This is a genomic window from Streptomyces sp. NPDC052040 (assembly GCF_044548405.1).
GTDB lineage: Bacteria > Actinomycetota > Actinomycetes > Streptomycetales > Streptomycetaceae > Streptomyces.
In genome coordinates, this window is record NZ_JBIUBV010000014.1 from 43917 (window position 1) to 157220 (window position 113304).

The 113304-nt window shown below is 71.9% G+C and carries 98 protein-coding genes, 1 tRNA gene and 4 pseudogenes (1 of these 103 cut by a window edge); 49 read left to right on the top strand and 54 right to left on the bottom strand.

Features of this window, described 5'->3' with window-relative positions; all coding sequences use genetic code 11:
- Positions 1–296 precede the first annotated feature (296 nt).
- The 3 genes from ACIHAA_RS24450 to ACIHAA_RS24460 form a co-directional block, all read right to left on the bottom strand.
- The gene (locus ACIHAA_RS24450; RefSeq protein WP_399820619.1) at positions 297–776 is read right to left on the bottom strand and encodes a hypothetical protein; all 480 of its coding nucleotides are present in this window, start codon (positions 774–776) and stop codon (positions 297–299) included.
- A gap of 8 nt (positions 777–784) precedes the next feature.
- On the bottom strand, positions 785–7510 hold the full coding sequence (locus ACIHAA_RS24455; RefSeq protein WP_399820621.1) for an RHS repeat domain-containing protein: 6726 nt from the start codon (positions 7508–7510) through the stop codon (positions 785–787).
- A 282-nt stretch (positions 7511–7792) separates the two neighbouring features.
- On the bottom strand, positions 7793–8017 hold the full coding sequence (locus tag ACIHAA_RS24460; RefSeq protein WP_399820622.1) for a hypothetical protein: 225 nt from the start codon (positions 8015–8017) through the stop codon (positions 7793–7795).
- Positions 8018–8124: 107 nt separating this feature from the next.
- On the opposite strand from ACIHAA_RS24460, the gene tsaD reads away from it, so the two are divergent.
- Together tsaD and alaS are read left to right on the top strand one after the other, a co-directional pair.
- Positions 8125–9174: a tRNA (adenosine(37)-N6)-threonylcarbamoyltransferase complex transferase subunit TsaD gene (gene tsaD, locus ACIHAA_RS24465; RefSeq protein ID WP_399820624.1), complete on the top strand. Its 1050-nt coding sequence runs from the start codon at positions 8125–8127 to the stop codon at positions 9172–9174.
- Positions 9175–9273: 99 nt separating this feature from the next.
- A complete protein-coding gene (gene alaS / locus ACIHAA_RS24470) occupies positions 9274–11937 on the top strand; it encodes an alanine--tRNA ligase (protein ID WP_399820626.1) in 2664 nt (887 codons plus the stop codon).
- A gap of 477 nt (positions 11938–12414) precedes the next feature.
- Here the strand turns inward: alaS and ACIHAA_RS24475 are convergent, their stop codons facing one another.
- Genes ACIHAA_RS24475 through ACIHAA_RS24485 form a run of 3 tightly spaced genes read right to left on the bottom strand, consistent with a single transcriptional unit; the run spans position 12415 to position 15481 of the window.
- Positions 12415–12933 carry a copper chaperone PCu(A)C gene (locus tag ACIHAA_RS24475; protein WP_399820628.1) on the bottom strand — a complete coding sequence of 173 codons (519 nt, stop codon included), beginning with the start codon at positions 12931–12933 and terminating at the stop codon, positions 12415–12417.
- Complete coding sequence (locus ACIHAA_RS24480; RefSeq protein ID WP_399820630.1) at positions 12930–15227, bottom strand: heavy metal translocating P-type ATPase; 2298 nt, start codon at positions 15225–15227, stop codon at positions 12930–12932. The genes ACIHAA_RS24475 and ACIHAA_RS24480 overlap by 4 nt, the downstream gene beginning before the upstream one ends.
- Positions 15227–15481: a hypothetical protein gene (locus tag ACIHAA_RS24485; protein ID WP_399820632.1), complete on the bottom strand. Its 255-nt coding sequence runs from the start codon at positions 15479–15481 to the stop codon at positions 15227–15229. Before ACIHAA_RS24485 ends, ACIHAA_RS24480 begins: the two co-directional genes overlap by 1 nt.
- Positions 15482–15870: 389 nt before the next feature.
- Between ACIHAA_RS24485 and ACIHAA_RS24490 the strand changes: the two genes are divergently transcribed.
- Positions 15871–16086, top strand: a complete 216-nt coding sequence (locus ACIHAA_RS24490; protein ID WP_399820634.1) for a hypothetical protein — start codon at positions 15871–15873, stop codon at positions 16084–16086.
- 101 nt (positions 16087–16187) lie between these two features.
- Here ACIHAA_RS24490 and ACIHAA_RS24495 read toward each other — a convergent pair whose 3' ends face one another.
- From ACIHAA_RS24495 to ACIHAA_RS24560, 14 genes are all read right to left on the bottom strand, one after another.
- Positions 16188–16778, bottom strand: a complete 591-nt coding sequence (locus ACIHAA_RS24495; protein WP_399820636.1) for a sigma-70 family RNA polymerase sigma factor — start codon at positions 16776–16778, stop codon at positions 16188–16190.
- A gap of 149 nt (positions 16779–16927) precedes the next feature.
- Positions 16928–17767, bottom strand: a complete 840-nt coding sequence (locus ACIHAA_RS24500; RefSeq protein WP_399820638.1) for a hypothetical protein — start codon at positions 17765–17767, stop codon at positions 16928–16930.
- A gap of 72 nt (positions 17768–17839) precedes the next feature.
- Positions 17840–18709, bottom strand: a complete 870-nt coding sequence (locus ACIHAA_RS24505; RefSeq protein ID WP_399820640.1) for an ABC transporter ATP-binding protein — start codon at positions 18707–18709, stop codon at positions 17840–17842.
- A 30-nt stretch (positions 18710–18739) separates the two neighbouring features.
- Positions 18740–19705, bottom strand: coding sequence for a FecCD family ABC transporter permease (locus ACIHAA_RS24510; protein WP_399820839.1), 966 nt, complete (start codon positions 19703–19705; stop codon positions 18740–18742).
- Between the two features lie 56 nt (positions 19706–19761).
- The gene (locus tag ACIHAA_RS24515; RefSeq protein ID WP_399820642.1) at positions 19762–20805 is read right to left on the bottom strand and encodes an ABC transporter substrate-binding protein; all 1044 of its coding nucleotides are present in this window, start codon (positions 20803–20805) and stop codon (positions 19762–19764) included.
- Between the two features lie 104 nt (positions 20806–20909).
- Positions 20910–25262 carry an amino acid adenylation domain-containing protein gene (locus ACIHAA_RS24520; protein ID WP_399820643.1) on the bottom strand — a complete coding sequence of 1451 codons (4353 nt, stop codon included), beginning with the start codon at positions 25260–25262 and terminating at the stop codon, positions 20910–20912.
- Positions 25249–25503, bottom strand: coding sequence for a phosphopantetheine-binding protein (locus ACIHAA_RS24525; protein ID WP_399820645.1), 255 nt, complete (start codon positions 25501–25503; stop codon positions 25249–25251). The genes ACIHAA_RS24520 and ACIHAA_RS24525 overlap by 14 nt, the downstream gene beginning before the upstream one ends.
- A 36-nt stretch (positions 25504–25539) precedes the next feature.
- Positions 25540–27135 carry a long-chain-fatty-acid--CoA ligase gene (locus ACIHAA_RS24530; RefSeq protein ID WP_399820647.1) on the bottom strand — a complete coding sequence of 532 codons (1596 nt, stop codon included), beginning with the start codon at positions 27133–27135 and terminating at the stop codon, positions 25540–25542.
- A 49-nt stretch (positions 27136–27184) separates the two neighbouring features.
- Entirely contained in the window at positions 27185–27733 is a 549-nt protein-coding gene (locus ACIHAA_RS24535) for an FcoT family thioesterase (protein WP_399820649.1), read from the bottom strand.
- On the bottom strand, positions 27730–28620 hold the full coding sequence (locus tag ACIHAA_RS24540) for a TauD/TfdA dioxygenase family protein (protein ID WP_399820650.1): 891 nt from the start codon (positions 28618–28620) through the stop codon (positions 27730–27732). The genes ACIHAA_RS24535 and ACIHAA_RS24540 overlap by 4 nt, the downstream gene beginning before the upstream one ends.
- A gap of 90 nt (positions 28621–28710) precedes the next feature.
- On the bottom strand, positions 28711–28962 hold the full coding sequence (locus ACIHAA_RS24545; RefSeq protein ID WP_399820652.1) for an acyl carrier protein: 252 nt from the start codon (positions 28960–28962) through the stop codon (positions 28711–28713).
- Complete coding sequence (locus ACIHAA_RS24550) at positions 28959–30035, bottom strand: beta-ketoacyl-ACP synthase III (protein ID WP_399820654.1); 1077 nt, start codon at positions 30033–30035, stop codon at positions 28959–28961. The genes ACIHAA_RS24545 and ACIHAA_RS24550 overlap by 4 nt, the downstream gene beginning before the upstream one ends.
- Positions 30036–30103: 68 nt before the next feature.
- The gene (locus ACIHAA_RS24555; protein WP_399820842.1) at positions 30104–31507 is read right to left on the bottom strand and encodes an MFS transporter; all 1404 of its coding nucleotides are present in this window, start codon (positions 31505–31507) and stop codon (positions 30104–30106) included.
- A gap of 324 nt (positions 31508–31831) precedes the next feature.
- Positions 31832–32587, bottom strand: a complete 756-nt coding sequence (locus ACIHAA_RS24560) for an aspartyl/asparaginyl beta-hydroxylase domain-containing protein (protein ID WP_399820656.1) — start codon at positions 32585–32587, stop codon at positions 31832–31834.
- Between the two features lie 510 nt (positions 32588–33097).
- Here ACIHAA_RS24560 and ACIHAA_RS24565 point away from each other — a divergent pair.
- Positions 33098–34588, top strand: a complete 1491-nt coding sequence (locus ACIHAA_RS24565; protein ID WP_399820658.1) for an FAD-dependent oxidoreductase — start codon at positions 33098–33100, stop codon at positions 34586–34588.
- Between the two features lie 7 nt (positions 34589–34595).
- Here the strand turns inward: ACIHAA_RS24565 and ACIHAA_RS24570 are convergent, their stop codons facing one another.
- Positions 34596–35288, bottom strand: coding sequence for a TetR/AcrR family transcriptional regulator (locus ACIHAA_RS24570; protein WP_399820660.1), 693 nt, complete (start codon positions 35286–35288; stop codon positions 34596–34598).
- A 154-nt stretch (positions 35289–35442) separates the two neighbouring features.
- Positions 35443–36687, bottom strand: coding sequence for a PP2C family protein-serine/threonine phosphatase (locus ACIHAA_RS24575; RefSeq protein ID WP_399820662.1), 1245 nt, complete (start codon positions 36685–36687; stop codon positions 35443–35445).
- A gap of 329 nt (positions 36688–37016) precedes the next feature.
- Between ACIHAA_RS24575 and ACIHAA_RS24580 the strand changes: the two genes are divergently transcribed.
- The 6 genes from ACIHAA_RS24580 to ACIHAA_RS24605 all read left to right on the top strand — a co-directional run bounded on the left by ACIHAA_RS24580 (position 37017) and on the right by ACIHAA_RS24605 (position 43944).
- The gene (locus ACIHAA_RS24580; protein WP_399820664.1) at positions 37017–37979 is read left to right on the top strand and encodes a YbhN family protein; all 963 of its coding nucleotides are present in this window, start codon (positions 37017–37019) and stop codon (positions 37977–37979) included.
- Between the two features lie 203 nt (positions 37980–38182).
- On the top strand, positions 38183–38947 hold the full coding sequence (locus ACIHAA_RS24585; protein ID WP_399820666.1) for a crotonase/enoyl-CoA hydratase family protein: 765 nt from the start codon (positions 38183–38185) through the stop codon (positions 38945–38947).
- Positions 38948–39167: 220 nt separating this feature from the next.
- Positions 39168–40265, top strand: coding sequence for a mechanosensitive ion channel family protein (locus ACIHAA_RS24590; RefSeq protein WP_399820668.1), 1098 nt, complete (start codon positions 39168–39170; stop codon positions 40263–40265).
- Positions 40266–40402: 137 nt separating this feature from the next.
- Complete coding sequence (locus ACIHAA_RS24595; RefSeq protein ID WP_399820669.1) at positions 40403–40831, top strand: DUF4186 domain-containing protein; 429 nt, start codon at positions 40403–40405, stop codon at positions 40829–40831.
- Positions 40832–40984: 153 nt separating this feature from the next.
- On the top strand, positions 40985–43204 hold the full coding sequence (locus ACIHAA_RS24600; protein WP_399820671.1) for an NADP-dependent isocitrate dehydrogenase: 2220 nt from the start codon (positions 40985–40987) through the stop codon (positions 43202–43204).
- Positions 43205–43380: 176 nt separating this feature from the next.
- A complete protein-coding gene (locus ACIHAA_RS24605) occupies positions 43381–43944 on the top strand; it encodes a TetR/AcrR family transcriptional regulator (RefSeq protein WP_399820673.1) in 564 nt (187 codons plus the stop codon).
- Between the two features lie 120 nt (positions 43945–44064).
- Here ACIHAA_RS24605 and ACIHAA_RS24610 read toward each other — a convergent pair whose 3' ends face one another.
- Complete coding sequence (locus ACIHAA_RS24610; protein ID WP_399820675.1) at positions 44065–45045, bottom strand: alpha/beta hydrolase; 981 nt, start codon at positions 45043–45045, stop codon at positions 44065–44067.
- Between the two features lie 283 nt (positions 45046–45328).
- Between ACIHAA_RS24610 and ACIHAA_RS24615 the strand changes: the two genes are divergently transcribed.
- The 5 genes from ACIHAA_RS24615 to ACIHAA_RS24635 all read left to right on the top strand — a co-directional run bounded on the left by ACIHAA_RS24615 (position 45329) and on the right by ACIHAA_RS24635 (position 51158).
- Positions 45329–47209 carry an amidohydrolase gene (locus ACIHAA_RS24615; RefSeq protein WP_399820676.1) on the top strand — a complete coding sequence of 627 codons (1881 nt, stop codon included), beginning with the start codon at positions 45329–45331 and terminating at the stop codon, positions 47207–47209.
- A gap of 174 nt (positions 47210–47383) precedes the next feature.
- Entirely contained in the window at positions 47384–48046 is a 663-nt protein-coding gene (locus ACIHAA_RS24620; RefSeq protein ID WP_399820678.1) for a hydrolase, read from the top strand.
- Between the two features lie 49 nt (positions 48047–48095).
- Positions 48096–48620, top strand: a complete 525-nt coding sequence (locus ACIHAA_RS24625; RefSeq protein ID WP_399820680.1) for a DoxX family protein — start codon at positions 48096–48098, stop codon at positions 48618–48620.
- On the top strand, positions 48601–49338 hold the full coding sequence (locus ACIHAA_RS24630; RefSeq protein WP_399820682.1) for a YoaK family protein: 738 nt from the start codon (positions 48601–48603) through the stop codon (positions 49336–49338). Before ACIHAA_RS24625 ends, ACIHAA_RS24630 begins: the two co-directional genes overlap by 20 nt.
- Positions 49339–49535: 197 nt before the next feature.
- A complete protein-coding gene (locus ACIHAA_RS24635) occupies positions 49536–51158 on the top strand; it encodes an MFS transporter (RefSeq protein ID WP_399820684.1) in 1623 nt (540 codons plus the stop codon).
- 33 nt (positions 51159–51191) lie between these two features.
- Here the strand turns inward: ACIHAA_RS24635 and ACIHAA_RS24640 are convergent, their stop codons facing one another.
- Positions 51192–51530 carry a GNAT family N-acetyltransferase gene (locus ACIHAA_RS24640; RefSeq protein ID WP_399820686.1) on the bottom strand — a complete coding sequence of 113 codons (339 nt, stop codon included), beginning with the start codon at positions 51528–51530 and terminating at the stop codon, positions 51192–51194.
- 332 nt (positions 51531–51862) lie between these two features.
- Here ACIHAA_RS24640 and ACIHAA_RS24645 point away from each other — a divergent pair, with 332 nt between their 5' ends.
- Positions 51863–52324, top strand: coding sequence for a hypothetical protein (locus tag ACIHAA_RS24645; RefSeq protein ID WP_399820688.1), 462 nt, complete (start codon positions 51863–51865; stop codon positions 52322–52324).
- Between the two features lie 182 nt (positions 52325–52506).
- Here the strand turns inward: ACIHAA_RS24645 and ACIHAA_RS24650 are convergent, their stop codons facing one another.
- From ACIHAA_RS24650 to ACIHAA_RS24660, 3 genes are all read right to left on the bottom strand, one after another.
- Positions 52507–53037, bottom strand: a complete 531-nt coding sequence (locus tag ACIHAA_RS24650; RefSeq protein WP_399820689.1) for a hypothetical protein — start codon at positions 53035–53037, stop codon at positions 52507–52509.
- 219 nt (positions 53038–53256) lie between these two features.
- Positions 53257–53535 carry a hypothetical protein gene (locus tag ACIHAA_RS24655; protein ID WP_399820691.1) on the bottom strand — a complete coding sequence of 93 codons (279 nt, stop codon included), beginning with the start codon at positions 53533–53535 and terminating at the stop codon, positions 53257–53259.
- A gap of 43 nt (positions 53536–53578) precedes the next feature.
- Entirely contained in the window at positions 53579–54562 is a 984-nt protein-coding gene (locus ACIHAA_RS24660) for a pirin family protein (RefSeq protein ID WP_399820844.1), read from the bottom strand.
- Between the two features lie 128 nt (positions 54563–54690).
- Between ACIHAA_RS24660 and ACIHAA_RS24665 the strand changes: the two genes are divergently transcribed.
- The 12 genes from ACIHAA_RS24665 to ACIHAA_RS24720 all read left to right on the top strand — a co-directional run bounded on the left by ACIHAA_RS24665 (position 54691) and on the right by ACIHAA_RS24720 (position 65925).
- Positions 54691–55206, top strand: a complete 516-nt coding sequence (locus ACIHAA_RS24665; RefSeq protein ID WP_399820693.1) for a carboxymuconolactone decarboxylase family protein — start codon at positions 54691–54693, stop codon at positions 55204–55206.
- A 267-nt stretch (positions 55207–55473) separates the two neighbouring features.
- A complete protein-coding gene (locus ACIHAA_RS24670; RefSeq protein WP_399820846.1) occupies positions 55474–56679 on the top strand; it encodes an MFS transporter in 1206 nt (401 codons plus the stop codon).
- A 96-nt stretch (positions 56680–56775) separates the two neighbouring features.
- Positions 56776–57351, top strand: coding sequence for a Dps family protein (locus ACIHAA_RS24675; protein WP_399820695.1), 576 nt, complete (start codon positions 56776–56778; stop codon positions 57349–57351).
- 197 nt (positions 57352–57548) lie between these two features.
- Positions 57549–58418 carry a LysR family transcriptional regulator gene (locus tag ACIHAA_RS24680; RefSeq protein ID WP_399820697.1) on the top strand — a complete coding sequence of 290 codons (870 nt, stop codon included), beginning with the start codon at positions 57549–57551 and terminating at the stop codon, positions 58416–58418.
- 267 nt (positions 58419–58685) lie between these two features.
- Positions 58686–59222, top strand: a complete 537-nt coding sequence (locus ACIHAA_RS24685) for an NUDIX hydrolase family protein (RefSeq protein WP_399820699.1) — start codon at positions 58686–58688, stop codon at positions 59220–59222.
- A 277-nt stretch (positions 59223–59499) separates the two neighbouring features.
- Positions 59500–60657, top strand: coding sequence for an NAD(P)/FAD-dependent oxidoreductase (locus tag ACIHAA_RS24690; protein WP_399820701.1), 1158 nt, complete (start codon positions 59500–59502; stop codon positions 60655–60657).
- Entirely contained in the window at positions 60654–60953 is a 300-nt protein-coding gene (locus ACIHAA_RS24695) for a (2Fe-2S)-binding protein (protein ID WP_399820702.1), read from the top strand. The genes ACIHAA_RS24690 and ACIHAA_RS24695 overlap by 4 nt, the downstream gene beginning before the upstream one ends.
- Positions 60943–62352: an FAD-dependent oxidoreductase gene (locus ACIHAA_RS24700; RefSeq protein ID WP_399820704.1), complete on the top strand. Its 1410-nt coding sequence runs from the start codon at positions 60943–60945 to the stop codon at positions 62350–62352. The genes ACIHAA_RS24695 and ACIHAA_RS24700 overlap by 11 nt, the downstream gene beginning before the upstream one ends.
- 82 nt (positions 62353–62434) lie before the next feature.
- Positions 62435–63331, top strand: coding sequence for a dihydrodipicolinate synthase family protein (locus ACIHAA_RS24705; RefSeq protein WP_399820706.1), 897 nt, complete (start codon positions 62435–62437; stop codon positions 63329–63331).
- A gap of 31 nt (positions 63332–63362) precedes the next feature.
- Positions 63363–64364 (top strand): proline racemase family protein, encoded by a 1002-nt coding sequence (locus ACIHAA_RS24710; RefSeq protein WP_399820708.1) that lies wholly within the window; start codon positions 63363–63365, stop codon positions 64362–64364.
- Between the two features lie 196 nt (positions 64365–64560).
- Positions 64561–65280: a GntR family transcriptional regulator gene (locus ACIHAA_RS24715; protein ID WP_399820710.1), complete on the top strand. Its 720-nt coding sequence runs from the start codon at positions 64561–64563 to the stop codon at positions 65278–65280.
- Between the two features lie 138 nt (positions 65281–65418).
- Complete coding sequence (locus ACIHAA_RS24720) at positions 65419–65925, top strand: universal stress protein (protein WP_399820712.1); 507 nt, start codon at positions 65419–65421, stop codon at positions 65923–65925.
- A 19-nt stretch (positions 65926–65944) separates the two neighbouring features.
- On the opposite strand, the gene ACIHAA_RS24725 is transcribed toward ACIHAA_RS24720, so the two are convergent.
- From ACIHAA_RS24725 to ACIHAA_RS24735, 3 genes are all read right to left on the bottom strand, one after another.
- Positions 65945–66475: a hypothetical protein gene (locus ACIHAA_RS24725; RefSeq protein ID WP_399820714.1), complete on the bottom strand. Its 531-nt coding sequence runs from the start codon at positions 66473–66475 to the stop codon at positions 65945–65947.
- 227 nt (positions 66476–66702) lie between these two features.
- Positions 66703–67752, bottom strand: a complete 1050-nt coding sequence (locus tag ACIHAA_RS24730; protein WP_399820716.1) for a M48 family metalloprotease — start codon at positions 67750–67752, stop codon at positions 66703–66705.
- Positions 67753–67756: 4 nt separating this feature from the next.
- Positions 67757–68182, bottom strand: a complete 426-nt coding sequence (locus ACIHAA_RS24735; RefSeq protein ID WP_399820718.1) for a BlaI/MecI/CopY family transcriptional regulator — start codon at positions 68180–68182, stop codon at positions 67757–67759.
- A 141-nt stretch (positions 68183–68323) separates the two neighbouring features.
- On the opposite strand from ACIHAA_RS24735, the gene ACIHAA_RS24740 reads away from it, so the two are divergent.
- Together ACIHAA_RS24740 and ACIHAA_RS24745 are read left to right on the top strand one after the other, a co-directional pair.
- A complete protein-coding gene (locus ACIHAA_RS24740) occupies positions 68324–69715 on the top strand; it encodes a glycosyltransferase (protein WP_399820720.1) in 1392 nt (463 codons plus the stop codon).
- Positions 69712–70491 carry a polysaccharide deacetylase family protein gene (locus ACIHAA_RS24745; protein WP_399820723.1) on the top strand — a complete coding sequence of 260 codons (780 nt, stop codon included), beginning with the start codon at positions 69712–69714 and terminating at the stop codon, positions 70489–70491. The genes ACIHAA_RS24740 and ACIHAA_RS24745 overlap by 4 nt, the downstream gene beginning before the upstream one ends.
- A gap of 25 nt (positions 70492–70516) precedes the next feature.
- On the opposite strand, the gene ACIHAA_RS24750 is transcribed toward ACIHAA_RS24745, so the two are convergent.
- From ACIHAA_RS24750 to ACIHAA_RS24760, 3 genes are all read right to left on the bottom strand, one after another.
- Entirely contained in the window at positions 70517–71407 is an 891-nt protein-coding gene (locus tag ACIHAA_RS24750) for a hypothetical protein (protein WP_399820725.1), read from the bottom strand.
- A 267-nt stretch (positions 71408–71674) separates the two neighbouring features.
- Positions 71675–72301: a phosphatase PAP2 family protein gene (locus ACIHAA_RS24755; RefSeq protein WP_399820727.1), complete on the bottom strand. Its 627-nt coding sequence runs from the start codon at positions 72299–72301 to the stop codon at positions 71675–71677.
- Entirely contained in the window at positions 72301–72978 is a 678-nt protein-coding gene (locus ACIHAA_RS24760; protein WP_399820728.1) for a DedA family protein, read from the bottom strand. The genes ACIHAA_RS24755 and ACIHAA_RS24760 overlap by 1 nt, the downstream gene beginning before the upstream one ends.
- Before the next feature lie 140 nt (positions 72979–73118).
- Here ACIHAA_RS24760 and ACIHAA_RS24765 point away from each other — a divergent pair.
- Together ACIHAA_RS24765 and efeU are read left to right on the top strand one after the other, a co-directional pair.
- Positions 73119–73661 (top strand): annotated as a pseudogene (locus ACIHAA_RS24765) (imelysin family protein); the annotation flags it as partial.
- A gap of 103 nt (positions 73662–73764) precedes the next feature.
- Positions 73765–74612 (top strand): annotated as a pseudogene (efeU, locus tag ACIHAA_RS24770) (iron uptake transporter permease EfeU).
- 105 nt (positions 74613–74717) lie between these two features.
- Here efeU and ACIHAA_RS24775 read toward each other — a convergent pair.
- The 3 genes and pseudogenes from ACIHAA_RS24775 to ACIHAA_RS24785 form a co-directional block, all read right to left on the bottom strand.
- Complete coding sequence (locus ACIHAA_RS24775; protein ID WP_399820730.1) at positions 74718–75503, bottom strand: M48 family metalloprotease; 786 nt, start codon at positions 75501–75503, stop codon at positions 74718–74720.
- Between the two features lie 4 nt (positions 75504–75507).
- Positions 75508–75873, bottom strand: a pseudogene (locus tag ACIHAA_RS24780) (NAD(P)H-dependent oxidoreductase); the annotation flags it as partial.
- Positions 75870–76973 carry an LLM class flavin-dependent oxidoreductase gene (locus ACIHAA_RS24785; protein ID WP_399820731.1) on the bottom strand — a complete coding sequence of 368 codons (1104 nt, stop codon included), beginning with the start codon at positions 76971–76973 and terminating at the stop codon, positions 75870–75872. The pseudogene ACIHAA_RS24780 and the gene ACIHAA_RS24785, both read right to left, overlap by 4 nt.
- Positions 76974–77236: 263 nt before the next feature.
- Between ACIHAA_RS24785 and ACIHAA_RS24790 the strand changes: the two genes are divergently transcribed.
- Both ACIHAA_RS24790 and ACIHAA_RS24795 read left to right on the top strand, forming a co-directional pair.
- Positions 77237–78604 (top strand): dihydrolipoyl dehydrogenase family protein, encoded by a 1368-nt coding sequence (locus ACIHAA_RS24790; RefSeq protein ID WP_399820734.1) that lies wholly within the window; start codon positions 77237–77239, stop codon positions 78602–78604.
- Positions 78605–78654: 50 nt separating this feature from the next.
- Positions 78655–79782 (top strand): low temperature requirement protein A, encoded by a 1128-nt coding sequence (locus ACIHAA_RS24795; RefSeq protein WP_399820736.1) that lies wholly within the window; start codon positions 78655–78657, stop codon positions 79780–79782.
- Here the strand turns inward: ACIHAA_RS24795 and ACIHAA_RS24800 are convergent.
- From ACIHAA_RS24800 to ACIHAA_RS24830, 7 genes are all read right to left on the bottom strand, one after another.
- Positions 79708–80817, bottom strand: coding sequence for a cytochrome ubiquinol oxidase subunit I (locus tag ACIHAA_RS24800; protein WP_399820738.1), 1110 nt, complete (start codon positions 80815–80817; stop codon positions 79708–79710). The genes ACIHAA_RS24795 and ACIHAA_RS24800 overlap by 75 nt on opposite strands.
- 128 nt (positions 80818–80945) lie before the next feature.
- Positions 80946–81920, bottom strand: a complete 975-nt coding sequence (locus ACIHAA_RS24805; protein ID WP_399820740.1) for a helix-turn-helix domain-containing protein — start codon at positions 81918–81920, stop codon at positions 80946–80948.
- 160 nt (positions 81921–82080) lie between these two features.
- A complete protein-coding gene (locus ACIHAA_RS24810) occupies positions 82081–82899 on the bottom strand; it encodes a carbohydrate ABC transporter permease (RefSeq protein WP_399820742.1) in 819 nt (272 codons plus the stop codon).
- A 4-nt stretch (positions 82900–82903) separates the two neighbouring features.
- Positions 82904–83830 (bottom strand): carbohydrate ABC transporter permease, encoded by a 927-nt coding sequence (locus ACIHAA_RS24815; protein WP_399820744.1) that lies wholly within the window; start codon positions 83828–83830, stop codon positions 82904–82906.
- Positions 83802–85010 carry an extracellular solute-binding protein gene (locus ACIHAA_RS24820; protein WP_399820746.1) on the bottom strand — a complete coding sequence of 403 codons (1209 nt, stop codon included), beginning with the start codon at positions 85008–85010 and terminating at the stop codon, positions 83802–83804. The genes ACIHAA_RS24815 and ACIHAA_RS24820 overlap by 29 nt, the downstream gene beginning before the upstream one ends.
- Before the next feature lie 206 nt (positions 85011–85216).
- Positions 85217–85981: an alpha/beta hydrolase gene (locus tag ACIHAA_RS24825; RefSeq protein WP_399820748.1), complete on the bottom strand. Its 765-nt coding sequence runs from the start codon at positions 85979–85981 to the stop codon at positions 85217–85219.
- Between the two features lie 83 nt (positions 85982–86064).
- A complete protein-coding gene (locus ACIHAA_RS24830; RefSeq protein ID WP_399820750.1) occupies positions 86065–88818 on the bottom strand; it encodes an ATP-binding protein in 2754 nt (917 codons plus the stop codon).
- Positions 88819–89180: 362 nt separating this feature from the next.
- Between ACIHAA_RS24830 and ACIHAA_RS24835 the strand changes: the two genes are divergently transcribed.
- Entirely contained in the window at positions 89181–90017 is an 837-nt protein-coding gene (locus ACIHAA_RS24835) for an alpha/beta fold hydrolase (protein WP_399820751.1), read from the top strand.
- A 127-nt stretch (positions 90018–90144) separates the two neighbouring features.
- Here the strand turns inward: ACIHAA_RS24835 and ACIHAA_RS24840 are convergent.
- Both ACIHAA_RS24840 and ACIHAA_RS24845 read right to left on the bottom strand, forming a co-directional pair.
- Positions 90145–90218, bottom strand: a tRNA-Pro gene (locus ACIHAA_RS24840).
- A 130-nt stretch (positions 90219–90348) separates the two neighbouring features.
- The gene (locus ACIHAA_RS24845) at positions 90349–90495 is read right to left on the bottom strand and encodes a hypothetical protein (protein WP_399820852.1); all 147 of its coding nucleotides are present in this window, start codon (positions 90493–90495) and stop codon (positions 90349–90351) included.
- Between the two features lie 236 nt (positions 90496–90731).
- On the opposite strand from ACIHAA_RS24845, the gene ACIHAA_RS24850 reads away from it, so the two are divergent.
- Together ACIHAA_RS24850 and ACIHAA_RS24855 are read left to right on the top strand one after the other, a co-directional pair.
- Positions 90732–91175: a hypothetical protein gene (locus ACIHAA_RS24850; RefSeq protein WP_399820753.1), complete on the top strand. Its 444-nt coding sequence runs from the start codon at positions 90732–90734 to the stop codon at positions 91173–91175.
- Positions 91176–91295: 120 nt separating this feature from the next.
- The gene (locus tag ACIHAA_RS24855; protein ID WP_399820755.1) at positions 91296–91511 is read left to right on the top strand and encodes a hypothetical protein; all 216 of its coding nucleotides are present in this window, start codon (positions 91296–91298) and stop codon (positions 91509–91511) included.
- Between the two features lie 106 nt (positions 91512–91617).
- Here the strand turns inward: ACIHAA_RS24855 and ACIHAA_RS24860 are convergent, their stop codons facing one another.
- Positions 91618–94302 carry a LuxR C-terminal-related transcriptional regulator gene (locus ACIHAA_RS24860; RefSeq protein WP_399820756.1) on the bottom strand — a complete coding sequence of 895 codons (2685 nt, stop codon included), beginning with the start codon at positions 94300–94302 and terminating at the stop codon, positions 91618–91620.
- 325 nt (positions 94303–94627) lie between these two features.
- Between ACIHAA_RS24860 and ACIHAA_RS24865 the strand changes: the two genes are divergently transcribed.
- The gene (locus ACIHAA_RS24865; RefSeq protein ID WP_399820849.1) at positions 94628–94984 is read left to right on the top strand and encodes a DUF779 domain-containing protein; all 357 of its coding nucleotides are present in this window, start codon (positions 94628–94630) and stop codon (positions 94982–94984) included.
- Between the two features lie 75 nt (positions 94985–95059).
- Positions 95060–96289, top strand: a complete 1230-nt coding sequence (locus ACIHAA_RS24870; protein ID WP_399820758.1) for a phosphodiester glycosidase family protein — start codon at positions 95060–95062, stop codon at positions 96287–96289.
- A 4-nt stretch (positions 96290–96293) separates the two neighbouring features.
- Here the strand turns inward: ACIHAA_RS24870 and ACIHAA_RS24875 are convergent, their stop codons facing one another.
- The 5 genes from ACIHAA_RS24875 to ACIHAA_RS24895 form a co-directional block, all read right to left on the bottom strand.
- Complete coding sequence (locus tag ACIHAA_RS24875) at positions 96294–96488, bottom strand: hypothetical protein (protein ID WP_399820760.1); 195 nt, start codon at positions 96486–96488, stop codon at positions 96294–96296.
- 228 nt (positions 96489–96716) lie between these two features.
- On the bottom strand, positions 96717–97826 hold the full coding sequence (locus ACIHAA_RS24880) for an acyl-CoA dehydrogenase family protein (protein WP_399820762.1): 1110 nt from the start codon (positions 97824–97826) through the stop codon (positions 96717–96719).
- Positions 97823–99007, bottom strand: coding sequence for an acyl-CoA dehydrogenase family protein (locus tag ACIHAA_RS24885; RefSeq protein WP_399820764.1), 1185 nt, complete (start codon positions 99005–99007; stop codon positions 97823–97825). The genes ACIHAA_RS24880 and ACIHAA_RS24885 overlap by 4 nt, the downstream gene beginning before the upstream one ends.
- A complete protein-coding gene (locus ACIHAA_RS24890; protein WP_399820765.1) occupies positions 99004–99975 on the bottom strand; it encodes an NADPH:quinone oxidoreductase family protein in 972 nt (323 codons plus the stop codon). The genes ACIHAA_RS24885 and ACIHAA_RS24890 overlap by 4 nt, the downstream gene beginning before the upstream one ends.
- 93 nt (positions 99976–100068) lie before the next feature.
- Positions 100069–100641 carry a helix-turn-helix domain-containing protein gene (locus ACIHAA_RS24895; protein ID WP_399820850.1) on the bottom strand — a complete coding sequence of 191 codons (573 nt, stop codon included), beginning with the start codon at positions 100639–100641 and terminating at the stop codon, positions 100069–100071.
- A 122-nt stretch (positions 100642–100763) separates the two neighbouring features.
- Here ACIHAA_RS24895 and ACIHAA_RS24900 point away from each other — a divergent pair, with 122 nt between their 5' ends.
- The 4 genes from ACIHAA_RS24900 (at position 100764) to ACIHAA_RS24915 (ending at position 104488) form a co-directional block, all read left to right on the top strand.
- Complete coding sequence (locus ACIHAA_RS24900; protein WP_399820767.1) at positions 100764–102302, top strand: ATP-dependent DNA ligase; 1539 nt, start codon at positions 100764–100766, stop codon at positions 102300–102302.
- Positions 102299–102769 (top strand): NUDIX domain-containing protein, encoded by a 471-nt coding sequence (locus ACIHAA_RS24905; RefSeq protein WP_399820768.1) that lies wholly within the window; start codon positions 102299–102301, stop codon positions 102767–102769. Before ACIHAA_RS24900 ends, ACIHAA_RS24905 begins: the two co-directional genes overlap by 4 nt.
- Positions 102770–102840: 71 nt before the next feature.
- Complete coding sequence (locus ACIHAA_RS24910; RefSeq protein ID WP_399820770.1) at positions 102841–104226, top strand: NADP-dependent succinic semialdehyde dehydrogenase; 1386 nt, start codon at positions 102841–102843, stop codon at positions 104224–104226.
- Positions 104227–104251: 25 nt separating this feature from the next.
- Positions 104252–104488 (top strand): DUF6213 family protein, encoded by a 237-nt coding sequence (locus ACIHAA_RS24915; protein WP_399820772.1) that lies wholly within the window; start codon positions 104252–104254, stop codon positions 104486–104488.
- Positions 104489–104543: 55 nt separating this feature from the next.
- Here the strand turns inward: ACIHAA_RS24915 and ACIHAA_RS24920 are convergent, their stop codons facing one another.
- On the bottom strand, positions 104544–105212 hold the full coding sequence (locus ACIHAA_RS24920) for a transcriptional regulator (protein WP_399820774.1): 669 nt from the start codon (positions 105210–105212) through the stop codon (positions 104544–104546).
- Positions 105213–105395: 183 nt separating this feature from the next.
- On the opposite strand from ACIHAA_RS24920, the pseudogene ACIHAA_RS24925 reads away from it, so the two are divergent.
- Positions 105396–106478 (top strand): annotated as a pseudogene (locus ACIHAA_RS24925) (type III polyketide synthase); the annotation flags it as partial.
- 197 nt (positions 106479–106675) lie between these two features.
- Here ACIHAA_RS24925 and ACIHAA_RS24930 read toward each other — a convergent pair.
- Positions 106676–107905 carry an acyl-CoA dehydrogenase family protein gene (locus tag ACIHAA_RS24930; protein WP_399820776.1) on the bottom strand — a complete coding sequence of 410 codons (1230 nt, stop codon included), beginning with the start codon at positions 107903–107905 and terminating at the stop codon, positions 106676–106678.
- A gap of 189 nt (positions 107906–108094) precedes the next feature.
- Here ACIHAA_RS24930 and ACIHAA_RS24935 point away from each other — a divergent pair, with 189 nt between their 5' ends.
- Positions 108095–108739: a TetR family transcriptional regulator gene (locus ACIHAA_RS24935; RefSeq protein WP_399820778.1), complete on the top strand. Its 645-nt coding sequence runs from the start codon at positions 108095–108097 to the stop codon at positions 108737–108739.
- 77 nt (positions 108740–108816) lie between these two features.
- Here the strand turns inward: ACIHAA_RS24935 and def are convergent, their stop codons facing one another.
- Positions 108817–109353, bottom strand: coding sequence for a peptide deformylase (gene def, locus ACIHAA_RS24940; RefSeq protein ID WP_399820780.1), 537 nt, complete (start codon positions 109351–109353; stop codon positions 108817–108819).
- A 142-nt stretch (positions 109354–109495) separates the two neighbouring features.
- Between def and ACIHAA_RS24945 the strand changes: the two genes are divergently transcribed.
- The 4 genes from ACIHAA_RS24945 to ACIHAA_RS24960 form a co-directional block, all read left to right on the top strand.
- Complete coding sequence (locus ACIHAA_RS24945) at positions 109496–110734, top strand: MurT ligase domain-containing protein (RefSeq protein WP_399820782.1); 1239 nt, start codon at positions 109496–109498, stop codon at positions 110732–110734.
- 19 nt (positions 110735–110753) lie between these two features.
- Complete coding sequence (locus ACIHAA_RS24950) at positions 110754–111482, top strand: type 1 glutamine amidotransferase (protein ID WP_399820785.1); 729 nt, start codon at positions 110754–110756, stop codon at positions 111480–111482.
- Positions 111483–111717: 235 nt separating this feature from the next.
- The gene (locus tag ACIHAA_RS24955; protein WP_399820787.1) at positions 111718–112743 is read left to right on the top strand and encodes a 6-phosphofructokinase; all 1026 of its coding nucleotides are present in this window, start codon (positions 111718–111720) and stop codon (positions 112741–112743) included.
- A gap of 141 nt (positions 112744–112884) precedes the next feature.
- Positions 112885–113304, top strand: the start of a protein-coding gene (locus ACIHAA_RS24960) for a cytochrome c oxidase assembly protein (protein WP_399820789.1). The gene runs 534 nt beyond the window's last position; only the first 420 of its 954 coding nucleotides appear in the window; it begins with the start codon at positions 112885–112887; its stop codon lies off the right edge, out of view.

A 113304-nucleotide genomic window follows, 5' to 3' on the forward strand; every position in this document is an offset into this window, starting at 1 on the left:
CGGGGGATTTGTGCCGCCCCGGGGGCCCGGGCGGGGGGGGGGGGGGGGCCGGGGGGCGCGGGGGGGGGGCCGCCCCCCCCCCCCCCCCGGGGGCCCCCCCCGCCCCCCCCCCCCCCCGGACTCCGCAAACTCCGCGTCGGGATGGTGCAGACCCGCGCCATGTGGTGCCATTGCAGCCCGACCCGGCCCCAGGCCCCCGCCGCGGCGGCCGGAGCAACTCTCGAATGCAGGCTCTCAGCCTGCATTTGTGCAGGTCAAGGGGTTGCTTCGACACCTTGCAGCCAATCGCGCATCTGTCAGCCCGAGAATACCGGCCTGAGCCAGAGCGAGACGAGAGCACCGTCGTCGAGGCCCACGACCGTGCCGTCGGCGATCTGGACGAGCGTCGCGGGTGCGTCGCTCAGGCGCAGGGCGACCCAGCCCGACGACGGATCGTAGGTGACGCGCCAGGGTTTGCCCGGGACGTCGAAGGAGACTCCCGCCTCGAGGAAGTCGTCCGACGAGAGGAACACACGTCCGGGGGAGGCAACGGGCACCTCCAGGTCACCCACATCCCCGCGAACGTTCGGGAAGTAGCCCCACACGTAGACGATTTCGCGCGACTCGACGTCGATCTCGAGTTGCAGCGTGCCGATGAGGGCGCTGGTGACGCCCTTCGTACCGAGCCTCTCGCCCAGTGCCTTTGGGCTCCGCGCGTCGAACGAGAAGCCGTACTCGGAGTCGTCATAGGTGAGCACTCCGTCAAGGGGCGCTCCCCCGCGAATGGAGAATTTCATTGTCATGACTAACCCTTGGCACGTTTGAAGAGGAAATGGACGATCGTATTGGAGTTCGCGTTGATGTTGAGTTCCCATACTCCCTGGGACCCGTTCATGGTCCCAGGAGTCCTCCACTCGACGACCCCTGCGGCCTCACGGGAGTCCAGCGTGGGCTCGGACCCCGCCATGATCTCCCGAATGAGCTGCCCGTTGTTGGCGGTCATGTAGGGACGCGCCGCCTTGCCGAAGTTCGGAGCCATGGGGTCCCGGGTGCCCGCGATGTCCCAGGTGTGATTCTCCACCGTCTTGGTCATCGAGAGGTTCCCGGCATCGACCTTCGCCGCCAGGTCCGCCGCGCCGCAGCCGCTGCTGCACGGCTTCGCGAGGGGAACCTCGTCGCCGCCCTCCTCAGCACCGAACTCGCCGCCGAGGGCGAGGAACACCGACGTCCCGCCGGTTTCCTCCGCCATCCTGTAGGCATTGGAGTTGGTGTCCGCTCCCGAACTCCTGGCCCATTTGTCGTACGTGGCCCTGGTGTCGTCGGAGCTGCTGCAAGAACCGGAGTCGAACCAGCAGAACGGGTTCGCAATGTCACTCACCTTGTCGAGCCCGTTGGCTATGCCCGCGAGTTCACCCGCGATGATCGTCGTCGTGCCGACGTTCTTGTGCGTCTGCATGGCGACCGTCACGACAGGCAGAGCACCACCGCACGGGTCGACCAGGACGAAGTAGCACCCCCCGGAGTGGCCGACCTGCGACAGGTTCATACCGCCGTGGCGCGGGCTGCCGTCCTCGTTGACCATGTTGCCGTGGTCGTCGAAGCCGCCCTGGTACACCCAGTTGTTGTCGGCCGTGAGCCAGGTACTCCCGTCGTCGCCCTCAAGTCCCATGGGATCGCTGTTGGTGACGGGGTTGTCGGCGGCGTAGGTGTAACCGCCCAGCTGCTGGGGGCTGGTGGTCTCCAGAACGGGATCGGCACTGATGAACCGCCCCAGCACGGGGTCGTACTTGCGGGCCCCGACGTCGGTGTAGCCCGTGCTCATGTCCTGGGGCTTGCCGAGGTAGGAGTGGGTCGGATCGGGCCAGGCCATGGTGTTGGCGCCGGTGCGGGTCTGGCCGTAGGGCGTGTACTCCTGGCGGGCGACCTGCTGGGTGGTGGCGTCCATGGCGAGGCTCGCCGTGCCGTGCGGATCGCCGAACAGGTACTTCAGGCCGCCGCCCGGGAGACTGGAGCGGACGGCGACGGCGTTGCCGGTGCCACCGTGGGTGTACATACGGACGGCGCCGAGCATCACGTTCGGGGTGACGCTGGTGTTGACGACGATCTCGGTGTCGCCGACGAAGAGGGAGGTCTGGCCGGGGTCGCGGCGGATGAGCTGGTTGCCGTCGGCGTCGTAGAGGTACTTGGTGGTCGTGGGGCTGGGGCCGGTCGTGTCCACCTGCGCCAGGTGGCCCTCGTCGTCCCAGGTCAGCGTCTGGCCCGGGCCACTGACCGGAGTCCGGGTGTGCAGGTTGCCGTCCTCGTCGTAGCCGAACCTGGTCGGGCTGGCGCCTCCCGTGGTGGCAGTCAGGGTGTGCGGCTGGGCGCCGGTGGAGTTGCAGCCGCTGGTGCAGCCGTCGGCGTAGACGGTGGTCGACGTCGTGCCGGAGCCGCCGACGGCGTGGTCGACGCTCTGCTTCCGGTTGCCGACCGCGTCGTAGCTGAAAGACTGCCAGTAGGACCCCGCCGTGCTGGACACGGTCCCGCTCGTGGGCGGGTTGGCGGCGCAGTTGTCGTTGCCGGTCCAGGCATCGGTGAGCCGGGCCAGCGCGTCATAGGCGTAACACTGCTGATCGGTGACGGTGTTGCCGCTCTCCGACTGCTGGTCCGTGATGGAGGTGGGGTTTCCGGAGGGATCGTAGGCGTACTTGGTGTCATCGACCGTCGGACCGGGAGCCTGGGTGCGCTGCACGAGACGGTCGGTCAGCCGACGGGTCTGGTCGTCGTAGCCGTACGTCGCCCAGGCCGGGTTGGTGGAGGTGCCGAACGTCAGCTTCGACGGCTCACCGTAGTTGGTGTAGACGGAGGCGCCGACGTACAGGTTGATGCTGCTGCCGGTTGTCGTCGGGCTGCCGAGGGTGTCGTGGCCGTAGGTGATGACCTCGCTGTTCAGTCCTTGGGTACGCGGGTCGCTCTGCGTGGCGAGCAGCTGGGTGTTCGGGGTGTAGGTGTAGGTGGTGGCGTACGTCGACGGCAGCGGCGCCTCCGACGTCGGCAGGGTGATCTTGGTGCCGGTGGGCTTGCCGAGGGTGGTGTAGCCGGTGGTGGCCACCGTGTAGCCGCCGGTCACCCCCGGCACATAGCGGGTGGAGGAGGCCGGCAGGCCGATCCGCACGGTGTCGTAGGCCCAGGAGGCGAACTCGAAACCGGACTTGGTCTTGTCCGTGGCGGTGAGCTTGCGGCCCAGCAGATCATAGGTGTAGTCGAGTTCGGTCTTCTTGGCGTCCGTGGTGGAGGTCAGGTTGCCCGCGTCGTCGTACCCGTAGACGATCCCGCCCGTGTCCGGGTCGTTCTGGGTGTGCTTGTGCCCCAGCAGGTCGTAGTCGAAGGTCCAGTTGGTCTTGTCGGGTCCGGTGACGCGGATCTGCTGCCCCGCGGCGTCGTATCCGTAGGTGGTGGCAGAGGTGCTGCCGCCGGTGGCGGAGAACCCGTTCGCGGCGCTGCCCGTCAGAGTGGGCGCGTCCGTGTACTGGTCGAGTTCGGTGTTCTGGCCCCGGGCGTCGACGACCGTGGTGGTGGCCACTCCGCCCCTGGGGGGCAGGACGGTGGTCCTGTCCCCGGTGTAGGCGGTGGTCGTGGTCCAGGTTTTGCCGCCGTCGTGCTCCTCGGTGACCAGGTCGGCCCTGCCCTGCCCGTCGTGGTCGGTGACCGTGGTGTCGGGGATGGAGACCTGGGAGACGGAGATCAGCTTGCTGCCGGGGTTGCCCGAGACGGTGTAGGCGTTGTTGGTCGCGACGGTCCAGCCGTGCGAGTCGTACTGCGTGTCCGTGACCGCGGTCGTGCCGTTCTCGGCGGTCGTCTGCGCCTGTAGCGGCCGCAGCATGGCGTCGTACAGCGTCTCGCTGGTCTTGTAACCGCCCTTCTCCAGGAGCGTGTTGGACGCGACGGCCGACGGGGCCGACTGGGAGAGGCTGTAGGTGTAGGTCATATTGGCCGGCGCGCTGCTCGCCTTCGCCTCATTGGGCAGCCACACCCCGGTCAGGCGGCCCAGCGCGTCGTACGTGAGAGAGGTCAGGAGGCCCGCCGCATCCGTCTTGGCGGTCGGAACCCCTCGCGCCGGATCCAGCACGTTGTCGGCGACCTGGCAGTCCTTGGAGCTTGTGGAGCTGACGGTGCAGGCGGCCCCGGGTGTGACCTGAGTGGCGGTGACCACCTGGGCCGGGAGTTCTCCGCTCGCGGGAGTGAAGCCGGTGGCCACGCTCTGGGACAGGCTGCTGCCGTTCGGGGCCGTGGAGTGGGGCGTGCGGGTGACCTGGGTGATGCGGCCGTAGGCGTCGTACTTGGTGGCGGCCGCGTCGAGGAAGGAGGTCGCGGTGGCGCCAGAGGCGGCGGACGCCTTCTGGACCACGGTCGCGTCACCGGTGGCGGGCAGGTCCGGACTCGACCGGCCGTCGCCGTCGTAACCGAAGGCCTTGTTGTCGTAGGAGGTACGGACGTCGGAGACCAGGGTGCCGCCGGGGGCGGATCCGGCGCCGGAGCAGTCCTGGGCAGTGGTGATGACCTCCGCCGGCATCACCAGGGTGTCCACACTGCCGGTGAGGTAGCGGGTGTAGGTGCACTTGGCGACGTTGTTGCTGTCGGCGGCCTCGCCCCGGTCGTCGATCTGAACGGGCATGCCCGTGGTCGGCTTGCCGAGGGTCGTGTTGTAGAAGGTGTCCGTCTCGGTCCTGCGCCAGCCGTACGACACGGCCTGACGGGTCAGAGTCTTGGCGGAGCGGACCATCTGCGCGGTGAGGTCCGGCAGTCCGCTGCGCTTGCGGGTGGCCGTCGGGCCGATGGCCTTGGGTACCGTCACAACGGCCTTGTCCAGGCCGCCCGTGGCGCCGGCGTAGGTGTCGGTCTCGAAGACCTGCCCCGCCAGGGCATCGTCGTCCGTGACCGAGGTGGCACCGTCCTGGCTGGTCAGGTCCGGTACCGAACGGGTCTTGCCGCCGGGCAGGGTGTCGCCGTTCATGCCCAGGAAGTAGTAGGTCTTCGTCAGCGTCTTCTGGTCGTGGACCTTGGCGCCGTCGGTGTAGTGGAAGACATTCGGGTCACCGGTGGTGACGTCCACCTCCGGATACCCGCGGAACTGGCCCCAGGTGCGGTTCTTGGCCTTGACGACCTCGTTGTCGTCGTAGTGCCAGCCGGGGTTGCCCTTGTAGGCGTAGTCCGTCTCCAGCTCCGGCTGGGTGCCGTCCTGGTAGGAGTTGTGCGGGTCCGTCGTGACGACCGAGGACACCTTGTACTTGTAGAACCAGTCCATCCACGGCGCAGGCTGCCCCGTCGGTGTCCAGTACACCGGGAAGCAGGACAGGGTGTTGGCCGACGCGAAGGACCGGGCAGCCGCGTCCGCGGGGTCGTTGGGGTCACTGGACGGCGCGCTGGAGCAGTCGGGCCGGTCGTAGGTGACCGTCGTCTGCGCCCCGGTCTCGCTGGTGACCGTCTGGATGCGGTCGTGGTACATCAGCGGCATCTGCGGGATCGTGCCCACACGGTTGGGCAGTTGCAGCGGCGGATCGAAGCTCACCGCCGGCGTCGACGTGCTGCCGGACGCCCCGCCCAGTGTGTCCAGGCCGGTGCGCTGGATCGCGTCCAGCCACAGTGTGGGGGCGTGGTCTCCGCCGTCGGGGAAGGACTGGGTGAAGGTGTACTTGTCGACCTGCTTCGTCGCGCCGCCGGTCCGGATCTGCGTGGTGATGGCGGTCAGTCGCTTACGGGACCAGAAACTCGGTGCGTGGTTGGTGCAGTCGGAGCCGGAGGTGCAGTTCAGGTCCAGCGGAACATCGGGCCAGGAGGCCGCATGCGTCGGGGTGAACTGGCTGTCGTCACAGGTGTTTCCGGACGGGGTGCCGGGGATGCAGCGCTCGGCGGTGTCGAACAGGATCTGCTCCGGCGCGGTGCCCGAGTAGACCGTCGAGGACGTCATGCCGTAGTCGATGCGGGAGAGAGTGCCGCCACGGGTGTAGGCGACCGCGGTGTTCTTCATGTCCGCGCCGTAGTAGCCGGTCTCCGGCGCGTAGTACCAGGCCGTGGCGTTGCCGTGCGGGTCCACGGCGTAGTCCAGGTTGAACCGGTAGCCCAGTGTGCAGGACGTGTCGGCGAACGTCGTGCTGTCCGGGCACGCCGACACCCCGCTGTGTGCGTGATAAACGGGCTGCGTCCACACGGACTTGGTCTCGTCCTTGCCGCTGGACCAGCCCGGCAACCGGTCGAGGCCGAAGAAGTACTGGACACCGCCCTGGGTGACCTTGAAGTACTCCTTGTTGTCCGTACCGTTCGTGGCCCCCGTCAGGTCTTCGACCTTGGTGGTGGCGTCGTCACCGACAGGGTGGAAGGTCTTGGTGGCGTCGTCGTAGACGATCTCGGTCGACTTGCCGTTCAGCGACAGGGTCAGGACCTGGCCCGCCCAGCACTCGTCGCCGTCGCCCTTAGGGGCGCCGGACGACGAGTCGTCGTCGCACGACTTGTAGGTGCGTTCGACGTAGTCCTCCGCCGAGGACCAGCCGTCACCCAGCCACGAGGACTGGTTGTTCGTTCCTTCCGTCCGGGCGTCCTGGAGGGAGGAGTCGTATGACAGATCGACCCTCGGAGCCGCTCCGCCGATCGCAGGGGGTACGGAGACCGGGTAGCTGTAGGTGAAGGAACCGGTGTTCCCGGAGGTCGACCAGGAGCCGCCCGGCGACAGGCTGGTCGCCGAGTAGTCGCCGGACGAGCCGGAGGCGTCGGAGGTCGCGGCCATGACAAGCAGGGCGCCGGTGGAAGCCGTCGCCCGGCGGGCTAGGACACCGGTTCCCGAACCGGCGGACGCCACCGGCGGCACGGAGACCTGCGCGGACAGCGGCGTACCGGGAGCGGTGTGCAGAGGTGTCTGCCGCTGGCACTTCGTCGACGCAGGCGAGGTCAGCGCGCACTGCGGCAGTTGCACCAGGTGCAGACGCGCGGCGAAGTCACCCCCGAAGGCGTAACGGAACGACGAGTCGTCCACCCGCAGAGCGACCTTCCCTGCTCCCGGACCGGTACGCCGCAGGGTGAAGAGGACACCGTGCACACCGGCCGCGCGCGCCGCCTTCTGGTCCAGCACGGTCACCCGCACCTGCTGCGATCCGGAGACCGCGCCAACCCGTGACGCCGTACCGGCACCGAGCAGAACCGGCGTCTTCCCTGCCCTCTTCTGCGTCGCCCCGGCGCTCAGACCTGCGGCGGGGGTGGCGACCGGCAGCGTCACCACGGCACTGCCCGACGAGGGAAGCCGACCCTGCACGCCGGGATCGAAGTGTGCGAAGGATGTGTGCCCGCCATTGTGCCGGGGTGTGGCACGGGTGAAGGGGATCCGTTTGTCGTGCGGGGCGGCGGGAGCCGAGACATGCCGGTGGTCCACCGATGCCGCCGCAACCGCTCCCGCGGGCAGCAGGCTCATCAGCAGGGCACCCGCCGTCACCGCGGCCGTGCGGCGCGCATTTCGGGAGCGCAGTGCTCCCGGGCGTCGTCCCCGCCCCGTTTCCCGCACCATGTGTGCGATCCCCTCCGCAGATCTGGAGCACACAGGCCGGTCCGCGTGAGGGGCCTGCCTGAGTGCGCATCAAGAAGACGGAGCACGCACGTAGTTCAGGCCCCCGCCGGTGATCAACGTAGGGCTTGGGTTCCACAGTCTTGGCAAAGTCTCTTCAGAAGAATCACAAAGAGATCACCTGGGCTGGTACGCAATTTGGCACAGATCGATTAAAAGGGGGGCTCACGGAGGGCGTTCATTGATCCTGACCGACCACGGAGGCGTCATGACGGCGCGAGTCGGCTACACCGCGCCGGTGGCGAACAGCTCGAGGTGTCCGCACTTGGGGCAGCGGAACGCCTCTATCTGGCGCCGGGGCCGGCCCATGCGCTTGGCGCCCCCGAAGATCCCCCGCTCCAGCGCGCCCTCGATCCAGCGCGCGTACCCGCGTGAGCTCTCACCCGCGTCCTCGATGAATCCCTCCACCAGACCGACGGTGCCGCACCAGGTGCACGTGTAATTGTTCACCGCATGAGTGTAGGAAACCAGTGCCCCCATATGCTGCTGTTTCCCATCCGGGTGCGTCCTGTTGCACACTACTTGCAATAACTTTGTGCATGTAGGAAGGGGTGGGCATGGGCTCACCGATCGTGCTCGGGATCGAGTCGTCGTGCGACGAGACCGGCGCCGGGCTGGTCCGGGACGGGCAGCTGCTCGGCCATGCGGTGGCGTCGAGCATGGATGAACATGCCCGTTACGGCGGTGTGGTGCCGGAGATCGCCTCCCGCGCCCATCTGCACTCCCTGCGCCCGGTCGTCCGGCAGGCGCTGGAGCAGGCCGGGCTCACCCTCTCCGACATCGGGGCGGTGGCCGTGACCACGGGCCCGGGGCTGTCCGGTGCCCTTCAGGTGGGGCTGGCCGGGGCCAAGGGCATCGCCTATGCGCTGGGGGTGCCGCTGTACGGCGTACACCACCTGGCCGGGCATGTCGCCGCCGACACCCTGGAGCACGGCCCGCTGCCGAACCCGTGCATGGTGCTGATCGTCTCCGGCGGCCACACCTCGCTGCTCCTGGTCCGCGACCTGGCCCGCGACCCCATCGTCCATCTGGGCGACACGCTCGACGACGCGGCCGGGGAGTGCTTCGACAAGGTCGCGCGGGTCTTCGGGCTGCCCTACCCCGGCGGTCCTGCCATCGACCGGACCGCGCGCGAGGGGGACCCGCGCGCGGTCGTCTTCCCGCGCCCGCTTCCCGGCACCTACGACTTCTCCTTCTCGGGGCTGAAGACCGCCGCCGCCCGCTGGGCCGAGGGCCACGCGGGCCGTGAGCTGCCCGTGGCCGACGGCGCCGCCTCGCTCCAGGAGGCGGTCGCCGACGTCCTGACCCGCAAGGCGGTCGCGGCCTGCGCCGAGTACGAGGTCGGCACGCTGGTCGTGGTCGGCGGTGTCGCCGCGAACTCGCGCGTGCGTTCGCTGGCCGAGGAGCGCTGCAAGGCCGCCGGTATCGAGCTGCGCGTACCGCCTCTGAAGCTGTGCACGGACAACGGCGCGATGATCGCTGCCGTGGGCGACCTCCTGGTCCGCGCCGGGGCCGAGCCCGCCCCGCTCGATGTCTCGATCGACCCGTCGGCTCCGCTGGCGTACGCGGCCCTGCACCCCGTGGCCGCCGTGGCGGGGGCGGCCTGATGAACGTCCGGGCCCTCACGAGCACCGAACTCGTCCCAGGCCCCCGCCGCACCGCCCGCGCCCTCGCCGTCCCGCCCCTGTCATCATCCGGAGCCTTCCGTGCGCACCGCTGAGATCCGCCGCCGCTTCCTCGACTTCTTCGCCGAGCGCGGCCACACCGTCGTCCCCAGCGCCCCGCTGCCGACGCCCGACCCGACGCTGCTGTTCGTCAACGCGGGCATGGTCCCCTTCAAGCCGTATCTCACGGGTGAGACGGCCGCCCCGTGGCCGCGGGCGACGAGCGTGCAGAAGTGCGTGCGCACCCTGGACATCGAGGAGGTGGGCCGCACCACCCGCCATGGCTCGTTCTTCCAGATGAACGGCAACTTCTCCTTCGGGGACTACTTCAAGGAGGAGGCGATCGCCTTCGCCTGGGAGCTGTCCACCAGGCCGGCGGCGGACGGCGGGTACGGCCTGGATCCTGAGCGGATCTGGGTCACGGTCCACCACACCGACGACGAGTCCCGCGCCCTGTGGCGGCGGATCGCCGAACTGCCGGACGAGCGGATCGTGGCGCGCGGCGACGAGGACAACTTCTGGTCCATGGGCGTTCCCGGACCGTGCGGCCCCTGCTCCGAGCTGTACTACGACCGGGGCCCCGCCCTCGGTCGGGCGGGCGGCCCGGCGGTGGACGAGGACCGCTACATGGAGTTCTGGAACCTCGTCTTCATGCAGTACGAGCGCGGGGAGGGGTCCGGCAAGTCCGGCTACCCCATCCTCGGCGAGCTGCCCCGCCGCAATATCGACACCGGCATGGGCCTGGAGCGCATGGCCACCCTGCTCCAGGGCGTCGACAACCTCTACGAGATCGACGAGACGCGTCCGGTCCTGGACCGCGCGGCGGCGCTCGCCGGGGTCCGCTACGGCGCGGACGCCGAGGCGGACGTACGGCTGCGGGTGGTCGCCGACCACGTCCGCACCGCGCTGATGCTGCTCGGTGACAACACCGCCCCCGGCAACGAGGGCCGCGGCTATGTCCTGCGCCGCATCCTGCGCCGTACGGTCCGTTCGATGCGCCAGCTCGGATACGGCGATCCGGCGCTGGCCGACCTGCTGGCCGTCGCCCGGGACTGCATGGCCCCCAGCTACCCGGAGGTCGCGGAGTCGTTCGCCAGGATCGCCGACCAGGCGGCCGGTGAGGAGGAAGCCTTCCGCGCCACCCTGCGGCAGGGCACGACCGTCCTCGACACCGCGGTGGCCCGGGTCAAGAGCGAGGGCGGCGGTCAACTGCCGGGCTCCCAGGCCTTCCTGCTGCACGACACCTATGGCTTCCCCATCGACCTCACCCTGGAGATGGCCGCCGAACAGGGTGTCGAGGTCGACCGCGACGGTTTCACCGCCCTGATGCGGGAGCAGCGCGAACGCGCCCGCGCCGACGCCCGCGCCCGCAAGTCGGGCGGCACCGACACCACCGCACTGCGCGGGGTGCTCGACGAGAACGGCCCGACCGACTGGCGCGCATGGGACACCCTGACCACCGACTCCCGTGTTCTGGCCCTGCTGGGCTCCTCCGGTCCCGTTCCGGTGGCCCGGGAAGGGGAGATCGTCACGGTCGTCCTGGACCGCACCCCCTTCTACGCCGAGTCCGGCGGCCAGGACAGCGACGCGGGCACCCTGTCCGGAGCCTCGTCGGAGTCCGAAGTCATTGATGTGCAGCGGGCGTTGCCGGGGCTGGTGGTCCATCAGGTCCGGGTCACGGCCGGTGAGCTGGCCGTCGGGGACGAGGTGTGCGCGGCCGTCGACCCGGAGTGGCGGCTCGGCGCCCGCCAGGCCCACTCCGGCACCCATGTCCTGCACGCCGCCCTGCGCCAGATCCTCGGCCCCACGGCCCTCCAGTCCGGTTCCTACAACCGGCCCGGCCATCTCCGCCTGGACTTCCCCTGGCGCGGCTCCCTCTCCACCACCGCCCGCAGCGAGATCGAGGAGGCGGCCAACCAGGCGCTGCGCCGCGATCTGCCGGTCGGGGTACGCTGGATGACCCTTCCGGAGGCCAAGGAGCTGGGCGCGCTCGCGCTGTTCGACGAGACCTACGGCGAGAAGGTCCGGGTCGTCGAGATCGGCGGCCCCTGGTCGCGGGAGCTGTGCGGCGGCACCCATGTCGAACGTGCGGCGCAGATCGGCGTGGTGGCGCTCACCTCGGAGTCGTCGGTCGGTGCGGGCATGCGCCGACTGGAGGCCGCGGTCGGTGTCGAGGGCTTCGGCTATCTCGCCCGGGAGCGCGACCTGGTGGCTCGCATCGCGGAGCAGCTCCAGGCGCCGCGTGCCGAACTCCCGGACCGTATCGCCGCGTTGCTGGACCGGCTCAAGAGCACCGACCGGGAGAACCAGCGGCTTCGGCAGCAGGCCACCCAGGCGCGTGCGGCCGGTCTCGCGGCCGGGGCCGTGGAGGCGGACGGGGTGCTGGTCGCCACCGCGACGGCGGACGGCGGCGCCGACGCGGCCCGGTCCCTCGCGGTCGCCGTACGGGATGCGCTGCCCGCCGACCGGCCGGGTGTGGTGGCGGTCGGCGCCGGTACCGGCGGCGGCAAGGCGGCGGTCGTCGCCGCGGTCAACTCCGCGGCCCGCGCGGCCGGTCAGGACGCGGCGGCCCTGGTGAAGCGGCTGCTGAACGGCCGTGGCGGCGGGTCCCCCGAACTGGCCCAGGGCGGCGGCCTGCCCCAGGAGGAGCTGTCCCGGAGACTCGACTCCGTGCCCGGCCTGGTTCGCGAGGTCCGCGGGGCCTGAGCGGGCCGGGAGAGCCGGGAGAGACGGGAGAGCCGGGAGGAACGGCCGACTCGGGGAACGACACGGTCGTGTAGTTCCCCGAGTCGGCCGTTCGTGTGGGTGCGGTGGGTGCCGTGGGCGCTGCAACACTGCGGGCCCGTGGTGCGGCGGGGGCCGGGGAGTGCCCGCGGCGCTCGTGATTGCCCGGCTGGGCTCGGGCCCGGCGGCCCGGCGACCAGGGTCGTTCCGGACCCGGGCTCGGGCCTGTCGGTCCGGGGCGTGGGCAGGACCCGGGCTCGGGCCCGTCCCTCCAGGGCTGGGGCTCGGCCCGGGGTCGGGCCCGTCCGTCCGTCCAGAGCGTGGGCCGGACCCGGACTCGGGCCCGCCGGTCCAGGGCTGAGGCTCGGCCCGGGCTCGGGCCCGCCGGTCCAGGGCTGGGGCTGAGCTCGGGACCGGAAGCCCGGTCGACGTCCGCTTCGGCTTCGGAATCCGGCGGAGTCAGGAACCGTTCTCGCCGGGGCGAACCACCACCGCGAGGGCCTGGACGCGTCCGCCGTGTTCGAAGTGCAGGGTGAACGGCACCAGATCCCCGGTCTTCCAGCGTCGAGTGACGGGCACGGTCACATCGCTGCTGAACGGGGACATGTCCAGCGTGGCGCCGGCCGGCACCGGCAGGGTGTCCGCGACCTCGCGGTAGGCCGACTCGCCCGCGGTCATCCGGTGACGGCTCAGCGAGATGCCGCCCCCGACGGCCGTCGAGGTCACCCCGACCAGCCGGTCCGGGGATCCGCCCGTGTTGCTGATCCGGAAGAACGCGGCGGTCTCGGGCGTGCCCGGGTAGGGCAGATAGAGCCGCGCGTGGGTGACGCCGATGCGCGGGGGGCTGCCCGCGTTTCCGGAGGCCGCCCACGCCGCCAGGCCGCCGAGCGCCAGAACACAGGCGCACACCGGGGCGATCGCCGCGACCAGGGTGTCCCGGAGACGGCGGCGGGTGGGGATCCAGGGGTGCGCGGTCATCGAAGGCGGCTTCCGTTCGACGTCGAGGGGCGGGGACGGCGGGCGGGTGAGGGCTGCCAGGCCCGGAGCCGGAGGCTGTTGCCGACCACGAGGAGGGAGCTGACGGACATGGCCGCCGCCGCGAGCATGGGGTTGAGGAGGCCGACCATGGCGAGCGGCACGGTGACCACGTTGTAGCCGAAGGCCCACACCAGGTTGGCGCGGATGGTGCCGAGCGCGCTGCGGGCGAGCCGTACCGCGTCCGCGAGGGCCTCGATGTCACCGCGGACCAGGGTCACGTCGGCGGCACCCATCGCCACGTCCGTGCCACTGCCCATGGCGATGCCCAGGTCGGCGCCTGCCAGGGCCGCCGCGTCGTTGACTCCGTCGCCGACGACGGCGACCCGGTAGCCCTCACTCTGCAACTGGCGGACCAGGGCGGCCTTTTCCTCGGGTGCGCACCGGGCGTACACCTCCTCGATGCCCAGGTCCGCGGCGACGGCCCGGGCGGCGGACTCGCGGTCGCCGGTGGCGAGGACGGGACGGATGCCGAGCCTCCGCAGCCGGTCCACGGCTCGGTAGCTGCCCGGCCGCAGCACGTCCCCGATCTCGATCAGGGCCTCGGTCCTGCCGTCGACCCGGACCATGACCACGGTGTGCGCGGCGGCCTCCGCGGCGGGCAGGGCGTTAGCGAGGGCGGGGGGCAACTCGTCGTCCGGTACGCGGAGTTCGACGAGGTGGTCCTCCACCCGGCCGCGTACTCCCACCCCCGGATGGGCCTCGAAGTCCCGTACGGCGGGCAGCTGACGCCCGGTCAGGGTCCGTTCGGCGTAGGCGGTGACGGCCCGGCCGAGCGGATGCTCGGAGCCCCGCTCGACCGCGCCCGCGAGCCGCAGCACCTCCTCCGTCCCGAGCCCGTCGGGTACGGCGGTGACCTTGGCGACGCTCATATGGCCCGAGGTGAGGGTGCCGGTCTTGTCGAGGATCACTGCGTCGATGTGCTGCAAGCCCTCCAGGGCCTGGGGGCCGTTGACGAGGACGCCCAGTTGGGCGCCGCGGCCGGTGGCGGCCATCAGCGCGGTGGGCGTCGCAAGCCCCAGGGCGCAGGGGCAGGCGACCACGAGCACGGCGACACAGGCGGTGATCGCGGACTGCGGCTCGGCGCCCGCGCCGAGCCAGAATCCGAGGGTGGTCGCGGCCAGGGCCAGCACCACCGGAACGAAGACGCCCGCGACCGCGTCCGCCAGCCGCTGGGCCCGCGCCTTGCCCGCCTGGGCCTCGGTCACCAGCCGGGTGATGCGGGCCAGCCGGGTGTCGGCGCCGACCGCGGTGGCCCGGACGAGCAGCAGTCCGCCCGCGTTCACGGCGCCGCCGACGACGGGGGCGCCCGGACCGACCTCGACCGGCTCGCTCTCCCCGGTGACCAGCGCGAGATCGACGGCGGAGCTGCCCTCGGCCACGGTGCCGTCGGTGGCGACCCGCTCCCCCGGCCGGACCAGGAAGGTTTGTCCGACCCGCAGTTCCTCGATGGGAATGCGGCGTTCGCCGTCGCCGTCCCGGACGGACACGTCCTTGGCCGCGATCTCGGCCAGCGAGCGCAGCGCGGCGCCGGTCCCCCGGCGGGCCCGCGCCTCCAGGAACCGGCCCCCGAGCACGAACAGGGGGACGCCCACGGCCGCTTCGAGATAGATGTGCGCCACACCGTCGGAGGCGGCGGGCACCAGGCTGAACGGCATCCGCATCCCGGGGTCGCCCGCGCCACCGAGGAAGAGCGCATACGTCGACCAGGAGAACGACGCGGCCACGCCCAGCGACACCAGGGTGTCCATGGTCGCCGCCGCGTGCCGCAGTCCGCGTACCGCGCGAAGATGGAAGGGCCAGGAACCCCAGACGGCGACCGGCGCGGAGAGGACGAAGCACAGCCACTGCCAGTTGCGGAACTGGAGGGCGGGCACCATCGACAGGACCAGTACGGGCACGGCGAGCAGCGCGGTGACGATCAGCCGGTCGCGTTCCTGCCGGGCTTCCGTCGACTCGTGCCCGGCCTGTTCCGTGTCCGGGTCCTCGCGCCGGACCCGGGGCGGTTCGGGGAGTGCGGCCGTGTAGCCCGCCTGTTCGACGGCGGCGATGAGCGCCTCCGGGCCGACCTCCGGCGGATGGCTGACCCGGGCGCGACCGGTGGCCAGGTTGACGGTGGCGGTGACACCGTCCAGCTTGCCGAGTTTCTTCTCGACCCGTTTCACACAGGCCGCGCAGGTCATGCCGCCGACCGACAGATCGGTGACGACGTCGAGGGACGCCGGTTGGGTCGTCATCAGCCCCCGCTTCCGTGATCGGTGTCCATGCCGCCCATGTCCATGCCGCCGCCGTCGTGGCCGCCGGTGCCGTCCTGGGTGGTGCGGGTGCCGTGCATTCCGGGGGCCACGGGCCCGACCGAGGATCCGACGGCGTAGGAGACGGCGAACATCAGGGCCAGCAGCAGAAGGAAGCCGCAGAGTGCGGGCGGTGGCAGCGCCTTGGGGGGCGCCTCGGCCGCGGGGGCGGCGGCGCGTTGCGGGATCTGGTCCATCACCGAGTCTCCAGGTCGCGTCGTACGGCAACCGTCCTGTGGGACCGTGCCACTCCAGATGTCGGAAGCATCGGCGGCCGAGTTCCCCGGCAACAGTGTGGCAGGGGTCACAGGATGAGAGCGGTGGGACGGATGGGGCATCCGGGGGGCCGGTGCGGGGCCTGCCCTCCCTCAAGGAGTCGTGGGCGAGTCCCGTTCGGTTCCCGGGCCGGGCCGGGTGCTGGGGGCACCCGGGGGCGCTCGGTGTCACCCGGGGGTCTGTGTGCGCCTCCGCCCGCGGTGCGCGGGCGTGTCGCCCAGTACCACCCGGGTATGTCTCAGCCATCCCCCGCGGTGCGCACACCGGTGCGTGCACCGCCCCCTGCCCTTTCCCACGGAGGCGATGGGCCATGACCGACATCCACGGACTCGAACCGGTGGCGACGTTCTGCGGCAACTGCAACTGCGGCTGTCCCCAGCTCTTTGTCGACCCGTCGGCGCCTGCCGAGCAGCGGGTCGTACTGACCGACGACTTCGGGCAGCGGGTGCAGATGAGCGCCGACCAGTTCTCGTCGCTGGTCGACGACGCGAAGAGCGGCAGGCTCGACGGGATCGCCGCGCCCTGACGGCGGGGCGGGTGCCCCGCACGTTCGCGCGCCGACGGAGGCCGGGGCCGCCGCCCTTGGGAGGTGACCGGCGGCCACCTCCCAGGAGCGTGCGTACGCCGTCAGGCGACCGCCGGTTCGGGGGCGTGGACAGTGTCGGCGTTCAGCGCCCCGGCCAGGCTCAGCCGCGCCCGGGCGACCCGGGAGCGCACGGTGCCGACCGGGCACCTGCTCGCGGCGGCCACTTCGGCGTAGGGCAGTCCGAGCAGTTGGGTCAGGACGAACGCCTCCTTCCGGTCGTCCGGCAGGGAGTCGACGAGGTCCATGAGGACGACGCCCTCCTCGAAGCCGGGCAGGCCGGCCGTCTGGCTGCGTTCCGCGGCGCTCTGCCAGTCGGCGGCATCCGTGAGCCGGGGCCGGGAGGAGGCGTAGCGCATGCTGTCCACCACCGCGCGGCGGGCGATGGAGAGCAGCCAGGTGCGGGCCGAGGAGCGTCCCTCGAACCGGTGCAGGCTGCCCAGGGCGCGCAGAAAGGTGTCCTGGGTGAGGTCGTCGGCCTTCTGCGGGTCACCGGCCAGGTGGGCCACATAGCGGCGGACATCGCGCTGGAGGGCGCGGACGAAGCGGTCGACCGCCTCGCGGTCGCCGCCCGCGGCGGCGAGGGCCCAAGCGGTGACCGTCTCGTCGGTCACGGCGGGCAGGGCTGGGCTCATTGCCCGTGGTCCTTTCGCTGAACCCGTACGACGGAGCCGACCGGCGGGCAGAGGGGTGCCGTCGGCCGTGCACGGGTGGGGGAGATCCGCTCGCGCGGACACGCGAACGGGACCCGCGCCGCGTATGCCGCGGGGCGGGGTTCCGGCTGTCAGAGGACAGCGATCTCCCCGGGAGGACCTCGGGTGGTGAGGGTATGGGCCGGGAACAGGCGCCGGGGGCGGCGCTCCTGGGAGTGGCGGGGCCGCGGACGCGGGCGCGCCGGGACGGGCAGGAGTACGGCGAGGACCAGACGGAGTGGGACGAACGCCCGGTCCGCCAGGGCGCGCAGCAGACGGAAGGCCGCGCGTTCGCCCTGGGCGAGCCAGAGTCCGCACAGCACGGCGGCCAGGATGTGGGCGAACAGCATCCCCCAGGACGCCGTTCCCGTCATACCACCCATGTGATGCATGCCCGGCATACCTGCCATGCCCGCCATACCGTTCATGCCGTCCATGCCGCTCATCCCCGGCATGCTCGCCATGTCACCCATGCCGGACACGGTGTGGCCGGTGTGGGAGAGGGCGCCGCCGGTGTCGGACGGCGGCAGGCGCATGGCGTGGGTCAGTCCGGCGCGTACGGCCACGTGGTGGGCCCGGGCCGCTGACTGGGGATCGGCATCGCCGCCGCACAGCAGGAAGCGGGCCCACTGGCGGACCGCGCTCGCGTCGTCCGGTGCGGCCGGGACCGCCTGTCTGCTCGCCTGCGCGAGGGTGAAGCACCCGTGCAGACAGGCCTGGACGCCGACGGTCAGAGCGACCACGGCGGGGCGCCCGCGTTCGGCGCCGCCGAGTGCCCAGGCCACCGCTCCCACCCCGAGCACGGAGGCGAGCAGGACCCACCAGGGCAGGGGAGAGCCCGACATCAGCACATGGCCGATGGCCGCGAGTACGACACAGACGGCCGCGAATACCGCGGCCCGCATCGCTCGGAACAGCCCACCGACAGACATGACGCCCCATCTTGGCATCCGGCCGCCGGGCCCCGGGGACCGGGTTGGCGCCGGTCGTCCGGTGAGGGCGTGTCAGTGGTCCGCGACCGGCTGGGCCCGTCGGTCCGGGGCGCCGGCCCGTCGGTCCGGGGCGCCGGGGACGGTGGCCGTCACCGCCGCCCGCTCCTCGTCTCCAGCCAGCGGCCGGGCGTCGTAAGTGATGCGTACCACGCCGTCGGCATGGCGGTCGGTGCTCGCCCGGACGCCGAAGACGTCGCGGAGCAGCGCCGGGGTCAGCACCTCGAGGACCGGTCCGGCGGCCACCGCCCGTCCGCCGTGCAGCACGACGAGCCGGTCGCAGAGCCGGACCGCGAGATCGAGGTCGTGCAGCACGGCGAGCGTGGTGATCCCGGTGTCCCGGATCAGGTCCAGCAGTTCGAAGCGGGCCCGGATGTCGAGATGGTTGGTGAGTTCGTCCAGGACCAGCAGCTGGGGGCGCTGGGCGAGGGCGCGCGCCAGCAGGACCCGCTGGCGCTCGCCGCCGGAGAGTGTCGTGTGGTCCCGGTCCGCGAAGGGCCGGACCCCGCAGCGGTCGACGGCCTCCGCCACGGCACGGCTGTCTTCCTCGCCCTCCCGGCCGAGCAGGCCGTGGTGGGGGGTGCGGCCCAGCGCGACGATCTCGGTGACGGAGAGACCACAGGTGGCCTGGCCGTCCTGGAGGACGGCGGCGGTACGGCGGGCGGCGGCGCGGGAGGACAGCGCCCAGACATCGTCCCCGCCGACCCGGACGACGCCGTCGGCGGGGCGCAGAGAGCGGTAGACCGCCCGCAGCAGCGTCGACTTCCCGCTGCCGTTGGGCCCCACCAGACCGACGATGTCGCCGGGAGAGACCTCCAGGTGCACATCGCGCAGGACCGGGACCCGGTCCAGGGTGATGTGAAGCTGTTCCACGGTGAGTTTCATGCGGTGCCCGTTTTCATGCGGTGCTCGGTTTCATCCGGAGTCCATGCCCTTGTTGCGGCGCAGCAGCCACAGGAAGAAGGGGGCGCCGAGCAGTGCGGTGAGGATGCCCAGCGGGAGTTCGTTGGGGCGGTTGACGGTACGGGACAGCAGGTCCACCAGGACCAGGTAGACGGCGCCCAGGAGCGCGGTCAGCGGCAGCAGTCTGCGGTGGTCGGCGCCGAGGGTGAGACGGACGAGATGCGGGATCATCAGTCCGACGAAGCCGATACCGCCCGCCACAGCGATGACGGTGCCGGTGAGCAGCGCGCTGAGGACCAGCAGCAGCGCGCGCAGCCGGTTGACGTCGACGCCGAGCGCGGTCGCGGACTCGTCCCCGGCGAGCAGGGCGTTGAGCCGCCGCCCGAACAGGGACAGCAGGGCGGTCCCAGCGATCACGACGACGGCCACCGTGGGCAGCTGGCTCCACTGGGCCCCGGCGACGCTGCCCAGCATCCAGAACATCACGGTGCGCAGCTCGGTGGGGGTGGCCTCCAGCTGGACGAAGCTGGTCGCCGACAGCAGCACGTAGCCGACCGCGACTCCGGCCAGGACCAGGCGGGTCGGGGCGAGCCGTCCTCTGCGCTGTCCCAGGGCGAAGACCAGCGCCCCGGCGGCGAGCGCGCCGACGAAGGCGGCACCGGACACTCCGATCCCGCCCAGCGCCGCACCGCCCAGGGTGATGACGAGCACGGCGCCGAGGGAGGCGCCGTAGGAGAAGCCGAGGACGGTGGGGTCGGCCAGCGGGTTGGAGACCAGCGTCTGGAGCACCGCGCCCGCCACCGCCAGGCCCGCGCCGACCAGGGCGGCCAGTGCGACCCGGGGGGTGCGGAAGTTCCACACGATCTGGTCGGTGGCCATGTCCGTGGTGGTGCCCTGCCCGGTGACATGGTGGACGACGATGCCCCACACATCACCGACGGGGATGTTCACTGCTCCGATGCTGATCGCCACCACCATGGCGGCGATCAGCACGGCGAGCAGGCCAAGGAAGGCGGCGACCGGCTTCAGGCGGCTCAGAACGCGTCCGGGTGCAGTGTCCGGGCGATCTTCTGGACGGCCAGGTCGTTGCTCGGGCCGAGGTACATCGAGTCCGACAGCACCACGTACGTGTTCTTCTTGGCCGCGGACCACTGGGGGAACTCCTTGAGCAGTTTCTTGGCGTACGCCGCCGGGTTCGGGTCGTTGTAGCCGATGACGACCAGGGCGTCCACGTCGGTGGCGGCGACCTTCTCCTTGCTCAGGTCGGCGAAGGAGGTCTTGGACGCGGACTCGAAGGCGTTGGTGGCGCCCGCCTTGGCGAGGATGTCGTTGTAGATGCCCTTGGCGACGACCGAGCTGAAGTCGTTGCCGCCCATGGCCATATGGGAGAAGAGCACCATGACCTTGGGCTTCTTCTTGTTCTTCACCTTGTCGGAGACCGCAGCGATGTTCTTCTCCGAGGCGGCGATCAGCTTCTCCGCGCGGTCGCCGACGTTGAAGATCTTGCCCATGTCGCGCATCAGCCGGTAGCTGTCGGCGATGGTCATCTTCGAGGTGTTCTGGTCGCAGCCCTGCGGGGAGACATAGGAGTTGGCGCCCGCCTGCTTGAGCTGGTCGCGGGTGGCGAAGCCGTTCTTCTCGTCGAAGCCGTAGGACGTGGTGGACAGCACCAGGTCGGGGCGCAGGCCGAGCATGGCCTCGCGGGGGACGTCGTAGGCGTCGTTGAGCTTGATGTTGCCGGTGGGGAGCTTCTTGATGGCGTCGGCGCGGCCCGGGACCTCGGACCTGCCGTACGTCTGCTGGTTCGCCACGATCCTGTCGCCGAGGCCGAGGGCGAGCAGGGTGGAGACCTCGGCGACGGAGGCGCCGTTCATGACGACCACTCTGCTCGGGGCCTTGGTGAACTTCTCGGTCGTTCCGCAGTTGTCGAGGGTGACCGGGTAGCCGCTCTTCGCGCCGTCGGCGGACGCCTGGTCGGACTTCTTGGCGGACGAGTCGTCCGAGGAGCCGCCGCAGGCCGCCGTGAGCAGACAGAGGGATACGGCCAGGGCGATGGCGGCCGGGCGTTGCTTGGACATGCGGGGCTCCTTGTGGTGCGGAGTCGTGGTGGGGCGAGGAGGTTCTGTTGCAGTAGTCGGACGGACCGGGGGCCGAGTTCCCCGTGACCCGAAGTGAGTTCGCGTCAGGGGATGGCCCGGAGGCGCGCTTCGGCGGGGGCGGGCAGGGCGCCGGTGGTGACGCAGTGGTCGAGGTGGCGGAAGAACTGGACCCGGTCCACCGGTGAGGTGTCGATGCCACTGCCGTGCAGGGCGGCCGAGACGCGGTCCGCGCGGACGGTGCCCAGACCGAGGTCCGGGGCCGGGCCCCGGTCCGGTGCGGCGGAGTCGAAGAACGCCAGCAGGGCGGCCGCGTCCGGTGAGGTGCGCGGCAGCCGGGCGCACCACTCGGGCAGCGGCAGCGTCCGGCAGGGGTAGCCGTACTCGGCCAGCCAGCCGTGGAGGTCGGTGAGCCGGACGGGGGTGCCGGTGGCGTGGTTGAACACCCCTGTGCCGAATGCGGGTTGGGCGCGGCTCAACCATGTGCCGACCGCGGGTTGGGCGAGGCTCAGATGGACGACGGCCGCGGCGGCCCGGTCGACCGGGGTCCAGGTCTCGGCCTCGAACAGCTCGGGGAGGGTGCCCGTCGGTATGCCCGCCCGGAGGACGGTCCAGAGGAAGTCCCGCTCGTTGACGTAGCCGGTGGCGGCCGGGCCGACGATCCGGCCGAGCCGGTGCACGGTGACCGGGAAGCCTCGCTCCGCGGCCTGCTCCAGGAGCCGTTCGGAGGCCCACTTGGACTGCTGGTAGCCGTAGCGCAGTCCGGGGTGCGGGGGCAGGAACTCCTCCGGCACCTCGGGGGCGAGGGAACGCGGGGGCGCCACCGACAGGGTGGAGACGAAGTGCAGCGGGATCGCGCGTTCCGCCGCAAGGTGCAGCAACTGCCGGGTCGACGCGGTGTTGGCGCCGCGCAGGGTGGAGTACTCGCGCATGATGCTGACCGTGGCCCCGTTGTGGAAGATCGCGTCGCAGGTGGCGGCGAGATCGTCGAACCGGGCCCGGTCGAGGCCGAGTCGGGGCAGGGCGAGGTCGGCGGGCAGCGCGGCGATCCGGCCGAGTGCCTCCTCGGAGGGCAGGATGCCCCGGCTGCGCAGCGCGGTACGGATGCGTTCGGCCGCCTCCGTCCCGTCCGCGGCCCGGACGGTGCAGACGATCTTGGCGGTGGTCCGGTCGAGAAGGCGGGCGAGCAGATGCGTGCCGACGAATCCGGTGGCACCGGTCAGCAGGATCCGCCCCGGCTCACCGGACGGACGGGTGCCGCCGCCCGGCCGCAGCCCGGGATCGAGTACGGCGTCGGCGAGCATCGCGGGCGGCAACTGCGGGGCAGCGGCGCCCTGTTGTGCGCTGTCGGCGTCCTTCTGCCCCAGGAAGAGGGCCAGTCCGGCCGGAGTGGAGTACTGGAAGAGCCAGGCCACCTTGATGTCCCGGCCGAGTTCGGCAGCGAGCCGGTTGGCGGCCTGGATGGCCTGAAGGGACTGGGCGCCGAGGTCGAACACATCGTCCCGCGGGCGCACTTCGGCCCCGCCGAGCACCTGGGACCAGACCGCGGTGACCGTGCGCTCCAGCGGTGTGCCGGACGTCCCGGCCGGGTCGGCGGAGGTCGCGGGGGCGGCTGCCAGGGCGGCGCGGTCCGTCTTTCCGGAGGAGGTACGGGGCAGCCGGTCGCGGAACTCGATGGCGGAGGGGATGACGGGCGCGGGCAGCCGGGCCCGCAGATGGTCGCGGACTCCGGCGGCCGTCGGGGTCCCGGTGCCCGGGACGAGATACGCGACCAGCCGCCGGGTGCCGTCGCCAAGGACCTGGCCCACCACGGCCGCCTCCCCGACACCTGGGTGGGCCAGCAGCGCGTTCTCCACCTCGGCCGGGTGCACCCGATGCCCGCTGATCTTGAACTCGTCGTCGGCTCTGCCCCGGAAGCGGAGCTGCCCGTCCGCGCCCGCCTCCACCAGATCGCCGGTGCGATAGGCGCGGGGCGAGCCGGGCAGCCGGGACAGGGGCGCGAACCGGGCGGCGTCCGCCGCGGAGGCGTCGCGGTAGCCGTCGGCCAGATTGCCGCCCAGCAGATACAGTTCGCCGTCGACCACGGCCGCCCGGGTGCCGGGCAGCGGCACCCCGATCGGGACGTCGCCGGGGGCCAGTTCGGGGTCGTGGAGGTCGGCGACGGTGGCCACCACGGTCGCCTCGGTCGGCCCATAGGTGTTGTAGAGGCGGACCGAGGTGCCGACGGCCTTGCGCCACCGCTCGACGCGGTCCGCGAGGGCCGCCTCGCCGCCGATGACGACGGCCCGTACGGTGGCGGGCAGTTCGGCCGTGCCGGTGGAGAGCGCGTAGGCGATCTCGTGCCAGTAGGCCGTGGGCAGGTCCAGGAAACTGACCCGCAGCCGTGCGCACTCGCCGAGGAACCCCGCGATCGAGTCGGTGAGGTCGTCGGGGCGGATCACCAGGGTGGCGCCCGTGCACAGCGTCAGGAAGATCTCCTCGATGCTCGCGTCGAAGTGCAGCGGCGCGAACTGGAGGACCCGGTCACCGCGGTGCAGCCCGTAGCGGTGCCCGGCCCCGGCGACAAAGCGGGCCAGCGCCCGGTGGCCGGTCTGCACGCCCTTGGGCCGCCCGGTGGAGCCGGAGGTGTGCAGGACGTACGCGAGGTCGTCCGGATGCGGTGCCGGGGGTGCGGCGGTCACCGGGGGCGGGGCGGGTGTGCCGAGCCGTAGGACGGGGTGGTGTCCGTACCGTGCGCCGTCCGTCTCGCCGTTGGTGAGGACGAGGGCGGGCCGGACGGAGTCGAGCAGTTCGGCGGTGCGGCTCGCGGGGGCGGTGGGGTCGAGCGGGCAGTACGCCGCTCCCGACAGCAGCACGCCCAGCAGTGCCGTGACGGCGTCGATACCGCGGGGCAGGGCGACGGCGACCAGGTCGCCCTTGCCCACCCCCCGGTCGGCGAGGCGGCGGGCGAGGTCGCGAGCCGAGCCGTAGAGGTGCGCGTAGCCGATCCGCCGGCCGTCCTGTTCGACGGCGGTCGACTCGCCGCGGCGGGCCGCGTGGTCGGCGATCAGGGAGAGCACCGGGCGTTCCGGGGCGGGCAGTGGGCCGCCGTCCAGCAGCAACGGCGCGGCGTCCGCGCCGTCCGGGAGCAGGAAGCCGAGCGGGCGGTCGGGCGCGGCGAGCGCCGCCTCCAGCAGTGCGAACAGGCTCTGCTGGTGGGCCTTGACCTCCGCGGCGGAGTACAGCTCCGGGTTGCCGTCGACCGCGAACCGCAGTCCGCCGCCCTCGGCCCGGTCGTAGACATTGAAGGCGAGGTCGTCGACGGGTCCGGCGGAGATGTTGTGGACCGTGCTGCGGTGGCCCGCGAAGCGCAGATCGTAGGCGAACGGCATGATGTTGACGCCGGGTCCGGACAGCCTGCGGCCGCCGCCGACCAGTTTGAGGTCGCGGCGCGCCTGCTCATAGCGGTAGCGCTGGTGGGGCAGTGCGGCGCGCAGTTCCGCGGAGACGCGTCCGGCGAGGTCGCGCAGGGTGTCGTCGGCGCAGACCCGGATGCGCAGGGGCAGGATGTTGCGGATCATGCAGGGCACGCGCAGCGAGACGGAGCCGAGTCGGCCCATCGCCGGGACGCTGAGGACGGTCTCCGGGGCGCCGGTGGCGCGGTGCAGCTGGGCCGCGGTCACCGCGAGCAGGATCTCGGACCAGGTGACCGACAGCTCCCGTGCCACGGTGCGCAGTTCCCGGGTGCGGTCGGGGTCCAGGTCGGCCGTGTGCCGGTGGAAGGTGCGGGCGGGCAGGGCGGTGCGTCCGGCGGGGCTCGCCACCTCCGGCCGGTCCGCGTGGCGCCCGGTCCAGTAGGAGCGGTCCCGGGTGCGGTGTGCAGAGGCGCGGTAGGCGCTCTCCTCCGCGCGCACCGAGGCCAGGGTCCCGAAGCCGCTGTCGCCCGGGGGCTCGCCGTTCATCAGCGAGGTGTAGACCTGGGCCACGCGGCGGGCGACCAGGGAGAGGCCGAAGCCGTCCAGGGCGATGTGGTGGACGCGGTGGTACCAGAGGTAGTGGTCCTCCGCGAGGCGCAGCAGGGCGTGGCCGAAGAGGGGGCCGTGCGCGAGGTCGGCCGGGCGGTCCATGTCCCGGGCGATCCAGTCCAGGGCTGCGGCGAGGGGTTCGGGGGCGGCGCCGAGGTCGGCCCGGTGCAGCCGCCAGCCGTCCGCGGGGGCGTGGACCTCCCGCGGGCGGCCCCGGTCGTCGACGGCGAAGACGGTGTTCAACGCCTCGGTCTCGGCGACGACTTGATGCAGTGCGGTGTCGAAGGCGTCCGGGTCGACGGGTCCTTCGATGAGGACGTATTCGGCGGTGTTGTAGGCGGGGCTGTCCGGGTCCAGCAACTGGCCGGTCCAGATGCCTTCCTGGGCGGCGAGCAGCGGGTGGCCGGGGTGCTCGGTGAGGTCAGTCGTCGGCACGGACCGCCCCTGTCCGCTCGGAGAGCAGCAGCCACCAGTCGGCGAAGGTGGCACGTTCGGCGAGTTCGACGAAGGTGACGTCCACGCCCGCCTCCCGCCAGCGTTCGATCAGGGTCACGATGCGCAGCGAGTCGAGGCCCGCGTCCAGCACACCGCACGTCAGGTCGACTTCGTCGGGCTGCTGGTAGAGGTACTCCGCCAGGTCGGCGCGGAAGGTCTCCAGGGTGAGGGGAGAAGCCATGGGTGTCGGTCTCTTTCGATAGCTCGTCGGCGGCGGTCAGTTGACCTTGCGCTCGGCATCGCCCCAGAAGCGGTCGCGCAGTTCCCGGCGCAGGATCTTTCCGCTGGGGTTGCGCGGCACCCGGTCGATGAACTCGTAGCGGGCGGGCAGCTTGAAGGCGGCCAGCCGGGCGACGAGGAAGGTGTGCAGGTCGCGCGGGCTGGGGCGGTCTCCCTCGGCGGGGACGACGAAGGCGTGCACATACTCGCCCCAGCGCGGGTCGGGGGCGCCGACGATCACCGCTTCGGCGATGCCGGGGTGGTGTTCCAGGGCGTTCTCGATCTCCGCGGGGTAGACGTTCTCGCCCGCGACGAGGATGGCGTCCTTGATGCGGTCGCGGATGAAGAGATAGCCGTCGGGGTCGACGTATCCGGCGTCGCCGGTATGGATCCAGCCGTCGACGAGGGTTTCGGCGGTCTTGTCGGGCAGCCCCCAGTACTCGACCATCCGGGCGGGCGTGGCGAGGCACACCTCCCCCACCGCGCCGGGCGGGAGTTCGCGGCCGTTGTCGTCGATCACCTTGACGCGTACGCCGGGGTAGGGACGGCCGGCCGCCTGCATCAGCAGGGTGCCGGGGGCGTGGGCGGCGGGCGGCAGGCAGATGGCGGTGTTGCCGGTCTCGGTCAGGCCGTAGATCTGGGCGAAGGCGCAGTCCAGGACGGCGAGGCTCTCGGTGAGGAGGGCCTCGGAGATGGGGGAGCCGCCGTAGACGGTCTTGCGCAGGGAGCGGAAGTCCTCGGCGGTGACGCCGGGTTCGGCGAGCATCATCCGGAGCATGGCGGGGACCACGCAGGCGGTGGTGATGCCGAGGTCCCGGATCAGGTCGACGGCCTGGCGGGCGGCGAAGGTGCGCAGCGCGACGACGGTGGTGCCGGCGTTGAAGTTCTGGGTGGCCCACCACAGTCCGCCGACATGGAAGCCGGGGATGCCGATCAGGGCCTTGTCGCCCGGGCGCCAGTCGATCCAGTCCACGCGCGCCTCGGCCATGGCGGTGGCGATGGCGAAGAAGCTGCGGTGGGCGAGGACCACTCCCTTGGGGAGTCCGGTGGTGCCGCTGGTGTAGAGCTGGGCGATCGGGGTGTCGGGGGTGGGCTCGACAACGGCGGCGTCGTGGTCGCCGTGGGCCGCCTTCCAGGCGGGGAAGCCGTCGTCGGTGCCGAGCGCGACAACGGTCTCCGGCGGCTCGGTCGGCATGGCGTCGACGATGTGCCGGAACTCCTCCTCCACGAACAGCAGCCGGGTGGCGGAGTCCTGGAGGATGTGCCCGGCCTCGGGGGCGGTGAGCCGCCAGTTCACCGGGACCAGGACGGTACCGGTCTTGGCGCAGCCGAAGAGGACCTCGTAGTAGTGCTCCGACTCCTTTCCGAGGTAGGCGATCCGGTCGCCGGGGCGGAGGCCCGCGGCGGTGAGGGCGTGCGCGATGCGGTTGCTCTCGCGGTGCAGTCCCGCGTAGGTGAGGGTGCGCCCTTCGCAGAGCACGGCCGGGGTGTCCGGCTGCCGTTCGGCGTGCAGGCGTGCCGTCTCGACCAGGGTGCGCGGCCGGGCGGCGGCCGGGGCGGGACCGGTTTCCCGCGGTGCCGGGGACACGTCCATGCTGGGGCTCCGTCCTGTTCGTGTCGGGGGTGGGGGTACGGCGCGGGGTTCAGCCGAGGTTGACGAAGGCGAGCGTGGCCTCGCCGTCGCACCGGCCACCGTCCGCGTCCCAGTACCGGTGGACGGTCTGAGCGTGCAGGAACGGGGCGGCGCCGCCCGGGGCGCGCCGGGTGACGGAGCGGAACTCCAACTCCCCCGAGAAGTCGCGCGGGTCGACCGGGCGGCGGAACTGGGAGGCGAAGCGGGCGATGAGGATGTCCGGGAGCTGGTGGCGCCAGAAGTCGTCCAGCGTCCAGTCCTCGAAGCCGGTGAGCAGCCGCTCCTGGACCGACTTGGCGACCAGGTAGTACATCATCTGGTTGTAGGCGATGTTGACCTCGACCGAGTTCAGATGGCCGGTGTCGTCGATGTAGCAGGACTCGGGGATGGCGAAGGTGCAGCGGGCGGCGGACAGTCCGTCCTGTGCGGTGACCACGGCGGAACGCAGATACGAGCAGTGTGCCTTGTAGGGCACCAGGACCCGTTCGAGGAGTTCCTCGTCGGTGTCGAAGGACGGCTGCGGTGCCGCGTCCGCGCCGGTGGAGGTGAGCGTGGTCATACGGCCTGGATCCCGTCGTGGAGCTTGCGCTCGTCGTGCACGGTCACGCGGTAGGAGACCGTCGGTTCCGGCGTGGTGGTGTGCCGTGCGCGGTGGATGAGGCTGCGGTTGTCCCACACCAGCAGATCGCCCTGCTCGAAGCTCTGGAGGTGGATGTCGGGGTGCTCGAAGGTGTCGTCGAGCTGGCCGGTCGCCTCGAAGAGGCGCTTGAGCAGTTCGTCGTCGAGGGGCTTGCCGTCGGCGTCCTCGATGCCGACGGTAAAGCCCTCGCTGAGGTAGAGGACGGTCTCGCCGGTCATCGGGTGGGGGAAGGCGGTCGGCTGGCGCACGGCGGGGGTCTTCTGCTCGACCTCCTCGATGATCTCCGATATCGGCCGGTAGACGTCGTGCGGGCGGATCTTGAAGTACTTGCGCACAGAGTGGGTGCAGTACGTGCCCTCGATCTCCTTCTTCAGTTCCTCGGGCAGCCGCTCGTAGGCGGTGCCCATGTCGATGAAGTAGGTGCCGCGGTTCTTCTGCGGGATGACCTGGGGGTGGATCAGGGTGATGCCGAAGGGGTCGGGCATGAACTGGTAGTCGGCGTGCCAGAACTTGCCGGTCTTGGGTACGCCGATCTGCTTGCCGTTCTCCGGGACGTTGGAGGAGACGAAGACCTCGGGCACCTCGGGGTGCTGGTACATCGGCTCGTAGTAGGTCTCCGGGCGGCCGAGGCGCCTGCCGAGTTCGAGGAAGGCCTCCGGAGTGAGGTCCTGGTTCTTCAGGACGGCGATCTTCTTGGTGTAGATGGTCTGCTTGAGGGTCTGGATGTCGGCGTCGGAGGCGGTGGTGTGGTCGAAGTCCTCGACGGTGGCGCCGAGGGTGGCGCCGGGCTGGTCGGTGATGCGCATGGCTGCAACCTCCTTGGTGGGTTGGTGAGTTGGTGAAGTGGTGCGGTGCTGGCGGGGTCGGGCCGTGGGAGACCCCGGGGGTACGGGCCGTCAGGGAACTGCGGGGTCGGCCGTCTGCTTGGCATCGATGAGTTCCGCGGTCGCGGCGAGCGTGAGGCCCGTCCGGAGTTCGCTGTCGGCGACGACGACCCCGAGATCGCGTTCGATACGGATGCCGATCTCGACCATCGTCAGCGAGTCGACGTCGAGTTCGGCGAAGGTGGCCTCCGGCCGGACCAGGTCGGCGGGGGTGTCGTGCAGCCTGCCGAGGATCTCGACGAGCCGCTCATAGGTGGTGCTCACGGGGTGGTGTCCTCTCCTTGGTACGGGGGTGGGACCGGCGCGGACAGCGCGGGCCAGGTCAGAACGCAGGAGCCCCAGGTGAGGCCGCCGCCGAACGCGGTGAGCAGCAGCCGGGAGCCGGGCTCGACCGGCGTCCGGGCCGCGGTGTCGGCGAGGGCGAGCGGGATGGACGCGGCGCCCGTGTTACCCACGGACCGAAGGTGCGTCAGACAGCGTTCCCGGGGCAGTTCGAGGTCGTCGGCGACGGAGTGCAGGATGCGCAGATTGGCCTGGTGCGGGGCGAAGAGGTCGACATCGGCGGGCTTCCAGCCGGCCCGGTCGAGGACGGTGCGCGCCGACTCGGCCATACGTGTCACCGCGTTCCGGTAGACCTCCTTGCCCCGCATCGCGAAGTGCAGGTCGGCGCGGGAGGTCCGGCCGGGTTCCGGGCGGCTGCGGGAGCCGCCCGCGGCCACCATGATCATGTCCTCGTGGGCACCGTCGCTGCCGAGGTCGAACGGGCCGAGCGCGCCCGGCTCGTCCGGGTGGCCCGCGCGCAGGACGACCGCTCCGGCGCCGTCCCCGAAGATGATCGCGTTGGCGCGGTCGGCGGGGTCCACGATGGTCGAGTAGGTGTCCGCGCCGGTGACCAGCACTCGGCGGGCGGTCCCGGCCGCGATGAGCCCGGCGGCGGTGGCGAGGCCGTAGACGAACCCCGTGCACACGGCGGCGACATCGAAGGCGGCGGCCCCGGCCAGGCCCAGCCGGGCGGCGACCAGGGGCGCGGTGGCCGGGCAGGTGCGGTCGGGGGTGGTGGTGGCGACGACCACGGCGTCCACGGACGAGTCGCCGGACGAGTCGAGCGCGCGGCGGCCCGCCTCGACGGCGAGGTCGGAGGTCGCCTGTCCCGGCTCGATCGTATGGCGGCTGCCGATCCCGGTACGGGTGCGGATCCAGGTGTCGTCGGTGTCGAGCCGCTCGGCGAGGTCGTCATTGGTGACCAGGCGGGGCGGCAGCCAGCCGCCGAGACCGCACAGGACGGCGGCGGGCGGCGCGGACGGCACGGGCGGTCGTCCGGCAACGGCAGAGGACATGGGGGTGCTCCAGGCGGGGGCGGGTGACGGCAACGGGTTGCTGCGATACGGGACTTGGGGCTGGGGTTTCAGATGCGGGCGCTCCGGCGCACGGTCAGGGTGGCGAGCGCCCCGCAGGCCAGCGCGGCCGCCGACACCAGGAACGCCGTCCGGATGCCGTCCAGGAGCGCGCCGCCCGGGGACGCCTGGCCGACCCCGCCGGACACGGCGACCAGCAGGGCAAGACCGACGGCCCCGCCGATCTGGAGGGTGGTGGACGCGAGGCCCGAGGCCACGCCCTGGTCGCCGGGGGCCACTCCGGAGGAGGCGGCGATCCACATACCGGTCCAGGCGGCGCCCTGGCCGATGCCGAGGAGCACGATGCCGGGCAGCAGGACCGGGTAGCCGCGGTCGCTGCCGAGGGCGAGCGCCAGGGCCACCGCTCCGGCGGTTCCGAGGCCCAGTCCCCCGGCCAGCATCCGCCGCATGCCGAAGGCGCCCACGGACCGCTCCCCCGCCTGGGTGCCGACCGCCACCACCACGGCGGGGACGAGGAAGGCGAAGCCGGTGGCGAGGGCGCTGTAGCCGTGCACGCGCTGGAAGTAGAGCGTGAGGAAGTACGGCAGGGAGCTGAAGGTCGCGCTGAACAGGGCGGTCACTCCCATGGCGGCGATCAGTCCGCGGTGGGCCAGCAGCCGCCCCGGCACCAGGGGGTCACGGGAGCGCCTCTCGACCACCGCGAACAGGGCGAGCAGGACGGCGGACGCGGTGGCGGCGGCGAGGGTGCCGGGGCTGAGCAGGCCCGCGGCAGGGGCATGCACCAGCACGAAGACCAGCAGGGTCAGACCGCCCGTCGCGGTGAGCGCGCCCGCGGCGTCGAAGCGCCGGGCACCGGAGCGGACGGCGTCGGCCGGGAAGAGGGCCCGGCCCGCCAGGGCGATGGCCGCGGCCACCGGGACGTTGACCAAGAACACCGAGGGCCAGCCGAACGCGTCCACCAGGACTCCGCCGAGCAGCGATCCGAAGCACAGTCCCCCCGCCCCGGCGGCACCCCACACGGCCAATGCCCGGTTACGGACCGGGCCTTCCTCGTACAGAGTGGTGAGCAGGGCCAGGGTGGCGGGGAAGAGCAGGGACCCGCCGATGCCCTGGAGGGCCCGGACGGCTATCAGCAGCCAGGGCTCCCGGGCCAGGCCGCCGACGAGTGAGGACGCGGAGTAGAGCAGGGCGGCGGCGACGAACACACGGCGCCTGCCGAGCAGATCGGCGGCCCGCCCGCCCAGCAGCAGAAAGCCGCCGGTGGTCACGACATAGGCACTGACCACCCATTGCAGATCGGGGTCGGAGAAGCCCAGCCGCTGTCCTATTCCGGGCAGTGCCACATACACGATGCTGTAGTCGAGCGAGATCACCAGCTGCGCCGCCGCCAGTACGAGCAGCGGAAGTCCGAGCCGTTGACGATGCGGTGCCCGGGCCTGTTCGGTCACGGACATCATCGGCCACCCCTCGGGGTCGGGAAACGGAACGGGTCAGCACGGAACGGTCCATGCGCGTGCCATCCGGCTCGATGTCGCCGACAGAGCGTCGGACATGCGAACCGAACACGAAGAATATGTACCCATGCGGGCGATCAACAGATCAGGAGTTCGATCTTTTTCAGTCACCATAGCATCCCTCAACCGGGCTTGGAACAGCCTGAATTGAGCGGAGAACGGCACTGGAGAAACCGCGAAAAATACAGCACGAATTCCCGGCAGTCATGGACTGCCGGGTCGAGAGAAAAAGAGGCGGAATTTGCCCGCATCAGGTATTGCCGGTCACATCTCCCCCATGAGCCGGCGGACTTCGGTGATCAGCGCGACCAGGGCGAGCCGTTCGGGCGGCGTGGTTTCCGGGTGCCAGAGGTCCACGAGCAGACAAGTGCGGGGGCGGTCTCCGTCATTGCGCGCCTCATGTTGGAACGAATAGTCGAACAGCAGACACCGCCCCTCCTCCCAACTGCGGGTCTCACCTGCGACGGTGAGGCTGCACCCCTCCGGGATGTCGACCGCGAGATGCAGGTTGATACTGAAGTTCCACAGGTCGCAGTGGGGTGGGACGGCCGCTCCGGGCAGCAGCGTGGAGAAATGGCTTTCGAGCAGCGGACAGATGGTCCGGGTGTCGACGGCGAACTCCTTGAGCACCCGGTGGGCGGTGGGTGCGGTGACAGCCGATTCCGGAACGATTCCTCCGTCGCGATAGAGGTAGAGCGCCTGCCAGTTGTGCTGGCGTGTCAAGTAGTGCTCGTAGTCGGAGAAGGCGTCGCGGCGCCGGGTCCAGGCCTCGGTGAGTTCGCTCTTGATCGCCCGGTGATGTGCTTCCAGTTCCTTGACGAGCGGGGCGAGTTCGGGATGGCCGTACGGGTCGTGCCAGGGAATCTGCGAGAGCCCGGGCAGGATCCATTTCGCGCCTTTCTGGAGCGGATGCCGGTCGCCCTCGCGCCCCGGCTTCAGCATCGCCTCGACGCGGGCGAGCGAATCGGGTCCGAACTCCGCGCGTATCGCGTCGAAAGCGGCGTCTGTCTCGGGTGTCATTCGAGCCTCCGGGGAAGAGGGGCGGCGGAACGGATCCGCCGTCGCGTCCGAACGGCTGCTGCGGCAGGTCTGGGATCGAGCCGTCCCCCTAGGAGTCGGACCGGCCGAGCGATGAGTTCCCGGGTTCTCCCACGAGTTGGGCGGGCCCGGACCCCAGGCCCCCGCTCTCGGATCGCCCTGCACCCTTGGATCTCTCTCACACACAGGGAGTCGTACGGCCGGGGCCGGAAGTTCCCACGCACCCTGCACCTCGGCGCACCCCGGCTCATTCCGGGTGGGCTCTCGGAAGCCCCGCAGCGCATGCCCCCACCTCCATAAGTGCAAAAAATCCTGCGTTTGCGTTACGCTGGAGAGTGTCCGCGATCGGCGTTCCCGGCGCACTCGGCAGCGATACGCCCCACGGCAGCACCGGCCGAGCACGTCAGGAGCACCACCGGACCGGCGGAACCACACCCGGACCGCCGCCACGACCCCCGTCCGCGGAAGCGGGCGGAGGAATGGAGGACACCGATGAGCACCGACGCCGTACACCCCGATGTCGTCGTCGCGGGCGCGGGCCCGGTCGGCATGGTGACGGCCCTGCTGCTGGACTCGGCCGGGATCACGGTGGAACTGGTGGAACGCCTCACCGAGGGCGACCCCCACTCCCGGGCCACCGTCCTGCACCCCCGCACCCTGGAGGCCCTGACCACGATCCGGTACGACGACGGCCGCAGGCTCACCGACGTTCTGCTGGCCCATGGCCGGACCCTGCCCAGGACCCACTTCGCCGCCCTGCCCCAACTGCTTGACTACAGCGGGCTGGACACCCCCCACCCCTACATCCTCCAGATCACCCAGGCCACCACCGAGCGGGTGCTCGCCGCGCTCGTCGAGGCGCGCGGCATCCGGGTGCACCGCGGCCGGGAGGTCACCGGATTCGAGCAGGACGCCGAGGGCGTGCGGGTGCACATCGGCGAGACCGTCGTGCGAGCGGGGCATCTGGTGGGGGCCGACGGCGCGTGGAGCCTGGTGCGGGAGCGGGCCGGGATCTCCTTCCCCGGAGTGGCCGGCACCGTCAAGGGCTATCTCGGCGACGTCGAACTGGACGACCCGCCGCCCGGCCCGACCCACCTCTGGGACCACCGGACCGGCTGGGTCACCGTGCTGCCCCTGTTCGACGGCATCCACCGGATGTTCGGTGTGCTGCCCGAGGACACCGGGCTGACCCCCGAAGAGGTCGCCGCCCGGCGGAGCACCCCCCTCACCCTGGAGGATCTGCGCGCCATCCTGAAGCGGATCGCGGGCACCGACTACGGGCTGCGGAACGCGGTGTGGATCTCCACGACGGGCAACACCACCCGGCACGCCGACCGGTACCGGGTGAACCGTGTGTTCCTGGCGGGCGACGCCGCCCATGTGCACTTCCCGGCGGGCGGCCAGGGAGTCAATGTCGGCATCCAGGACGCCGTCAACCTCGCCTGGAAGCTCGCCGCCGAGATCAAGGGCCGGGCCACCCCGCTGATCACCGACGGCCCGGCCTCCTACGACGCCGAGCGGCGGCCGGTCGCCGAGCTGCTGGCGTCCAACACCCAGGCCCAGACCGCGCTGATGACCACCTTCACCCCCGAGGGCGCGGCTCAGCGCGACCTGATGAGCACACAGCTCACCGGGGCGGAGGCCAACGGGCGGCTGGCCGCCCTGCTGTCGGGACTGAGCGTGTCCTACGGCACCCCCGACGCGGCGCACCCCCTGGACGGCCATCGGATGCCGGACCTGCCCCTGCGGGACGGCGGCACCCTGCTGCGGCGGCTGCGCATCGACCGCTTCCTGCTGCTGGACTTCACCCCGTCCGGGGAGTTCGCCGCGCTGGAGTCGCCCGCGGTCGAGGTGGCGGGGGCGAAGCCCCGGCACGGACTGGCCGCCGCGCTGGTACGGCCCGACGGCCATGTCGCCCGCGCCTGGACCGTGGCGGACGTCGGCCGGGCCGGGGCGGCACTCGCCGACTGGGTGTCCCTCTGACCGGCGGTCACGCGGTCGAGGAGTTCGCCGCCTCTCCCGCCGTCCGGATCCGGGACGTCAGCTCTTCGTAGGTCGGGATCGCGGGCAGCGCCGTGGCGGTCGCGAGTCCGCCGAGGAAGATGCGCACCTGCCGGGTGGCCAGGGCGGTGGCCTGGTCGCGCGGCAGATGGGGCAGCGGACGGCAGACCAGGGTCGAGGTGATGACCAGGTCCATGACCGTGATGCCGGGGCCGACCACACCGGCCGCCCGGCCCGCCGCGAGCAGGTCCTCCAGGCTGGCGTCGATCTCGCGCTGGGCCGCGGCGATCTCCGGATCGTCGGCCACCGGGCCGCCGACCAGCGGCAGGACCAGCATGTCCCGCCGGGCGATGAGGTCCAGGAGAAAGCGCTCGATCGCCCCCAGCGGGTCCGTGCGTGCGGTGCGGCCCGCCTCGCGCGCGGTGTCCAGGACCAGTTGGAAGCCGTCGAGCAGGACCTGGCGGATCAGCGCTCCCCGGTCCGGGAAGCGGCGGTACAGGGTGGCGATGTTCACCCCGGCGCGGCGGGCGATCTCGTCCAGCGGAGCGGCCGTACCAGACTCCAGGAACACCTGGCGGGCCGCGGCCAGCACCTGGGCGCGGTTGCGCTCGGCGTCCGCGCGCAGCCTGCGCGGCGCGCCGGGCGACGCCTTCTCGCCGTCCTGTGACGCGGGCGAAGTCACCGTGCCTCCCGTTGTTCCCCGTGAACCACCCCCGAGACTACGTGACGATCCCGTACCGCCCCGGAGCCCCGCGCCCGGCGGCCGCCGCTCCCCCGACGGAGCCCAGACTGTGCCTGCGGCCCTGCGGCCCTGCGGCCCAGTTGGTCCGCTCGCCTCACAGCCGGACGATGACCAGCCCGATGTCGTCGCGGGCTCCCCCGGCCACCCCGAGTTCGGCGAGGAGCGCGTCGGCCAGGCGTTCGGGGCTGAGGGTGCTGTACCGGCCGAGGGCATCGGCGAGACGGCCCAGGCCCGCCTCGATGTGCTCGTCACGGCGTTCGATCAGACCATCGGTGTAGAGCACGAGCAGATCTCCGGGCGTGTAGGTCAGTCCGGCCTGGGGGCGGGGCACATGCTGGGGGCGGGCGCCGAGCGGCGGATCGGTGGCCTGGTCCAGGAACTCGCACACGCCGTCCGGATGCACCAGCACCGGCGGCGGGTGCCCGGCATTGCTGTAGATGATCAGGCGGCTGCGGGGGTCCACCATGGCCATGACGGCCGTGGTGTTCAGCGCGCCGTCGACCGAGCGGGCGTAGAGGCCCACCACCTCCATGGCCTGCGCAGGCCGCTCCAGGGCGCGGATGGCGGCGCTCAGCGCGCTGCGCAGCATCCCCATGACGGCGGCGGCCTCCAGACCATGGCCGACGACATCGCCGACCGCCACCGCGAACCGGCCGTCGGGCAGGTCCACCACGTCGTACCAGTCGCCGCACACATTCAGCGAACCGGTGGCCGGAAGGTAACGCACGGCCACGTTCTCGTGGCGGGCCAGGTCGGGCGACTGGAGCATGGCCTCCTGGAGGGTCACGGCCACCTGGCGCTCACGGTTGTGGGCCTGTCTCAGCTCCTCGTTCAGCACCTGGAGCTCACGCGCCCGTGCGTACAGCTCGGCCTCCAGGGCCTCGCGTTCGGTCAGCTGTTTGGACGAACGGCGGGCGCCCGGGGCGTGGGAGCGGACGTACTCGGTGACGTCCTCCACCCGGTGGATGATCCAGGCCACGTTTCCGTCCGGGCCTGGGATCGGCGTATTGACCGGGGACCACCAGCGCTCCTCGAACGCGCCGGGACGTCCGACGATCGGGATGTCGTACTTCTGGAGCGCCATGGTGTCGGGCTGCCCGGACGTCAGGACACGGCGCAGCGAGGCCATCAGATTGCGCACGCCGTCGGCTTCGGGGTCGGCGGGGTTGTCCGGGAAGGCGAGGAAGAGCTGCTGCCCGATCAGGTCCTCCCGGGTCCTGCGGGTCGCGGCCAGATACGCCTGGTTGACCTCCGCGATCACCAGCTGGGGCGTCACGACGAGGTAGGGGCTCGGCGTGGCGGCGAACAGCGCCGCGTAGTCCATCTCCGTGCCCTGCATTGCCACCGGCTCCCTTCCCGCCTCTCCCCCGCCGCCCGACCGCCCCTTCACGCTACGATCCGCGCATCCGCGCCGCCCTTCGAAGACCGCCCGCCGAAGACCGGCCGGTGGTGAGACGACCCGGGGGGTGCATGCGTACGTGTGCCTGTGAAGAACGCGACCGGCAGGCACCGCTCATGATCGAACTCGGCCGCCCGCTCCGGACCGGCGGCACCGCGCACGCCGGAGCGGACCGGCGCGGCCCCGCTCCCGCGCCTTGCCCCGCGCGTCAGCCGCCGTCTCCGCCTCCGCAACCTCACGTTGGTGCGGCGCGGAAAACCTCTGGAGATGTGACTGCCGTACGTCTCCCCCTGGGACTCCCCAGACGTCTTCCGGTCCGCCAGGCACTGTGTCTGATCCCGCTCGCCCTGGTGCTCGTGGTCGCCGCCCGGCACCGGGCCGTGCTCACGGATGGTTTCGGCCATCTGCGATCGGCCGAATGGCCCTGGCTGATGGCCGCCGCCGGTGCGACCTGTCTGACGTGGGTGGCGGCCGCCCTCACCCGGCAGGGCGCGGTGGTGCAGCGGCTGCCCCTGCGGCGGCTGCTGGCCACGCAGTTCGCGGCGGGTGCGGCCAACCATCTGCTGCCCACCGGGCTCGGTGCGAGCGCGGTCAATCTGCGCTTCATGACCGTGTGCGGGGTGCCGCTCGCCCGATCCTCGGCCGCGCTGGCGCTGTACATGCTGGCGGAGGGGATCACCAGGATCGGCCTGCTGCTGGTCCTGCTGGTCGCCTTCCCGGACGCACTGCGCCTCGGCTCCCTCGTGCCCGCCGCGGCGACGGGCCCGCTCGCCCTGGTCGCCGCCGGGGCGGTGGGTGTCGCGGTGACGGTCCTGCTGCTGGTCCGGCGGGTGCGCACGCCCGTGTTCTCGTTCGTGCGCACGGCACTCGGGGAGGCCCGCTCGGTGCACACCCGGCCTGCCCGCGCGCTCGCCCTGTGGGGCGGTTCGCTGGCGTTCCCCGCGCTCCAGGCGGCCGGTCTGGCCGCGGTGGGCCGGGCGCTCGCGCTTCCGGTGCCGCCCGTGCACATGGCGGTCGCGTATCTGGCGGCGACCCTCGCGGTGGCCGCCGTGCCCACCCCGGGCGGGATCGGTTCGGTGGAGGCGGCGCTGATCGTCGCCCTGGTCGCGGCGGGCGGGCCGGTGGCGGTGGCGACGGCGGTGGTACTGGCGTACCGGATCATCACGGTGTGGCTGCCGCTGCTGCCGGGCGCGCTGACGCTGGGGGCACTGGTCCGGCTGAAGGTGATCTGACCGGGGCGGGGCCATACCGGGGCGGCCATACGGCCGTGCGCCGCCGCCCGCCTGCCCCGGTCCCCCAGTCGCAGGCATCCGCCAGCCCCGGTCTCCGGGTCGCTGCCGTCCGCCCGTCGCTTCCGCCGTCCACCGGACAACCGTCGTACTGGGGAGTAACCTCTGCGGGGCCAGCCCTTCCCGCCCGTGAAAGAGGCAGCCCGATGCCGGTCCGGACCGAACGTCAGGGGTGTGTCACCACCGTCGTCCTCGCCCGTCCCGAGGCCCGCAACGCGGTGGACGGGCCGACGGCCGCCGCGCTCGCCGATGCCTTCCGGGCGTTCGAAGAGGATCCGGCGGCGCGGGTGGCGGTGCTGTGGGGCGAGGGCGGGACCTTCTGCGCGGGCGCCGACCTGAAGGCGGCCGGGACCGGGCGGGGCAACCGGGTGGCCGAGGACGGCGACGGCCCGATGGGCCCGACCCGGCTCAGGCTGACCAAGCCGGTGATCGCGGCTGTCGCCGGGCACGCGGTGGCGGGTGGTCTGGAGCTGGCCCTCTGGTGCGATCTGCGCATCGCCGAGGAGGACGCGGTGTTCGGGGTCTACTGCCGCCGCTGGGGCGTGCCGCTGATCGACGGCGGCACCGTACGCCTGCCACGGCTGATCGGCACCGGCCGGGCCCTGGACATGATCCTCACCGGCCGACCGGTACCGGCCCGGGAGGCTCTGGACATGGGGCTCGCCAACCGCGTCGTACCGACCGGGCGGGCGCGCGCCGAGGCGGAGGAACTGGCCGCCGACATCGCCCGGTTCCCCCAGGCGTGCCTGCGCAGCGACCGCGCCTCGGTGCTCGACCAGGAGGGGCTGGACGAGGAGGCGGCGCTGCGCGGCGAAGTCCGGTACGGCATGGGCGTACTGGCCGAGGGGCTTCAGGGAGCGGCCCGTTTCGCGGCCGGGGCGGGGCGACACGGCTCGTTCACCGACATGTGACGACGCGCCATGTCGCGGGCGCGGTCCGGCGGCCTCAACGACCGGTCACCGTCGCCCCGTTCACCGCAGGTCACCGCCATACGGCAGGATGAATCCCCCGCTCCGGGCGGCGCAGAGCCGTCCGGAGCCGATCGTGCATGCCGTGATGTGAGCAAGGTGGCAAGGTGACGAGTCCTTATGTCCGGCCCTGGGGCCCTCTCTTCGGCGCGGGAGGCGGCCGGTGAACCGCGGGGTCACTCTCGACGATCTGGTCCTCGCCGGAATCGCCCTGGCCGCAGGCCTGTTGGCGGCCTTTCTGCTGCGGATGGTGCTGCGCTGGCTGGGGCGGCACGCGAGCCGCACCCGATGGAGCGGCGACGATGTGATCGTAGACACGCTGCGCACCGTGGTGCCCTGGGCGGCGATCGCGGGCGGCGCCGCCTCCGCGGCGGCGGTACTGCCCCTGACCCGGACCGTGCAGCACCATGTGAACCAGACCCTGAGCGTGCTGCTGATCTTCGTGGTGACGGTGACCGCCGCCCGGGTCGTCGCGGGCCTGGTGCGTGCGGTGACCCAGTCCCGGTCCGGGGTCGCGGGTTCGGCCACCATCTTCGTCAACATCACCCGGGTCGTGGTGCTGGCCATGGGCTTCCTGGTGATGCTCCAGACCCTCGGGATCTCCATAGCGCCCCTGCTCACGGCCCTGGGCGTGGGAGGTCTCGCCGTCGCGCTGGCCCTCCAGGACACCCTGGCCAATCTGTTCGCGGGCATCCACATCCTCGCCTCCAAGACCGTGCAGCCCGGTGACTACATCCGGCTGAGCAGCGGCGAGGAGGGCTATGTCGTGGACATCAACTGGCGGCAGACCACCGTGCGCCAGCTCTCCAACAACCTGGTGGTGATCCCCAACGGGGAGCTCGCCAAGACGAACATGATCAACTACACCCGTCCCGAGCAGCAGTTGACCGTGCTGGTGCAGGTGGGCGTGGGCTACGACAGTGATCTGGAGCACGTCGAGAAGATCACCACCGAGGTGGCCGCCGAAGTGATGACGGAGATCACGGGCGCGCTCCCGGACCATGAACCGGCGGTCCGCTTCCACACCTTCGGCGACTCCCGCATCGGCTTCACGGTGATCCTGGGCGTGGGCGAGTTCAGCGACCAGTACCGGATCAAGCACGAGTTCATCAAGCGGCTGCACCGGCGGTACCGGGCCGAGGGGATCCGCATTCCGGCGCCGACGCGGACGGTGGCGCTGCACCCGGGCACGGCGGCCATACCGCAGCAGCGGAGCGGAGCCGACCTGGTGGTCGAGCACGGCGGCCCGGACACCCGCTGAGTCCAGGACCACCGGGCACGCGGCACCGCCGGGCCCACTGCGCCGCCGAGCCGCCGCACCGCGGGCCGCCGCACCACCGGCCCACCGAACCGCAGCCCAGGAAGGACACACCCCGGCGGTCCTATGCTCGAAGGAGCATGAACCCCTCTCCCGAACCCCCCAGGCCCGACCGGCCGGCCGGCTCGCTCGACAGCCGGCTGGACCGGATCGCGCGCCACCCCTTCCGTGCCCGGTTCCACCTGCGCGGGCGCGACCGGGCCACCGCCGAGCTGAAGGGTGCCGCCACGATCCGGTGGCACGCCTATGACCTCGTCGCCCGGCGGCTGGCCCCGGCCGAGCCGTACAAGGACGGCAAGCAGACCCCCTACCGGGGCCACCCGGTCTTCGTGGCCCAGCACGCGACCGCGACCTGCTGCCGTACCTGCCTGGAACGCTGGCACGGGATCCCGAAGGGACGGGAGCTGAGTCGTGCGGAACATGTCTACGTGGTGGATGTGATCTGCCGTTGGATCGCACGCGAGACGGCGGCCGTGCCGGGCGCGGGCACCGGCGCGCACGGCCTGTGACGCGCCTCACCCCGGTGGGGCCGGCCGCGGTGCGGACCGGGGCCGCGCGGACCGCCGGGGGCGGGGGCCGGGGCACGGGCCACTGTCGAACGGGGTCCCCGCACGAGATATCTTGATGTCGAGCAATGTTGCAGACGTGGAGCGGAGCACCCGGTGACTGACTCGACCATCATCTATACGCACACTGACGAGGCCCCGGCCCTGGCGACGTATTCCTTCCTGCCGGTGGTCCGGGCGTACGCCTCGCAGGCGGATGTCGCTGTGGAGACCCGTGACATCTCGCTGGCCGGGCGCATCCTCGCGGTCTTCCCCGAGTACCTGAACGAGGACCAGCGGATCAACGACGACCTCGCCGAGCTGGGTGAGCTGGCCAAGACCCCCGAGGCCAACATCATCAAGCTGCCGAACATCTCGGCTTCCGTACCCCAGCTGAAGGCGGCCGTGGCCGAGCTTCAGGGCAAGGGCTATGCGCTTCCGGACTACCCGGACGAGCCGAAGACCGACGAGGAGCGGGAGATCCGCGCCCGTTACGACAAGGTCAAGGGCTCCGCCGTGAACCCGGTGCTGCGCGAGGGCAACTCCGACCGCCGCGCCCCGGCCTCGGTGAAGAACTACGCCAAGACCCACCCGCACCGCATGGGCGCCTGGTCCGCCGACTCGAAGACGAATGTCTCGACCATGGGCGCGGACGACTTCCGCTCGACGGAGAAGTCCGCGGTGATCTCCGAGGCGGGTGCGCTGCGCATCGAGCTGAAGGGCGACGACGGCTCCACCACCGTGCTGCGCGAGTCGGTCCCCGTCCTCGCGGGCGAGGTCGTCGACGCCTCCGTGATGCGGGTCGCCGCGCTGCGCGAGTTCCTGACCGCGCAGGTCGCCCGCGCCAAGGAGGAGGGTGTCCTGTTCTCGGTGCACCTGAAGGCCACGATGATGAAGGTCTCCGACCCGATCATCTTCGGGCATGTGGTGCGCGCCTTCTTCCCGAAGACCTTCGCGCAGTACGGCGAGACCTTCGCCGCCGCGGGTCTGACCCCGAACGACGGTCTGGGCGGCATCTTCAAGGGCCTTGAGTCCCTGCCGAACGGCGCCGAGATCAAGGCGTCCTTCGACGCCGAGCTGGCCGAGGGCCCGGAGCTGGCCATGGTCGACTCCGACAAGGGCATCACCAACCTCCATGTGCCGTCCGACGTGATCGTCGACGCCTCCATGCCCGCCATGATCCGCACCTCCGGCCACATGTGGGGCGCGGACGGCCAGGAGCACGACGCCCTCGCGGTGCTGCCGGACTCCAGCTACGCCGGTGTCTACCAGGCCGTGATCGACGACTGCCGGGCGAACGGCGCCTACGACCCCGCCACCATGGGCTCGGTCCCGAACGTCGGTCTGATGGCGCAGAAGGCCGAGGAGTACGGCAGCCACGACAAGACCTTCGAGATCCCCACCACGGGTACCGTCCGCCTCGTCGACCAGGCCGGGAACGCCGTCCTGGAGCTGGCGGTCTCCGCCGGTGACATCTTCCGCGCGTGCCAGACCAAGGACGCCCCGATCAAGGACTGGGTGAAGCTCGCCGTCACCCGCGCCCGCGCCACCGGCGATCCGGCCGTGTTCTGGCTGGACGAGACCCGCGCGCACGACGCCAACCTGATCGCCAAGGTCCGGCAGTACCTGGCGCAGCACGACACCGAGGGCCTGGACATCCGGATCCTGGCCCCGGTCGACGCCGCCAAGCTGTCCGTGGAGCGCATCCGCCGCGGTGAGAACACCATCTCCGTCACCGGCAATGTGCTGCGCGACTACCTGACCGACCTGTTCCCGATCCTGGAGCTGGGCACCAGCGCCAAGATGCTGTCGGTCGTCCCGCTGATGGCGGGCGGCGGCCTGTTCGAGACGGGCGCGGGCGGCTCCGCCCCGAAGCACGTCCAGCAGCTGGTCAAGGAGGACTACCTGCGCTGGGACTCGCTCGGTGAGTTCTTCGCCCTGGTGCCGTCCCTGGAGCAGTTCGCCAAGAACACCGGCAACGGCCGCGCCCAGGTCCTCGCCGACACCCTGGACCGTGCCACGGCGACCTTCCTCAACGAGGACAAGTCCCCGACCCGTCGGGTCGGCGGCATCGACAACCGCGGCAGTCACTTCTACCTGTCCCTGTACTGGGCGCAGGAGCTGGCCCGGCAGACCGACGACGCCGAGCTGGCGAAGGCGTTCGCCCCGCTCGCCGAGGGTCTCGCCGCCAACGAGGAGAAGATCGTCGCGGAGCTGATCGCCGTCCAGGGCAAGCCGGCCGACATCGGCGGCTACTTCCAGCCCGACCCGGCGAAGGCCTCCCAGGTCATGCGCCCCTCGGACACCTGGAACCAGCTGCTGACCTCGCTCGCGTAGGCGTCGTCCGCGCGGCACCCCCGCGGGAGTGGCCACCGCCCCGGCCGGATCCGATCCGGCCGGGGCGGTGGTGTGTGCACTCCCTGCGGTACACCCCGCGCTCCCGGAGCAGCGGGACCACGGTGTCCTCGTATACGACGTTGACAGCCCCAAAGTGTGACTGATTGAGTACTCACATGAGTGATCGCCCGCGTCAGCTGTCCACCGCCGAGGAACGCCGCGAGACCGTGCTGCGCACGGCGATCGGGGCCTTCGCCGCGCGTGGGTACTTCGGCACCACCACGGCCGAGGTCGCCAAGGCGGCCGGGATCTCCCAGGCGTATGTCTACCGGCTCTTCCCCAACAAGGAGCTGCTCTTCGTCGCCGTGGTGGAGCACTGCTTCGTACAGGTGCGGGCGAGCCTGGAACGGGCGGCGGCCGAGGCCCGGGGCAGCTCCCCCGAGGTGGTCCTCACCGCCATGGGCGACTCCTACGCCAAGCTGATCAGCGACCACGACCTGATGCTGATCCAGTTGCACGCGCAGGCGGCGGCCGTCTCGGAGCCCGCAGTGCGCGAGGCCGTCCGGGGCGGGTACGCCCGGCTGGTGGAGTATGTGCGCGGCGCGTCCGGCGGCAGCGAGCGGCAGATCCAGGACTTCTTCGCCATGGGCACGCTCTGCCATCTGATCGTGTCGATGGGCGCCGACGAGGTGGAGGCGCCCTGGACGCGCACCCTGGCGGCCGGGATCACGCACTACTGACCGACCGAACACCCCGGCGGGAGTGAGTGGTTGCCCGCATACACACACGGGGGCCGTGCGGACGGGACACCGATGTGTCCGTCCGCGCGGCCCCCGTGGTGACCGGTCGCGTACCCCGGCTCAGCCCGCGTGCAGCGCGGAGTGCAGGGTGCGCGCGGCCATGGTGATGGCGGCCTCGGCGCCGTGCGTGCCCCGCAGGGCGTTGAGCATCACGAAGTCGTGGATGACGCCCTGGAAGCGCACGGCGGTGACCGCTACGCCCGCCTCCCGCAGCTTGTTGGCGTAGGCCTCGCCCTCGTCGCGCAGCACGTCGGCCTCGGCCGTGATGACCAGGGCCGGGGGCAGGCCGGTGAGCTGCTCGGTGGTGGCACGCAGCGGGGACGCGGTGATCTGCGCCCGCTCACCCTCGTCGGTCGTGTACTGGTCCCAGAACCACTGCATGCCGTCGCGGCGCAGGAAGTAGCCGGTGGCGAACTGGTGGTAGGAACCGGTGTCGAAGCTCGCGTCGGTCACCGGGTAGAACAGCACCTGCTGGACCAGCGGGACATCGCCGCGCTCCTTGGCCATCAGGGTCAGCGCCGCGGACATGTTGCCGCCGACGGAGTCGCCCGCGACCGCGATCCGGGAGGCGTCCAGGCCCTTGGCCGCGCCCTCCTCCACGACCCAGCGGGCCACCGTGTAGTTCTGCTCGATGGCGACCGGGTAACGCGCCTCCGGGGAGAGGTCGTACTCCGGGAAGACCACCGCGGCACCGGCCCCGACGGCCAGTTCCCGCACCAGGCGGTCATGGGTGTGGGCGTTGCCGAACACCCAGCCCGCACCATGGATGTAGATGATGACCGGCAGGGTGCCCTCGGCGCCGGCCGGCTTGACGACACGGGCGCGGACACTGCCCGTGGGGCCGCCGGAGACGGTGATCCACTCCTCGTCCACCGCGGGCTTCTCGATCTCACCGGACTGCACCTCGTCGACCGCCTTGCGCCCCTCCGCCGGGGCCAGGTCGAACAGATACGGCGGGTTGGCCGTGGCCTCCGCAAATGCGGCCGCCGCGGGCTCCAGCACCGGCGTGACGGGCTTGACCAGTTCGACGCCATCGGACATGTGTAACTCCTGTGCTTTCCAAGGTGTGTTGCTCGGCAGGGGAACGCTAAGGCACAAGGATGGCCGGTTTTTGACCCCGAGCGCACGGCCGCTGTACCCACAGCGCACGGAACATCCGCGCCTACGGTCCCCGGAATTGGCCGGGAATTGCTGTGCACTGTCAGGACGCTTTCCGTGCACTCGACGGCCACGCGGCCGCCTGGGCCGGTTCTAGCGTTGAGGGCGAAACAACCGCGGTCCGTTCATTCGGGTTCGATTCCAGGAGGGTCACAAGGTGTCACCCATGCCGGTCGGAGGGCTGGTGCCCCGCGCCACCGACGACGCCGCGCAGCTGGTCGTCCGCAACGCGAAGATCCACACCGGGGATCCGCGCCGCCCCCAGGCGGAGGCGCTGGCCGTCCGCGACGGTGTCATCACCGTGGTCGGGGACGACCGGGACGTGGCTCCCCACATCGGCCCGCACACCAGGGTGGTGGACGCCCTCGGCCGCCGGGCGGTGCCCGGCCTCAACGACGCCCACCTCCATGTGATCCGCGGAGGCCTCAACTACGTACTGGAGCTGCGCTGGGACGGGGTGCCCACGCTGCGCCAGGGTCTGGCGATGCTGCGCGAACAGGCGGCGCGCACGCCCAGCGGCCAGTGGGTGCGGGTGGTGGGCGGCTGGTCGGCGGAGCAGTTCGCCGAACGGCGGCTGCCGACCGTCGCGGAGCTGAACGAAGCGGCCCCGGACACCCCCGTGTTCGTGCTGCACCTGTACCAGTCGGCGGTGCTCAACCGGGCGGCGCTCAAGGCCGTCGGGTACGCCAAGGACACCCCCGACCCCAAGGGCGGCCAGATCGTCCGCGGCCGGGACGGGGAGCCGACGGGCATGCTGCTGGCCGCGCCCAGCGCACTCATCCTCTACTCGACCCTGGCCAAGGCGCCGGTGCTGGAGGGCGAGGACAAGAAGACCTCGACCCGTCATTTCCTGCGGGAGCTGAACCGGTTCGGCCTGACGTCCGCGATCGACGCGGCGGGCGGATTCCAGAACTTCCCCGACAACTACGGCACCGTCATGGAACTGGCCGCCGAGGGCAGCCTTTCCCTGCGTATCGCCTATCACCTCTTCCCGCAGACGGCGGGTCAGGAGATAGACGATCTCACCCGCTGGATCGCCATGGCCCATCCCGCGGACGGAGACGAATGGCTGCGGCTCAACGGCGCGGGTGAGAATCTCACCTGGGCCGCCGCGGATTTCGAGAACTTCACCCAGCCGCGCCCCGAACTCGCCCCGGACTACGAGACGGAGTTCGAGAAGGCGGTGCGTCTGCTGATGGAGAACGGCTGGGGATTCCGGCTCCACGCCACGTATGACGAGACCATCCGGCGCGATCTCGCGGTATTCGAGAAACTCGCCGCGGAGGGGCTCTTCCCGGCCGGGAACCGCTGGCTGTTCGACCATGCGGAGACGGTGACCGCGGAGAGCCTCGACCGGGTCGCGGCCCTCGGCGGCGCCCTGTCCGTACAGAACCGACTCTCCTTCCAGGGCGAGGCGTTCCTGCGCCGCTACGGCCCCGGAGCCGCCGCGGTCGCCCCGCCGATCGGGGCCATGCTGGACCGCGGGCTGACGGTCGCCGCGGGCACGGACGCCACCCGGGTCTCCACCTACAACCCGTGGGTCGCCCTGCACTGGCTGGTCAGCGGGCGCACCGTCGGGGACCTGGTGCTGCGGCCGCCGTCGAACCGCGTCGACCGGGGGACCGCTCTGGCGATGTACACCCGCGCGGGTGCCGCGCTGACCGGCGAGGAGGACGTCAAGGGCGTGCTGCGGCCGGGCTGTTACGCGGACCTCGCGGTCCTCTCGGACGACTACTTCACCGTGCCGGAGGCGGACATCCCGCACATCGAGTCGGTGCTGACCGTCGCCGGGGGCCGGATCGTCTACGCCGCCGCGGAGTTCGAGGGCCTCGACGAGGAACTGCCCCCGGTCGGGCCCGCCTGGAGCCCGGTGGCGCACGTCGGCGGCTACCAGGCCCGGCCCCGTACGGGCCTCGGGGGCGCGCGCCAGGCCGAGTTGCTCGGACAGGCCGCCGCCGAGTCGGAGCAGCACCGGCAGTGGCGCGTCCGCCGCGGCCTCGCCACCGAGGCCGCGACCACCCCCTTCGACCCCTGCTTCGACCTCTAGGGCCTCTCGTTTGGATCCCGCGGGTGTCGCGAGGTCCCGGAATCCCCTGTTCTCCCCGGGAGGGGCCAGGCCCCGAGCCGCCCCTCCCGGGGCACCCTGCCCGCTTCCGTCCGCCGGACGGACGCCCCCCGACGCGGACGACGCTCCGCGCGCTCCTCATGGAAAGGTATTCCCATGGTCGACATCTCCGAGGTCACCGCGGCCCCCGGACCGGACCTGCTGACCCCCGACAACTGTGCGGTGCTCTTCGTGGACCACCAGCCGCAGATGTTCTTCGGGACCGGCAGCGGCGACCGCACCGCGATCATGAACGCCACCGTGGGCCTGGCCAAGGCCGCCAAGGTGTTCGACGTCCCGGTCGTGCTGAGCACCGTGGCCGCCGAGTCCTTCTCGGGCCCGATCATGCCGCAGCTGGCGGCCGTCCACCCCGACCACAAGATCATCGACCGCACCACGATGAACGCCTGGGAGGACGTCGCCTTCGTCGAGGCGGTCAAGGCGACCGGCCGCAAGAAGCTGGTGCTCGCGGGTCTGTGGACCGAGGTGTGCGTGGTACTGCCCACGCTCTCCGCGCTCGCCCAGGGGTACGAGGTCTACGTGGTCACGGACGCGTCCGGCGGTGTCAGCCCGCAGGCGCACGAGCACGCCGTCCAGCGCATCGTCCAGGCCGGTGCCGTGCCGGTCACCTGGGTGCAGGTACTCCTCGAACTCCAGCGCGACTGGGCCCGCACCGAGACCTACGGCGCCGTGACGGACGTGGTGAAGGAGCACGGCGGCGCCTACGGCCTCGGCCTGGTCTACGCGCACACCTTCATCGACCCGCACGCAGCGGGCTGACCCACCACCCGGCACAGCAAGGACCGAGTCAGGAACAGGCAGGAACACGATGAACACTGGACTGCTCCTTCTCCGGCTGGCGGTGGGTCTTCTCATCGCCGGACACGGAGTGCAGAAGGTGAGCTTCCACCTCGGCGGCAACGGCTTGGCGGGCGGGACCGAGGAGTTCCGCCACGACGGATTCCGCGGCGGGCGGCTGACCGCTCTTGTCGCGGGAGCCAGTCAGATCGGGGCCGGTCTGTTCCTGACCGCGGGGCTGCTCACACCGCTGGCCGCCATGGCCGCGATGGGTGTGATGACCGTGGCGGGCACCGTCAAGCTGTCCAAGGGGCTCTGGGTGCAGAACGACGGCTACGAGTATCCCCTCGTCCTGGTCGTCGTCTCCGCGGCCCTGGCCCTCACCGGGCCGGGTCGGTGGTCCGCCGACCACGCCCTGGGTATATCGTCCTGGCCACTGTGGATCTCCCTCGCCGTGATCGTGGCCGGCCCGGTGAGCGGACTGCTCACCCGGGTGGTGCTGCACCGGCCCGCTCCCGCCCTGGAAGGGACGCCGCGTGCGCGGACTGCTGACTGACGCCTACCGCACACTCGTCCCGCCGCGGGGCGAGCGCCATGGCCCGCTGCCCCCGCTGATGCTGACCCTGACCGTCGTGACCGGCCTGGTGGACGCGGTGAGCTATCTGGCCCTCGGGCATGTCTTCGTGGCCAATATGACGGGCAATGTGGTCTTCCTGGGGTTCGCGCTGGCGGGTGCGCCCGGGCTGTCCGCCTCGGCCTCGCTGGTCTCGCTGGCGTCCTTCCTCACGGGCGCGCTCGCGGGCGGACGGCTCGGCACACGGTTCGCGGAGCACCGGGGCAATCTGCTGAAGACGGCCACGGCCGCGCAGACGGTGCTGGTCGCCGTCACCGTGGCCGTCGCCGCGCTCACCCACGGCAGGGTCACCACCGGCGTCCAGTACACCCTGGTCGTCCTCCTCGGGCTGGCCATGGGGGTGCAGAACGCGGTGGTCCGGCGCCTCGGTGTCCCGGACCTCACCACGACCGTCCTCACTCTGACCCTGACCGGCCTGGCCGCGGACTCCTCACCCGCGGGCGGTGCGGCGCCCCGGCCGGGCCGACGGATCCTGTCGGTGCTCGCGATGTTCGCCGGTGCCCTGGGCGGGGCCCAACTGCTGCTGCACACACGGCTCGTCCTCACCCTGGGCCTTGCCCTGCTGCTGCTCGCGGTCACCTCCGCCGCCACCCACCGCCTCTCGTCCGACGACCCGGACTGGGTCCGGGCACAGGCCTGAACCCACGACTGAGACGCCGAAGTCCCCCTCGCCGAGGGGGACTTCGGCGTTTCCCTGGTCACAGCTCCCGGGACCGGCACCATCCCGGGGCAGGGCGCTGAGGGAACACCCCCGGTGCGCGCTCGGTCAAGGCCTCCGGGCCGGGGCTCCTTAGCGTCGGTCCGGTCCCGTACCCTCCCCCACCGGCATGGACCCGTATGAGCGTCACATCGCACCAACCAGGGCCCACCAGGCCCGAATCACCCTGGGCCGTTCTCGCCGCTCCGGTCTTCCGGGCCCTGTGGATCGCCCAGTTGGTCTCCAATACAGGCAGCTGGATGCAGGCGGTGGGCGCGCAGTGGCTGCTGCTCGGGCACGGCGCGGCTCTGGTGACCCTGGTGCAGACCGCCTCCAGTCTCCCGGTCGTGCTGCTGGCCCTGCCCTCGGGCGTGGTCGCCGACCGCTTCGACCGCCGGGCGGTGCTGGTGGCGGCCCAGTTCGCCATGCTCGCGGTGTCGTGCGTGCTGACCGTGATGCAGTTCCTGGGCACGCTCACCCCGGTGCTGCTGCTGGTGCTGACCTTTCTGCTGGGGTGCGGCACCGCGCTGATGGGCCCGGCCTGGCAGGCGATCCAGCCGGAGCTGGTGGAGCGGCCCCGGCTCGCCGAGGCGGCGGCGCTCGGCGCGGTGAACATGAATCTGGCCCGGGCGGTCGGACCGGCGCTGGGCGGAGTGGTGGTCGCGGCCATGGGCGCGGGCTGGGTGTTCGCCTTCAACGCGGCCTCCTACCTCGGGATCGCCGCGGTGCTCCTGCTCTGGCGGCGCCCCGCGGCGCAGGCCCCGGCCGCCGGGCCCGAGGGGCTGCTGGCGGCGCTGCACGCGGGGCGCCGCTATGTGTGGAACGCGCCCGGGGTGCGCCGGGTCCTGCTGCGCGCGCTGCTGTTCGTGCCGGGCGGTGCCGCCCTGTGGTCGCTGCTGCCGGTCAGCGCGAGCCGCTCCCTCGGACTCGGCCCGAGCGGTTACGGGCTGCTGCTGGGGGCGGTCGGGCTGGGTGCCGTGGCGGGGGCCGTCGTACTGCCGCGGATCCGGGGCGCTCTGGGCGCCAATGGCACCCTGGCGACGGGCGCGGTGGTCTTTGCCGCCGTCCTGGCCCTGCTGGCGGTGGTGCGCTCCCCCTGGCCGGTGGCACTGGCGCTGCTGCCCGCTGGGCTTGCCTGGATCAGTGTGCTGTCCACGCTCAACGCGGCCGTGCAGACCCGGCTTCCGGGCTGGGTCAGGGCCCGGGGGCTGGCCGTCTATCTTCTGGTCTTCCAGGGCGCGCAGGCGGTGGCGGCCCCGCTGTGGGGCGGCCTCGCGGACCGACTGGGCCTTGGAGCAGTCTTGTTGGCGGCCTCCGCGCTGATGCTGGCGGGGGCGGTCAGTGTGCGCCGCTGGCCCCTGCACGACGCGGCGGACATCGATCCCTCCCCGTCCGACCACTGGCCCGTTCCGCCACTGGTCTTCGAACCCGGGGCCGCCGACGGGCCGGTGCTGGTCTCCGTCTCCTACCAGGTCGCCCCGGACGACCGCGCCGAGTTCACCGCGTGCATGGACCGGGTCGCCCGCTCACGACGCCGTACCGGGGCCCTCAGCTGGGGCCTCTACCAGGACGGCGGCGACCCCGAACGCTTCGTCGAGAACTATCTGGTCGCCTCCTGGGCGGAGCATCTCGCCCAGCACCACAGCCGCCTCACAGCCACCGACCGCCGCCACGAGGAGCAGGCGCGGCGACTCTTGGTGCCCGGCACCCGCCCGGAGGTGACGCACGCCTTCGACGCGGCGGCCGGCCCGCCGGTGCCCTGAGGCTCGTGGGCCCCGGGCCACGGCGGGCGCCCGTCAGCCGAGTTCCGCGTCCAGCCAGGCGAGGACCTCGGGTGTCACCGGGTCGGTGATGTCCGCGAACTCCTCGTGCCGCTTCAGGAACTTCGCCACATAGGGGCAGACGGGCACGATGCGCTTGCCCCGAGCCCGCACATCGGTCAACGCCTCCTGGACCAGCCGGGAGGCCAGCCCCTGCCCGGCGTAGGCCTCGTCGACCTCGGTGTGGAAGAAGACGCGCTGCTCGCCCCGGTCACGGTAGGCGGTCAGACCAGCGCGCTCGCCGTCGACCAGGATCTCGTAGCGGTTCCTGGCCTCTGCCCGCTCGACGACCGGAGCGGCGGAGGACTCGCTCATGGGGTGCCCTGCTTTCTCGATGGGGAGTCATCGTATGCACGCCCGTCCGGCCGTCCGCACAAACACCGTGCGCACCAGTCACGTTGAGGCCGGTCAACACAGCCACGCGCACCACTCAAGCCCCCGGCATTGTTGACGCTATGTGCCGGACCCGATGCGATCCGCAAAGAAATCCCACAGGGACCGTAAAGGAACCATCGATAGCGAAACACAATTCAAGCACTATCCCCCAAAAACGTTCCTCTTGTGGCCCCTTCACGATCGTTGATCGATGGATCCCGCGACCCCCTGCGTTCAGAATGCACAGTGGTGCGGGCCTACGGGGGGCCGCCATGGACACGAGGTCTTTCACCATGCGCAGGGCGAATCTGATCACGGCGGGCATCGTTGCGGCGGCCGTCACCGCTGTGGCCATCGGCGCGAGCGAAAGCCACGGTTCGCCTGCACCGAGGACCGCACCTGCCGTGAGCCCGGACGACGCCTTCGGCACCAAGCCGACGAGGACGAACCCGGGACCCACCACCGAGTCGGACATCTTCAAGCGATGGGTCGCCCAGGAAGGCACCCCGCCCGAGAGAGCCGCCGTCGGACACGTCACCGGACTGAGCGCCCACACCCGACACGGCCGGGTCGACATACACACCGAGTGGAACAGCCGCCCGGCCGACAGATACACCCCCCAGGCCGCACTGGTCATCTCCGCCTACCAGGCCTGGCAGACCGGCACGGGCGACACCTTAGTCACCGTCTACGGCGCCGACGGGCGCGCCATCACCGCCCGGCACTCCCACTGACCGAAACCTCAGCGCACCCGGCCGCGCGGTTTGAGGGGCACCGGCGGGAAGCTGTTTATCGACCTCATGAACAGCCGCGGGCTGCGGAAGCCGCTTCTGCTCGCGGGGCGGCGGGCCCAGGCGTGCACGCTTCCGTGAGCGGGCCTTGCGGAACGCGTGTACGACGTCGCACGCCACCAGCGTCAGAGTCGCCCGGCCGCGAGGAGGACGAGGGCTCCGAGAGCGCTCACTCCCGCCCCGGTGGCCAGTGAGGCCAGCCAGGCACGCCACCAGCGCGGAGCCCTGCCTGCCGGGGCGTCCCGCCCGGGCTCGGCCCACAGGTACGCCGCGAACCCCGCGCCGGTGACAAGTGCGGCCACCGCCCAGGACACACCTTCGGCCGAGCGGTGCCGACGCGCGGTAAGCATCCGGGCCAGGATGACGACCCCGGCGAACAGTGCCGTGAACCTGAGCCACGCCCACGGAGTGAGCAGGACGTGGGTGACGGGGAGCAGCAGAGCCAAGCCTCCAGAACCGTAGGTGGCGTCGAACTCCTGAAACCGCACCGCCCGGGCGGCGGGGCCCGCTGCCCGGGTCACGGTCGTCCGAAATTCCTGGTCGGCCTCGGCTGTTCCGGGAACGAAGCGGGGCGGGTGGTAGACGTAGCTGTGCTCGTCGAGCAGGCCGGTACTCCAGCGCACGGTGACGTCGTTGCCTTCGGCGTCCGTCTGCACCGACCTCACCGTCTACCTCGGCACCATCCCGCCGTTCACCGCGGCCCACCCGGGCACCGCGACACAGGAGTCCGCTCGCGAGCTGGTCAACAACTATCTGCTCAGCAACTTGTCCTCCCAGACCATCGACTTCGCGGCAGCGGTCTCGACAGACGGCACGGCCACCTCGTCGACGGTGAAGGCGGCCGACCTCTCGGGCGGCAACCCGTCCAACGCGTACTACGCCGACCTCGCCGCCCGGTACCTCGGCGACACCAACACCCAGGTCGTCAGCATCGCGCCGAACCTGATCGTCCCGCTCGCCACCGGTGGCGACACTCCCGACGACGAGTGGGAGCTGTCCGCCGACGGCACCGACCAGCGGGGCGACAACCCGCTCACCACGGTCGGCGGAGCGACCTTCGGCGCGACCGGAGCGGACGCGGTCAACGCACCGGCGAGCGCCACCTCCTTCGACGGCAGCACCGGCTTCCTGGAGAGCGACCACACCGCGGTCATGCCCGACCGCAGCCGTGCGCACCCGCGAGTCCCGGGAGTCGGTTCAGCGGGTGCGGCCCCGTGGTTTGAGGGGCACCGACGGGAATTCGGGGGCGGGCAGTGCGGGACCGTCGTAGCCGTGGACCTCGCCGAAGCGGGAGGTCTCCATCCAGTCCTTGCGCGCCTGGAGAACCTCCTCACTGGTCCGGCCGATGAAGTTCCACCACATGACGATCTCCTCGTCGAAGGGGGTTCCGCCGAGCAGTACCGTCCGGGCGGGCAGCTCCGCCGACTCGTTGACCAGGGTCAGGCTGTCGGCGCCGGGGTGGACGTAGCCCAACTCCGCCGGTTTCAGGGAGACATCGGCCAGCCGGACGCCCCCCTGGTCGACGAGGAGCCCGTGCTCGAAGGCGGGGTCGACGGCGAGTGTGACCCGCGCGCCGGGCCCGAGGACGATCTCGGCGCCGAGCAGGGGGGTGAAGGTCCGGACCGGGGAGGTCGTTCCGGCCAGGGTGCCGAGGAAGACCCTGATCTCGGCGCCCTCGGCATGCAGGGGCTCGGGCACATGGTGCTGGAAGTCCCTTTCGGTGTCCCGGTGTTCCCCGGGCAGCGCCACCCACAGCTGGACGCCGTGCAGGACCGTGGTCCGCGGGGTGGAGACCTCCGAGTGGCAGATGCCGTGCCCGCCCGTCATGAGGTTCAGTTCGCCGGGCCTGACGAAGGCGTGGGTGCCCAGGCTGTCGCGGTGTTCGATCTCCCCGCTGAACAGCCAGCTCACCGTCTGGAGTCCGGTGTGCGGATGCGGGGCCACATCCATGCCGCCGGTCGCGGCGACATCGTCGGGGCCGTAGTGGTCGGCGAAGCACCAGGCACCGATCAGGGTCCGGGCCCGCTGCGGCAGTGTGCGCCGCACGGTCATCGCCCGCGGGCCGCCGAGCGGTACATCACGCGGGGTGATCACCTCCACGCGCGGGGCCTCCCCGGACCGACCGCCCGCTGCGGCGCTCCGGCAGCGGACCTCGACCGGCTCTGTTTCGACGTTGCTCACCGCGACCGCCTCCCGGGCTTCACTCATAGTTTTATATTAAACAACAATCGTCATGATCATACGGCGATGATGGTGTCACGTACACGACGGAACGACGGGCCGGAAACGGCCACCCGAGGAGTCCCGAGTTGACCAGCCCCGCGACACGCCCCGCCCACCGGCGGATCTTTCTCGACAAGCAGAGCCCCGCGGCCTACCACGCGCTGGTCGGAACATCGGAGGCGGTCCATGCCGTAGCCGCCGACGCGGGACTCGACCGTACCCTCGTCGAGCTGGTCAATCTCCGGGTGTCCCAGATCAACCAGTGCGCCTACTGCCTCGACCTGCACACCAGGGCCGCCCTGCGGGCGGGCGACACGACCCAGCGGCTCGGGGTGCTGGCCGCATGGCGCGACACCGAGCTGTTCACCCCCGAGGAACGCGCGGCCCTGGCCCTGGCGGAGGTCACCACCGACCCGAGGGACACCGCCCAGGAGACCGTCTACGCGCAGGCCCGGCAGATACTCACGGACGACCAGGTCGCCGCGGTGATCTGGGTCGCGATCACCATCAACGCGTTCAACCGGGTCTCGATCATGAGCAAGCACCCGGTACGTCCGGTCGACGGAAGACAGCGAGTGGTCATCTCCGATCGAGATGACTGACATCCCGAACCATCGCCGGAGCGGGGGAAGCGAAGGGGACCCGCCGGGCGCTGAGCCCAGTGAGAGCACCGAGGAAGCTGCTCGACCGTCGCACGGCCGCAGGCCGGACCGCTCCCGGGCACCGGCAGCGGCTCGGCTCCCCTCCCCGAAGAAGGTCCCGTGTCCCCCTCGTCCGTTCTGCGCACCCCCGGCCGCACCGCCGCCACCGCCGAGGGCGGCGAGGGCCTCCCGGGCCGACTGGTCGCCCTGCTGGCCGTCGCCTCCGGAATGACGGTCGCCAACCTGTACTACGCCCAGCCCCTGCTGTCGTCGCTGCGCGATGCCTTCCACCTCGGCACGGCCACCGTGGGGGTCCTGATCACGCTGACCCAGGTCGGCTATGTGCTCGGAATGCTCTTCCTGGTCCCGCTCGGCGACCGGCTGGAGAAGCGGAGCCTGATCACCGCGCTGCTGGCGGTCACCACACTGGCCCTGGTGGCGGCCGGGCTCGCGACCGGCTTCCCGATGCTGCTGGCCGCCTCGATGATCAGCGGCGCCACCTCGGTCGTCGCCCAGATCCTGGTGCCGTTCGCCGCGAGCCTCGCTCCGGACCACGCCCGCGGTCGGATCGTGGGCCGCGTGATGAGCGGTCTGCTCACCGGCATCCTGCTCTCCCGGACCGTGAGCAGCCTGGTCTCCGACGTCGCGGGCTGGCGCGACGTCTACCTCGGCTCGGCGGCCCTGATGGCCCTGCTCGCGGTGGCCCTGCGCACCGCACTCCCCCGGCACGCGCCCACCACCTCCGTGCCGTACGCCGAGGTGCTGCGCTCCACCGCCAGGCTGCTCCGCACCCACCCCGCCCTGGTGCGCCGGGGCCTGTACCAGGCGGCGATGTTCGGCGCGTTCAGCGCCTTCTGGACCACCGTCTCCTATGTCCTCACCGGCCCCCGCTTCCACTACTCCCCCATCGGCGTCGGCGTGTTCGCCCTCGTCGGGGCGGCCGGGGCCGCGGTGGCGCCCCTCGCCGGGCGCTGGGCCGACCGGGGACACGCCCGCCCCGTGACCGGCATCGCGTTCGCCGTCGCCGCCCTGGCCTTCGCCCTCGCGGGTCTCGGCGGACACAGCATCGCGCTGATCGCCCTGGCCGCCGTCCTGCTCGACATGGCCGTGCAGACCACACTGATCCTCGGCCAGCACACCGTCTACCAGCTCGACGCCACCGCCCGGGCCCGGCTGAACAGCGCCTTCATCGCCACTTTCTTCCTCGGCGGCGCCCTCGGCTCCCAGCTCGCCTCCCTCGCCTACCGCTCCGGCGGCTGGGCCGCAGTCGGCGTCCTCGGCACAGCCCTCCCCCTCCTGGGCCTCCTCTACTGGCTCACCGAACACCGCACCCCCGCCCCGCCGTCGACCGGGGACGCCGCACAGCCCGGCCCGGCGGAACGGGGCCCCGCACTCCCGCCCGGCAGCGCCCAGCCCCGGCTCGACGTGCGCTGACGGGCAGCCCCGCGTGCGCTGGAGGGCAAGGCAGGGCCCGTTGCGGCGCCTAACGTCGCCCGAGTATCCACCGCACGGCACCGCAGGAGGCCCCTCATGTCCACCGGCTCCCACCCCAAGAGCAGCCAGCCGTGGCTGCATCAGAAGGGCGAGGTCATCCAGGAATTCGGGACCGTCAAGCAGTTCCCCCTCGGACTGTCCTACGACGCCCGGATGTACGCCTGCCAGCGCCTGAACCAGGTCCTGGCGGACACGCAGATCCTCCACGGCCTGTACAAGAAGCACCACTGGCTTCTGCGCGGCGCGACCTTCTACCAACTGCATCTGCTGCTGGACAAGCACGCCGGGGAGCAGTTGGCCATCGTCGACACGCTCGCCGAACGGATCCAGACGCTGGGCGGCGTCGCGGTCGGCGACTCGCGGCACGTTGCCGAGATCACCTCGATCCCCCGCCCGCCGGACGGCGTCGAGGAGGTCCCGGCGATGCTCTCACGGCTGCTGGAGGCCCACGAGACGATCCTGGTGGACGCCCATGACGCCGCCGCCCGAGTCGCCGAGCTCGGTGACGACGGCTCCAACGACCTGCTGGTCTCCCAGGTGATCCGCACCGGCGAACTCCAGGCCTGGTTCCTGGCCGAGCATCTCGTCGACACCCCCCTGGTCCGCGCCTGAGCGACGGCCCGTCGACCGCCCGGTCCGGAAGACCGCCGCCGCGCGCCGGGGCACACGGCGGATCCCTGCCGCCCCGTGCCCCGGCTCGGCCCGGCCCGAGCCGGCCCGGCAGGCCAACTCGGCCGCCGCCCGTCCACGTACGATGCGGCGGAGACCGTCGCCGGATCGGGCGGCCGCCGCGTCAACGGGAGCGCACGATGGACCTGCGGCAGATGGAAGTCGTCGTCGCGGTGGCGGACGCGGGCGGTTTCACCGCGGCGGCCAGGCAGTTGCATGTGGTCCAGTCCGCCGTGTCCGGCACCGTACGGGCCCTCGAACGTGAGCTGGGCACCCCCCTGTTCACCCGCACCACGCACCGGGTGTCCCTCACCCCCGCCGGGGAGGCGTTCCTGCCCGCCGCCCGGGCGACCCTGCGGTCCGCGGAACTCGCCCGGGAGGCGGTCGACGCGGCCAAGGGCGAGCTGCGCGGCCAGGTCACCGTGGGCATCATGCAGGGAGTCTGGGCCGGACTGCACCAGGCGCTGGCCGCGCTGCGCGAGGAGCACCCCGGGGTGGTCCTCCGGCTGCGGCAGGCGGCGGTGGCCGACATCCGGCAGGCGCTGCGCGAGGGCACGGTGGACCTGGCCGTGGTGGCGCTGGACCGCCAGCAGCAGCGGGGACTGGTGACCCGGCTGCTGTCCCGCGAGGCGATGGTCCTGGTGGCCTCGCCCCGGCGCCGACTGGACCCGGAGACGGGCGAGCCCACGGTCTCCTGGGCACAGGTCGCACAGCTGCCACTGGTGGACTTCACCCCCGGCTGGGCCATCCGCCACGCGGTGGACCGGGCCGCGCGCGCCGCCGGAGCGGACCGCGGTACGACCTTCGAGGTCAACGACATCGTGGCCGCCGCCGAGCTGGTCCGGCACGACCTGGGCGTGTGCGTCATGCCCCCGTCCATCGCGCTGCGCTTCCCGGATCTGGACCGCTACCGGTTCGAACGGCACGCGCCGAGCTGGCAGGTGATGGTGGCCCGCCCGCCCGGCGAACCGCCCGCGGCCGTGGCGGCCCTGCTGCGCCACATCACCTGACCCCCTGGCCCCCTGGCCCCCTGGCCCGCCGATACCCCACCGACGCCGTAGCGCGGTACGCCGTGGCGACGCCCATCCGCCGTACGCCGTGCCGTCGTCCGTCCGCCGCACACCGCACCGGCGCCCCTCCGCTATACACCACACCGGCGCCCATCCGTCGTACCAACACCCGTCCGTCGGGCAGCGTGCCGGTACCCGTCCGTGTGACTTGCACCTGACCTGGAGCGACACGCGCGCAACGCGGGCCGTTGACCGTACGATCAGCCAATGCCTGACACGACCGAAACCACGCCCGGCTGGCTGACTCCCGACGATCTGGAGTCGGCCCGTGCCCGCATGCCGATCCTCTACGTGGAAGCCGTGCCCGTACGCGTCGACGACAGCGGCGAAGTCACCAGCGTCGGACTGCTGTTGCGGATCGGGCCCGACGGGACCGTCAGCCGCACGCTCGTCTCCGGGCGCGTCCTGCACCACGAACGGGTGAGGGACGCGCTCCTGCGCCACCTGGAGAAGGACCTCGGCCCGGTGGCCCTCCCCCGTGTCCCCTCCTCCCTCCAGCCCTTCACCGTCGCCGAGTACTTCCCGACGCTGGGCATCACTCCGTTCCACGATCCCCGGCAGCACGCGGTGTCCCTCGCCTACATCGTGCCGGTGGCCGGGGATTGCCGCCCCCGCCAGGACGCGCTCGATCTGGAGTGGTTCAGCCCCCAGGAGGCGTCCTCGGACATGGTCCAGAACGACATGCCGGGCGGCCAGGGCCTGCTGCTCAAGCAGGCCCTGGCCCATGTCGGCTGCCTGTCCTGAGCGACCCGCCCCGGCACCGCGGCGCACGACCACCCCTCCCGTCCGGCCCTTCGGGTACGGCCTCGACGGGAGGGACCGGCCAACCGGGGACAGGCGGACCGGGGACAGGCGGACCGGGGACAGGTCCAAGGGCGGACGGCAGATAACAGACAGCAGGGGGCCGGGGGCGGGGCGCGGGGACTCCCGGGTCAAATTCCCTGCCCGTCACGGCAGTTGCAGGGCAATCCATCGTCCGAGGGGTTGCCTCCCTCAGGGAGCCATGTGACATAGTACTGACGTGAGCCAGCGACTGACCTGCGATGTCGTGGTCGTCGGCGCCGGAATGGTGGGCGCCTCCTGTGCCTGGTATGCCACCCGGACCGGGCTGGACGTCGTGCTCGTGGACCGTGGCCCCGTGGCGGGCGGCACCACCGGCGCGGGCGAGGGGAATCTGCTCGTCTCGGACAAGGCACCCGGACCCGAACTGGAACTCGCCCTGCTGTCGGCGGGCTTATGGGCCGACATCGCCGAGGAGCTGGGCCCGGCCATCGAGTACGAGGCCAAGGGCGGGGTAATCGTCTCCCCCTCCCCCGAAGGACTCACCGCCCTCACGGACTTCGCCGCCGGGCAGCGGGCGGCCGGGGTGACGGCCGTCCGGGTCGACCCCGACGGGCTCCGCGAACTGGAACCCCAGCTGGCCCCGGGCCTGGCGGGCGGTGTGCTCTACCCGCAGGACTGCCAGGTCATGCCCGCCCTCGCCGCCGCCCATCTGGTACGGGCCTCGGGTGCCCGGCTGCTCACCGGCCGAACGGTGACCGGCATCCTGCGCACCCCGCACGGCGCCGTGCGCGGGGTACGGACGGACCGGGGGCCGATCCATGCCCCGGCGGTCGTCAATGCCGCGGGCACCTGGAGCGGCGAGGTGGCCGCCCTGACGGGGGCGCCGCTGCCGGTGCTGCCGCGCCGCGGATTCGTCCTCGTCACCGAACCGCTGCCGCCCAGGATCCGGCACAAGGTCTACGCGGCCGACTATGTCGCGGACGTGGCGAGCGACTCCGCGGCCCTGGCGACCTCGCCGGTCGTCGAAGGCACGGCCGCGGGGCCGGTACTGATCGGAGCGAGCCGCGAACGCGTCGGCTTCGACCGGTCGCTCTCCCTCCCCGCGGTTCGGGCACTGGCGGCGGGGGCGATCCGGCTCTTCCCCTTCCTCAGGGCGGTGCGGGCGATGCGCGCCTACGCGGGATTCCGGCCGTATCTCCCCGACCATCTGCCCGCGATCGGCGCGGATCCCCGGGCGCCGGGCCTGTTCCACGCCTGCGGCCACGAGGGTGCCGGGATCGGACTCGCCACCGGCACCGGGCTGCTGATCGCCCGTCTGCTCAGTGGCACAGCACCGGACATGGACCTCGCGCCCTTCCGCCCGGCCCGCTTCGAAGAGGAGGTGGGGCCCGGATGAACCCGCCGCCCTGGAAGCCGCCACGGCGGAGCGCCGCCTTCACCGTCACCTTCGACGGTCGCGAGATCGAGGCACTGCCCGGCTGGACGGTCGCCGCCGCGCTGTGGGCCGCGGGCATCAGCTCCTGGCGCACGACCCGGCACGAGGGCCGCCCGCGCGGGGTCCTCTGCGGGATCGGTGTCTGCTTCGACTGTCTGGTGACCGTCAACGACCGGCCGAATCAGCGCGCCTGCCTGGTACCGGTGCGCCCCGGCGACGCGATCCGCACCCAGGAGGGCACGGGGCATGAGGACTGACCTGGTGGTGATCGGAGCGGGACCGGCCGGGCTGGCCGCGTCCCTCGCGGCGGCGGCGCGGGGCGTCCGTATCACCCTGGTGGATGCCGCACCCCGACCGGGCGGCCAGTTCTACCGGCAGCCCGCCGCCGCACTCGCGGACCGGCACCCGCGTGACCGGCGGAGCCCATGGACCCCCCGCGCCTCGCGGCACGGCCAGCGCACCTGGCGGCGCTTGCGGGAAGCACTTGAGGGGCAGATCGCGGCGGATCGCATCACGCAGCTGACGGATCATCATGTGTGGTGCCTGGCACGGGAGCCCGACGGCTTCGCCGTGCATGCGCTGCGCGGTCCGGAGCAGGAGGAGCCCTTCGTGGTGCGCGCCGCTGCCGTACTGCTGGCCACCGGCGGCCACGAGAAGGTGCTGCCCTTTCCCGGCTGGACGCTGCCCGGCGTGGTCACCGCAGGGGGCGCCCAGGCGCTGCTGAAGGGCGGACGCGTGGTGCCGGGGCGGCTGGCGGTCGTGGCCGGCACCGGACCGCTGCTGCTGCCGGTGGCGAGCGGGCTCGCCGCGGCCGGGACGAGGGTCGCGGCGCTGGTGGAGTCCGCCGCCCCGGGGAGCTTCGCCCGGCAGGCCCGAGCCCTGGCCGCAGAGCCGGGCAAGGCCATGGAGGCGGCCGGGTACGGGGCGCGGCTGCTGCGCCACCGGGTCCGGGTCCTGGCGCACCACACCGTGGTCGAGGCCCATGGCACCGACCGCGTCACGGCGGTCACGGTGGCCGCGCTCGACGCCGACGGCCGGGTGCGGGCCGGGACCCGGCGCCGCATCCCCTGCGACTGCCTCGCCGTCGGGCACGGTCTGCTGCCGCACACCGACCTCGCCGAGACCCTGGGCTGCCGCGTCGACGGCGGGCGGGTGCACGTCGACGGCGAACAGCGCACCGATATCCCGGGGGTGTGGGCGGCGGGTGAGGCCACCGGCGTGGGCGGGGTCGAACTGGCCCTCGCCGAGGGGCACATCGCCGGACGGTCGATCGCCGCGCGGCTCGCCGGTGCCGCGCCCGATCCGGGCGGAGCCCGGCATGCCGCCGCACGACGGGCCGCGCTGAGGCGCTTCGCCGCCGCACTCGACCTGGCCTACGCCCCGTGCGCGCGCTGGCCCGAACTGGTCACCGACGACACGGTGCTGTGCCGCTGCGAGGAGGTGCGGGCCGGGACCGTACGGGAAGCGGTGCGGGACCTCGGTGCCGGTGACCTGCGGACCGTCAAACTCCTCACCCGGGCCGGGATGGGGTGGTGCCAGGGCCGGATGTGCGGCTCCGCGGTCGCCGGGGTCGCCGGGTGTCCCGAGGAGGTGACGCGCAGGCCCTTCGCCCGACCGGTGCCGCTCGGAGTACTCGCCGGGGAGCAGCCGGAGTAGGGACGCGGCAATCGACAGCCAACAGTGCAATGTCACACCTCACACACCGCACCGCGCTTCACCTCACTCGAAGGGGATCTCCATGACCGTCCCGCAGCACCGCCCCTGGCGCGGGGTCCTCGTGGCCACCGCGCTGCCCTTCACCGAGCAACTCGCCGTAGATCAGGGCAGGTTCGCCGAGCACTGCGCCTGGCTGAGGGAGAACGGCTGCGACGGAGTCGTGCCGAACGGCTCGCTGGGCGAGTACCAGGTCCTGACCCCCGAGGAACGCGCCAGGACCGTGGAGACCGCGGTGTCCGCGGTCGGCGGCGCGCGCGTGATGCCCGGGGTCTCGGCATACGGATCGGCCGAGGCCCGCCGCTGGGCCGAGCAGGCCCGCGACGCGGGCTGCGGCGCGGTGATGCTGCTGCCGCCGAACGCCTACCGCGCCGACGAGCGGTCCGTACTCGCCCACTTCGCGGAGGTCGCGAAGGCGGGCCTGCCGGTCGTGGCGTACAACAACCCGGTCGACACCAAGGTGGACCTGGCTCCCGAACTGCTCGCGAAGCTGCACGCCGAGGGGTACGTCCAGGCGGTCAAGGAGTTCTCGGGCGACCCCCGACGCGCCTACCGCCTCGCCGAACTGGCTCCGGAACTCGACCTGTTGATCGGCGCCGACGATGTCATGCTGGAGCTGGCGGTGGCGGGCGCCAAGGGCTGGGTTGCCGGTTATCCCAACGCGCTGCCCCGTCTGTCGGTGCGGTTGTACCGGGCGGCGGTCACGGGTGACCTGGACACGGCCCGGGCGCTGTACCGACTGCTCCATCCGCTGCTGCGCTGGGACTCCCGGGTGGAGTTCGTCCAGGCGATCAAGCTGTCGATGGATGTCGTGGGGCGGTACGGCGGTCCCGTACGCCCGCCGCGGGTCCCGCTGACGCCCGACGAGGCGAGTGCCGTGCGGGCCCTCACCGAGAAGGCCGTGGCCGCGGGGTCGGTCTGAGCGGGCCGCACCGAGCGGAAGGAGAGCGGACATGCGCAGCAGACTCGTCCTGCACGCCGTGGACTCCCACACCGAGGGGATGCCGACCCGGGTGGTCACCGGCGGTATCGGCACCCTTCCCGGGGCCACCATGAACGAACGGCGCCTGTGGTTCCGTGAACACCGGGACGGGGTACGGCGGTTGCTGATGAACGAGCCGCGCGGGCACCCGGCGATGAGCGGCGCCGTCCTCCAGCCGCCGACCCGTCCGGACTGCGACTGGGGCGTGCTGTTCATCGAGGTCTCGGGCCTTCTGCCGATGTGCGGGCACGGCACGATCGGTGTGGCCACGGTACTGGTGGAGACGGGGATGGTCGCGGTCACCGAACCGCTCACCACCCTCCGCCTGGACACCCCGGCGGGTCCCGTCGTCGCCGAGGTGGCCGTCCGGGACGGCACCGCCACCTCCGTGACCCTCAGAAACGTGCCGTCCTTCGCCGTGGCTCTCGGCCGCAGGGCCATGCTGCCGGACGGGCGGACGGTGACCTACGACCTGGCCTACGGCGGCAACTTCTACGCGATCCTGCCGCTGGCGGAGTTCGGACTGCCCTTCGACCGCGCCCGCAAGAACGACATCCTCGCGGCGGGACTGTCCCTGATGGACGCGATCAACGCGGAGCAGGAGCCGGTCCATCCCGAGGATCCGACGATCCGCGGCTGCCACCATGTGCACCTCTACGCGCCGGACGCCACCGCCCGGCTGTCCCGGCACGCGATGGTCATCCACCCGGGCTGGTTCGACCGCTCCCCCTGCGGTACGGGCACCAGCGCACGCATGGCACAGCTGCAAGCGCGCGGTGAACTCCCCCTGCACACCGACTTCGTGAACGAGTCCTTCATCGGAACCCGGTTCACCGGACGGCTGCTGGGCACGACGGAGGTGGCCGGACTGCCCGCGGTCCTGCCCAGTTTCACCGGCCGCGCCTGGGTGACCGGCACCGCCCAGTACCTGCTGGACCCTGAAGACCCTTTCCCCGAAGGCTTCGTGCTCTAGTTCCCCGAAGGCTTCGAGCTCTAGCCGCCCCTTCCCGTCGCCCCCTTCTCATCGCCCCCTCCCGCCCCCTCCGCGACCGCTCCCACGCCTGGAATACTCGTGGTGCGTGACATGGCACAGCCCGGCGAACAGGGCTGTGCCCTGCCGACTCCCGTACTCCCCAGGTGCCGTACAACCCGTACAAGGAGACACCCCCATGACCGCCCAGCGCACCGGTTCGCCGTCCGCCGCTCCCGCCCTGCCCACGCTCGGCGGCAAGAGGAGCAGCTACCGCGAGCGGGTCGCCGACGCCCTGCGGGCCGCCCTGGTCGCGGGCGAGTTGCTCCCGGGCGAGGTCTACTCCGCGCCCGCGCTCGCCGGGCGGTTCGGTGTCTCGGCGACCCCGGTGCGCGAGGCGATGCTCGATCTGGCCAAGGAGGGCCTGGTCGACACCGTCCCCAACAAGGGTTTCCGGGTCACCGCCGTCTCCGAGAAGCAGCTCGACGAGTACACCGAGATCCGCTCCCTCATCGAGATCCCGACCACGGTCGGGCTGGCCCGGACCGCGGACCGGGTGTCACTGGAGGCGCTGCGGCCCGCCGCACGGGAGATCGTCTCCGCCGCGGTCGCGGGGGACCTCATCGCCTATGTCGAGGCCGACACCCGCTTCCACCTCGGTCTGCTCGCGCTGGCGGGCAACGCCCATCTGGTGGAGGTCGTCGGCGATCTGCGCAAGCGGTCCCGGCTGTACGGCCTGACCGCCCTGGTGAAGGCCGGCCGGCTGCTGGCCTCGGCACAGGAGCACCTCGAACTCCTGGACGCCCTGCTGGACGGGGACGAGGAGGCCGTCCGGGCGGTGATGACCCGGCATCTGGGCCATGTGCGGGGCCTGTGGGCGGCCCATGACGGCGGTACCCACCACGACGCGGGACACTGAGCCGCATCCGCGCCGCATCCCGTCGTGCATCCACACCGCGCCCCGGCGCGGATGTGCACCTGGGCGCGGCGCGGATACACGCCGGGGCACGCGAGTGGCACTGTGGGCGTCGCCCCATGTGAGCGGAGGCCGATCACCATGACCGTCATCGCCTGGATCGTCGAAGGCACCTGGCCCGCCTGTGTCGACGCGGTCGCGGCCCACGCCCCGGAGAACGCGGACATCACGCTGCTGCATGTCGCCGACCCCGGCGCCCCCGGCGCCGCCCATGGTGCCTTCGCCGGACTGCTCGGCCGGGCCCACCCCGGGCGTGACCCCGGAACCGCGATGGAGCACCAGGCCACAGCCGCGGGCGAACGCCTCCTGACCGCGGCCGCGGAACGCCTGGGGCGTCCGTGCACCCGCCGGGAGCGCAGCGGCCGCGCCGAACGGGAGGTGGTGGCCGCCGCCGAAGGAGCCGATCTGCTGGTCCTGGCCCGTGACGGCGACCGCACCCGTCTCGGCCCGCACAGCCTGGGACCCGCGGGCCGCTTCGTCGTCGACCACGCCCCCTGCCCCGTCCTGCTCGTCTGGCCGGAACCGGCTCCCGGCACAGCGACCCTGCCCCCGCCGCCGCCTCTGCCGCACCGGCCCCAGGATCGTTGAGTGACAGGGGGACAAAGGTCTACTCCGCGTTGGACAGAGCCTCGGTGATCAGGCGGGTGGCGAAGTCGTGGTCGCCGCCGATCCGGTTGATGTGCTCGGCGAGCAGCACGGCCGTGGCTTCCAGCGGATTCATCTCGGCCGCGGTCCAACTGCCGTACTGGGCACGCCAGAGGTTGGGGCTCAGTCCGGTGCCGGCGGCGACGAGCAGACCGGCCATGGTGGGAATGACCTCGGGACGAAAGGACTTGGTCATCGCGCGCATGGTGGCCACGAGGGCGGGCACCGAGTACTCGATGACGTCCTTGCCGTGGCTCTCGCAGGTCATCCGGAGCCACTTCATGAACACATAGATGAGCGTGCAGACGCCGTCCAGCAGCGCATCGACTCCCCCGGGGCCCAGGGAGGCGACGAACTGGTCCACTAACTCCTGCTGTTCGGGATCGCTCCCGGTCTTGCCGTCGTAGATGGCCTTGAGCCTGGAATCGATCACCATGAGCGCTGCGCCCACATCGCCGACGGGTGCGTACTGGGGATCACAGGGTGATGTCACGGAACTCCTCCTCACACGACCGCGGCGTACCGCGCGGCATGTTCGTACGGTAGACCGCCGCTCGGAGCCGGGTCGGCGACTTCCGGTGAAGGAACCTTTCGGTTGGCCGAACCGGCCCTGGGCCGGCAGCCCGTGTGCGTACGCTCCTCCGTACGGCAGGGCGCGCCGGGCCGGTTCCGGGACGGTACGGGCCGCCGGAGTGAGCCGCCCTCCGCCGTCTGCGCGGCTCAGTGGTCCGGACGACCCGCGTCCGCGCCCGAAGCGTGGTGCTCTCCCCGCTCACCCCGCAGTCGGTGTCCGCAGTGGACGTCGAGGCCGCCGTGGAAGCCGTCCGGCGCCGGTGCGCCCGGGTGCCCGGCCGTCGTCGCGCAGTGCGCCCAGTGGGCGTCGTCGAGCATCTGGTCGCTGTCCGACGCCGCGTTGGCCAGCCCGGCGCAGCACAGGGTGAGCAGCAGGGCGCCTGCGGCGATGGGGAGCCTGCGGCGGGGCGGAGGGGGTTCGAGCAGGGCCCGGACCCGTTGGGGTACGGCGCCCCCGGTGGCGGCCAGCCCCAACGCTCTGGGCTGGTGGGACGCGGTGGCGAGGGCGGCACGGCCGACCGCACGGGCGACGACCCGGCGGCTGCCGACCCGTGCCGCGGCCTCCTCGTCGGCCCAGCGTTCCAGGGCGAAGCCGCCCGCCTCGGCAAGGGGCCGCAGCAGCGGATTGACGGCCGCCGCAAGCCGCCACAGGATCTGGAACCGGTGGTGCCGGCCGCGCAGATGGGCCCGTTCGTGTGCCAGCAGGGCCTCTCGTTCCCCGTCGCCGAGGCAGCGCAGCATGCCCCGCGACACCACGATGCGGCCGGGCGCACCGGCCAGGGCGAACGCCTGCGGGGCGTCCTCGTCGAGGACGACCAGTTCGCTCCCGCCGGGCATCCGCGCGCACTCGCGCCGCGCCCACAGGAGGTGACGTACCTGCCGTACGGCGACGCACACCAGGCAGGCGGATCCGCCCAGCAGGACCAGGGCGCTGCCTCCCGCGACGACGAGGTGGACCGGGTCCTCGGCCCGCAGCGCAGGCACCGACCACCGGCCCTCCTCGGCGACCTCCGGGATCTGGGCGATCCTGGTGAACGCCAGCAGGGCCAATGACCCCGCCCAGCCGACCGTCGTCACCAGGGCGACGCAGACGAGCGCCCACGCCGCGGTGCGCGGGGCGAGCCGACGGGACAGGCGGGGTGCGAGCGCGGCCAGCAGGGCCGTGACGGCGAGCGGTATGTAGACGCTGATCAGCACCGGCTCACGTCCCGTGGCCGGTGCGCCCGGTGTCGTCGTCCCCGTCGCGCCCGGACAGCAGCTGGTGCAGCAACTGCTCGTCCCGCTCGGAGAGTTCGGAGACGAAGCGGGTCAGCACCGCCTCGCGGTCCGAGCCGCCCTCCAGCAGCGACTTCATGCGCTGCGCGGTGTGCGACGCCTCGTCGCGGGCCGGCGCGTAGGCGTATCCCCGGCCCTCGCGGTGCCGGGTCAGCATGCCCTTGTCGAACAGCCGGGACAGGATCGTCAGGACCGTGGTGTATGCCAGGCCCCCCGGAAGCCGCTCCAAGACCCGCCGGGCAGTGAGCGGTTCGTCGGCGGACCAGAGAGCGGCGAGCACGTCGCTCTCCAGCTCACCGCGCGCCCGCCTGCCCGGTGCGCCGTGAGCCTCGTCGTCCCTGGGGTCGTTCACCGTCGGCCTTTCTCCCGTCCTGCAACGATCAGGCTACCCGACGTCCTCCTACTAGTTGTAGGAGGTAAGCTCCGTGCTTCGAACCGCGAGCTACTACATGTCGTAGTCAACACTCTCTCCCCGAAGCGCAGAGGACAGCCCATGACCAACCCCGGACATTCGCCTGCGAGACGCGCGACCGCGGCTCTCCCGCCGGCACCCCGCGGTTCGGCCACCCCGTCACGGCGGATCGGGATCGTCTCGGCGGGCGTCGGCGCGGGCCACGACGGCGCCGCCGCCGAGCTGGAGCGCCGGCTGCTGGCGGACGGCTGCGCCGTCGACCGCTACGACCTGCTGGATCTGCTGCCCGCCGGGCTCGGGCGGGCCGTGCGGGACGGCTACCGCCGGATGCTGGTCCGCGCCCCCTGGGCCTACCAGAGGATCTACGCGGGCACCGAACGCGCCGGAGGCGGCGGTCCCGTGGCGCGCGCCCTGCTCCGGGCCGCCGAGGACCGCGTCCTGAACGCCCTGCGCCCCGGTACGGGAGCCGTCGTCTCCACCTACCCCGGCGCCAGCCGTGTGCTCGGCAATCTGCGCCTCGCGGGGCGCCTGGGCGTCCCCGTCCTCACCTATCTGACCGACTTCTCGGTGCACCCGCTGTGGGTGGCGGACGGCGTGGACGTCCATCTCGCGGCCCATGCCGTGCCCGCGGCCCAGGCCCGGGCGGCCGGAGCCCGGGACGTCCGGGTGTGCGGTCCGGTCGCCGACCCCCGGTTCCGCCCCTGCGACGGGCCGGAGCGCGACCGGGCACGAGCCAGGTTCGGACTGCCGCACGACACCCCGCTCGCACTGCTGGTCGCCGGGTCCTGGGGGGTCGGTCCGGTCCGGCGGGTCGCCCGGGAACTGCGCGCGTGCGGCGCCGCCGTCCCGGTCGTCGTCTGCGGCCGCAACGAGGCGCTCGCCCGGCATCTGCGCGCGGACGGCGTCGAGCACGTGCACGGCTGGGTCGACGACATGCCCGGCCTGATGCACGCGGCGGACGTCCTGGTGCAGAACGCGGGCGGGCTCACCTCCCTGGAGGCGTTCGCCACGGGCCTGCCCGTGGCGAGCTACCGCTGCATACCGGGCCACGGCCTGACCAACGCCGCCGCACTCGACGAGGCCGGGGTGGCCGTCTGGATCCGGGACCCGGCCGACCTCAAGAGCGTGCTGTGCGATCTGGTCGACGGTCCGCTGGGACAGCGGCAACGCACGGCGGCGCTGGGCCTCTTCGCGCCCACCCCGGACGACGGCCCGGCGGCCGAGGCGGCCCGGGTCCACCGCACGGGACCGGCGCCCCGCCGCCACCGGCCGGCCGCCCGGCTCCGCCGCACCCGCCCGCGCCGCCTCGGCGTCACCACCGCGGCGGCGTGCGCCGTGTGGGCCTGCGCCGTCGGCACCGGCATCGCGGCGACGGAGGAGGGACCGGTCCTGCTGCGCACCCTGGGCCACTCCCTCGACCCCGACCGCCCCGAGCCCGGCCAGGGCACCGCCCCGGAAGGACACCACTCGTGAATGCGTCCCCGCTCCTTCGCACGGCCGCCCTGACCGCCGCCCTCGCGGCCGCCGGGCACTGCGCTCCCGCCGTCTCGGCCTTCGGCCCGCTGCGCAACCGCTTCATGCCCCGTCTGTCCGGCCGGGGCCGTGCCGACCACGTCGCCCTCACCTTCGACGACGGACCCGACCCGCTGTCCACCCCGTTCTTCCTGCGCCTGCTCGACGCGCGCGGGGTGCGCGCCACCTTCTTCCTGCTCGGCAGCCAGGCGCGCCGCAGTCCCGGCCTGGTCCGCGAGATCGCCGCGGCAGGGCACGAGATCGGCGTCCACGGCTGGCTCCACCGCCCCCTGCCGCTGCGCGGCCCGCGCGCCACCCACGACGACATCGCCCGCGCCCGTGACACGGTCGCCGCGATCACCGGTGACCGGCCCACGCTCTTCCGGCCGCCGTACGGTGTCATGTCCGCCGCCGCCCAGGTGGCGGCCCGCCGCCTCGGGCTCACCCCGGTGCTGTGGACCTGCTGGGGTGAGGACTGGACGTCCCGGGCCACGCCCGAGTCCGTCCACCGCACGGTGACCGCCGATCTGGACGGAGGCGGCACCGTCCTGCTGCACGACTCCGACTGCACCTCCGCCCCCGGCGCCTGGCGCTCGGCCCTGGGCGCCCTCCCCCGCATCCTCGACACCTGCACCCAGCGGGGCCTGACGGTGGGCCGGCTGCGCGACCACGGATGGCCACCGGCGGAGGGGGAGAGCCGGGGCGCCCGGGAGCTGCCACCGGTGCGGCTGTGGTGAGGGCCTGCCGCACCGGCGACCGGGGTCAGTCGGCGCGCTGGGCGACCGACTCGCGCCGGTGCGGCCGCGGAGCAGTGGTCCGGCGCTCCCGGACCTGTGCATGGGCCATCAGGCCGAACAGGATGATCACCAACACGGCCGAGGAGCCGACCGTGCCGAGGTTCAGACCGCCCTTGGCCGTCGGCTTGGTCAGGAGGTCGCCCGCGGTGGCGCCCAGGGGGCGGGTGAGGACGAACGCGATCCAGAACAGCAGCACGTTCGGCACCGCCGGCACCTTCATCAGGGCAACAAGGACGGCCAGCGCCCCGGTGACGAGCAGCGCGCCGCCGGCGTAGCCGAGACCGGAGCTGTCGGAGAGGAAGTCGCCCATGGACGTGCCGAGCGTGTTGGAGACGAGGATCGCCGACCAGAACAGCGCCTCGCCCCGGAAGGTGACGATCTCCCGGATCTGGAAGGTCATCCCGGTCAGCCGCCACACGGCGAAGATGACCAGCAGGATCGAGATCAGGATCGCGGCGCCGGTCGGGTAGCCGAGGCCGAGGCCCTGCGGTCCCCACCCGAGTGAAGTGGCGCCGTTGGAGAGATACACGGCGCTGGCATCACGGTTCATGAAGTCGGACATGGTGGTCCCGGCCATGCTGGTCGACAGGATCACGGTCCAGTAGAAGAACGGGTTGTAGCGGCTGGACCTGAGCTGGACGACGAGTGTCACCACGAAGACGAGGAACAGTGCGACCGTGGTGAGGAAGTAGCCGACCTTCAAGGTCTGTGCGAAGAGGTCGCCGGCCGTCTCACCGAGGGTGGTCGCGGCGATCTTCATGATCCAGAACGCCAGTGTCACCTCCGGGAGTTTCTTCATCACCGACGTGCCCCTGCTCGTCACGCCGAGATCGGTGAAGCCTTCCGGTTGCTCCAAGGTGGGGGCTCCTGTCCGGGAGTACGCCGGTGCGCCCGCCCCGCGACGGGGGGCGCACCCTGTGAGGAGAGGCGACCGCGAGGACGGCCGCCGGAGTCGACCTTGGCAGTGTCGGCCCGATGTGTCCCGACCGTCCGCCGGGTGGCTGCTCAGTCGGCGTGTCGCGGTGCCCGCTGCGGCTGCCTCTCTCCCCCCCCCCCCCCCCGCGGCCCTTCCGCGTGACCGTCGGGCGCGGGCGATCCGGGACGGCTCACCCGGTACAGGGGTTCATGAGGCGATCAGCAAGCGCAGCCGGGTCCGGCCGAAGAGCCCTGCCGTCGCCCGGGCGTGCCGGGACACAAGGAGCCCCAGGGACAGGGCGACGAGGGCACCGACGGCGAGACCGGCGAGGATGTCGTGCGGATAGTGGGCCCCGACCCACACCCGGGAGACCGCCATCGCCAGCGCGAGGACGGTCGCGATCGCGCCGAGGCGGGTGGAGACGAAGCACAGGGCGACGGCTGCCGCGGCGGCCGCGGTGGCGTGGTTGCTGGGGAAGGACCAGTCGCCGGGCGCGGGACACGCCTCCAGCGTGATCACATGCAGGGACCGGCAGGGCCTGTTCTCGTGGACCGCCTGCTTCAGCGCGGTGCTGACGGCGAAGGCGATCACGGTCAGCACCGGGGCGGCCAGGGCCTTCACGGCCTGTCCCCCATCCTCGTTCCGCGCCTGCCACCAGCCGACGAGCATCAGGACGGCGAACAGGGCCAGCCCGTAGGTGGAGTACGCCGAGACGACGCCGTCCAGCCAGGACGGGGCGCTGTGCGCGGCATCGACGGCGTCCTCGTACACGCTCCGGTCGAGCCCGGAACCGCCGTACGCCTGTGCGGCAGCCAGCGGCGTGGCCCCATGCATCAGGCTTCGCCTCCCCCGGCGCTGTGGGCACGCCGGGAGCGCATCAGCTCCAGGGCGACGGGGACGAGGGAGACGACGACGATGACGGCGATGATCGGCAGGAGGTAGCGGTCGACGTTGGGGACCGAGGCGCCCAGCCCGTATCCGGCCAGCACCAGACCCACGGTCCACAGGAGTCCGCCGAGCGCCTGCCAGAACGTGAAGGTCCGCACCGGGACGTCCAGCGCGCCGGCGAGCGGGTTCAGCACCGTGCGCACCACGGGCAGAAAGCGGGCCAGCACGATCGCTTTGGCGTGTCCGTAGCGTTCGAGGATGTCCGACGCCCGGGCGGCACCATCGGTGATCTTGCGGGACTTCGTGCGGGCGAGCAGTGCCGGTCCGGCACGTCGCCCGAGCAGGTATCCGGTCTGGGCCCCGGCCAGTGCACCCGCCGCGGCGGCGATGAGCACCCAGCCGAGGGACAGATGCCCCGGCGTGGCCGCCGAGCCTCCGGCGCACAGCAGACCGGCGGTGAACAGCAGCGAGTCGCCGGGGAGGAAGAAGCCGATGAGCAGGCCGGTCTCGGCGAACATCACCACGGCGATGCCGATGGTGCCGAAGGCGGCGAGCAGCGACTGCGCGTCGAGGACGTTCACGGCGAGCTGAAGCGGGAGTGCGGCTTGGTCTGCAAGCGTCATCGGCTCTGGGCCCCTTCGGTGATCGGCTGTCGGGTGTACCCGACACGGGCGTCGACCGCTGCTACGACGCGCACACGGAAAGTCCCCCGCGTCTACAGTTCAGTAGTCGGTCTACACCACTGTAGACGAACACGGCCGCCGGGCGCAGTCCGGAAGCCGATGCCGCGGTCGCCGCCCACCGCTCCTACGTCCTGGCGCAGGCCGAGCAGGCCCTGCCCAGGGCGAAGGCGCTCGCCGACCAGTTGATGACGGACCTGAACGCCTGGGTGAAGAAGGCGGGCACCGCCGAGATCACCTCGACGTCCATGGCCAATGGCGCGAAGAGCCTGCTCGACGAGGTCGCCCGCAACAAGGTCACCGGCGAGGAGGAACGCTGCTCGCACACCGACCTGGTCGACTTCAAGGCCAACCTCGAAGGTGCGCAGACGTCGTACGACCTGCTCAAGCCGATCGCCCGGAAGAACGACCCCGCGCTGGCCAAGGAACTCGACAAGCAGTTCGCCTCCCTGAGCGGGCAGTTGGCCGCCTACCGCACCCGCGACGCCGCAAACCGGAACTCCTCCGCCTACGGGTCCTACGAGTCCTACGACAAGGTCTCCGAGGCCGAGCGCAAGGAACTCTCCGACGGGGTCAACGCCCTGGCCGAGCCGCTGTCGAAGCTCGCCGCCGCTGTGGCGAAGTGAACCCGACGGCACGACGCGGCCACGAGCAGACCCAGCAGGTGAGTCCGGCCCTGTTCGCCGTCACCACGGCACCCCACTGCTTCAACCGGAGAAAGCAACCGGCGTGTTCGGCAACTATCTGATCGGACTGCGCGAGGGTCTGGAGGCGAGCCTCGTCGTCTGCATCCTCATCGCCTATCTCGTCAAGACCGGCAACAAGAACCGGCTGACGCCCGTGTGGACAGGCGTCGCCCTCGCCGTCGCGCTCTCGCTCGCCTTCGGTGCCCTGCTGCAATTCGGTTCGTCCACCCTCACCTTCCAGGCGCAGGAGATCCTGGGCGGCACCCTGTCCATCCTCTCCGTCGGGCTGGTCACCTGGATGGTGTTCTGGATGCGGCGCACCGCCCGCCACCTCAGAAGCGAACTCCACGGCAAGCTCGACGCCGCTCTCGCGCTCGGCACCGGCGCCCTCGTGATCACCTCCTTCTTCGCCGTCGGCCGCGAAGGACTGGAGACGTCGCTGTTCATCTGGACCGCCGTGCAGGCCAGCGGCGACGGGGTGCGCCCCCTCGTCGGCGCCCTGCTCGGTCTGGCCACCTCCGTGGTGCTGGGCTGGCTGTCTACAAGGGGACGCTGCGTATCAACCTGGCCAAGTTCTTCCGCTGGACGGGCGCCATGCTCGTCCTCGTCGCCGCCGGCGTCCTCGCGTACGGCATCCATGACCTCCAGGAAGGCGGCATCCTGCCGGGCCTGCGCAACCTCGCCTTCGACATCGGCGACACCATCCCGGCCGACTCCTGGTACGGCACCCTGCTCAAGGGCATCTTCAACTTCCAGCCCGATCCCACCGTCCTCCAGGTCATCGTCTGGCTGCTGTACCTCACCCCCGTCATGGCCCTCTTCCTGGCCCCGGAGCGCACGCGCCCCGCTGCCCTGTCCCAGCGGGCCGCCGGCCGCCCGAGCACCGAATGAGCGGCATCACCTGGCGCTGTCGGCTGCGGCCAAGCTCGTGAGCGTGGCCGTCGGTTCCGGGCCCCTCCTTCGGCCCGCTCAACCCGGCAGAAGGAGGGGCAGTGCTCACTGGGCCGCGCCTGCACCGGGCAACGTGTGCCGGACGCCGCAGGGACTCGAGCAGCCCCCCGGCGCTGCGATCAGCTGCCGCGCCGCGTACTCCACGTACTCGTGCAGCCCGTAGGCCAGGGCGAGTGCCGCCACCGCCGCAACGACCACCGTCCCCGCCAACGCCGTGACGCCTGCCCGCCGGACACCCCCGCGCGGAGCCGTCGGCTCGGGCAGGAGCAGGGCCTCGACGCGCTTTCGCACCGGGCCGCTCGTCGCCGACAGCCGGGGATATCCCGTGACGCGCGGACGGGACGTCCCGGCCAGCGCCGCCCGGGCGATGGCCGCGGCCGCCACCCGCCGGTTCCCCACGGCTCTGGCCGCATCCTCGTCCGCCCACCGTTCCAGCTGGAAGTCCAGCGCCTCCCGAAGGCTCCGAAGGGAGGGGTGCACGACAGCGGCGAGGTCGGCCAACGCCGACAGCAGATGGTGGCGCCCGGCCAGATGCGCCCGCTCGTGCTCCAGGAGAACCGTGCGCTCGCCCTCCCTCAGCGACCGCAGCATCCCGGACGTCACGACCACTCTGCCGCTGCGCCCCCGGTACCGGGGAAGCGCGAAGGCGTCCACGTCGCTTCCCGGGACCACCAGCACATCCCCGTCCCCCGTGCCCTCCTCCGCCGCCAGCCAAGCACGCCTGAGCAGCGAGCGGTGCCGAGACCAGCGCCGCACCACCAGGACCAGCTGCACCGACAGCAGCGCACCGGACAGGACGGCGAACGGGACCGCGGCAGGCCAGACCTCCACCACCCGTGTGGCGGGCCGTGCCGCCCGTCGCGCCGATCAGAACCGGCTTGCCCGCGAGCGCGCCCGGGTCGAGCAGATCGAAGAAGGACTTGAACAGCCCGCTGTACGAGGCGCTGAACACCGATGTCACGGGGACCAGGCCGTCGGCGCGCGTCACCGCCTCGATCGCGTCGGCCAGTTGGGGTGGGGGGAAACCGGTGACGAGGTTGTTGGCGACGGCGACCGCCAGGGCACGCAACTCGATGACTTCCGTCTCCGCCGTGTGGCCCCCGGCGGCGAGTTCGTCGCGGACGGTGTCGGTGAGGCGGTCCGCCAGCAGGCGGGTGGACGAGGGGGTGCTCAGACCTGCGGACACAGCAACGAGCTTCATGCGGCGGTCACCCCTTCCGAAGAGATGTCCTGTGCGGAGGCGAGGAGCGTTTCATGGGTCGGCGCCTCCGGTACGTCCGCCGGGCGGCCGACGGCGAACTCCTTGCGCAGCACGGGTACGACCTCCTCGCCCAGCAGATCGAGCTGTTCGAGCACGGTCTTCAGCGGCAGCCCCGCGTGGTCCATCAGGAACAACTGGCGCTGGTAGTCACCGGCGTACTCGCGGAAGCCCAACGTCTTCTCGATGACCTGCTGCGGGGAGCCGACCGTCAGCGGGGTCTGCTCGGTGAAGTCCTCCAGGGACGGCCCGTGGCCGTACACCGGCGCGTTGTCGAAGTACGGCCGGAACTCCCGCACCGCGTCCTGCGAGTTCTTCCGCATGAACGCCTGGCCGCCCAGGCCGACGATCGCCTGCTCGGACGTGCCGTGTCCGTAGTGGGCATAGCGTTCCCGGTACAGCTCGACCATCCGCTTGGTGTGGTCGGCCGGCCAGAAGATGTTGTTGTGGAAGAAGCCGTCGCCGAAGTGGGCGGCCTGCTCGGCTATCTCGGGCGAACGGATCGAGCCGTGCCAGACGAACGGCGGGACCCCGTCCAGCGGACGCGGGGTGGAGGTGAAGCCCTGGAGCGGGGTGCGGAACGTGCCCTCCCAGTCCACCACGTCCTCGCGCCACAGGCGGTGCAGCAGGGCGTAGTTCTCCACAGCGAGGTTGATGCCCTCGCGGATGTCCTTGCCGAACCAGGGGTAGACCGGGCCGGTGTTGCCGCGCCCCATCATCAGGTCCATCCGGCCGTCCGCGAGGTGCTGGAGCATCGCATAGTCCTCGGCGATCTTCACCGGGTCATTGGTGGTGATCAGGGTGGTCGAGGTGGAGAGGATCAGCTTCTCCGTCCTCGCGGCGATGTATCCGAGCATCGTGGTCGGCGAGGACGGCACGAACGGCGGGTTGTGGTGCTCACCGGTCGCGAAGACGTCGAGACCGACCTCCTCCGCCTTCAGCGCGATGGCGACCATGGCCTTGATCCGCTCGTGCTCGGTCGGTGTACGCCCGGTGGTGGGGTCCGGCGTGACGTCACCGACCGTGAAGATCCCGAACTGCAAGGTTCCTCCGGTTGTCGGGTGATCGAGTGGTTCTCGAACGGTAGGAGTCCCCAGCGGGGGCGGAATGACTGTGCGTGCAGGGGAAGTGGTCCCACAGCGTTCTCTACACCTGCCCTGGCCTCGGTGTTCGCTCTCGGGCAAGCATCCGTGCGTCGACGGACTCGGGGGCCCCGACCACCGCTCTAGCGTCAGCGGAACAGTCCGTGCCCGAAGGGCCGACGGAAACAGTCCGTGCCCGGAGATCCGGCGGAACGAGGAGAGGCATGAGCGCGAACGAGCTGACCGATGTGGTGGTCGTCGGGCTGGGGCCGGGCGGCGAGTACATCGCCGGCACACTGGCCGAAGCGGGGCTGGACGTGGTGGGGGTGGAGTCGGAACTCGTCGGAGGCGAGTGTCCGTACTGGGGGTGTGTGCCCAGCAAGATGATGATCCGGGCGCAGAACCTGCTCGCCGAGGTGGGGCGGGCGCCCGCCCTCGCCGGGGAAGCGGTCGTGACCCCGGACTGGGCCAGGGTCGCCGGACGGATCCGTGGCGAGGCCACCGACGACTGGAACGACCAGGTGGCCGCGGACCGTTTCACGGCGAAGGGCGGTCGGCTCGTCCGGGGGTCGGGGCGCCTCGCCGGGCCGCGCCGTGTGACGGTCGGCGACCGCACCTTCGAGGCCCGGCGCGGTGTCGTGCTGGCCACCGGCACCCGGCCCCGGATCCCCCCGGTGCCGGGTCTGGAGGGAACGCCGTACTGGACCAACCGGGACGCCATGGCCGCCAAGGAACTGCCGGTGTCCCTGGTGGTGCTCGGCGGGGGCGCCATCGGCGTCGAACTCGCCCAGGTCTTCGCCCGCTTCATGTGTGCGGTCACCGTGGTCGAGGGGCAGGACCGGCTGCTGTCCCAGGAGGAACCGGAATCAGGAGAGCTGGCCGCTCAGGTGCTGCGCGCGGACGGTGTCACGGTCCTCACCGGGACCCGGGCGCGGCAGATCAGCCACGACGGCTCGAAGTTCACCGTCCGCCTTGAGGGCGAGGAGCAACTGCTGTGCGCTGAACGGCTCCTGGTCGCCACCGGACGCGAGGCCGACCTGACTCCGCTGGCGGTGGACACGGTGGGGCTCGACCCGGCAGCAGCAGCCGTTCCGACGAACGGGCAGATGCGCGCCGGGGAGGGACTGTGGGCGGTCGGCGACATCACCGGCCGGGGAGCCTTCACCCATGTGTCGATGTACCAGGCCGAGATCGCCGTCCGGGACATCCTCGGGCGGCCAGGACCCGCCGCCGACTACCGGGCGCTGCCTCGCGTCACGTTCACCGATCCGGAGATCGGGGCCGTCGGCCTGACGGAGCGACAGGCGCGTGAGCGGGGGCTGCGCGTGCGCACCAGCGTGGTGGCCGTCGCCTCCTCCACCCGCGGCTGGATCCACGGGCCGGGCAACGAGGGGTTCATCAAGCTCGTCGAGGACGCCGACCGGGGTGTGCTGATCGGTGCGACGTCGGCGGGGCCGACGGGCGGTGAGGTGCTGTACGGACTGAATGTGGCCGTCCATGCCGAGGTGCCCGTCGACCGGCTTCGGCACATGATCTATACCTATCCCACCTTCCACCGCACGGTCGAGGCGGCCTTGGGAGCCCTCCGCTGAGCCGCGCCGCGGCCATGCGGGCGAACCCGGTCGCCAGGCAGTGGCGCTCCATGGTGGGCCGAAGCCCCGACGAGCCGCACCGGTCCGCCACTGCCCTGGAGCTCTTCTTCGACCTGTGCTTCGTCGTGGCGGTGTCGCAGGCGTCCGCGAGCCTGCACGGGACGCTGACACGGGGGGACTTCACAGGCGGGGTGCTGCGTTTCGCCCTGGTCTTCTTCACCATCTGGTGGGCGTGGATGAACTTCACCTGGTTCGCGTCCGCCTACGACCCGGACGACGTCACGTACCGGCTGGCGGTGCTGGTGCAGATCACGGGGTCGCTCGTCCTCGCCGCCGGTGTGCGCCGCGCGTTCGAGGACGGGGATCTGCGTGTCATCACGCTCGGATACGTCGTGCTGCGTACGGCGTTGGCCACCCTGTGGCTGCGCGCCGCCCTGTCCGACTCCGTCCGACGCAGGACCGCGCTGCGCTTCGCCGCCGGTGTGGTGCTGTGCCAACTCGGGTGGGTGGGACTGCTGTTGGTGCCGGAACCGGTGCGGTTGCCCGGCATCGTGGTGCTGATCGTGGCCGAGGTGTCTGTTCCCGTGTGGGCGCAGTCCGCGGGGATGACGCCCTGGCATCCGCGCCATATCGCCGAGCGCTACGAGCAGTTCACCCTCATCGTCGTCGGGGAGTCCGTCGCGGCCACCACCGTCGCCGTCCGCGGTGCCTTCGACCAGCATCACGGCACCGGTTCGCTGTACGCGCTGGCGGCGGGCGGAGTGCTGGTCGCCTACGCCATGTGGTGGCTGTACTGCGCCCGCCCCGCCCACACCCTGCTCGCCACGACGCACCGGGCCCACCGGAGGAGATTCCCCTGGGCCTACGGCCACTACCTCATCTTCGCCTCGGCGACCGCGGAGGGCGCCGGGCTGGCCGCGTACGCCGACCATGTCACGCGGCACACCGGGGCCTCACCGACCGCCGCCGGTGCCGCGGTCACCGTTCCGGCGGCCGTCTTCGTACTCACGGTCTGGGTCGTGCATCTACGGCCGCACCAGAGAAGCCCGGCCGAGCGGATTCCGTTCCCCGTCGCCGCGGTAGGCGTCCTGCTGGCCGCCTGGTCACCGGCACCCGCGGTGGTCGCCGGTGTGCTGATGGCGGTCCTGGGCGCGGTGGTCACGGTGCCCCGCCGGTGACCGGGCCCACGGCACCATTCCGTGCGGGCAAGGGCCCCGCCCCGGGCAAGGACGTCGCATTCCGTGCCCGGGGCGGCGGCGCGTCCGGTTGGGGCGCTCGTCCTTCGGTGTCTGGAGCAGTCCGGGAACGTGCGCCGTTCCGGACAGGTCCTTGCCGATGACGGCACCCAGGTGCGGTATCTCGACAGGGAACGTGTTCTTGCCCTTATCCGTGTCGGGCACGACGAGCAGGTTGTAGCCGTTGTTGTCGGTCTTCCAGTTGCCCTCGAAGGCCTCCAGCTTGGCGGGCTGGTGTGCACCCATGAACGCGGCGGTCGCGTCGCCCACATACAGCTGGACGGGCATCAGGACCGCCAGCACTCCCAGGGCGATGGACAGGGTGCGTCGTGCGAAGGGCAGCGCCCGCTGCTTGACCAGGTACCAGGCGGCGATCCCGCCGATGAACCAGCTGGCGCTGATGAGCACCGCGAGCAGGATGTGCGGATACCGATAGGAGAACGCCGGGTTGAACAGCACGTGCCACCAATTACTGGCCCGGAACTGGCCGTCGACCTCGGTGAACCCGGCGGGGTCCTGCATCCAGCTGTTGGCGGACAGGATCCACGTCGTGGACAGCAGGGTGCCGACGACGAGCATCCAGCAGGCGAACGCCATGGTCCGGGGACGCACACGGCCGTCGCCGTACAGCATGATTCCTATGAACCCGGCCTCCAGGAAGAAGGCCGTGATGACCTCCATCCCGATCGTGACACCGAGGATCGGGCCGACCGCGTGGGCGTATCTTCCCCAGTTGAGGCCGAACTCGAATGTCATCACGGTACCGGCGACCACGCCGAGACCGAAGCCGACCGCGAATATCTTCTTCCAGAATCGGAAGATCTGGAGGTACAGCGGATTACCGGTTCTGAGGTGGACCGTGTACATCACGGCCAGGAAGACGGAGAGTCCGACGGTCAGCGCGGGAAAGCTCATATGGAAGATCGCGGTGATGGCGAACTGCCATCGTGAGATCTCCACCACTGCGGGCGACGCCACGGTCTCTCATCTTTCTTGTATCCCCCTGCTCCTGCGCACACCGTAGGGACAGCCCGTGGTCTGCTCTTGCCTCTGAGCGCATCGCCTGTTTCCTCGCAGCGCCATGCGCCCGGCTCAGGACCGAAACGTCACTCGGCCGTGTGCGGTTCGCCGGACAGGCCGTGGAGCTGCCAGTCGCGGGGCGACATGCCGTACGCGGCACGGAAGACACGGCTGAAATGGCTGGGGCTCACAAACCCCCAGCGTCGCGCGATGGTCGCCACCCCGAGTCCCAGGGCCGGGGACCGCAGAAGGTCCCGGCGGCACCGCTCCAGCCGCTCCGCCCGGATCCACTCCCCGACGGTGGTCCCCTCCAGCTGGAACAGCTTGTGCAGGTAGCGCACCGAAATGAAGTGAGCGGCGGCGATCGCGGTGGGTGACAGGTCCGGGTCGGAGAGGTTCTGCACGATGTGGTCCTTCAGCCGCACCATCATGGCCGTGGCGGCTTCCGGAGCCTGAGGTCTGAAGCGGCCGCGCCGCTCGTTGATGACCAGGGCCAGCAGGTCGAGTCCGGTGGCGACGAACTGGCGGCCGACGCATTCGTCGAAGCCCGCCGCTTCGCGGGCCATGCGCGCGAAATAGGCCGCCACCAGTGCGGCACTGCCGTCACGACCCGAGAACGCTTTCGCGGTCACCGCGTGCAGGTCATCGTCCCGCACGCGAAGCTCCTTTCGAGGGAACTGAAATGAGGTGAAGCGGAATCCGCCCTCAACTTTCTTTCTGAACACGCGAGATGAATCAGAAAGGGAGAAGCTGCCCGGCTCTATCAGGCACTCCGTCCCGTCCAGCTCCTTGATGGCGCTTCCTCGGCACTGAAGCGTGAGGATGAGGTATTCCTTCCCGTCCCGGGCTATCAGGCGCTTGCTGCGCGTCACCTCTTGGGATCCGGCCTGGACGTCCGATATCTGTGTGGCACCCAGTTGATGGGTGACGATTCTTCCCGGCGACGGATCTTCCTCCAGGATATTGACGTCGAGCGGTACGAACGTCTGGGACACCGCTTGATGCCAGCGCTCGCTGCGGTCGGCTGCGGACAGCTCCGCGGTGGACAGGACGACGGACATCTGGCCCCTTGAAAACGTCATCGACACGCGGTTCGGCTCCGGTCACCGGACAGCCCGGCCACCGAAGACCCGGCGTTCCTTCCGGAACACCGTGCCAGCCGGTCCGGGCCGGCACATCGCGTGAATCCGCTAGATCAGGGGTGCCGGACCGAGATGCCCCTCACGTGACGGCGCCGCCGGTGGCACCGGCGGCGACCTGGCGCTGAGCGACGACGAGCAGTACGGCGGCGGGGACGGACGCCATGACGGTGGTGGCCATGATGGCGTTCCACTGGTTCGTGTGGGCACCGAGGTACTGGTAGATGCCCAGGGTGATCGGCCGAACGGACTGGGTCGTGGTCAGTGTGACGGCGAAGAGGAAGTCGCTCCAGGTGAAGAGGAAGGTGAAGACGGCGGCAGTGATCACTGCGTTCGTGCTCAACGGGAGCACCACCGAGCGGAAGACGCGCACGCCCCCGGCCCCGTCCACGCGCGCGGCCTCGATGATCTCCCTGGGAATGCTCTGCATGAAGGAACGCATGACGATGATCGCGAAGGGGACCCCGGCGGTGGAGTCGGCGAGGATCAGCCCGAGGCAGGAGTTCAGCAGCCCCAGGTGGTCGTAGGCGCCGTAGAGCGCGTTGGCCACCACGATGCCCGGCACCATCTGTGTGATCAGGATGCCGAAGAGCACGGCATCGGTCCCGCGGAGGCGGAACTGCGCCAGCGCGTAGGCCGCCGGTGCGGCGAGCCCGAGGCTGAGGGCGACGCTGCCGAGGGCCACGGCGAGGCTGGTGAGGAGGTTGCGTCCCTGATCGCGCAGTGCGGTGGCGTATCCGCTGAGGTCCGGGTGGACGGGGAACCACCGGCCTCCTTGAAGTGTGGTGCCCGTCGGCTGGAGGGACGCGTTCACCATCCAGTAGACGGGGAACAGCATCAGCGCGAGCAGGACGGTCCCGACCACGGTGGACGGCCAGCCGCGGCCCGGTGCGCGCTTCACGGGGTCACCAGAGATTCCGGGCACGGCGGTTGACGCGCAGATGGACGACGGCGAAGGCGAGAGAGAGGACGATGAGCACATTGCTCAGTGCGGCGCCACGGCCGAACTCGAACTGCTGGAAGGACAGTTCGTAGGACTGGGTGGCGAGGGTCTCCGTGGCGTCCGCCGGACCACCGCCCGTCACCACGAGGATGATGTCCAGCACCTTGACCGTGTAGACGACGCCCAGCACCAGCACCACGCTCACCACGGGCCGCAGCAGTGGCCAGGTCACATGGCGGAACGACGCCAGCGGACCGGCGCCGTCCAGCTTCGCCGCCTCGTACAGGGGCGTGGGGATGTCGTGCAGACCGCCGTACAGGATCGCGGTGTTGAAGGGGATGCCGACCCAGACGTTGACCAGGATCACCGACACCAGTGCCTGTGAGGTGCCGGTGAGCCAGGGGATGCCGGACGACGAGAGATGGAGGCCGCGCAGTGCCGCGTTGACGACTCCGGTGTCGGGGTCGAGCATCCACTTCCATGTCGTTCCGGAGACGACCAGCGGCAGCAGCCACGGCAGCAACAGAAGCGAGCGCAGCACGCCGCCGAGCGGGAAACGACGCTGGAAGAACAGGGCGAAGGCCAGACCGAGTGCGAACTGACCCACGATCGAGCCGACGGTGAACAGGACCGTGGTCAGCAGCGCCGTGGAGAACAGGTCCGACGCAAAAACCTTCGAGTAGTTCTGAAGTCCTACGAACGGCGCGGCACCTGTGGAGAAGGTCGTGATCGTGTACTGCTGGAAGCTCATCACGATGTTCTTCACGATCGGGTAGCCGAAGAACAGCAGCAGGTACGCCGTGGCGGGCACGATGTACATCCACTGGGCCGACCGCTCCCAGAAACGTGCCCGGGCCGCGTCAGTTGCTGGTCGCGAACTGCTGGGCATGCCTGAGGGCTTCCTCCGGTGTCTGCTCGCCCGCCAGCGCGGACTGGATCGCGATGTGTATCCCGGTTGCCGCCTTGGGCCACTTGACGCCGAGTTCGCCGGTACGGGACCGCGACGCTGCCACGCTCCGGGCGAAGGCAGCCATCGACGGGACCTGCTGGACATACCGGGAGGCCACGGCGGGGCGGGAGGGCACGGTGAAGTGCTCCTTGGCCAGGGCGAGCATGCTGGCGGAGTCGTTCAGGCAGGCCAGGACCCGGGCGGCCTTCTCCTGCCGGGCCCGGGAAGGGCTCTGCGGGACCGTCCACACCTCACCGCCGAGCGGTGTGACCGGGGTCTGCCCGGTCCGGGGAACGGGGACGGGGGCCACTCCCCAGTGCAGGTTCTTGTCCTTGTTCAAGGCCGGGATCCGCCAGGGGCCGTTGAGCATCATGGCGGTCCTTCCGGCGGCGAACTGGTCGTGGACGTCGGCCTGCGTCCAGTTCAGCACCGACTTCGACATGGATCCGCTCTTCACCAGGTCGACCCACAACTGGAGTGCCTGCGCGGCCTGCGGGGTGTCCAGTCGCTTCTCGTCCCCGCCGTTGGACCACAGGAAGGGCAGGAACTGCCAGGTGCCCTCGAATGTGGCGTTCGCGTCGACCGCCATGCCATAGCGCCCGGGACGGGTCAGCCTGGCCGCAGCGGTCTTCAGCTCGTCCCAGTTCCTCGGCACGGCGACACCGGCCTTGGCGAGCATGTCCTTGTTGTAGAAGAGGGCGAGTGTGCTGACGTCGGGCGCGAGACCGTACACCTTGCCCTGGTAAGTGCCCGCCGACAGGATGCCCTTGGCGAAACCCCCTGAGTCGACGCCGTACTGGTCCAGCGGGGTCAGCGCGCCGGTCTGCGCGATCTGCTGCACGTCGGGGTTGTCCAGCATCAACAGGTCGGGAAGGGTCCGCGACGACACCTGTTGCAGAACCTTGGGGATGAGCGACGCCGTGGGAACGCTCGTCTGCTCGACCTTGACGCCGACGGTCTTGCCGCAGGCGGTGAGCATCTCGCCCCACTGGCTGTGTTCGGATGCGTCGGTGTAGTAGTCGAGCGCCGTGATGGACGTGACCGTGCGTGTGGCGGACCCGGTGCCGGTTGTGCCATCACACCCGGTGGCGGCCAGGACCAGGGCGATGGTTCCGGTCAAGAGGGCGGCGATCCGCCGCGCCGGCGGTCTGGCCGGTGAGATCATGTGGTGCCTTGCCGAGGGACGTCTAGGGCCGGGACCGGTGTCCCGGGGATGGGCGATGCGGATTCCGGGAGTGCCGTCACGACGGTCCATACCGGGATCTCCCTTTCCGACGCATGCTATAGGGCTCCGCACGACGGCGGATGACCACCTCTTTCCCCTGCTCAGACGAGGTGTCGAGGCTCGCTGCCGTCGCCGCGGCCGGTGCCCTGTCCGGCGGCTTCCCGGATCATCGCCGCCACGGCGTCGGGCTGCGACAGCACTACGGCGTGCGAGCCGTCCAGGAGGTATTCGGTGGCCGCCATGCGCTGTGCCATGAAGCGCTGAGCGGTGGGGTTGAGCATCCGGTCGGCGGTCGCGATGGCATACCAGGACGGCTTTAAGGCCCAGGCAGGCGCGCCCGATCTGCTGGTCAGCGCGCTGTGGGCGATCGGGCGTTGCGTCACGGACATCAGGTGCGTCAGCTGGGGCGGCAGGTCGGCGGCGTACACCTCGGGGAACCGTTCCTCTCTGAGGGAGAGTTCGCTGCCCGGACCGCCGGGAAACTGCGCAGGAAGGTCGGCGGCGGAGATCGCGTCGGCCGCAGGCATGGGGGGAAACCGGCTCGTGATGTCCAGGACGCACTCGCCCGCGTCGAGGCCGAACGCCGCGACGTAGCACAGCGCCACGACGTTGTCGGCGTCGGTGGCGGCGTGTGTGATGACCGCGCCGCCGTAGCCGTGGCCGACCAGTACGACGGGGACGTCGATGTCGCGTACCACGTTCCTGATGTGGGCGGCGTCCTGCATCAGGCCGCGCAGTGGGTTCGCCGGGGCGCGCACGGTCGAACCGGCAGAGTGAAGGAGGCTGATGACCCCCGACCAGGACGAGGCATCGGTGAACGCCCCGTGCACAAGCACGATGGTCGGCGGTGGGGAGACAGGTGGCATGGCGGTGCCCTCCGATCGAGTTCGCCGTCCAGCCAAGTGGGTTCAGGCGCGGAGGGGCATCGCGTGAAAGTACCAAATCGTCCTCAGGACCGGTCGGCGTCGGGCACGGCCATGACCAGATGGGCGAGCTGGACCCGGGAGTTCACCGCCAGTTTGCGGAAGGCGGAGGTCAGGTGTGTGTTGACCGTGTGCGGGGAGACGACGAGCAGATCGGCGGCCGACCGGTTGGTATGGCCCTCGGCGATCAGGCGGGCGACCTTCTTCTCCGAGGCCGTGAGGGCGTCCCATCCCTGCATGGGGCGCTGCTTGGTCACTGCCCTGCCGCCGGCGGCCCCCGCACCGTCCAGGTCGGCCCGCAGCCGGGCCGCTGCCGCGTGGGCGCCCGACTCGGTGAACAGGGCATGGGCCCGGGTCAGGGCCGCCACGGCCTGAGGTTTCCGGCCCGCCGCGAGGAGTGCCTGTCCGAGGTCGGCGTAGGCAGCGGCGCGGACCAGCGGGCGCGGGCTTGCCTCAAGCGTTGCCGCAGCGTGTTCGAGGAGGGCGGGATCGTTCTTGGCGAGCCCGAGGGCCTGGGCCGCGATGCCCCTGGCGGTGGGCACGGCGGGGTTGCGTTCGGCGTGCGCCTCGGCCTGTGCGGCCAGGTCCTCGGCGAGTTCCCGATCCGCAGCGCGCAGGGCCATGCGTATCGCGGAGTCGACCCAGTCGCGCAACAGCCGCCAGCGCATGAAGTGACCCTCCCGCTGCACCTGCCGGATCGTGTCGACGGCACCTCCGAAGTCCCCGTCGGCCCCGGCGTGGACGGCCTCCAGGAAGCGCACCGCGGCCGTATTGCCCGGGTTCGGTTTGACGGCCAGTCTTTCCCGCGCCGCGGCCAGGTGTTCCCGCGCCGCTTCCCGGTCGCCGCGCAGCAGCGCGATCCGGGAGCGGATCACCCGGGCGTTCACCTGCTGGACGGGGACCTGTACGTCGTCCTCCAGGCGCTCCATGGTCGCGAAGTCGGCCTCGGCGTCGTCGAGTCGGCCGAGCCCCAGATCGTGCTGTCCCTGTGCCCACAGCACCATCGCCTGACGCACCGTTCCGACGTTGTCCGCCGCGTGCTGGAGCAGCCGTCCGCCGGACACGAAGTCGTCCATGTGCAGGTGGGCGACGATCTCTTCGGGCAGGAAGGCGGAATCGATGGTGCTGAGCGCGGCAAAGTGCTCCCGAGCGACGGCGTTCTCCCCCGCGTTCTGCGCGATCTCGCCGAGCCCGGACAGGGCCAGGACGTGCGCCTCCCGGTCACCGGTCGCGGTGGCGGCGCGCAGCGCGGTCTCACCGGCCTCACGGGCCGCGGCAAGATCCGGTCCCCGGGACAGCGCCAGCGCCCGCAGCGCGGCCAGCCGCGCCCCGGCCTCCGGAGCGGCGCCTCCGACGGCGAGGGCCGATTCGGTCCGGCGGCGCAGCTCATCGGCGAGATCCAGGTTCCACAGCGTCCCGCCGAGGGCGGCCTGAAGTCGGCCGAACACCTCCAGCGGCGGTCGGCAGGCCAGCAGCCGGTCACCGGTCGCCAGCGCCTCTCGGCTCCTGCCTGCCCGGGTGAGGCAGAGGATCGCCTGTTCACCGACCTCGAACCTCAACGGCCGTGCGGACGGCACCAGTTCCAGCGCACGCGTCATCAGGTCGGCCGCGAGCCCCGGAGTGACCGGCAGCACATCCTCGGCGGCCCGCCGCAGCAGCGCCACGGCCTCCTCGTCCCCGGGCAGCGCGCCCCTGAGGATGTGCGGCACCGCGTCGATCGGCTGGTGGCCCGCGGCCACCAGGTGACCGGCGGCCTCCCGGTGCAGCGCCTTCCGTGCCGACGGCGGAACGTCTACGTAGACGGCCTGGCGCAGCAAATCGTGCCGGAAGACCAACTGGTCCCCGTCGTCATCCAGTAGTCCGGAGCGCATCGCCTCCTCCAGCGCCGAGATCAGCATGGCGGGCGGGCGGCCGTACAGCGTGGCGGCGTCGTAGAAGCCGAACCTGCGGCCCAGCACGGCTCCCATCTGGAGGAAGCGCAGGGTGCCGGGGTGGAGGGACTTGAGTCTGCCGCGCACGCCCAGCACGAGCGTCGAGGGCACGAGATCCCCCGAGGCCTCGTCGCCCAGTCCGGCGAGCATCTCGACCGCGAGAAACGGGTTCCCTCCGGCCCCGTCGAGCACCTGCCGTATCCGCTCGTCAACGGCCTCCCCCAGGTTGTCGGCGGCCAGTTGGCGGATGGCCGCGCCGGACAGCGGCCCCAGGGGCACGGTGACCGCCGGAAGTGCGTCGGCCGCGGCCGCGACGATCTCCTCCGCCGGTCCTGCGGGATCCAGCCGCCCGGCCAGCATCCACAGGACCGGCGAGGTCCTCAGGCGTGCCGGGAGCTGCTTCAGGGCGAACCGGCTCAGCGGGTCGGCCCACTGCGCGTCGTCCAGGCCGATCAGCACCGGCGCACGGCAGGCCCTGTCTTCGATCGCCTCCGCGAGGCGCTCCACCAGCCAGATCCGCTGATCCTGGTTCCGCGCGAGATCGGCGAAGGCGGTGTCGGACAGCAGCGGTTGGTCGCCGTGCAGGACGCAGGCGGCCAACGACGAGAGGGGCACGATGTGGTGCAGTTCGTCGGCCTTGCCGAGGCCGACGGAGAAACCCGCCGCCTTGGCCCGGCTGACGGTCTCGGCGAGCAACGTGGTCTTGCCGATGCCCGGTTCCCCCTGGATCAGGGCCAACCCGCCGCTTCCGGTGCGGGCCACCGAGGCGATCAGTGCTTGAAGTTGTTCGAGTTCGGCCTCTCGGCCGCGCAGACCGCTACGGGTGAGCGATCCGCCTGACCCCACCACGTGCGCCCCTTCCGGCCCGCACTCGCCTGCCGGAGCCAGGCCCAGTGACCGCACCGTTCGGCAGTGGGTATGGAGCTTGGTGAGCGCGTGCGACAGGTGCGAGCTTACGGCGTGCGGTGGGATCGCGAGGCGGCGCGCGACCTGCCGGTTCGTCTTCGCCCTGGCGCTTCCGGGCCATGAGCGGTGCGCTCGCGGACAACAGGGGGCGGAACGTCCGCCCTAGTGTCCTGACATCCCGTGCCGCGAACGCCCGGGCGTCGGCAGCCGATGAGCAGCCGCCGTCCGTGCGGCACCCCCGTCGTCGAGAGGGGGTGTGGGCCTGCGCTCGCGCGCCAGTCACTCCCGAACGAAGGAACGAGACCTTGCCGTACATCACCGTGGGCCAGGAGAACTCCACCACCATCGACCTCTACTACGAGGACCACGGCACCGGGCAGCCGGTCGTCCTCATCCACGGATTCCCGCTCGACGGCCACTCCTGGGAGCGGCAGAGCGCCGCGCTGCTGGACGCGGGCTACCGCGTGATCACCTATGACCGCCGCGGCTTCGGGCAGTCGAGCCGACCGACGACCGGCTACGACTACGACACCTTCGCGGCGGACCTGAACACGGTCATGGAGACCCTCGACCTGCGGGACGCCGTCCTGGTCGGCTTCTCGATGGGCACCGGTGAGGTCGCCCGCTATGCGTCCGCCCACGGCACCGCGCGTGTCTCCAGGGTCGCTTTCCTGGCCTCGCTGGAGCCCTGCCTGCTCAAGACGGACGACAACCCCGACGGGGTCGCCCCCAAGGAGTTCTTCGACGGCGTCGTCGCGGCGGTCAAGGCGGACCGCTACGCGTACTACACGGCCTTCTACAAGGACTTCTACAACCTCGACGAGAACCTCGGTACCAGGATCAGCGAGGAGGCCGTACGCAACAGCTGGAACGTCGCGGCGGGCGGGGGCTTCTTCGCCGCGGCCGCCGCGCCCTCGACCTGGTACACCGACTTCCGGGCCGACATCCCGGCCATCGACGTACCGGCCCTGATCCTGCACGGCACGGGCGACCGGATCCTCCCCGTCGAGGGGACCGCGCGGCCCTTCCACAAGGCGCTGCCGTCCGCCGACTACGTGGAGATCGAGGGCGCCCCGCACGGGCTGCTGTGGACCCACGCGGACGAGGTCAACACCGCGCTCCTCGCCTTCCTGGGGAAGTGACCCGGCCGCGGGGCCCGCGCTCCGCCGACCCGGGTCAGGCGCGCCGGTCCCCGACCGGTCCCCGGGAATGACCGAGGGCCGGGTTCGGATGTCTCCGAACTCGGCCCTGATCTGCGACTTCGTAAAGTCGGGACGACAGGATTTGAACCTGCGACCCCTTGACCCCCAGTCAAGTGCGCTACCAAGCTGCGCCACGTCCCGATGCGTTTCCCGCGGTTTTCCGCGTGATCACGCAGGTAAACCCTACCGCACACTTTCGTCGGACCCGACCGGGCCGCGGGGCGGGGGCCGTCCCGCGGTGGACGCCCGGTCGGGCGGGGTCCCCGGGGCGTCAGGGGGAGGGGGTTTCCGCCTCGTCGGCCGGTGGGTCGGTTTCGTCGGTGGAGGTGGGGCGCAGGAAGAGGAATTCCTCGAAGGCGGCCATCCCGAAGAGGAAGGCCATCATGAGGACCGGCGCGAACAGGGCAATCAGGATCACAGGACCTCCCGTGGGTGGTCGGCCTGTGCGGCCTGGTGTGGTGGGCGGTTTCAGGATGGGGCCGAATGGTGGAACGCGCATGTCGTGAAGTGGGCGTGGAGCCGTTCCGCCCCGGGGCGGCGGCGCCCGGCGTTCCCCGTGTCACCCCCGGCGGGTGAGGACCGCGGGGTGCGGCGGGCGCACCCTCGCTCATGGGCTGCCGTGCGCGGTGGCCCCGGCACGGAAGGGAGTTCCTCATGGCCGTCCTCAGCCCGTTCCCCCGTCGCTCGCTCGGCGCGCTGAAGGCCGCGGCGGCCATCGGCCTCACGCTGTTCGCCTCCGTGATGCTGCTCTTCACCGGTGTCCTCGCGGTCTACCGGGGATTCATGGGGATCGCCCGGGACGGCGTCTTCGTGGCCACGCGCGACTATGTCTCCCGTTTCCATCTGCTGGGGGGCGGCTGGGTCCATCTGTGCCTCGGGGTGGTCGCCACGGCCGTGGGCGCCGGGCTGCTGACGGCGGCCCTGTGGGCGAGGGTGCTGGGGGTGGCGATGATGGTCCTGCTGATCGTGGTGCATCTGCTGACCGCGCCGTACTTCCCGGAGTGGTCGTTCCTGCTGATCGCGCTGTACGGGCTGGTCATCTGGGCGCTGTGCGTGTCCGACCGCGCCGCCTTCGCGGGACTGTGGGACGGGCGGTGACCGGGCCGTCGCCCCGCCGTGGCCCGGCAAACCACCCGTACCGGGTGATCCGGGCCAGCGGGCGCGGCTGCGCCGTGGCGCGGGCCGGGGACCCCGTCCGCCGGTGAGGCCGGTGCGGTCATGCGCTGCGAGATCCGGATCGACGGCCGGCCGCCGAGGGCGCTGACCGAGGCGTTCCCTCGGCTGGCCAGGTGCGTCGTGGGCGAGCAGACCCTGTTGTTCGGGCCGGTGGCCGACGAGGCGCAGGTGTACGGGCTGCTGGCGCGCTGCCGGTCGCTGGGGCTGCGGGTGGTGGAGATGCGGGTGACGGAGACGCACCGCCTGTCCGGTGAGTAGCCCGCTGCCCGGTGAGTAGCCGCCCGCCCGGTGAGCAGCCCGCTGCCAGGTGAGTAGCCCGCTCCCCGGTGATGAGTTGTGCCGCCTGCCCGGTTGAGTACACGCCTCACAGCAGGTGCAGGTCCCTGGCCCGGCGTACCGCCTCGGCCCGCCGGGTCGCCCCGAGCTTGCGGTAGAGGCTCTTGAGGTGGGTCTTGACGGTGTTCACCGACAGATACAGGTCGGCGGCGATCTCCTCGGTCGACATCAGCTGCGCCAGCCGTTCGACCACCTCGTGTTCGCGCTCGCTCAGCGGCTCGGTGACCGGCGCGGGCGCGGCGCCCGCGGGTCCGCCCGGCGCGGCGGTGTGTCCGGTCAGTGCGGCCCCCAGCCAGTCGTGGCCACGGGTCAGGGCCGGGCGGCGGCGGGCCAGGCGCCGTAGCCAGGGTCCCGACTCCAGGAAGGGCCGCCGCACTTGCTCGGGCCGGGCCAGGGCGAGGGCCCGGGCGGTCAGGCGCCGGGCGCCCGCTTCGTCGCCGTCCGCGTCGGCGGTCTGCGCCCGCGCGAGCAGCACGCGTACGGTCGTGCCCGGCCCCTCGCCCTGACCGGCGGGGAGCCGTTCGAGCAGGGCGCGGGCCGTTTCGCGGTCCCCCGCGGCGAGTCGGGCGCGGGCCGCCGTCACCGCCGTCTCCGCTCCCCCGTCCACCCCCTCCAGCGTCCGGATCGCGGCCTGGGCGCGGCCCTCGGCGAGCTGGGCGGCGGCCGTCGCCAGGGCGACGCGCTCGTGCAGCCAGGGCGAGGGTTCGACGGGCGGGGGCGGCGGTTCGAGCGCGGCCGCCACCCGCAGTGCCGCCCGCGGCTTTCCCCGGGCGAGCAGCAGACGGGACCGCAGCAGCACCAGCCCGGCCGTGACCAGCGGTTCGCGGGGGGCCGCCGCGGCGGCGTCGAGATGGGTGCGGGCCGCGGCCGGCTCGTCGCGTTCGATCGCTACGGCGGCCAGGACCAGCCGGGCCACGCCGGTACGGTCGGCGGGCGGCAGCCCGGCCCGCTCGGCCTCGGCGACCGCCTCCCGGGCGTGGGTCTCGGCCCGGCCCGGCCATCCGTGGAGAAAGTCGGTCAGGGCCAGTCCGGCGAGGCACTCCTGCCGCAGCGACGCGGTCCCCGGTCCGGCGTCCGCTCGGGCGGCGGCGCTCAGGGCGGACCGCGCGGCCGCCAGGCGCCCCGCCCACAGCCGGGCCGCTCCCAGGTCGGCGAGCAGCAGCGCGGACAGTTCCGGGTAGCGGGCGAGCCGTTCGGCGGGCAGGACCCGGCGGGCCTCCTCGGCGTCCCGGGCGGCGGCCTCCGCACGGTCGGCGGAGCCGGTCGCCCGGGCGGCGCGGACCCTCAGCAGGGCGCAGCTCAGCCGGAGGGCGGCGGAGTCGGGGTGGGCGTCGGCGGGCAGCGTCTCCTCGGCGCGGCGCAGTCGGCCAAGGGCCCGGTCGAGGTCGTGGCAGGCCAGTTCCCGGGCGGCGCGCACCAGGTCCGCGGCGGGTCCGCGGGTGTCGGGGGGCATCCGGGAGAAGAGCGCGCCGAGGCGTTCGGCGTCGAGTCCGGTGAGCAGCCGTCCGATCGCCGGTGCCGTGACCAGCCGGGTGGCGGCCGCTTCCCAGTCACCGGCGTCGGCGGAGTGCGGCAGGGCCTCGGTGAGCAGTCCCGCGTCGGCCAGCCACTGCCCGGCCCGGCGGTGGAGTTCGGGTTCCAGACCGGGGTGCCTGGCCCGCAGATGGACCCGCAGGATCTCGGCGAACAGCGGGTGCAGCCGGTACCAGCCCTGCCCGATGCTCTCGACGAAGGCGTTGGCGCGCCGCAGCGCGTCCAGGAGCGGTTCGGCGTCCTGACGGCCCGTGAGGGCGTCCGCGAGCCCGGGATGGATCCGGTCGAGGACGCTGGTGCGCAGCAGCAGGTCCTGGGTCTCGGCGGGCTGGGTCGCCAGCACCTCGGCGAGCAGGAAGTCGGCGAGGGTGCTGCGGCTCGTCTCGAAGTCCTTCAGAAAGGTCTCCGGGTCGTCGGCACCCTCGGCGGCGAGGATGCACAGTCTGAGTCCGGCCGCCCATCCCCCGGTCCGCCCGGTCAGGGCGCGGGTGCCGTCCGGGGACAGGTCCATGTGGTGGCGGTCGAGCAGCCGGGCGGTCTCCTCGGGGCTCAGGGCGAGGTCGGCTCCGCGGATCTCGGTGACCTGGCCGGCGGCCCGGTACCGGTGCAGCGGCAGCAGCGGCTCCGTACGGCTGATGATCACCAGGCGCAGTCCGCCGCCCGCGTGGCCGAGGACGAAGTGCAGCTGTTCGGCGAGCTCGGCCGAGGTGACGACGCGGTCGAAGGCGTCCAGGACCAGGATCAGGGGCTCGGTCCGCCGGTTCAGCCGGGCGGCGAGTCCGGTCAGCAGGGAGTGGTCCACCGCGCCGGGGCGGGCCGGGCCGCCGATGGCCTCGGGGGTCTGAAGACCCCGGCGGCGCAGGGCTTCCAGGATGTAGGTCCAGAACACTCCGGGAGCCTCGTCGCCGGGTTCCACCGTCAGCCATGCCGCGCGGCCCGGGGCGCCCCCGGTGGTGATCCAGTCGGCGACGAGCAGGGTCTTGCCCGCTCCGGCAGGGCCGTTGACCAGGGTCAGGGGCCCCCGGGCGCCCTCGTCGAGCCGCTCGGTCAGACGGGGCCTGCGCAGATACGCCTCCGGTGGGGCGGGCACGGTGAACCGCGCCGCCAGCAGGGGGTCGCCGTTCGGGGCGGACGGCACCGGGGGCGGCTCCCGGAATCCGCCGGACGGGGGAAGCGGCATGGCAGGTCCACCCATAGCCCTCACCTCGTGCAGCCGGACAGTTCCCGCCAGGATCCTCGCGCCGCGCCGCGGGGGCCGCCATCGGGAAGCGCCCCGTCCGGGCCCGCGCGCGGTGCTCCTGCCGCGCGGGGCCGCGCCGGGACACGCTCGCGCCACCGGCGACCGTTCGGGTGAGAGCGACCGCTCGGGGGAAAGGGGCTGATCGGATGAAAGGGGCTGATCGGGTGAACGGGGCGGGGGAAGGAATGTCCTGCGGGTGCGACCGTGCCCGCCGCGTGCGCAACGTCGTTGCAACGTGCCCTGCGCTGCACTGGGGAGCGTGACCATGGACATGATCCCGCGCGTGGAGCTGACCCCCGCGGCCGCCGAGCTGGTGCGGCGGCTGTGTGCGGACCACGGACCGCTGATGTTCCACCAGTCCGGCGGCTGTTGCGACGGCAGCGCCCCGATGTGCTACCCGAAGGGCGAGTTCCGCACCGGCGGTGCGGATGTGCTGCTCGCCGAGCTGGAGGTCGACGGGGTCGAGGAGCCCGTGGGCTTCTGGATGTCGCGCAACCAGTACGAGGCATGGAGTCATACCCGTCTGATCGTCGACGTGGTGCCCGGCCGGGGCAGCGGCTTCTCCCTGGAAGCACCCGAAGGAGTGCGTTTTCTCATCCGTTCCCGCGTTGTGGACGGCTGAACACCCCGCAGGACACCGCGATCTGCTGCACTTCCCCTGATTCCCACGCAAGTTGACGAGACATCAGGGGGAGGCATGACGCCTCGTGACAGACGGCTGAGAACGGTTCTGACGGTTCTCGTGACATGGAGCGCACTGGCCGGAGCGGCCCTTGCGGGGGCGGCACCGGCCAGTGGTGTGCAGCGCGCCCGGACCCTCGCTCCCGGTGTGCAGTACGGGCAGTTCGACATCCGCGCGGCCCACGGGACGGCCCGCGCCCATCTGGTGACCGTCGATCTGCGCAATCCCCGGGTGCGGATCGACCTGTTGCATCCGGGGGCGGTCGCCGCCCGGGACACCGTCTCGCGCATGGCCGCCCCGCGCCGGGCCGTCGCGGGGATCAACGGCGACTTCTTCGACATCTCCGAGACCCAGCATCCGGGCGTGGCGGCGACCGGCTCCAGCGACGGCCCGGAGATCGCGGGCGGCCATGTGCTCAAGGCCGCCGTGCCGGACGGGCAGCGCTTCGGGCCCGCGCTGCCGCCGGGTGCCGGCACCGAGGATGTGCTCGGGGTGGGCACCGACCGCAGAGCCCGGCTGGACCGGCTGTCCCTCGGCGGTTCCGTGCGCACGCCCCGGGGGCTGCTGACACTGCGCGGTCTCAACCAGTACGCGCTGCCCGAGGGTTCGATCGGGGCGTTCACCCCGGACTGGGGCGGTGTCTCGCGGATGCGTGCGGTCTGCGGCAGCGACACCGACCGGGGCGCGCCGTGCAGCACGGACACCTACGAAGTCACGGTCCGGCGGGGCCGGGTGGTCGCCACCGCCGACCGGCCCGGCGGCGGCCGGATCACCGCGGGCACCACGGTTCTGGTCGGCCGTGAGCAGGGAGCCCGGGAGCTGCGGGCGCTGTACAGGGGCGAGACGGTGCAGGTGCGCGAGCGGCTGGTGGCGGCCTCGTCCGGAGTGCCGTACCGCTTCGCCATCGGCGGCTTCCCCGTGCTGCGGGGCGGTGTTCCGGTGTCCGGACTCGACAACCGGACGTCCGCCGTGCGGACCGCGGTGGGCGTCGGGGACGGCGGGCGGCGCCTGCTGCTCCTCGCGCTCGACGGCGCGTCCGCCTACCGCAGCGGTCTCACCGTCGCCGAACTCGCCGCCGTACTGCGCTCGTTGGGCGCCACCGACGGCTTCAATCTGGACGGCGGCGGTTCCACGACCCTGGTCACCCGGGCGCAGGGCGCGAGCGCGGTGACCGTGCGCAACCATCCCAGCGGGGGCGCCGAGCGCCTGGTGCCCAACGGGGTCGGGGTCTTCCCGGGCTCCTGACGGGTCAGGGGCGCAGGCCCCCGACGATCTCCGCCGTCCCCGCCAGGCCCTGGTGGAGCGCCGGGGCCATGCTGGAACTGGCCAGGCAGAAGCCGAGCAGCATGCAGATCAGGGCGTGTGAGACCTTCAGCGCGCCATTGCGCATGAAGATCACCGCGATGATCAGGAGAAGCAGCACCACAGAGATGGAAACGGCCATCGTCAGCCTCCTTCGCCACGCCCACTTCGTGGCTTTCGGCCGCAAGTGTGGCGTAGTGAAGGGTTGGTCCGGGCGGCTGACATGTCCCCCGATCGTGTGGTTCCCGGGCCGGGTGCGGGCGACCGGCCCGGCCGGGCCGCGTCCGAGCGACGGCCCCGCCCCCTCCCGCGCGACTCCCGCGGCCGGGCCCGCCCCCTCGCGGACGGCGGGCCCGTGCGCCTGCGGCGCCTACAACGGGGGCCGCAGATCCACCAGTTCGGCCAGGGCCGCGCGATGGCGCCCGGCGCTCCCGTAGGCGATGGCGTCCGCCTTGGCCCGCTTGAGATACAGATGGACCGGGTGCTCCCAGGTCATTCCGATACCGCCGTGCAACTGGACGGCCTCCTCGGCGGCATGCACGGCGACGGGGGACGCGTACGCCGCCGCGACCGCGACCGCGACATCGGTGTCCGGGCTGTTAGTGGCAAGTGCGTCGGCGGCGTTGCGGGCGGCGGCGCGCACCCCCACGGTCTCCAGCCACAGCTGGGCCAGCCGGTGCTTGAGGGCCTGGAAACCGCCGACGGGACGGTTGAACTGGGTGCGCTCCTTGAGGTGACGCACCGTCTCGGTCAGGCACCAGTCGGCGACCCCGAGCTGCTCGGAGGCGAGCAGTCCGGCCCCGGCCCGCAGGGCCCGCGTGACGGCCGCCCCGGCGTCCTGGCCGAGCAGGCGCCCGGGCGTTCCGTCGAGGACGACCGCGGCAAGGGGCCGGGTGAGGTCCAGGGACACCCTCGGGGTGACGGTCGCGTCGGCCGCGTCCACCGCGTAGAGAGCGCCGTCACGGGTCGGCACCAGCAGGACGTCGGCGGCGGCAGCGTCCGCGACCACGCCGGTCTCCCCGTACAGCAGCCCGCCTTCCTGCCGTACGGCACCGGGGGCGCCCGCGGGGCCGGAGGCCGGTCCGTGCACCAGCACGGCCACCGTGCGCCCGGTCGCCAGCTCCGCCAGCAGCCCGGTGGCCTCGTCGCCCGCACAGGCCAGCAGGGCTTCGGTGGCCACCACGGCGCTCGTCAGATACGGCACCGGGGCCACCGCGCGCCCCAACTCCTCAAGCACGACGGCGGCTTCGCGGTGGGAGGCGCCCTGTCCGCCCAGGGACTCCGGCACCAGCAGCCCGGCGAGGCCCATCCCTTCGGCGAGCGACGTCCACAGGGCGCGGTCGTGCGGGGCGTCCGACTCGGTACGGGCGAGGACGGCCGCGGCACCGCAGTGGTCCGCGAGGAGGTCGCGGAGGGCGGAGCGCAGCGCCTCTTCCTCCTCCGAGTACAGCAGATCGGGCTGCGGGGGCTGCGGGCTCATCGGGCGAGGTCCTTCCACGCGACGTCCTTGTCGGTGCGCGGCTCGGGGGGCAGGCCCAGGACGCGTTCGGCGACGATGTTCAGCAGGACCTCGCTGGTCCCGCCCTCGATGCTGTTGCCCTTGGCCCGCAGATAGCGGTAGCCCGAGTCGCGGCCGGTGAAGTCGACGAGTTCGGGGCGGCGCAGGGTCCAGTCGTCGTACAACAGGCCCTCCTCGCCGAGGAGTTCCACCTCCAGGCCGCTGATCTCCTGGTTGAGGCGGGCGAAGGCGAGCTTCATGCCGGAGCCCTCGGGGCCGGGCTGGCCCACGGAGAGCTGCTGGCGCAGCCGTTCCCCAGTGAGCCGGACGACCTCGGCCTCGACCCAGAGGGTCAGCAGCCGCTGGTGCAGGTCGTGGGTGCGCAGTTCGGGGCGCTCGCGCCAGGTCGCGGCGACGGGGCCGATCATTCCGCCCTCGCGGGGGATCCGCATCCCGCCGATGGACACGCGTTCGTTCATCAGGGTGGTCTGGGCGACGCGCCAGCCGTCCCCGACCGCGCCGAGGCGGTGGCTGTCGGGGATCCGGACGTCACTGAGGAACACCTCGTTGAACTCGGCCTCCCCGGTGAGCTGCCGCAGTGGGCGGACCTCGACGCCGGGGTCGGTCATGTCGCAGACGAAGTAGGTGATGCCCTGATGCTTGGGCACCTCCGGGTCGGTGCGGGCGATGAGGATGGCCCAGCGGGCGAGATGGGCGCTGGAGGTCCACACCTTCTGCCCGTTGACCACCCAGTCCCCCGCGCCGTCGCGGACGGCCCGGGTGCCGAGCGCCGCGAGGTCGGAGCCCGCGCCCGGCTCGCTGAAGAGCTGGCACCACACCTCCTCGCCGGTCCACAGGGGCCTGAGCCAGCGCCGCTTCTGCTCCTCGGTGCCGTAACGCAGGATGGTCGGCGCGGCCATGCCGAGGCCGATGCCGATGCGCCGGGGGTCGTTGCCGGGTGCGCCCGCGGCGTCGAGTTCGGTGTCGACGACGGTCTGGAGCGAGCGCGGCGCGCCGAGCCCGCCGAGGCCCTCCGGGTAGTGCACCCAGGCCAGTCCGGCGTCGAAGCGGGCCCGCAGGAAGTCGAGGCGGTCGGTGTCCGCGGGCGGGTGCGCGGCCAGCAACGCGCGGACGCGGTCGTGCAGTTCGGCCAGGTCGGTCATACGGCGGCCCCGGCCCCGGCCAGTACGGCGATCCGGCCGATGGTGACACCGTCGGCGACGCGCTGTACGGCGTCCGCGGCCGCGGGCGGCGCCACTCGCTCGCTCACCAGCGGCTTGACGGCACCCCGTGCGGCCAGTTCGGTGAGCTGCTCGTGGCAGTGCCGGATCAGCTGCGGGTTCTTGGTGTTGTACAGGCCCCAGTGCAGACCGAGGATGGAGTAGTTCTTGACGAGGGCGTGGTTGAGGGCGGGGCTGGGGATGGTTCCGCTGGCGAAGCCGACGACGACGATCCGCCCCTCGAAGGCCACCACCTTGGTGGACTGCGTATAGGCCTGGCCGCCGACCGGGTCGTAGACCACATCCACGCCCCGGCCGCCGGTGGCCTCCTTGACGGCGGCGACGACGTCCTCGGAACGGCGGTCGATCACCAGGTCGCAGCCCTGCTCGCGGGCCACGGCGGCCTTGTCGGCGCCGCCGACGACGCCGATGACGGTGGCGCCCGCGGCCTTGCCGAGCTGGACGGCCGCGGTGCCGACCCCTCCGGCGGCGGCGTGGACGAGCAGTGTCTCCCCGGCCTGGAGCGCGGCCCGGCGATGCAGGCCGAACCAGCCCGTCTGGTAGCCGATGTGCAGCGCCGCGGCCTCGGCGTCGTCGAGGGCCTCGGGGGCGGGCAGCACGGCCGCGGCGTCGGCGACGGCGTACTCGGCGAGTCCTCCGTGCGGCAGCGCCGGGGTGGCGATCACCCGCCGTCCGTCCTCGGTCTCGGCGCAGATCTCCAGGCCGGGGGTGAAGGGCAGGGGCGGCTTGACCTGGTACTGCCCGCGGCACAGCAGGGCGTCCGGGAAGTTGATGTTGGCGGCCCGCACCTTCAGCAGCACCTGGCCCTCGCCGGGTACGGGCTGCTCCACCTCTGCCAGCCGCATCACCTTGCTCGGCTCGCCGTTCTCGTGCACTTGCCATGCCTGCATGCGGGGCCTCCAGGGCGGTGCCGGTCGTGTTCGCCTGTCCGGGTCGGTCGCATACTAAGCGGTCGCTTGCCGATCGGGGAACAGCCGGATGCGTCACGTTCGGCGGGGGCGCGCCCTCACATGCATCCGCTCGCCCTGCGGTCCGAACAGACTGAGGAACTCGACCGGCCCCTCCCCCGTCGATCCGAACCAGTGCGGCACCCGGGTGTCGAACTCGGCGGCCTCCCCCGGCCCCAGCACCACATCGTGCTCGCCCAGCACCAGCCGGAGTCTGCCCGAGAGCACATAGAGCCATTCGTAGCCCTCGTGCGTCCGCAGATCCGGGTCGAGCCGGCGCTGCGGCTCCAGCACCTTGAAGGCCTGGAGCCCTCCGGGCTGCCGGGTGAGCGGCCAGTGGGTGCGGCCCTCGCGGACGACCGGCTCCGCGCGCACCCGCGGATCCCGCACCGGCGGGGCGCCCACCAGTTCGTCCAGCGGCACCTCATGGGCCTGGGCGATCGGCAGCAGCAGTTCGAGGCTGGGCCTGCGCAGCCCCGACTCCAGCCGGGACAGCGTGCTGACGGAGATCCCGGTCGCCTCGGAGAGCCCCGCGAGGGTCACCTCCCGCTCCTTGCGCAGCCGCCGCAGCCTCGGGCCCACTTCCGCGAGAACCTCGTCCGTACCCATGGAGCCATTACCCATGGACCCATTGCATTTCCGGCAAACGCGTTTGTCAATGCCGGAAGGCCCTGGGAGGCCCCGCCGAACGCAGGGGTGTGGACCGGCCACCCGCGGTGCACCATGACTGCATGCTCTTCGCCCGGCTGGCCCAGGTGTCCCGGGAGGTCGCCGCCGCATCGGCGCGGTCCCGGAAGATCGCGCTGCTCGGGGAGCTGTTCCGGGACGCCGACGCGGACGACGTCCCGGTCGTCATCCCCCAGCTGGCCGGACGGCTGCCCCAGGGGCGGATCGGCATCGGCTGGAAGCTCCTCGGGCAGCGGATCCCGCCCGCCGCGGAACCCACCCTCACCGTGCGGGAGGTGGACGCCCGGCTGAGCGCGATCGGGGCGCTCACCGGCACGGGCTCCCAGGCCGGGCGCACCCGGCTGGTCGGTGAGCTGCTGGCGGCGGCCACCGAGGACGAACAGCGGTTCCTGACCGGGCTGTTGACCGGTGAGCTGCGCCAGGGCGCCCTGGACGCGCTGGCCGTGGAGGGCCTGGCGGAGGCGACGGGGGCCGCACCGGCCCAGGTCCGGCGGGCGGTCATGCTCGCGGGCTCGCTCCAGACGGTGGCACGGGCCCTGCTCGCCCAAGGACCTGCGGCCCTGGCGGACTTCCGGCTGACGGTCGGGCGGCCCGTCCTGCCGATGCTCGCGCATCCCGCGTCCTCCGTCGCCGAGGCCGTCGGGAAACTGGGCGCCTGCGCCGTGGAGGAGAAGCTCGACGGCATCCGCGTCCAGGTGCACCGGGACGGCGACGGCATCCGCATCCACACCCGCACCCTCGACGACATCACCGACCGGCTCCCGGAGATCTCCGCCGCCGCGCGGGGGCTGGCGGGCGAGCGCTTCATCCTGGACGGCGAGGTCATCGCGCTCGACGAGAACGGGCGGCCGCGGTCCTTCCAGGAGACCGCCGGACGGGTCGGTTCCCGGCTGGACGTGGCGACCGCCGCCGCGGCGGTCCCGGTGTCCCCCGTCTTCTTCGACGCGCTGTCGGTGGACGGCCGGGACCTGCTGGACCTGCCCTTCACCGAGCGCCACCGGGAGCTGGCCCGGCTGGTACCGGAGCCGATGCGGGTGCGGCGCACCCTGGTGGAGGGGCCCGGGGACACGGCCGCCGCGGAGGACTTCCTGCGCGAGACCCTCGACCGGGGGCACGAGGGTGTGGTGGTGAAGGCGCTCGACGCCCCCTACAGCGCGGGGCGGCGCGGGGCCTCCTGGCTCAAGGTCAAGCCGGTGCACACCCTGGATCTGGTGGTGCTGGCGGCCGAGCGCGGCCACGGCCGCCGCACCGGCAAGCTGTCCAATCTGCATCTGGGCGCCCGCACCGCGGACGGCTCCTTCGTGATGCTCGGCAAGACGTTCAAGGGCCTGACGGACGCGATGCTGGCCTGGCAGACCGAGCGCCTGACGGAGCTGGCGGTCGAGGACGACGGGTGGGTGGTGACCGTGCGGCCCGAACTCGTGGTCGAGATCGCCTACGACGGACTCCAGCGGTCCAGCCGCTACCCGGCCGGTGTCACGCTCCGCTTCGCGCGGGTCGTGCGCTACCGGGAGGACAAACGGCCCGAGGAGGCCGACACGGTGGACACGCTGCTGGCGGCCCACCCGGGGGTCCGGCCGTGAGCAGTCGGCCGCGGCGCAGCGCCGGTCTGCTGCTGTTCCGGCGCACCGACGCCGGTCTTGAGGTGCTGCTCGGCCATATGGGCGGCCCGTTCTTCGCCCGCCGCGACGCCGGGGCATGGACCGTGCCCAAGGGCGAGTACGGGCCCGACGAGGCCCCTTGGGAGGCCGCCCGGCGGGAGTTCCGGGAGGAGCTGGGGCTGCCGCCGCCCGAGGGGGACGCCCTGGCGCTCGGCGAGGTGCGGCAGTCGGGCGGCAAGGTGGTCACGGCCTGGGCCGTGGAGGGGGACCTCGACCCGGCGGCGGCCGTCCCCGGAACGTTCACGATGGAGTGGCCCCCGCGCTCCGGGCGCCTGGCGGAGTTCCCCGAACTGGACCGGGTCCGGTGGTTCGGCCTGGAGGCGGCCCGGGAGGTGGTCGTGGCCGCGCAGGCCGCGTTTCTCGACCGGCTCGCGGAGCACTCGGGCTGACAGGATCCGCGTTGCGGCGGCCGCCGTGGCGCGGGAAGGTCGACACAAAGTCTGCTCCCGGGAGGTCAGCCATGCCCATCGCCACCGTCAATCCGGCGACCGGCGAGACACTGGAGACGTACGACGCCCTGGACGCGGCGGAGATCGAGCGCAGGCTCGCCACCGCCGACGCCGCGTTCCGTACGCATCGCACGACCACGTTCGCCGAACGGGCCCTGCGGATGAACCGCGCGGCCGCCCTGCTGGAGGAGGACCAGCAGGACATCGCCCGGCTGATGACCGGGGAGATGGGCAAGCCCGTCAAGCAGGCCCGGGCGGAGGCCGCCAAGTGCGCCAAGGCGATGCGCTGGTACGCGGAGCACGCCGAGGAACTGCTCGCCGACGAGCAGCCCGCCGAGGCCGACGTCAAGGACTCGGGCGCCTCCCGGGTGGTGGTGCGCTACCGGCCGCTCGGCCCGGTCCTCGCCGTGATGCCGTGGAACTTCCCGCTGTGGCAGGTCGTGCGCTTCGCGGCGCCTGCCCTGATGGCGGGCAACGTGGGACTGCTCAAGCACGCCTCGAACGTGCCGGGGACCGCGCTCTACCTGGAGGACCTCTTCCTGCGGGCGGGCTTCGCCGAGGGCTGCTTCCAGACCCTGCTGGTCGGTTCCGGCGCGGTGGAGGGCATCCTGCGCGACCCGCGGATCAGGGCGGCGACGCTCACCGGCAGCGAGCCCGCGGGCCGGGCCGTCGCCGCGGTCGCCGGGGACGAGATCAAGAAGACGGTCCTGGAGCTGGGCGGCAGCGACCCGTTCGTCGTGATGCCGTCCGCGGATGTGGAGCGGGCCGCCGAGGTGGCGGTGACGGCCCGGGTGCAGAACAACGGGCAGTCGTGCATCGCCGCCAAGCGGTTCATCGTGCACACCGAGGTGTTCGACGCGTTCGCCGAGCGGTTCACCGCCCGGATGAAGGCGCTGCGGGTCGGCGACCCGATCGAGGAGGAGACCGAGGTCGGGCCGCTCGCCACCGAGCAGGGCCGCTACGACGTGGAGGAGCTGGTCAAGGACGCGGTCGGCCACGGTGCGGCGGTGCTCTGCGGCGGCGCCCGCCCGGACGGCCGCGGCTGGTACTACCTGCCGACCGTGCTCGCGGAGGTCACCCCCCGGATGCGTATCCACCACGAGGAGGCGTTCGGCCCGGTCGCCACGCTCTACCGGGCGTCGGACATCGACGAGGCGGTGGCGATCGCGAACGACTCACCCTTCGGGCTGAGTTCGAACGTGTGGACACACAACGGCACCGAGGTGGACCGGTTCGTCCGGGACCTCGAGGCAGGCGGGGTGTACGTCAACGGGATGACGGCGTCCCATCCGGCGTTCCCGTTCGGCGGGGTCAAGCGGTCCGGCTACGGCCGCGAGCTGTCCGGCCACGGAATCCGCGAGTTCTGCAACATCACCACCGTATGGCACGGGGCGTGAGGTTTCCGCGGCTACGATCCCTGCTGTGAACCGCGAAGTGACCCTGCCTCTGATCGTCGACGACCACGGCACGTTGCAGGTGGCGGCCGCGGACGTCAGCAAGCTGCTGCGTACGGTCGGCGGCCGCTGGCTGCGGCTGGTCGAGGACGGCGAGGACGGGCTCGACGAGGACACCGTGGCCGCGCTGACCATCGAGCTGGCCAAGCTGGCGGACCGCATCGACGTGGCCTGCATCGCCCACAGCAGCGGCTCGCTGCACTAAGGGCCGTTTTTCCGGCTCTTGCCGCTGCCGCGGGGCCGGCCGTCCCGCGGGGCGGTCAACCCCGCGCGTCCAGCTCCCACAGCGCGTGCCAGAACCGGGTCTCGTAGCCCTGGAGCAGTCGGCCGTGGCGGTGTGCGCGCTCCTCGTCCAGACGGCCGCTCTCCAGCCCCTCCCGGACGGCCTCCTCGGCCCGGCCCGCCAGGTCCGGCGACGGCTCGGCGAAGAAGTCGAAGAAACCGCAGGCCGCGTCGTCGAAGCCGTAGTGATGGCGCAGCGCCGTGGCGATCGACGCGCAGTAGTCGCCCCAGGCGGCGAAGTTGGCGCCGAGGGCCAGGGTGACGTCGGACGGCTCGCCGTTGAGGGCGAGCCAGGCCACATAGGCGGGGTAGCCCTCGCAGTCCGCGGGGCGCTCGTAGGTCCGCGCGGTCTCCTCGGCGCGGCAGGCCGTGGCGTAGCCGCCCAGCCGGTCCTGGGCCTCGGCCTCGCCGTCCGCGAGTGCGGTGAAGAAGGCCGCGCAGGCGGGCGCGTTCCGTGAGCGTTCGGCCAGATGCCGGAAGGCGCGGTGGTCCGAGGCGATGATCTCCCGCTGTTCGAGGGCGAGGGCCGCGAGGGTGGTGGGCCGGGCCGCGCCCCGGGCGATCAGCGGAAGCAGCCGGTTGGCGTGCGGATCGGGGGCGAGCCTGCGGGCGGCCTCCTCCAGCAGTTCCCTGGCCGTGCGCGCCATCGATGTCCTCCTCCGACCGGGCCGCTCCCCGGGCGTGCCCGGAATGTCACTGTCTGTACGTCACTGAAGCGGAGTAACCCGACGAGATATCACCGCCCCGCCGGGTGATCGTGGGTGAAGCCCTCATACGGGTGAACCCCTTCCGCCGGGGGACGGACGAGTTCCCCGCCAAGGCGAAAGAAGGCGCGCTCCATGGCCACTCTGTGCAGACCCGCGGTTTCCGTTCCGGAGTATGTGATCACGATGGAGGAGACGCTGGAGCTGGCGCGCTCCCGCCACGCGGATCACCCGCAACTCCCGCTGGCGCTGCGGCTGATCGAGAACACGGGGGTCCACACCCGGCACATCGTGCAGCCCATCGAGGAGACCCTGAAACACCCCGGCTTCGAGGACCGCAACAAGCTCTACGAGGCCGAGGCGAAGGCGCGGGTCCCCGCGGTGGTCCAGCGGGCCCTGGACGACGCCGAGCTGCTCACCACCGACATCGACGTGATCATCTATGTGTCGTGCACGGGGTTCATGATGCCGTCGCTGACCGCATGGCTGATCAACGAGATGGACTTCGACAGCGACACCCGGCAGATACCCATCGCGCAGCTGGGCTGCGCCGCGGGCGGTGCCGCCATCAACCGGGCCCACGACTTCTGCCGGGCGTATCCGGACGGCAATGCGCTGATCGTGGCCTGCGAGTTCTGTTCGCTGTGCTACCAGCCCACCGATCTGGGGGTCGGCTCACTGCTTTCGAACGGCCTGTTCGGCGACGGCATCGCGGCCGCCGTCGTCCGCGGCAAGGGCGGCACCGGCGTCAAGCTGGAGCGCAACGGCTCGTATCTGATCCCCAAGACCGAGGAGTGGATCGCCTACGACGTCCGGGCGACCGGTTTCCACTTCCTGCTGGACAAGCGGGTACCCGCCACCATGGAGCCGCTCGCCCCGGCCCTTCAGGAGCTGGCCCGCCGGCATGGCTGGGACGCCTCCGACCTGGACTTCTACATCGTGCACGCGGGCGGTCCGCGGATCCTGGACGACCTGAGCAAGTTCCTCCAGGTGCCGTCGGAGGCCTTCCGGTTCAGCCGGGCCACGCTGACCGAGTACGGCAACATCGCGAGCGCCGTCGTCCTGGACGCGCTGCGGCGGCTCTTCGAGGCGGGCGGCCCCGAGCACACCGCGCGCGGGCTGCTGGCCGGTTTCGGGCCGGGCATCACGGCGGAGATGGCGCTGGGCCGCTGGCACGTCTCCAGGAACGGCAGCAACGGCAAGAGGTGAGGCGGCTGCCCGGCGGACCCCGGGACACCGGACCGGCAGACCCCGGGACACGGACCGGCAGACCCCCCGGGACACCGGACCGGCAGACCCCGGGACACGGACCGGCAGACCCCCCGGGACACCGGACCGGGAGGCTCCCTGGACACCCGACCGGGAGGCCCCCGGCGGCGGCCGGGGGCCTCCCGGTCGGCCGGACGCTAGCGGATGGGCATGCCCGAGAGGGTGCGCGCGATCACCAGCCGCTGGATCTCGCTCGTCCCTTCGAAAATCGTGTAGATGGCCGCGTCGCGGTGCATCCGCTCCACCGGGTACTCCCGGGTGTAGCCGTTGCCGCCGAGGATCTGGATGGCCTGGGCGGTGACCTTCTTCGCCGTCTCGCTGGCGAACAGCTTCGACATGGAGCCCTCGGCCGCCGTGAACGGCTTGCCGTTGACCGCCATCCAGGAGGCCCGCCAGACCAGCAGCCGGGCGGCGTCGATCTGGGTCCGCATGTCGGCGAGCTGGAAGGCGACGCCCTGGTTGTCGATGATCGGGCGCCCGAACTGCTCTCGGGTGCGCGCGTAGTCGAGGGCCACCTCGTACGCGGCCCGGGCGGTGCCCACGGCCATCGCGCCGACGGCCGGGCGGGAGGCCTCGAAGGTGGCCATGGCCGCGTTCTTCACCCGCTCGCCGCCCTGCGACTTCGCCTTCTCGCGGGCCCGGGCGAGCCGCTCGTCCAGCTTCTCCTTGCCGCCGAGCAGACAGGAGCCGGGAACGCGCACCTGGTCCAGGACCACCTCGGCGGTGTGCGAGGCGCGGATGCCGTGCTTCTTGAACTTCTGGCCCTGGGAGAGCCCCGGGGTGTTCGGCGGGACGATGAAGGAGGCGTGGCCCTTGGAGCCCAGCTCCGGGTCGACGGCCGCGACCACGACATGGACGTTGGCTATGCCGCCGTTGGTGGCCCAGGTCTTGGTGCCGTTGATCACCCACTCGTCCTTCGCCTCGTCGTAGACGGCGCGGGTGCGCAGGGAGGCGACGTCGGAGCCGGCGTCGGGCTCCGAGGAGCAGAAGGCGGCCACCTTGACGTCGTTGGCGTCGCCGTACATCTGGGGGATCCAGGTGCCGATCTGCTCCTCGGTGCCGTTGGCCATGACGCCGACGGCCGCGAGGCCGGTGCCGACGATCGACAGCGCGATGCCCGCGTCGCCCCAGAACAGCTCCTCCAGGGCCATGGGGATGCCGAGGCCGGTGGCGTCGAAGTACTGCTGGGCGTAGAAGTCCAGGGAGTAGATGCCGACCTTGGCGGCCTCCTGGATGACCGGCCAGGGAGTCTCCTCACGCTCGTCCCATTCGGCGGCAGCGGGACGGATCACATCGGCGGCGAAGCCGTGCAGCCAGTCCCGGACCTCCCGCTGTTCGTCGTTGAGCTCCATGGTGAACTCGGCCATGTCCCCTCCAGCACTGCGCCGTTCTGTTACTTTCGGTAACTTCAGTGTGTTACTCGCCAGTAGGAGAAGTCAACTCCCCCACCCGGGCGCCCGTCGGCAGCCGACGGTCGGCAGCTCGTTCGATACCGACCCGCCTTTCGGTGTTAGTTTGCGCAGGCGTCACCGATACAGCACGGGTGGGGAGAGATCATGGACACCACGCAGCGGGCCGAGCAGCAGCGGTCCGCCGACCGCCGACGGCGCGAGCTGCTGGAGGCCGCCGACCGGGTGGTGCTGCGCGACGGCCCCGGCGCCTCGATGAACGCCATCGCCGCCGAGGCCGGCATCACCAAGCCGATCCTCTACCGCCACTTCGGCGACAAGGGCGGCCTCTACGCCGCGCTCGCCAAGCGCCACACGGACGCGCTGCTCGCCTCGCTGCGGGCGGCACTGGACGCCCCGGCGGAGCGGCGGGAGCGGGTGGAGGCCACCCTCGACACCTATCTCGCGGCCATCGAGGCCCGGCCGCAGGTCTACCGCTTCCTGATGCATCCGGCGGAGGGCGGCTCGCCGAGCGACCACGGCTTCGACACCGGGCGGCACTCCATCCCGGTGCTGCGCCGGATGGGCGAGGAACTCGCCCAGGTCATCGAGGAGCGGCTGGACCTCGGGCCGGGCACCCACCAGCTCGCCCGGGTGTGGGGCCATGGCATCGTCGGCATGATGCACGCCGCGGGAGACTGGTGGCTGGGCGAACGGCCGTGTTCCCGGGCGGAGTTGGTGCGCATCCTGGCGGACCTGCTCTGGGGGCGGCTGGCCGCCGCCGGGGACCGGGTGGGAGGCCCCGGGTTCTGAGGTTCCCCGGGGCCGCGGCGGCCGGTCGCACGACGTACGACCGGCCGGGCGCTCCCCGGGGCGTGCCGGGGCGTGCCCTAACGGGGCGCCCTGCGGCGCCACTGCCGCATCGCCCTGCGCTGCCGCCAGCCGCCGAGCCGGTCCACGTACAGGCCGCCGTCGAGGTGGTCGCACTCGTGTTGCAGGCACCGCGCGAACCACCCGGTCCCCTCCACCCGGACCGGCTCGCCGTCCGCGGTGAACCCCTCGACGACCGCGCGGTCGTAGCGCTCCGTGCCCGCCTCCACGCCCGGCAGGGACAGGCAGCCCTCCGGCCCGCGGAGCACCACACCGTCCGCCTCGACCAGCCGCGGGTTCACCACATGCCCGAGATGGCGCACGTCCTCGTCGTCCGGGCAGTCGTAGACGAACACCCGCAGCCCCTCGCCGATCTGGTTCGCCGCCAGTCCCACGCCCCGCTCGGCGTACATGGTGGCGAACATGTCCTCGACGAGCCGGGACAGTTCGGGGCCGAAGTCGGTGACCTCCGCGCCCGGGGCGCGCAGCACCGGGTCGCCGAGCAGGGTGAGGGACCGGACGCGGCCTTTGGCGCCCGGGAGGGAACGGTGTCGCATGGCGGCAAGGGTACGGTCGTCAGGGTCGCGCGGGCGCCGGGGTGGTGCCGCGGTTCGGGCGCATGAGCGGATCTCGATAGGCTGAGGTCCGCGCGTTGCCGGGACTGGGCGCGGCGCCGTACGCAAGGAGGATCGAGAACTGATGGCAGGCAACTCGGACCCGCTGACGCCGCGGGCCAAGCTGGCCGTGACCGCGGGCAAGGCGGTCGCTGCGGCATCGCGCGCCGCGGGGCGCGGCAGCGGATCGGTGATCGGCGGCCGAGTGGCACTCAAACTCGACCCCGATCTGCTGGCCCGGCTCGCCCAGCACCTGGACGTCGTCCTGGTCTCGGCGACCAACGGCAAGACGACCACCACCCGGCTGATCGCGGAGGCGCTGCGCGCCGCGGGCCCGGTCGTCTCCAACGCGCTCGGCGCGAACATGCCCGCGGGCATCACCTCGGCGCTGGCCGGTGGCTCGGAGGCGAAGTTCGCCGTCATCGAGGTGGACGAGAAGTACCTCGCCGGGGTCGCCCGGGACACCGACCCCAAGTGCATCGCGCTGCTCAACCTCTCGCGCGACCAGCTCGACCGCGCCGCCGAGACCCGGATGCTCGCCGAGAACTGGCGTGAGGGCCTGGCCGGATCCAAGGCCGTGGTGGTCGCCAACGCCGACGACCCGCTGGTGGTGTGGGCCGCGTCGTCCTCACCGAATGTGATCTGGGTCGCGGCCGGGCAGATGTGGAAGGACGACGCCTGGTCCTGCCCGTCCTGCGGCGGTGTGATGCAGCGCCCCGGCGACGACTGGTTCTGCGGCGAGTGCGGTTTCCGCCGCCCGACCCCGTCCTGGGTGCTGTCGGGCGACCACGTCCTCGACCCGCACGGCTCCGCCTGGCCGATCCACCTCCAGCTGCCGGGCCGCGCCAACAAGGCCAACGCCACCAGCTCGGCAGCCGTCGCCGCCGTCTTCGGGGTGCCGCCGCAGGTCGCGCTGGAGCGCATGTACCAGGTGCAGGCGGTGGCCGGACGCTATGACGTGGTCCAGTTCCAGGGCCGCGACCTGCGGCTGCTGCTCGCGAAGAACCCGGCCGGGTGGCTGGAGACCTTCTCGTTGATCGACCCGCCGCCGACCCCGGTGATCCTGTCGGTGAACGCACGCGGCGCGGACGGCACCGACACCTCCTGGCTGTGGGACGTCGACTACACGCGGCTGACCGGGCACCCGATCTTCGTCGTCGGCGACCGCAAGCTGGACCTCGCCGTGCGTCTGGAGGTCGCGAACCAGTCCTTCCAGGTCTGCGACGACCTCGACCAGGCTGTCCAGCTCGCCCCGCCGGGCCGGATCGAGGTCATCGCGAACTACACCGCGTTCCAGGACCTGCGCCGCCGTGTCGGCAACTGACCACGAAGGACGATCATCGATGAGTGACAACAGCCTGCGTCTGGTGTGGATCTACCCGGACCTGCTGAGCACCTACGGCGACCAGGGCAACGCGCTCGTGGTGGAGCGCCGGGCCCGCCAGCGCGGCCTGGACGTGGCCCGCCTGGACGTGCGCAGCGACCAGCCGATCCCCACCTCCGGCGACATCTATCTGATCGGCGGCGGCGAGGACCGTCCGCAGCGGCTCGCGGCCGAGCGGCTGCGCCGCGACGGCGGCCTGTACCGGGCCGTGGAGAACGGCGCGATCGTCTTCTCCGTCTGCGCCGGGTACCAGATCCTCGGCCACGAGTTCATCAACGACCTCGGGCAGCGCGAGCCGGGCCTCGGTCTGCTGGACGTGGTGTCGGTGCGCGGGGAGGGCGAGCGCTGCGTCGGCGACGTCCTCGGGGACATCGACCCGCGGCTGGGCCTGCCCCCGCTCACCGGCTTCGAGAACCACCAGGGCGTCACGCACGTGGGCCCCAACGCCCGCCCTCTGGCGCAGGTGCGGCTCGGCAAGGGCAACGGCACCGGTGACGGTACGGAGGGCGCGTACAACGGGACGGTGTTCGGCACCTACATGCACGGGCCCGTCCTCGCGCGCAACCCGCTGATCGCGGACCTGCTGCTGAAGCTGGCGCTCGATGTCAACGCCCTTCCGCCGACGGACGACCGCTGGTACGAGGCGCTGCGCAACGAGCGGATCGCGGCCGCGGAGCAGCCCGCCTAGGCCCTCGGCCGAGCGCTCCCGGAACGGCCGCGCGCAGACCGCCCGGCGGGCCCGTACACCTCGCGGTCCGCCGGGGGTCACCGGCCCGTCTGACAGGGCATCCGCACAGGTGAGCGGGCGCATCCAGCAGGCGGACGCATCGTGCTGCCCGGGCCCCGCCGCCGGTAGGCTGGCGGGGATCGAGCCGGACAACGTGGTCCGGACCCGGCTCACGTGGAGAAGGTTGTTTCGGGCTATGCGCATTGGTGTCCTCACGTCCGGCGGCGACTGCCCCGGCCTGAACGCCGTCATCCGGTCCGTCGTGCACCGCGCCGTCGCCGACCACGGCGACGAGGTCATCGGCTTCCGGGACGGCTGGAAGGGCCTCCTGGAGTGCGACTACCTCAAGCTCGACCTGGACGCGGTGGGCGGCATCCTGGCCCGCGGCGGCACGATCCTCGGCTCCTCCCGGGTCCGTCCGGAGCATCTGCGGGACGGCGTGGAGCGGGCCCGGGGCCATGTCGAGGAGCTGGGCATCGACGCGATCATCCCGATCGGCGGTGAGGGCACGCTCAAGGCGGCCCGGCTGCTGTCCGACAACGGGCTGCCGATCGTCGGCGTACCCAAGACCATCGACAACGACATCGCCGTCACGGACGTCACCTTCGGCTTCGACACCGCGGTGGGCGTGGCGACCGAGGCCCTGGACCGGCTGAAGACCACCGCCGAGTCCCATCAGCGAGTGCTGATCGTGGAGGTCATGGGCCGCCACACCGGCTGGATCGCGCTGCACTCCGGCATGGCCGCCGGGGCCCACGCCATCGTGGTGCCGGAACGCCCCTTCGACATCGAGGAGTTGACGGCCCGGGTCGGGGCCCGGTTCGACGCCGGGAAGCGGTTCGCGATCGTGGTGGCCGCCGAGGGCGCCAAGCCGAGGGCGGGCTCCATGGAGTTCGACGAGGGCGGCAAGGACATCTACGGTCACGAGCGCTTCGCGGGCATCGCCCGTCAGCTCTCGGTCGAGCTGGAGCAGCGGCTCGGCAAGGAGGCCCGTCCGGTGATCCTCGGGCACGTCCAGCGGGGCGGCACCCCGACGGCGTACGACCGCGTCCTGGCCACCCGCTTCGGCTGGCACGCGGTGGAGGCGGCGCACCGCGGCGAATTCGGCAGGATGACCGCGCTGCGCGGCACCGACATCGTGATGGTGCCGCTGGCCGAGGCCGTGGAGACGCTGAAGACGGTGCCCGGGGAGCGGTACGCCGAGGCCGAGTGCGTGCTGTAGCACGGGACCGCTCCCGCCCGGTGCGGGGTTGATCGCGTACGGAGTCCAGCCAGTCCGCCCCCGGTCGCAGCCGCGGCCGGGGGCGGTTCTACCCTGGTGCGGACAGACAGCGCACAACCCCCACGAATCAGGAGCCGGCGGATGGATCACGGCGGGCACGGCATGATGATGATGGATCTGCCGCCGTTCACCCTGAGCAGGGGCCTTGAGTGGTCCGCCGACCCGTTCTTCCTCGTCGCCTGCCTGGCCGGACTGGGGCTGTACGGCTGGGGTGTGGCCCGGCTGGTGCGGCGCGGTGACAAGTGGCCGGTGGGCCGGACCATTTCGTTCGCCATCGGCGTGCTGACCGTGCTGCTGGTCATGTGCACCAAGCTGAACGACTACGGCATGGTCATGTTCAGCGTGCACATGGTGCAGCACATGGTGATCAGCATGCTCTCCCCGATCCTGCTGCTGCTCGGCGCGCCGATCACGCTGGCGCTGCGCGCGCTGCCCACCGCGGGCCGCAACCGCAAGGGGCCGCGCGAACTGCTGCTGATGCTGCTGCACAGCCGCTATGTG

What these genes read in the sequence shown, in the direction of transcription:
- ACIHAA_RS24450 (WP_399820619.1), bottom strand. Translation starts at nt 776, where the DNA reads ATGAAATTCTCCATTCGCGGGGGAGCGCCCCTTGACGGAGTGCTCACC.
- ACIHAA_RS24455 (WP_399820621.1), bottom strand. Translation starts at nt 7,510, where the DNA reads ATGGTGCGGGAAACGGGGCGGGGACGACGCCCGGGAGCACTGCGCTCC.
- tsaD (WP_399820624.1), top strand. Translation starts at nt 8,125, where the DNA reads ATGGGCTCACCGATCGTGCTCGGGATCGAGTCGTCGTGCGACGAGACC.
- ACIHAA_RS24475 (WP_399820628.1), bottom strand. Translation starts at nt 12,933, where the DNA reads ATGACCGCGCACCCCTGGATCCCCACCCGCCGCCGTCTCCGGGACACC.
- ACIHAA_RS24480 (WP_399820630.1), bottom strand. Translation starts at nt 15,227, where the DNA reads ATGACGACCCAACCGGCGTCCCTCGACGTCGTCACCGATCTGTCGGTC.
- ACIHAA_RS24485 (WP_399820632.1), bottom strand. Translation starts at nt 15,481, where the DNA reads ATGGACCAGATCCCGCAACGCGCCGCCGCCCCCGCGGCCGAGGCGCCC.
- ACIHAA_RS24490 (WP_399820634.1), top strand. Translation starts at nt 15,871, where the DNA reads ATGACCGACATCCACGGACTCGAACCGGTGGCGACGTTCTGCGGCAAC.
- ACIHAA_RS24495 (WP_399820636.1), bottom strand. Translation starts at nt 16,778, where the DNA reads ATGAGCCCAGCCCTGCCCGCCGTGACCGACGAGACGGTCACCGCTTGG.
- ACIHAA_RS24500 (WP_399820638.1), bottom strand. Translation starts at nt 17,767, where the DNA reads ATGTCTGTCGGTGGGCTGTTCCGAGCGATGCGGGCCGCGGTATTCGCG.
- ACIHAA_RS24505 (WP_399820640.1), bottom strand. Translation starts at nt 18,709, where the DNA reads ATGAAACTCACCGTGGAACAGCTTCACATCACCCTGGACCGGGTCCCG.
- ACIHAA_RS24510 (WP_399820839.1), bottom strand. Translation starts at nt 19,705, where the DNA reads ATGGTGGTGGCGATCAGCATCGGAGCAGTGAACATCCCCGTCGGTGAT.
- ACIHAA_RS24515 (WP_399820642.1), bottom strand. Translation starts at nt 20,805, where the DNA reads ATGTCCAAGCAACGCCCGGCCGCCATCGCCCTGGCCGTATCCCTCTGT.
- ACIHAA_RS24525 (WP_399820645.1), bottom strand. Translation starts at nt 25,503, where the DNA reads ATGGCTTCTCCCCTCACCCTGGAGACCTTCCGCGCCGACCTGGCGGAG.
- ACIHAA_RS24530 (WP_399820647.1), bottom strand. Translation starts at nt 27,135, where the DNA reads ATGGACGTGTCCCCGGCACCGCGGGAAACCGGTCCCGCCCCGGCCGCC.
- ACIHAA_RS24535 (WP_399820649.1), bottom strand. Translation starts at nt 27,733, where the DNA reads ATGACCACGCTCACCTCCACCGGCGCGGACGCGGCACCGCAGCCGTCC.
- ACIHAA_RS24540 (WP_399820650.1), bottom strand. Translation starts at nt 28,620, where the DNA reads ATGCGCATCACCGACCAGCCCGGCGCCACCCTCGGCGCCACCGTCGAG.
- ACIHAA_RS24550 (WP_399820654.1), bottom strand. Translation starts at nt 30,035, where the DNA reads ATGTCCTCTGCCGTTGCCGGACGACCGCCCGTGCCGTCCGCGCCGCCC.
- ACIHAA_RS24555 (WP_399820842.1), bottom strand. Translation starts at nt 31,507, where the DNA reads ATGTCCGTGACCGAACAGGCCCGGGCACCGCATCGTCAACGGCTCGGA.
- ACIHAA_RS24560 (WP_399820656.1), bottom strand. Translation starts at nt 32,587, where the DNA reads ATGACACCCGAGACAGACGCCGCTTTCGACGCGATACGCGCGGAGTTC.
- ACIHAA_RS24565 (WP_399820658.1), top strand. Translation starts at nt 33,098, where the DNA reads ATGAGCACCGACGCCGTACACCCCGATGTCGTCGTCGCGGGCGCGGGC.
- ACIHAA_RS24575 (WP_399820662.1), bottom strand. Translation starts at nt 36,687, where the DNA reads ATGCAGGGCACGGAGATGGACTACGCGGCGCTGTTCGCCGCCACGCCG.
- ACIHAA_RS24585 (WP_399820666.1), top strand. Translation starts at nt 38,183, where the DNA reads ATGCCGGTCCGGACCGAACGTCAGGGGTGTGTCACCACCGTCGTCCTC.
- ACIHAA_RS24595 (WP_399820669.1), top strand. Translation starts at nt 40,403, where the DNA reads ATGAACCCCTCTCCCGAACCCCCCAGGCCCGACCGGCCGGCCGGCTCG.
- ACIHAA_RS24605 (WP_399820673.1), top strand. Translation starts at nt 43,381, where the DNA reads ATGAGTGATCGCCCGCGTCAGCTGTCCACCGCCGAGGAACGCCGCGAG.
- ACIHAA_RS24610 (WP_399820675.1), bottom strand. Translation starts at nt 45,045, where the DNA reads ATGTCCGATGGCGTCGAACTGGTCAAGCCCGTCACGCCGGTGCTGGAG.
- ACIHAA_RS24615 (WP_399820676.1), top strand. Translation starts at nt 45,329, where the DNA reads ATGCCGGTCGGAGGGCTGGTGCCCCGCGCCACCGACGACGCCGCGCAG.
- ACIHAA_RS24620 (WP_399820678.1), top strand. Translation starts at nt 47,384, where the DNA reads ATGGTCGACATCTCCGAGGTCACCGCGGCCCCCGGACCGGACCTGCTG.
- ACIHAA_RS24625 (WP_399820680.1), top strand. Translation starts at nt 48,096, where the DNA reads ATGAACACTGGACTGCTCCTTCTCCGGCTGGCGGTGGGTCTTCTCATC.
- ACIHAA_RS24635 (WP_399820684.1), top strand. Translation starts at nt 49,536, where the DNA reads ATGAGCGTCACATCGCACCAACCAGGGCCCACCAGGCCCGAATCACCC.
- ACIHAA_RS24640 (WP_399820686.1), bottom strand. Translation starts at nt 51,530, where the DNA reads ATGAGCGAGTCCTCCGCCGCTCCGGTCGTCGAGCGGGCAGAGGCCAGG.
- ACIHAA_RS24645 (WP_399820688.1), top strand. Translation starts at nt 51,863, where the DNA reads ATGGACACGAGGTCTTTCACCATGCGCAGGGCGAATCTGATCACGGCG.
- ACIHAA_RS24655 (WP_399820691.1), bottom strand. Translation starts at nt 53,535, where the DNA reads ATGACCGCGGTGTGGTCGCTCTCCAGGAAGCCGGTGCTGCCGTCGAAG.
- ACIHAA_RS24670 (WP_399820846.1), top strand. Translation starts at nt 55,474, where the DNA reads ATGACGGTCGCCAACCTGTACTACGCCCAGCCCCTGCTGTCGTCGCTG.
- ACIHAA_RS24675 (WP_399820695.1), top strand. Translation starts at nt 56,776, where the DNA reads ATGTCCACCGGCTCCCACCCCAAGAGCAGCCAGCCGTGGCTGCATCAG.
- ACIHAA_RS24680 (WP_399820697.1), top strand. Translation starts at nt 57,549, where the DNA reads ATGGACCTGCGGCAGATGGAAGTCGTCGTCGCGGTGGCGGACGCGGGC.
- ACIHAA_RS24685 (WP_399820699.1), top strand. Translation starts at nt 58,686, where the DNA reads ATGCCTGACACGACCGAAACCACGCCCGGCTGGCTGACTCCCGACGAT.
- ACIHAA_RS24695 (WP_399820702.1), top strand. Translation starts at nt 60,654, where the DNA reads ATGAACCCGCCGCCCTGGAAGCCGCCACGGCGGAGCGCCGCCTTCACC.
- ACIHAA_RS24700 (WP_399820704.1), top strand. Translation starts at nt 60,943, where the DNA reads ATGAGGACTGACCTGGTGGTGATCGGAGCGGGACCGGCCGGGCTGGCC.
- ACIHAA_RS24705 (WP_399820706.1), top strand. Translation starts at nt 62,435, where the DNA reads ATGACCGTCCCGCAGCACCGCCCCTGGCGCGGGGTCCTCGTGGCCACC.
- ACIHAA_RS24710 (WP_399820708.1), top strand. Translation starts at nt 63,363, where the DNA reads ATGCGCAGCAGACTCGTCCTGCACGCCGTGGACTCCCACACCGAGGGG.
- ACIHAA_RS24715 (WP_399820710.1), top strand. Translation starts at nt 64,561, where the DNA reads ATGACCGCCCAGCGCACCGGTTCGCCGTCCGCCGCTCCCGCCCTGCCC.
- ACIHAA_RS24720 (WP_399820712.1), top strand. Translation starts at nt 65,419, where the DNA reads ATGACCGTCATCGCCTGGATCGTCGAAGGCACCTGGCCCGCCTGTGTC.
- ACIHAA_RS24740 (WP_399820720.1), top strand. Translation starts at nt 68,324, where the DNA reads ATGACCAACCCCGGACATTCGCCTGCGAGACGCGCGACCGCGGCTCTC.
- ACIHAA_RS24755 (WP_399820727.1), bottom strand. Translation starts at nt 72,301, where the DNA reads ATGCATGGGGCCACGCCGCTGGCTGCCGCACAGGCGTACGGCGGTTCC.
- ACIHAA_RS24760 (WP_399820728.1), bottom strand. Translation starts at nt 72,978, where the DNA reads ATGACGCTTGCAGACCAAGCCGCACTCCCGCTTCAGCTCGCCGTGAAC.
- ACIHAA_RS24790 (WP_399820734.1), top strand. Translation starts at nt 77,237, where the DNA reads ATGAGCGCGAACGAGCTGACCGATGTGGTGGTCGTCGGGCTGGGGCCG.
- ACIHAA_RS24795 (WP_399820736.1), top strand. Translation starts at nt 78,655, where the DNA reads ATGGTGGGCCGAAGCCCCGACGAGCCGCACCGGTCCGCCACTGCCCTG.
- ACIHAA_RS24805 (WP_399820740.1), bottom strand. Translation starts at nt 81,920, where the DNA reads ATGTCCGTCGTCCTGTCCACCGCGGAGCTGTCCGCAGCCGACCGCAGC.
- ACIHAA_RS24815 (WP_399820744.1), bottom strand. Translation starts at nt 83,830, where the DNA reads ATGCCCAGCAGTTCGCGACCAGCAACTGACGCGGCCCGGGCACGTTTC.
- ACIHAA_RS24825 (WP_399820748.1), bottom strand. Translation starts at nt 85,981, where the DNA reads ATGCCACCTGTCTCCCCACCGCCGACCATCGTGCTTGTGCACGGGGCG.
- ACIHAA_RS24850 (WP_399820753.1), top strand. Translation starts at nt 90,732, where the DNA reads ATGGCCGTCCTCAGCCCGTTCCCCCGTCGCTCGCTCGGCGCGCTGAAG.
- ACIHAA_RS24855 (WP_399820755.1), top strand. Translation starts at nt 91,296, where the DNA reads ATGCGCTGCGAGATCCGGATCGACGGCCGGCCGCCGAGGGCGCTGACC.
- ACIHAA_RS24860 (WP_399820756.1), bottom strand. Translation starts at nt 94,302, where the DNA reads ATGCCGCTTCCCCCGTCCGGCGGATTCCGGGAGCCGCCCCCGGTGCCG.
- ACIHAA_RS24865 (WP_399820849.1), top strand. Translation starts at nt 94,628, where the DNA reads ATGGACATGATCCCGCGCGTGGAGCTGACCCCCGCGGCCGCCGAGCTG.
- ACIHAA_RS24870 (WP_399820758.1), top strand. Translation starts at nt 95,060, where the DNA reads ATGACGCCTCGTGACAGACGGCTGAGAACGGTTCTGACGGTTCTCGTG.
- ACIHAA_RS24875 (WP_399820760.1), bottom strand. Translation starts at nt 96,488, where the DNA reads ATGGCCGTTTCCATCTCTGTGGTGCTGCTTCTCCTGATCATCGCGGTG.
- ACIHAA_RS24880 (WP_399820762.1), bottom strand. Translation starts at nt 97,826, where the DNA reads ATGAGCCCGCAGCCCCCGCAGCCCGATCTGCTGTACTCGGAGGAGGAA.
- ACIHAA_RS24885 (WP_399820764.1), bottom strand. Translation starts at nt 99,007, where the DNA reads ATGACCGACCTGGCCGAACTGCACGACCGCGTCCGCGCGTTGCTGGCC.
- ACIHAA_RS24890 (WP_399820765.1), bottom strand. Translation starts at nt 99,975, where the DNA reads ATGCAGGCATGGCAAGTGCACGAGAACGGCGAGCCGAGCAAGGTGATG.
- ACIHAA_RS24895 (WP_399820850.1), bottom strand. Translation starts at nt 100,641, where the DNA reads ATGGGTACGGACGAGGTTCTCGCGGAAGTGGGCCCGAGGCTGCGGCGG.
- ACIHAA_RS24900 (WP_399820767.1), top strand. Translation starts at nt 100,764, where the DNA reads ATGCTCTTCGCCCGGCTGGCCCAGGTGTCCCGGGAGGTCGCCGCCGCA.
- ACIHAA_RS24910 (WP_399820770.1), top strand. Translation starts at nt 102,841, where the DNA reads ATGCCCATCGCCACCGTCAATCCGGCGACCGGCGAGACACTGGAGACG.
- ACIHAA_RS24920 (WP_399820774.1), bottom strand. Translation starts at nt 105,212, where the DNA reads ATGGCGCGCACGGCCAGGGAACTGCTGGAGGAGGCCGCCCGCAGGCTC.
- ACIHAA_RS24930 (WP_399820776.1), bottom strand. Translation starts at nt 107,905, where the DNA reads ATGGCCGAGTTCACCATGGAGCTCAACGACGAACAGCGGGAGGTCCGG.
- ACIHAA_RS24935 (WP_399820778.1), top strand. Translation starts at nt 108,095, where the DNA reads ATGGACACCACGCAGCGGGCCGAGCAGCAGCGGTCCGCCGACCGCCGA.
- def (WP_399820780.1), bottom strand. Translation starts at nt 109,353, where the DNA reads ATGCGACACCGTTCCCTCCCGGGCGCCAAAGGCCGCGTCCGGTCCCTC.
- ACIHAA_RS24945 (WP_399820782.1), top strand. Translation starts at nt 109,496, where the DNA reads ATGGCAGGCAACTCGGACCCGCTGACGCCGCGGGCCAAGCTGGCCGTG.
- ACIHAA_RS24950 (WP_399820785.1), top strand. Translation starts at nt 110,754, where the DNA reads ATGAGTGACAACAGCCTGCGTCTGGTGTGGATCTACCCGGACCTGCTG.
- ACIHAA_RS24955 (WP_399820787.1), top strand. Translation starts at nt 111,718, where the DNA reads ATGCGCATTGGTGTCCTCACGTCCGGCGGCGACTGCCCCGGCCTGAAC.